The following is a 115,343-nucleotide window of genomic DNA, read 5'->3' as shown; positions in this document are numbered from 1 at the left end:
CCCACCACAATCACATAATCGGCCTGCTGCCCTTTGCTGGCGTGAATGGTCATAAATTCAAGCTGCAGTTTCGGCCAGCGGGTGGCGGCCTTTTCCAGCGCCGCAGGTTTAAGGTGATGGTAGCGCGCCAGCACCAGAATACGTTCATCGGGCTTTGCATAGCCGCTGAGCTTGTCCAGCAGCGGCTCCAGCTGGTCATCCGCCAGCAGGGTGACCGCTTTTTTATCCCCTGGGCGCAGGCTATTAAGCGGCTTTGCCAGCTGATGCGGATTCTGCTGGATAAAGCGGTTGGCGATCTCGCCAATTCGTGAATTGAAGCGGTAGGTGGTGTCCAGATCGCTGCGATCGCCTTCGCCAAAATAGTGGTGGAACGCGGTCGTCAGGGAGAGCTGCGCCCCACTGAAGCGATAGATGGCCTGCCAGTCGTCCCCTACCGCAAACAGCGACGTATGTTTATTTTGCGCCCGTAGCGCCGAGAGCAGTGCAGCACGCTGCGGCGAGATATCCTGGAACTCATCCACCAGAATATGTTTCCACGGGCTGACAAAACGTCCCTTCTCAAGAATGATGATGGCCTGATGGATCAAACCGGAGAAATCAACGGCGTTTTCCTCTTTCAGCGCGGTTTTCCAGGTTTTCAGCAGTGGAGCCATCAGCTTGACCCGCTTCGAAAACAGATCGCGGATCGCCTCCGGCGCGCTTTCAATCATCTCTGCCTGCGATCCACCGTGCATTCGCATCAGGCTGACCCAGCGGTCAAGTCGCGAACCCAGCCGACGCGCCAGCTTATCGTCCTGCCAGAAGCTGCCCTCTGGCACCTCCCAGTTGAGCTCCTCCTCCAGCCACTGACGCCATCCTTTCGCCTGCGCTTTTTTCTCACTGCACTGCTGGCGCCACGTTTTGATGAACAGCGCCTGACGCGCCTGCGCGTCGTTTTCCAGCTTACTGATGGCAGGCACTTTTTTACTGCCCTGCTGAATAATATGCAGCGCAAGGGCATGGAAGGTTCTGGCCGTGATGTCCCGGGTGTGCAGGCGTTCCTGGATACGTGCGTCCATCTCCTGGGCAGCCTTGCGGCCAAAGGCCAGAAGCAGAATTTGATCGGCGACCGCTTCCCCGGTCGTTAGCAGCCAGCCGGCACGCGCCACCAGCACCGACGTTTTACCGCTACCGGCCCCCGCCAGCACCAGCAGCGACTGCTCGCCGTTGACCACCGCGCGCGCCTGGGCCGGATTGAGCGGTGAAGATTCCACCGTACTGAAAAAGTCGGCGTATTGGGTGAGCATGGCGTCCGTCCAGGCCTGGTTATGGGCGAGACGGCTTTTATCCTTATCATTCAGCCAGGCCTGACACTGGCGCCAGGCGTCGCGACAGTTGTCAAACTCGTCGAGACGCGTCACGGAGAGCGGCAGCGCCGAAAGTGCCTGTCGGATCTTTTGCTGCAGCCCGGCGGTCTGCTGACGGGTCAGCCACGCGTGTTGCGCGTCGCTTTGCGCGATATCGTCCAGCACCTGCTGGAGCACCTGGGCAGCAATCACGCTCATATCCTGGCTCCACTGCTGCCAGAGTGCGTTCAGGTGATGATGGAAACGCTGAGTTTCCGCCCACTCGGTGCCGTGAAGACGCACGACTTTATCGTCAGGCAGAACGAACTCCAGCTCACCCCACACCAGCCCGCGTTTGCAATGGATAGCCAGAAGCTGATTAAACGGAATAAGGTATTCGTGGCGTTCCCCGGAGACCTTCACCCCGGCATTAAGGAGAACAACCCTATCGTAAGGGTGTTGCGCCAGGCGTTTGCCTAACGACGTTGCTTTCAGTTCCATGTTCCGCCAAATCCACGAAGAGATAATTTACCTGACAGTTTAACTGCCAGTTTTAAGGTGCTCCAGCCTAAAAAAACGTTACAATCATTGGGCGTTAATTTTATCGAAAGGAAGTGAAGGTTTATGCGTACCGTTCTGAATGTGTTGAATTTTGTGCTGGGCGGTTTTGCCACCACCCTTTCCTGGCTTTTTGCCACGCTGGTGAGCATCGTCCTGATTTTCACGCTTCCCCTGACCCGTTCCTGCTGGGAAATCACAAAACTCTCCTTAATCCCCTACGGGAATGAAGCCATCCACGTTGACGAGCTGAATCCGGAGAGCAAAAACGCCCTGATGAATACGGGCGGAACCCTGCTGAACATACTGTGGCTGATTTTCTTCGGCTGGTGGCTGTGCATCATGCATATTTTTGCCGGTATTGCACAGTGCATCACGATTATTGGTATTCCGGTGGGGATCGCGAACTTTAAGATCGCCGCCATCGCCCTTTGGCCCGTCGGCCGCAGGGTTGTTCCGGTAGAAGTGGCCCAGGCGGCGCGTGAAGCAAACGCTCGTCGTCGTTTTCAGTAAATAAGGACCGGCCGCGTTTATGCTAAGCCCACTGCTTCGCCGTTATACCTGGAACAGCACCTGGCTATACAACGTCAGGATATTTATCGCGCTTTGCGGCACGGTTGCCCTGCCCTGGTGGCTGAATGATGTCAAACTCACCATTCCGCTCACGCTGGGGGTGGTGGCCGGGGCGCTGGCGGACCTGGACGATCGTCTGGCCGGGCGTTTACGTAACCTGGTCATAACGCTTGTCTGCTTTTTCATTGCGTCAGCGTCCGTTGAGCTGCTTTTCCCGTGGCCCTGGCTGTTTGCCCTGGGCCTTACGCTCTCAACCAGCGGGTTTATTTTGCTGGGCGGCCTTGGGCAGCGCTATGCCACCATCGCTTTTGGTGCATTGCTGATCGCCATCTACACCATGCTGGGTGTTTCCCTGTACGACCAGTGGTACCAGCAGCCGATTCTGCTGTTGCTGGGCGCCATCTGGTATAACCTGCTGACGCTAACCGGTCATCTGATCTTCCCGGTTCGCCCTCTGCAGGATAACCTTGCCCGCAGCTTTGAGCAGTTAGCCCACTATCTGGAACTGAAATCCCGCCTGTTCGACCCGGATATCGAGGAAGAAAGCCAGGCTCCGCTCTACGATCTGGCGCTGGCAAATGGCCAGTTGGTCGCCACCCTTAACCAGACAAAAGCCTCTCTGCTTACCCGTCTGCGCGGCGATCGCGGCCAGCGCGGAACCCGCAGGACCTTACACTACTATTTTGCCGCCCAGGACATTCATGAACGCGCCAGCTCCTCACACGTTCAGTATGCTGCCCTGCGCGAGAAGTTCCGCTACAGCGATGTCATGTTCCGCTTCCAGCGCCTGCTGTCCATGCAGTCCCAGGCCTGCCAGCAGCTCTCGCGCTCTATTCTGCTGCGCACGCCCTATCAGCATGACCCCCGCTTTGAACGCGTATTCAGCCATCTTGATGCGGCGCTCGACCGCGTTCAGGCCAGCGGAACGTCACCGGAGCACATCAAAGCGCTGGGCTTTCTGCTGAACAACCTGCGGGCGATCGATGCTCAGCTGGCGACAATTGAGTCCGAACAGGCGATGGCGCTGCCGGGCAGTGAGGTGGAAAACCAGCTTGCTGATGACAGCGTGCACAGCGTTAGCGATATGTGGCTACGGCTGAGCCGCAACTTTACGCCGGAGTCGGCTCTTTTTCGCCACGCGGTGAGAATGTCACTGGTGCTGTGCGTGGGTTATGCCTTTATTCAGATAACCGGGCTGCACCACGGCTACTGGATCCTGCTGACCAGCCTGTTCGTCTGCCAGCCGAACTATAACGCGACACGACACCGTCTTGCGCTGCGTATCATCGGCACGCTGGTTGGCGTCGCGATCGGCCTTCCGGTGCTCTATTTTGTGCCCTCCGTTGAAGGTCAATTGATCCTGATCGTGATCACCGGCGTACTGTTCTTCGCGTTTCGCAACGTGCAGTATGCCCACGCCACCATGTTCATCACGCTGCTGGTACTGCTCTGCTTTAACCTGCTGGGTGAAGGGTTTGAAGTCGCCCTGCCCCGCGTGATCGATACCCTGATTGGCTGCGCGATTGCCTGGGCCGCGGTCAGCTTTATCTGGCCGGACTGGCGTTTCCGCAATTTGCCCCGCGTGGTAGACAGGGCAATGAACGCCAACTGTCGATACCTTGACGCTATCCTGGAGCAGTACCACCAGGGGCGCGATAACCGCCTGGCTTACCGTATAGCACGTCGCGACGCGCACAACAGTGATGCAGAGCTGGCCTCCGTTGTATCTAACATGTCAACGGAGCCTCGCGCCACGGCGGAGATCCGTGAGACCGCGTTCCGCCTGCTCTGCCTGAACCATACGTTCACCAGCTATATTTCGACGCTGGGAGCCCACCGTGAGAAACTCGCCAACCCGGGTATTCTCAACCTGCTCGATGACGCCGTCTGCTATGTCGATGACGCGCTTCATCACCGGCCGGCCGATGAGCCCCGCGTTCAACAGGCCCTGGATGAACTGTCTCAACGCATTGTGCATCTTGACCCGGGAAACGACAGCAAAGCGCCGCTGGTTCTTCAGCAGATAGGTCTGCTTATCGCTCTGCTGCCTGAAATTTGCCGGCTGCAACAGCAAATCGCTACCTGGAGGAGTGATTCTCCTGTGGCTCAGGCAGTGCATTAAACCACTCCGTCAGCTCCCGGCGAATGCCTGCCGGGAGTGCCGCCTCATGCAGCCCTTCGATAGCCCCTTCCAGTGCGAAGAGAACTTTAATACTGAGTGCTTTGTTTTTTGCCCGCATCTTTAGCCAGCTCGCTCTGGCACCCAGCGCCCGCAGCGTTTCCTCATTGGTAATGCCTGCTTCAAAGAGTAAGACCTCAAGCTGAAAGGTCAGGTTTGGCAGGTCCTTCAGGCGGTTTCGCTGATGGCGCTGATAGCGCTCTTTTCTTGCCGCACTGAGCGCAAACGAGGAGAGTTGAAGCAATCGCTCCCTGTCCTGCCATAATCCGTCATCCACACGATAATAGTTGAGCAGAACCGGGCGGCCTCGCTTCATCAACGTCAAGAATGAAGAGGCATTCTTTACACAGTATTTCGCACTCTCCTCACAGGCCCGAAGATAAAGCTCGCCATCAGATACCATGGCAAAAACCGCATCATCCACCGCCAGGGTGTATCCTCCAAACAGCGCGCGATGATGTATCTCGCCAAGCGGTGAAAGGTATTCCTGGGATTTATAAATCCGTTCATAAGATATCTTTTTCATGATATTTCCCTTCAAAATCATAAAGTAACACCGAAAGTTCTTACTAGCGGATCCGTTAGCAGGAAAATAGGCAACTTATCGCCGATGAGCAAGATGATTTTTCGAGGGGCATCAAGATTGAATGAATTTTGCGAGTCGCTTTCCGAAAATGAGGTTGATCTTTATGCATACAGGGGTTACTGTATATCCATACAGTAACTACAGGGCTGGAATGAATATGCACACTTCAGGCTATGCAAATCGCTCAACCTCTCTCTCTTCTACCGCAGGCAATGTCGCGCAGAATTCCGTCGAGCGTGTTTCCACGGGGCTAATCAGTGAAGTGGTTTATCGTGAAGACCAGCCTCTGTTGACGCAACTTCTGCTGTTGCCTTTATTGCAACAGCTTGGTCAGCAATCACGCTGGCAGCTTTGGCTCACGCCTCAGCAAAAACTGAGCCGTGAGTGGGTTCAGTCCGCAGGCCTTCCGCTCACCAAGGTCATGCAAATTAATCAGCTCTCGCCGTGCGATACCGTGGAGTCGATGATTCGTGCGTTACGCACCGGAAATTACAGCGTGGTGATTGGATGGTTACCGGAAGAACTGACGGAAGAGGAACATTTCCGTCTGACTGAAGCAGCTGAAGAAGGGAATGCGATCGGGTTCATTATGCGTCCGGTTCGATCGGATTCTTACCGCAGAGGACAACTTTCTGGGCTAAAAATTCACTCGAATTTGTATCATTGAGTGAAATTAAGATTTTTCCTGGAATTTTTTTTGACCACAAGATGCCATTAAAGTTCCCGGCCTGAAAATTGCGGCAAGGCTTGTCTGGTGCGGTTCTCCTTAATTTTATTGCACAAAATTCGTTCGAAAAATGTTAAATAATCGGTATACGGAACTTTTTTTTTCATATGCCTGACGGACTTCACACTTGTAAGTTTTCAGCTACGTTGTAGACTTTACATCGCCAGGGGTGCTCGGCCTAAGCCGAAGATATCGGTAGATTTATATTTGACCACGCCCCCCGGTGAAGGATTTAACCGTGATTCTCTCCTGAGACTTTCATGGCGAATTTTGGATGATAACGAGGCGCAAAAAATGAAAAAGACAGCTATCGCGATTGCAGTGGCACTGGCTGGCTTCGCTACCGTAGCGCAGGCCGCTCCGAAAGATAATACCTGGTATGCAGGTGGTAAACTGGGCTGGTCTCAGTTCCACGACACCGGCTGGTACAACAGCAGCCTGAACAATGATGGCCCAACTCACGAGAGCCAGCTTGGTGCAGGTGCGTTCGGTGGCTATCAGGTTAACCCGTATGTTGGTTTTGAAATGGGTTACGACTGGTTAGGTCGTATGCCATACAAAGGCGACACCATCAACGGCGCTTTCAAAGCACAGGGCGTTCAGCTGACCGCTAAACTGGGCTACCCAATCACTGACGATCTGGACGTGTACACCCGTCTGGGCGGCATGGTATGGCGCGCAGACTCCAGCAACAACATCGCTGGTGACAACCATGATACCGGTGTTTCCCCAGTATTCGCTGGTGGCGTTGAGTGGGCTATGACCCGTGACATCGCTACCCGTCTGGAATACCAGTGGGTTAACAACATCGGCGACGGCAACACCGTTGGTGTTCGTCCAGACAACGGCATGCTGAGCGTAGGTGTTTCCTACCGTTTCGGCCAGCAGGAAGAAGCAGCACCAGTTGTTGCTCCAGCGCCGGCTCCAGCTCCAGAAGTACAGACCAAGCACTTCACTCTGAAGTCTGACGTTCTGTTCAACTTCAACAAAGCGACTCTGAAACCAGAAGGCCAGCAGGCACTGGATCAGCTGTATTCTCAGCTGAGCAACCTGGATCCTAAAGACGGTTCCGTAGTGGTTCTGGGCTTCACCGACCGTATCGGTTCTGACGCTTACAACCAGAAACTGTCTGAGAAACGTGCTCAGTCTGTTGTTGATTACCTGATCTCTAAAGGTATCCCAGCTAACAAGATCTCCCCACGTGGTATGGGCGAATCTAACCCAGTTACTGGCAACACCTGTGACAACGTGAAAGCTCGCGCTGCACTGATCGACTGCCTGGCTCCAGATCGTCGCGTAGAGATCGAAGTTAAAGGCATCAAAGACGTTGTAACTCAGCCAGCGGCATAAGTTATCGTCTTATAAAAAAACCCCGCCATGCGGGGTTTTTTATTGTCTGCAGAAAAGAAAAATCTACTTTTTACCCAACAGAGCCTGAAGGTCGTTCTTCAGCGTCGACATCTGGTTGGCGTACTTCTCTTTATGTTCGGCATCCTCAATCAACTGCACAATGGTTTCCGAAAGCGTTTTGCCCCGCCGTTGTGCCAGCCCAGCCAGGCGTTGCCAGACAATGAACTCCAGGTCGATTGATTTTTTGCGAGTGTGCTGATGCTCAGCATTAAAATGCCGTTTGCGTCGCGCGCGGATAGTTTGCTTCATCCGGTTTAACAACGCGGGATTGATGTGTTTCTCAATCCAGCTGTTAACCTGTACCGGTTCATTTTCGAGGGTCAGCAAAATATCCACGGCTTCTTGCGCAGCGCTGGCTTCGATGTAGCAGGTGATCAGCTCCCCTTCACGGTGCTTTTTGACCAGGTACTTCCATTTCCAGCCGCTTTCGAGATTTTCCAGTTGTTGATATTTCATTGCGATCTCAGTGTTACCACGTAACTCTGTTCAGAATATCAGTTTTTTAGCAATCTGCTGAAAAGAAATCATATCCTGTGAGTGAATGCAGCCAATCGCCCTGTCGAAATACCCAATCCTGCTTGGGTACAGCCCCCCGCTTACGGTATACTCCACGCTTTTACATCTGACTAAAAAACATCAACTTTGACCATTACGAAACTTGCATGGCGTGACCTTGTTCCGGATACCGAAAGTTATCAGGAACTGTTTGCACAGCCCGAACTCGCAAAAGAACACGAATTCATCCTTAGCGATACGCAGCCTCGTTTGCATTATGCGCTGGAGCAGGTGTTAAGCCCATGGGCAACAGCGCCCTTCATGCTGCTCAAGGCCCCGGAAGAAGCGGAATATCTGACGCTGCTCGGAGATGCCGTGCGCCAGCTGAAGCCGGACGCGAACGCAGTTTTTGGCGGTCAGTACCGTATTGCGGGACATGATGTCACTTTCGAACCGGGGGCGCAGGCCGATGGCATTTTTGCCGCGAAGGGCGAGGTGATTACCGCTAACTGGGTCGAGGCAGAACAACTCTTTGGTTGTCTGCGCCAGTTTAACGGAGAACTTTCGCTGCAGCCGGGGCTGGTACATCGCGCAAATGGTGGTGTTCTCATCATCTCACTGCGTACCCTGCTCTCGCAGCCGCTGTTGTGGATGCGTCTGAAAACCATCGTGCACCAGCAGCGTTTCGACTGGGTCGGCTACGATGAGTCTCGTCCCCTGCCTGTCTCCGTTCCGTCTATGCCGCTGTCGCTGACCGTCGTACTGACGGGCGACCGTGAATCGCTGGCGGACTTCCAGGAAATGGAGCCGGAACTCGCTGAGCAGGCGGTGTATAGCGAATACGAAGACAACATCCAGATTGCTGATGCCGACGATATGGCGCAGTGGTGCCAGTGGGTGATGGCTGTTGCTGAACGTTTTGCGCTGCCAACCCCTGCGGCTGACGCGTGGCCGGGCTTAATCCGCGAAGCGGTACGCTACACCGGTGACCAGGAAACGCTGCCGCTTTGCCCACTCTGGATCGGCAAACAGCTGCGTGAAGTGGGTGTGATCAGCGGTGACGGGACGTTCACCGGCGAACAGCTCACTCAGATGCTGGCTCAGCGTGAGTGGCGAGAAGGCTACCTTGCCGACCGTATGCAGGATGAAATTCTGCTGGAACAAATTCTGGTGGAGACCGAAGGCGAACGCGTCGGGCAGATCAACGCCCTGTCGGTGATTGAGTTTCCTGGCCATCCGCGCGCATTCGGGGAACCGTCCCGTATCAGCTGCGTTGTGCACATTGGCGATGGCGAGTTCACCGATATCGAACGCAAAGCCGAGCTGGGCGGCAACATTCACGCGAAAGGCATGATGATCATGCAGGCGTTTTTGATGTCCGAGTTGCAGCTTGAGCAACAGATCCCCTTCTCCGCCTCGCTGACGTTTGAGCAGTCATACAGCGAAGTGGATGGCGATAGCGCCTCTATGGCTGAGCTGTGCGCCTTAATCAGCGCCCTGGCGGAAGTGCCCATCAGTCAAAACATCGCAATCACCGGTTCGGTGGACCAGTTCGGTCGTGCCCAGCCAGTGGGAGGCCTCAACGAAAAAATTGAAGGCTTCTTCTCTATCTGTCAGCAGCGCGGTTTAAACGGCAAACAGGGTGTGATTATTCCTGCTCCCAACGCACGCCATTTGAGCCTCAGTCAGGACATTCTGGAGGCGGTTGAGCAAGAGCAATTCGCTATCTGGGCCATCGAAGGGATTGAGGATGCGCTACCCTTACTGACAAATCTGGTTTGGGATGGCGAAGGGCAAACCACCCTGATGCAGACCATCCAGGAGCGCATTGCTCAGGCGACACAGCAGGATGCTCGTCATCGTTATCCATGGCCGTTACGCTGGTTGGGCTGGTTTAGTTCGAACTGATCGGACTTGTTCAGCGTACACGTGTTAGCTATCCTGCGTCCTTCACTAAAATAAGGCTTACTGAGAACATGGTAGATAAACGCGAATCCTATACAAAAGAAGATCTTCTTGCCTCTGGTCGCGGCGAACTGTTTGGCGCAAAAGGCCCACAGTTACCGGCCCCGAACATGCTGATGATGGACCGTGTCGTGAAAATGACCGAAACCGGCGGCAACTTCGATAAGGGTTACGTAGAAGCAGAACTCGATATCAACCCGGACCTGTGGTTCTTCGGTTGCCACTTTATTGGCGATCCAGTAATGCCTGGCTGTCTGGGTCTGGATGCCATGTGGCAGCTGGTCGGCTTCTATCTGGGCTGGCTGGGCGGCGAAGGTAAAGGCCGCGCACTGGGCGTGGGCGAAGTAAAATTCACTGGCCAGGTTCTGCCTACTGCGAAGAAAGTGACCTATCGTATTCACTTCAAGCGCATCGTTAACCGCCGCCTGATTATGGGCCTGGCAGATGGCGAAGTGCTGGTAGACGGCCGTCTGATCTATAGCGCAAGCGACCTGAAAGTTGGCCTGTTCCAGGACACTTCCGCGTTCTGATTGTGCTTTTCGCACCTCCAGAAAGGCGAAACCTCCGCATTGCGGAGGTTTCTTTTTTGAAAGAGACGTTATCAGGCTATGAGTGCCCTGTCGCCGATGGCTTCTCGCCAGCCTCCAAGCCATTGTGACCTTTGATTTATCGTCTGATAAGGACACATTTCTTTAGAACGTCCAGCGATGCCGGCCTGATAACCACGTTGATGAGCCCGTTCCAGGCGATCTCGTTTCTGTCTCTTCATGCCTCGTTTCCCTCATTCTTTTGTCTGGTGGAAAGAAAACAGTGTCTGCACTAAATGCACAGGCACAGATAACGAATACCCCGAATTAGTCGCAGCGTCAATGTTCAAAATTCATACGGGTGTCATATTTGTGAGCTACCTGGAAGTTCATTTGTACAAAAATTGTGACGTGGCACAAGTAACAATCTGAAGTGAAAACGAAAAAAAAACCGCAATCAGCGACAGGCCAACTGCGGTTTTTGATGATGAATTTTACTTATGGCAGCCGGGAAATTTCTCTCGCGATGCTGGCCGACTCCTGTGCCCAACCCTGAGCCAGGACTTTCACCATTTCATCATAGCCATCTTTCTGCTGCTTCAGCTCCAGATGAAAAGGACGCTTGATGAGTTGCCCCTGATGATTCAGCAACCACTCTCCGCTGATCACCACCGCACCGTCATAACGGCCGTGGAAGCCTGTTACCGTGACGTTCAGCGTATCCTGATCGTTACCCAGCGGCTGCGACGCGACAACCCAACCCGGAAGCTGGCTGCCCAGATTGGCCACCAGCGTATTGCGCAGCTGCTGATCCAGCGGGCTGGCCCACAGGTTGTTCGTCGCAATCACGTATTTAACGTCGCTCGTCTGATAGACCACGCCGTTTCCTGCCAGATAATCCGGCACCGCAACCTGTTCAACCCACAGCTGACGGTTTCCCTGGCTAGCCGTGCTTTGCCCACCGCTGTGGGTAGCCACAGGCAGCTGATAGTAACTTTTATTATCTACCCCTGAACTGCACGCCGTTAACAGCAGAGCACCAACCATCAATAGCCACTTTTTCATTCTTTTGCCCTCTTCGGCTCAGGATCCTTTTTATCTTTCGCTTCGAACACCAGCGCATTGCTCTTCTCGTTGAGCGTTTTCAGCACCGGCTGTAGTTCACGTAAGACCTGATCAAGACGCTGCATATCTGCCACCATCTTGTTGTAGGCCGCTGAACCCGGCTGGAAGCCCTGCATACTGCGGTTCAGCTCACGCAGCGTTTTCTGCATGTCCTGCGGCAACTGCTGCATGCTCTGGCTCGCCGTGATCTTGTTAATGTTATCCAGCGTGGTTTGCAGGCGACGCATCGTTGCCTGGCTTTCGCTCAGAGAGTTCGTCGCCGCTTCAATCATCGGATTCAGTGGCAGATTGTTGATCTTATCCAGCGTCTCCATCAGACGCTGCTGGATCTGCGCCAGGCCGCTGCTCACCGTTGGGATGATCTTGTAGCCACCGAATTCACGAATACCGGTAATCGGCGGTGCTTTCGGGTAGAAGTCCATATCCACATACAGCGCACCGGTCACCAGGTTACCCGTCTTCAATGACCCGCGCAGACCGCGTTCCATCAGTTGACTGATATGGGCGGCAATATCCTGATTCTCGCCAATCTGATTGATCAGGCGTTCTGGTTCAATACGAATCAGCACCGGAATGCGGTAATCATCATCCAACACCTGCTGCAGGCCAGGCACAAAGAACGGAACTTGCCCAACCGTACCGAGACGAATGCCGCGGAACTCAACAGGCGCCCCCGGTTGCAGACCACGAACGGAGTCTTTAAAGAACATCAGGAAGTCAACGTGATCGGTGTAGAGAGCATCCTGAATGCTTTTTTGATCGTCGAACAGGCGGAAAGCGGTGTTCTCCGCCACTGGCTGCCCAAGGTCCAGCCCTTCCGGTACGTCAAAACTCACGCCGCCGCCAAAGAGGGTTGTCAGCGAGCCCATTTCAACACGCATCCCCGCCGAGGTCAGATCCACCGCGATGCCACTGTCTTTCCAGAAACGGACGTTACTGGTGACCAGACGATCGTTAGGCGCATTGATGAAGAGCTGATAGCTGATGGCTCTTTTCTGAGGATCGAACGTACTTTTCTCTACCGACCCTACGCGATAGCCGCGGAACAGCACCGGGTCGCCCGCCGTGAGCTGGCCCGCTTTTTTGCTGTCGAGGATCACGCGGATACCTTTTGCATCAGGCGGTGCAAGCGGCGGTGAATCCAGAAGCTGGTACTGCGCCGGCTGGTTGCCTTTTGCGCCCGGCTGCAGTTCGATGTAAGCCCCTGAGAGCAGGGTCCCTAAGCCGCTGATCCCTTCGCGCCCCACCTGCGGTTTAACCACCCAGAAAACGGAATCGCCATGCAGCAGTTTTTCCATGCCGGCATTAAGGCGCGCCTTAATCTCCACATGGGTTAAATCGTCGGTCAGGGTTGCGCTTTCGACCACGCCTACGTCCACGCTACGGCTTTTGATGGTCGTTTTACCGCCCTCAATCCCCTCGGCATTGGTGGTTATCAGCGTGACTTCCGGTCCCTGATGGCTGTAATGATAAAACAGGATCCATGCACCGATCAGCGCGGTCACGATGGGAAAAATCCACACCGGCGACCAGTTTTTGACCTTCTGCACTTTCGCCTCTCCACTCTTATTTTCCATGCTCTTACTCTTCCTCATGGCTTGATTCAGGCTCACGATCCCACGATAAACGAGGGTCGAAGGTCATGGCCGCAAACATGGTCATAATCACAACCAGTGCAAACATTAAAGCCCCCATCGCGGGATAAATACTCATCAAACCGCCCATCCGCACCAGTGCAGAGAGAACGGCGATGACAAACACGTCGATCATTGACCAGCGTCCGACAAACTCGACCACTTCATAAATCAGGTGCATGCGTTCGCTGTCGCGTTTCCCATGTCCTTTCGCATCCCAGCAGAGCCAGGCGATGGCGATCATTTTTAAAGTTGGCACCATAATACTGGCGATAAAAATGACCCCGGCGACCGGATAAGAACCTTCGCCCCACAGCAGTACCACCCCGGCCAGGATCGTCGAAGGCATTTTGTCACCGAGCAAATCGGTGATCATAATCGGCAGAATATTGGCCGGCAGATACAGCATGATGGACGTGACCAGCAGCGCCATCGTCCACTGCAGACTATTTTTACGGCGTACGTGACCTTTTGTTTCGCAGCGCGGACAAACGTCGAGATCGGCGGGCAGTACGGCGGTGCAGCATGGGCAAGAACGCAGCCCCTGGCGAATACCGGGCACGCCGACCTTCACCGTCTGCGCAAGCGTCGGTGCCGGGGCGATGTCATCCCACGCCCAGCGCCTGTCCACGCACTGGAATGCGCGCAGCTGCAGGACGCAGTACAGGCACCACGGAATGAAGCTGCTGCCGATCCCCACATCACCATAGGCCATCAGCTTCACGAAACTGACCAGAATGCCCGCCAGAAAGATCTCGGCCATGCCCCAACTTTTGAGCTGAAAAAGGATACGCGCAAGCCGGATTTTCAGCGATACCGGCATTCTGACGCGGTTCACCAGCAAAAGGATGACGACCAGACACAACGCCGGGACTATCTGGACAAACAGGAGAAAAAAGGTGCCGAGGCTGGCGTAATCTTCCGAGAACATCACGCCCGGGATTTCAAGCAAATCCACCTGGCTGGTTATCCCTCCCACCTTCATATAGATGAAGGGGAAGAGATTGGAGAGCAGCAGCATGAACAGTGCTGCCAGAGCGTAAGCAGTGGGACGCTGCCGCGGCGCGTCCCACTCGGTTGTCAACGTCGCACCGCAACGTGGACACAGGGCTTTATGTCCGTGACCAAGCTCTGGCAACGCCACGAGCATATCGCATTGCGAGCATAAAATATGCCTGTCGGCATGGTGCTGGTCACACATATGTTATCCCTGTTTATGCGCCGTTCTTCAGAGACTCAAGGTACTCCCAGCGCTCAAATGCTTCTTCCAGGGCTTTTTCAGCCGCGGACAGTTCAGCCAGTACTTTCTGAGTATAGTCATGCGATTGGCTAAAGAATGACGCATCAGCAACCTGTTTTTGCAGATCCTCAAGCGCAGCCTCCAGTTCTTCCAGACGCTGGGGTAGCCCCTCCAGTTCGCGCTGCAGGTTATAACTTAGTTTAGCCGAGGTTTTCTTGACAGTTTCTGCTTTTGTTACAGCAGGTTCAGAACTTGTTTTGGACTTTGACTGTTTCTGCGCCAAAGACTGCGATTGCTGCCCTTTTGCATCATGATAACCGCCTACGTATTGTCCAATTCGCCCTTCACCTTCGAAGATCCAGCACTCGGTCACGGTGTTATCAACGAACTGACGATCGTGGCTGACCAGCATCACGGTGCCCTGATAACCATCAATCAGTTCTTCGAGCAATTCCAGCGTTTCGACATCCAGGTCGTTCGTTGGTTCATCGAGAATCAACAGGTTACTTGGTTTCAGGAACAAACGCGCCAGCAGCAGACGATTACGCTCCCCGCCAGATAACGCACGCACCGGGGTCATTGCACGTTTCGGATGGAACAGGAAGTCCTGCAGATAGCCCAGTACGTGACGTGGTTTACCATTAACCATCACCTCTTGCTTACCTTCAGCAAGGTTATCCATCACCGTTCTGTCTGGGTCCAGCTCTGCACGGTGCTGGTCGAAATAGGCGACTTCCAGCTTAGTCCCGCAGTGAACACGGCCGCTGTCAGCCTGCAACTGACCGAGCATCAGCTTGAGTAACGTGGTTTTGCCGCAGCCGTTCGGGCCAATGAGAGCAATTTTATCGCCACGCTGCACCTGAGCGGAGAAGTCTTTCACCAGAACTTTTCCATCAACCTGGTAATCGACATTTTCCATTTCAAAGACAATCTTACCGGAGCGGGATGCCTCTTCGACCTGCATCTTCGCACTCCCCATAACTTCTCGGCGAGCGCTGCGCTCGTTACGCATCGCCTTCAGGGCACGCACGCGGCCTTCGTTACGGGTACGGCGGGCTTTGATACCCTGACGGATCCAGACCTCTTCCTGTGCCAGCTTGCGGTCAAACTCCGCATTTTGCAGCTCTTCCACGCGCAGGTTTTCTTCTTTTTCCAGCAGATAGGTATCGTAATCGCCAGGATAGGTCACCAGCTTGCCGCGATCGAGATCGACAATACGCGTTGCCATATTGCGGATAAACGAACGGTCGTGTGAAATGAAAATAATGGTGCCGTTAAAGGTCTTCAGGAATCCTTCAAGCCAGTCAATCGCTTCGATATCCAGGTGGTTGGTCGGTTCATCCAGCAACAGCACTTTCGGGCCGCTGACCAGCGCACGCCCAAGCGCCGCTTTACGCAGCCAGCCGCCGGAAAGCGCCGACAGCTCCATATCCGCATCCAGACCTAACTGATCCAGCACTTCCGTAATACGGCTTTCAAGCTGCCACAGACCGTGATGATCCAGAAGCTCCTGCAGGCGTGCCATCTCATTGAGATTTTTTTCACTGGGGTCGGTCATCACAAGATGTGAAATTTCGTGATAGCCCTTCAGGTATTCAGCCTGCTCAGAAATCCCTTCTGCAACGAAATCATAAACGGTACCCGCCACGTTACGAGGTGGGTCCTGCTGCAGTCGGGAAACAATCAGATCCTGTTCGTAAACGATACGGCCATCATCCAGGCCCTGTTCACGATTGAGGATTTTCATCAGCGTGGATTTACCCGCGCCGTTACGGCCTACAAGACAGACGCGTTCGTTGTCTTCAATATGCAGTTCAGTATCATCGAGAAGTGGCGCATCGCTAAAAGAGAGCCACGCGCCGTGCATGCTAATTAATGACATTTATTTTTCCTTTCAGACCGCGGTAATCAACCAGCAGTTATGAATTTGACGGTTACGGGCAAAGTCCTGAGACAGCGTTTTTTGGCTGATTTCTTGTGCTTTCAGTCCCAGGGCTGCTAAACCGTCATGATCCATACGGAAGCCGCGTTTGTTGTTCGAGAACATAATGGTGCCGCCCTTGCGCAGCAGGCGCTTCAGGTCGGTCATCAGGCGCAGGTGATCGCGCTGTACGTCAAAACTATCTTCCATACGCTTGGAGTTGGAGAAGGTCGGCGGATCGATAAAGATCAGATCGAACTGCTCGTCAGTATCACGTAGCCAGCCCAGCACGTCGGCCTGCATCAATCGGTGCTGACGTCCGGTTAAACCGTTAAGACGCAGGTTGCGCTCCGCCCATTCCAGATAGGTACGGGACATATCCACCGTGGTGGTGCTCCGCGCGCCGCCCAGACCCGCATGCACGCTCGCGCTGCCGGTATAGGAGAACAGGTTGAGGAAATCTTTGCCCTTGCTCATCTGGCCCAGCATGCGACGGGCGATACGGTGGTCAAGGAACAGGCCGGTATCCAGATAGTCGGTCAGGTTTACCCACAGGCGGGCGTTGTATTCGCCCACTTCGATGAAGTCGCCCTTCTCATTCATCTTCTGGTACTGGTTTTTCCCTTTCTGGCGCTCGCGGGTTTTCAGCACCAGTTTGTTCGGCGTGATGCCGAGCACGGCGATGGTGGCCGCAATGACGTCCAGCATGCGCTGACGCGCTTTTTGCGCATCGATGGTTTTCGGTGGAGCATATTCCTGAATCACCACCCAGTCCGCGTAGCGGTCAACCGCCACGTTGTACTCCGGCAGGTCGGCGTCGTACAGGCGGTAGCATTCAATCCCTTCCTGCTTCGCCCACTTCTCATATTTCTTCAGGTTCTTGCGCAAGCGGTTGGCGTAATCTTCCGCCACGCCGGATGGCTTGCTGTCCGCCGCTTTCTCCGCCAGATGGTAGTTCTTCTGCACGCAGTCCAGCGGGCCGTTTTTCGCCTTAAACTGGCGATCGGCACGCAGCTGCAGGCAGCTCAGCAGCTCCGGTGAGGCGCTAAACAGAGACAGGTTCCAGCCGCCGAAGTGGTCCTTCATATTGCGGCCCAGCAGGCTGTGCAGGGCAATCAGCGCCGGTTCGCTGTCCAGACGCTCACCGTATGGCGGGTTGCTGATCACGGTACCGTACGGGCCTTTTGGCAGCGGGTTGGTCAGATTCGCCACGTCTTTCACTTCGAAGGTGACCAGCTCGCCGATACCGGCGCGACGGGCGTTGCTGCGCGCGCGTTCAATGACGCGCGGGTCGCTGTCCGAACCGTAGAAGTGGGAGGTGTACTCCGCCAGACCTTTGCGCGCGCGGGTCTGCGCGTCGTCTTTGACCTCTTTCCAGATCGCTTCGTCGTGCTGTGCCCAGCCTTTAAAGCCCCAGTGACCGCGATGCAGACCCGGCGCGCGGTCGGTTGCCAGCATGGCCGCTTCAATCAGCAACGTACCGGAACCACACATCGGATCGAGCAGCGGCGTGCCCGGCTGCCAGCCGGAGCGCATTACGATGGCGGCAGCCAGCGTTTCTTTAATTGGCGCCATACCGGTACGATCGCGGTAGCCGCGCAGGTGCAGACCTGCGCCACTCAGATCGAGAGAAATACTCGCCGTGTCACCGTTCAGCCAGACGTTAATACGCAGATCCGGATTTTCGCGATCGACGTTTGGACGTTCCTTATTTTTACGCGTGAAGCAGTCCACTATGGCGTCTTTTACGCGCAGGGCACCGTACTGGCTGTTGCGGATCTCGTCGTTCACGCCGTTGAAATGCACCGCAAAGGTGGCGTTTGGCGTGAAGATCTCTGTCCAGTCGATCATCTGTACGCCGGTATAGAGGTCCAGGTCGCTATAGACCTTGCACTCCTTCATCGGCAGCATGATGCGCGACGCCAGACGGCTCCACATCAGGCTCTGGTAAATAAGCCGCGTGTCGCCCTCAAAATGGACACCACCCTGAACCACCTGGCACTCTTGTGCGCCCAGGCTTTCCAGTTCAGTTTTTAACAGCTCTTCCAGCCCACGGGCCGTACTGGCAAACAGAGAATTCATATCGTCACTTTTACTCTTAGAAAATTGTCGCGCATTATAGCTAATATGGCGTGTATGTCATAAAGTTGAAGGCTTATTTTCATTTGTGGGAGTGTGCAGTGGCGACGTTATCCAGGCTTTTTATTCATCCGGTGAAATCCATGCGCGGTATCGGCGTCTCTCACGCGCTGGCCGACATGAGCGGATTCGCCTTCGATCGTATTTTTATGGTCACCGAGCCCGACGGCACGTTCATTACCGCACGCCAGTTCCCGCAGATGGTTCGCTTTACCCCTTCCCCGCTTCATGACGGTTTGCACCTGACCGCGCCGGACGGCTCCAGTGCGGTCATTCGCTTTGCTGATTTTGCGCCTGTCGATGCGCCAACGGAAGTGTGGGGCAATCATTTTACCGCGCGCATCGCCCCGGATGAAATTAACCGCTGGCTGAGCGGTTTCTTCTCCCGCGACGTTCAGTTGCGCTGGGTTGGGCCTGAACCGACGCGTCGCGTAAAGCGCCATGACACCGTCCCCCTCTCCTTCGCCGATGGTTTCCCGTTCCTGTTGACTAACGAAGCCTCGCTGCGTGATTTACAAGGCCGCTGCAAGGCCAGCGTTCAGATGGAGCAGTTCCGTCCGAACCTGGTGGTGACGGGTGCCGACGCCTGGGACGAAGACACCTGGAAGGTGATCCGCATCGGCAGCGTCATCTTTGACGTGGTTAAGCCATGCAGTCGCTGCATTTTCACCACGGTGAGTCCTGAGAAAGGCCAGAAGCACCCTTCCGGTGAACCGCTGAAGACGCTGCAGTCGTTCCGCACCGCGCAGGACAACGGCGATGTGGATTTTGGCCAGAACCTAATCCCGCGCTCCAGCGGCGCAATCCGCGTCGGTGATGAGGTAGAGATCCTTGCCCGAGGGCCTGCAAGAGTGTACGGCTCAGGTCAGGAAGAAGAAATGGTCGACGTTGTGACAAATGTCACTTCTGCGGTAGATATTCACTGGCAGGGCAACGTCATCCGTGGCAACAACCAGCAGGTATTACTGGAGCAACTGGAGCAGGCAGGTATTCGCGTACCCTATTCCTGTCGCGCAGGCATTTGCGGATGCTGCCGCATCAAGCTGGTGGATGGAGAGGTCAGTGCGCTGAAAAAATCGGCAATTGGAAATGACGGCACAATTCTGTGCTGTAGCTGCATACCGAAAACGTCCGTACAGCTGGAAGCTTAAACCGCCTGTTCGAGGCTGAAGGAATCTACGCGCAGCTGAGGCTTCAGCCTGTCGTTCATCACTTTAATGGCATCGCCAAGCTGCATCGTCCGCCCGGCAATAGTTACGCCGGGCTGCGCCAGCAGGCAGAGCGCAGCATTTTCGCCAGGCTCAACCACCAGCAGGCTTACCTCTTCTGCTGTATCGCTCAGATTTACGCTGGCCGCGTCACCCGTTGCCGGGGCCCAGCTCATACCATGCGCAAGAAAATGCCAGCTTTTTGGCATTTGCGGTTTCAGGAAGCGGATAGCCACCAGCGCATTTAATACCAGCTCGGCACGCTGCTCTTTCGAGAGCACCAGATCGCGGCATTTTTCTTCAAAAGAGAAATAGAGCGCCGCATCGTCAACGCAAAAGCCCGACGGGGAAAACGCGTCCGGGGTTAACATTCGGCGGGCAAAACGAGAACGAAACAACATGCCATTAGCTAAATCGAGCATCATTCGATCATGCTCGTCGCAAAAATACCAGCGCCAGTTATCGTCAGGTTTAATTCGCATGTGTCTCTCCCGTCCCCAAACGTCCTGTACTAAAAATGTCCTGATCGCCGCTTCGTTTATAACACCATTAATAAAAGACTATAATGTATAAATAAGCAACAGTGACGGAATATAAAACAACCAGGGCTGGAAATAAAGCCCTGGTTGTCTGATTATGAGAAAAGATTAGATATGAGTAACGATTTCTTTAATCAGCGGTGGTCCTTTAAAAATAAAGCCGGAATAGATTTGCACCAGTGACGCACCCGCCGCCATCTTCTCGCGCGCAGCAATCACTGAGTCAATGCCACCGACGCCAATAATCGGCAGACGTCCTTTTAATTCCGCAGACAGGGCGCGAATAATTTCGGTGCTTTTTAATTGTACCGGACGTCCACTTAACCCACCCGCTTCGTCACAGTTTTTCATTCCCTGCACGAGAGAGCGATCGAGTGTGGTATTGGTTGCAATCACACCATCAATATTATGACGAACTAAACTGTCGGCAACCTGGATCAATTCTTCGGCAGAAAGATCCGGGGCGATCTTAACCGCGACCGGAACATATTTATGGTGGATCGTCTGGAGTTCATTTTGCTTATTTTTAATGGCACTCAGAAGATCGTCCAGCGCTTCGCCATATTGTAAGGAGCGTAGCCCCGGGGTATTGGGTGAAGAAATATTCACCGCAATATAACCGGCATAGGCGTAGACTTTTTCCATACAAATCAGATAGTCATCTTTACCCTGCTCTACCGGCGTGTCTTTATTTTTGCCGATATTAATACCTAATATCCCGTCAAAATGGGCTTTTTTTACGTTCTCAACAAGGTGATCAACACCGAGGTTATTAAAGCCCATGCGGTTGATCAGCCCTTCGGCTTCAACCAGGCGGAACAGGCGCGGCTTGTCATTTCCCGGCTGCGGGCGCGGCGTGACGGTACCGATTTCAATGGAGCCAAAGCCCATCGCGCCCAGGGCATCAATGCACTCGCCATTTTTGTCCAGACCCGCCGCCAGACCCAGCGGATTTTTAAAGGTCAGACCCATGCACTGCACAGGTTTTTCCGGCACATTCTGACGCACCAGAGCGGCCAGCGGCGTTCCGGTAATACGACGTAATTGCTGCATTGTAAATTCATGAGCGCGCTCAGGGTCGAGCTGGAAAAGGGCTTTACGAACGAAGGGGTAGTACATGAACTCTCCTGGATTCCCGGTGTGCAAACCGGGAGGGGATTATGGGCGATCCACACGCGAAAGGGAATTGACCTGCGGCAAAAAATCAGCGTAAAACGCAATCGTTTACCTCCCTGTCTATTTCTTATGCACTTTTTCGCATTTTAATTGCAGATAAATCATTTAGTGGAATAACCGCGCGGTGTCACACTCCTGAAAATTGTTATGAATGTTAGATAAAAGCAAACAATTGGTTATAAGGAGGAAGTATGCGCGTCATTACCCTGGCCGGAAGTCCACGATTCCCTTCGCGCTCCAGCGCCCTGCTGGAATATGCCCGCGAAAAACTCAATGCCCTGGATGTGGAAGTGTGCCACTGGAACCTGCATAACTTCGAACCTGAAGATCTGCTCTATGCACGTTTTGACAGCCCTGCGCTTAAAACGCTCATTGAGCAGCTTAAAGGGGCCGACGGCTTAATTGTGGCAACGCCCATTTATAAAGCCTCTTTTTCCGGGGCGCTGAAAACCCTGCTCGATCTGCTTCCGGAACGCGCTCTCGACGGCAAAGTCGTGCTGCCGCTGGCAACGGGCGGTACGGTTGCCCATTTACTGGCCGTGGATTATGCCCTGAAGCCGGTGCTGAACGCGTTGAAAGCGCAGGAGATCCTCCACGGCGTTTTCGCAGATGACTCCCAGGTTATCGATTACCAACATAAACCTCATTTTACGCCGAACCTGCAAACCCGCCTCGATACTGCCCTCGAAACCTTCTGGCATGCTCTGCACCGCAGGGATATCCAGGCGCCGGCGTTTGGTCAGCCTCAAGGAGTCGCACATGTTTAAAACATTAACCCGCATCGGCCTGGCTGGTTTGATGGCGCTTACCTCGCTGGCCCATGCCGCAGAAAAGGCTCCGGAAAGTTTACGCATTGGCTATCAGAAAGGCAGCGTCAGTATGGTGCTGGCGAAAAGCCACCAGCTTCTGGAAAAACGCTTCCCGGACACCAAATTCTCCTGGGTGGAGTTCCCGGCTGGCCCGCAGATGCTGGAAGCGCTGAACGTTGGCAGTATCGATCTCGGCAGCACGGGTGACATTCCGCCGATATTCGCCCAGGCGGCGGGAGCGGACCTCGTCTATGTTGGCGTTGAGCCGCCCAAACCGAAGGCCGAAGTGATTCTGGTGCCTGAAAACAGCGACATTAAAAGCGTCGCCGATCTTAAAGGGCATAAAGTTGCTTTCCAGAAAGGTTCCAGCTCACACAACCTGCTGCTGCGTGCCCTGCAAGAAGCCGGGCTCAAATTCACTGACATTCAACCTGTTTACCTGACGCCTGCCGACGCGCGCGCCGCGTTCCAGCAGAAGAACGTTGATGCCTGGGCCATCTGGGATCCGTACTACTCCGCCGCATTACTGCAGGGCGGCGTTCGCGTACTGAAAGACGGCACCACGCTGAAACAGACCGGCTCGTTCTATCTGGCCGCGCGTCCTTATGCGGAAAAGAACGGCGCATTTATTCAGGGCGTACTGGATACCTTTACCCAAGCCGATGCGCTAACCCAGACCCAGCGCCAGGAGAGCATTGCCCTGCTGGCGAAAACCATGGGCTTACCTGAGCCGGTGATTGCGAGCTATCTCAACCACCGTCCGCCGACCACCATTACGCCTGTGGACGCGCACGTCGCCGCACTGCAGCAACAAACGGCTGACCTCTTCTATCAAAACCACCTGGTACCAAAACAGGTCACTATTCGCGAACGCATCTGGCAGCCCGCAGGCAAAGAAGGAGCTAAATCATGAGTCTGAATCTTTTCTGGTTTTTACCCACCCACGGTGATGGACACTATCTTGGTACAGAAGAGGGCTCGCGCCCAGTTGACCACGGATACCTGCAACAGATTGCGCAGGCGGCGGACCGAATCGGTTTCACCGGGGTACTGATCCCAACCGGACGTTCATGTGAAGATGCCTGGCTGGTCGCCGCGTCAATGATCCCGGTCACCCAGCGTCTGAAGTTCCTGGTTGCGTTACGTCCGAGCGTTGTCTCCCCCACCGTGGCGGCGCGTCAGGCGGCAACGCTGGACAGACTGTCCAACGGCCGCGCCCTGTTTAACCTGGTGACGGGCAGCGATCCGCAGGAGCTAGCGGGCGATGGGGTGTTCCTCGACCATACCGAGCGCTATGAAGCCTCCGCAGAGTTCACCCGCGTCTGGCGACGCCTGCTGGAAGGTGAAACCGTCACCTTTGAAGGCAAGCATATTCACGTTCGTGACGCGAAACTCTACTTCCCGCCGGTGCAGCAGCCGTGCCCACCGCTCTATTTTGGCGGATCGTCGGATGTGGCCCAGGATCTGGCGGCTGAACAGGTCGATCTCTATCTGACCTGGGGCGAACCGCCTGAGTTAGTGAAAGAAAAAATTGCCCAGGTACGCGCTAAAGCGGCCGCCCATGGCCGTAAGGTACGCTTCGGCATTCGCCTGCATGTGATTGTGCGAGAAACCAATGAAGAAGCCTGGCAGGCCGCCGACCGCCTGATTTCCCATCTGGATGATGAAACCATCGCCAGGGCGCAAACCGCGTTTGCCAAAACCGACTCCGTCGGACAGCACCGGATGGCGTCCCTGCACAACGGCAAGCGCGAGAACCTCGAGATTAGCCCGAACCTGTGGGCAGGCGTTGGTCTGGTGCGCGGCGGTGCGGGCACGGCGCTGGTCGGCGACGGCCCGACCGTAGCCGCCCGGATTAATGAATACGCTGACCTGGGTATCGACAGCTTTATTCTCTCCGGTTATCCGCATCTGGAAGAGGCGTACAAGGTGGGCGAGCTGTTATTCCCGCATCTGGATGTCGCCATTCCGGAAATTCCGCAGCCGCAGCGGCTTCAGCTTCAGGGCGAAGCCGTGGCGAACGAGTTTATTCCACGCAAAGCCGCACAGAGCTAAGGAGTGACCATGTCTGCCACCTCACAAAAATGGCTGCTGCGCGCCGCTCCGTGGTTTTTACCCGTCGGCATTGTGGCTCTCTGGCAGCTCGCGTCGTCCACCGGCTGGCTGTCGAGCCGCATTCTGCCCTCTCCGGAGGGCGTTGTAGAAGCGTTCTGGTCGCTGAGCGTGAGCGGTGAGCTGTGGCAGCATCTGGCGATCAGCTCCTGGCGCGCCGTGATTGGGTTTTCCATCGGCGGCAGCATCGGTCTGGTTCTGGGCCTGATCAGCGGACTTTCACGCTGGGGCGAGCGGCTGCTGGATACCTCTATTCAGATGCTGCGTAACGTGCCACATCTGGCGCTGATCCCGCTGGTTATCCTGTGGTTTGGGATTGATGAGAGCGCCAAGATCTTCCTCGTGGCCCTGGGCACATTGTTCCCGATCTACATCAACACCTGGCACGGGATCCGCAATATCGACCGTGGTCTGGTGGAGATGGCGCGCAGCTACGGCTTATCGGGTTTTTCTCTCTTTATACACGTGATCCTGCCGGGCGCCCTGCCCTCCATTATGGTCGGGGTGCGTTTTGCGCTCGGCCTGATGTGGCTGACGCTGATTGTGGCGGAGACCATCTCGGCCAACTCAGGCATTGGCTACCTGGCGATGAACGCCCGCGAATTCCTGCAAACGGACGTGGTGGTGGTTGCCATCATTCTGTATGCCCTGCTCGGCAAACTCGCCGACGTCAGCGCCCAGTGGCTGGAGCGCAGCTGGCTGCGCTGGAACCCGGCCTACACCCTTCAGGAGGCGAAAGCATGAATACAGCACGACTGAATCAGGGAACACCGTTACTGCTGAACGGCGTGACCAAACGCTACGGCGAAAACACCATTCTTAACGGGCTGGATCTGCATATTCCCGCCGGACAATTTGTGGCCGTTGTTGGTCGCAGCGGCGGCGGCAAGAGTACCCTGCTACGCCTTCTGGCCGGACTGGAAGCCCCCAACGGCGGTGACATTCTGGCAGGAACGACGCCACTTTCGAATATTCAGGACGATACCCGCATGATGTTTCAGGATGCACGCCTGCTGCCGTGGAAAACGGTTATCGACAATGTCGGGCTCGGTCTGAAGGGCAACTGGCGGGATGAAGCCCGCCAGGCGCTGGCCGCCGTTGGGCTGGAAAATCGTGCGGATGAATGGCCTGCAGCCCTCTCGGGTGGGCAGAAGCAGCGCGTAGCGCTGGCGCGGGCATTGATTCACCGTCCGGGCCTGCTGTTGCTTGATGAACCGCTCGGCGCGCTCGACGCCCTGACGCGGATCGAAATGCAGGATTTGATTGGATCCCTTTGGCAGGCGCACGGCTTTACGGTACTGCTGGTGACGCATGACGTGAGCGAGGCCGTCGCGATGGCTGACCGGGTGCTGTTAATAGAGGACGGGAAAATAGGTCTGGATCTGACGGTGGATCTTCCGCGGCCTCGTCGCCTGGGCTCGGCAAGACTGGCGGAGCTGGAAGCTGAGGTGTTGGATCGGGTGATGAAGCGTGGGGGGACGGAAGTAGAACGAGTTAAGGCTAATGCCTGATGCCCTCCCACCGGCCCTCTCCCACGGCGAGAGGGAGAAAACCATATGTAGGCCCGGTAAGCGAAGCGCCACCGGGCAATTTTTTATTACGCTAAGGCTTTAGCAATCTTCTCGTACAAATCACCAGACAGGTTTTCCAACCCTTTCAGTTGCTCAAGCGCGGCACGCATCTTCGCCTGACGCTTCGCGTCGTAACGCTTCAGGCGGATCAGCGGCTCAATCAGGCGCGACGCCACTTGCGGGTTACGGCTGTTCAGCTCGGTCAGCATTTCCACCATGAACTGATAACCGCTGCCGTCTTCGGCGTGGAACGCCGCCGGGTTGCTGCTGGCAAACGCGCCAATCAGTGAACGCACGCGGTTTGGGTTGCTCAGGGTAAAGGAGCGATGCTTCAGCAGGCTGCGTACTTTGCTGAGCGCATCGGCCGCCGGGCTGGTCGCCTGCAGGATAAACCACTTGTCCATCACCAGGCCATCCTGATGCCACTTGTCGTCGTACTCCTGCATCAGCGCATCGCGGCACGGCAGTTCGGCGGCAACGCTTGCACCCAGCGCGGCCAGCGCGTCGGTCATGTTATCCGCTTCGTGATACTGCTTGCTCACCAGGGTGTTCGCCAGCCCGGTTTCACCAAACGCCAGATAGCGCAGGCAGGTATTGCGCAGAGAACGTTTACCAATGTCCGCGTGCTCAACGCGATAAGCGTCGAGCTTATTGGCGTTATAAATGGCCAGGAACTCATCGGCCAGTTCTGCAGCCAGCGTACGGGTCAGCGCTTCACGCACTGCCACGATGGCAATCGGGTCGATGATATCAAACAACTCGGCGATTTCAGTCGCTGACGGCAGGGTCAGAATTTCAGCAGCCAGCGCCGGGTCAATCTTCTCATCCAGCAGGATCGCGCGGAACGCGTCAGCCACATGGACAGGCAGCGACAGCGGCTGGCCCTGCTGATGACGGTTTACGTTGAGCTTAATGTAGGTCGCCAGCAGGCTTTGTGCCGCATCCCAGCGGGAGAAGTCGTTACGCGCGTGACGCATCAGGAACGTCAGTTGCTGATCGCTCCACTTGTATTCGAGCTTCACCGGCGCGGAGAATTCGCACAGCAGCGCAGGCACCGGCTGGAAGTAGACGTTATCGAAGATAAAGGTCTGCTCGGCCTGGGTCACGTTCAGCACGTGGTGTACCGGGTGGCCGCCCTTCTGCAGTGGGATAACTTTGCCTTCGTTATCGTATAGCTCAATGCTGAACGGAATATGCAGTGGATATTTCTCTTCCTGCTCCGCCGTCGGCGGCGTGCGCTGGCTGATGGTCAGGGTGTACTGCTCGGTTTCCGGGTTGTAATCATCTTTGACGGTGACAACTGGCGTACCAGCCTGGCTGTACCAGCGGCGGAAGTGAGAGAGATCGACGTTAGAGGCATCTTCCATCGCCTGCACAAAATCGTCGCAGGTGGCCGCACTGCCGTCATGACGCTCGAAGTACAGCTGCATCCCTTTCTGGAAGTTCTCCTCTCCCAGCAGGGTGTGGATCATGCGGATAATTTCAGCGCCCTTCTCGTACACCGTCAGAGTGTAGAAGTTGTTCATCTCGATGACTTTATCCGGGCGGATCGGGTGCGCCATTGGACTGGCATCTTCCGCAAACTGCAGACCACGCATGGTGCGCACGTTGTTGATGCGGTTCACCGCGCGTGAACCCAGATCGGAGCTGAACTCCTGATCGCGGAAGACGGTCAGGCCCTCTTTCAGGCTCAGCTGGAACCAGTCGCGGCAGGTGACGCGGTTACCGGTCCAGTTGTGGAAATATTCGTGGCCGATGACGCGTTCGATATCGAGGTAGTCTTTATCCGTTGCGGTATCGGTACGCGCCAGCACGTATTTGGAGTTAAAGACGTTAAGGCCTTTATTCTCCATTGCGCCCATGTTGAAGAAATCGACGGCGACGATCATATAGATGTCGAGGTCATATTCGAGGCCGAAGCGCTCTTCGTCCCACTTCATGGAGTTGATGAGGGAGGTCATAGCCCACGGCGCACGGTCAAGGTTGCCGCGGTCAACAAACAGCTCCAGCGCCACTTCGCGGCCTGAGCGCGTTTTGAAGGTGTCGCGCAGTACGTCGAAGTCCCCCGCCACCAGCGCAAACAGGTAGCACGGTTTCGGGAAGGGATCCTGCCACTGCACCCAGTGACGGCCATTCTCCAGCTCACCTTCGCCTACGCGGTTACCGTTGGAGAGCAGGAAGGGATACAGGGTTTTATCGGCGATGATTTTGGTGGTGAAGCGCGCCAGGACGTCCGGGCGGTCGAGATACCACGTAATGTGGCGGAACCCTTCCGCTTCACACTGGGTACACAGCGCCACGCCTGACTGGTAAAGCCCTTCCAGCGCGGTGTTGGCGGCAGGGCTGATTTCATTCACGATGCGTAGCGTAAACTGTTCCGGCAGGTTGTCGATGACCAGCTGGTTGTTTTCTTCTTTATAGTCTGACCAGGCTTCATCATTAATGTGCAGGGAGACCAGCGTCAGGTCTTCACCATCCAGACGCAGCGGCACCGCAGTTGCGCTGTGGCGCGTCACCTGGCTCACCGCCGTGACAACGGTTTTAGTGGCATCCAGGTCAAAAGTCAGATCGATTTCGCTAATCAGGTAATCCGGCGCACGGTAGTCGTGGCGGTATTTGGCTTGTGGCTGTTGTGTCATAGAAAACCTTATGCATCGTTTGTCGAGTAACGTTTCAATATATTCCTGTTGCGCAAAACGCGCTATGCAGAATGTTCATCTTTTCAGGTACAAAACCTTTTTTTGCTACATTTGTATAACACGGGGCACAAAATGCCCTCGACCATAAAACGCGCTTATGTTGTGATCGGGGTTCAATAAATCACTAAACAAGGTATACTCCGGAGTTGTTTATTGTACTAAACGCTCCTGTGAGAGGATGCTACTGCGCACCTATGACTCAATTCGCTTCTCCAGTTCTGCATACGTTGCTGGATACCGACGCGTATAAACTGCATATGCAGCAAGCCGTTTTCCACCATTACTATGACGTTCATGTCGCGGCGGAATTCCGCTGTCGTGGCGACGACTTGCTGGGTATCTACGCAGACGCCATTCGTGAACAGGTCAATGCTATGCAGCATCTGACGCTGCAGGACGAGGAATATCAGTGGCTTTCTGGCCTGCCTTTCTTCAAAGCCGACTACCTGAACTGGCTGCGCGATTTCCGCTATAAGCCGGAGCAGGTCACCGTGCTTAACGATAACGGCAAGCTGGATATTCGCCTTGAAGGTCCGTGGCGGGAAGTGATCATGTGGGAAGTGCCGCTTCTGGCAGTGATCAGTGAACTGGCTCACCGCTACCGTTCGCCGGAAACGGGCATCGAGCAGGCGGTCGCCGCGCTGGAAAATAAACTCGCAGCCTTCTCCACGCTGACCGAGGGGCTGGACATGTCCCGCTTCCGCCTGATGGATTTTGGCACCCGCCGCCGTTTCTCGCGTGAGGTTCAGGAAGCCATCGTTAAACGTCTGCAGCAGGAGTCGTGGTTCGTGGGCACCAGTAACTACGATCTGGCGCGCCGCCTCAGCCTGACGCCGATGGGCACCCAGGCACACGAGTGGTTCCAGGCGCATCAGCAGATAAGCCCCGACCTGGCTAACAGCCAGCGCGCGGCACTGGCTGCATGGCTTGAGGAGTACCCGAATCAACTCGGGATCGCCCTCACCGACTGTATTACGATGGATGCCTTCCTGCGCGACTTTGGTCCCGAGTTCGCTGAGCGTTACCAGGGGTTACGCCACGACTCCGGGGATCCGGTTGAATGGGGCGAGAAAGCCATTGCACATTACGAGAAACTTGGCATTGATCCGATGAGCAAGGTGTTGGTCTTCTCGGATAATCTCGACCTGGCGAAAGCGGTCGAACTCTATCGCCATTTCAACACCCGGGTGAACCTGAGTTTCGGGATCGGTACCCGTCTGACCTGCGATATTCCTCAGGTAAAACCTCTGAATATCGTCATCAAACTGGTGGAATGTAACGGCAAACCGGTGGCAAAACTCTCCGACAGCCCGGGTAAAACCATCTGCCATGACAAAGCGTTTGTCCGCGCATTGCGCAAAGCGTTCGATCTTCCCCAGATCAAAAAAGCCAGTTAAGCGCTTACGGGAGCCTTCATGGCTCCCCTCTTCTTATTTATTTCCTAATTCTTCTCTTTTGACTGCGAAATTTACTTGTCTGATAGCAGATGGCAGGTAACATAGATATCCCCCCATAAGGGTGGACAAGTGTTTATTTTTTCCGACTATTAACAGAGAGAATATTATGAGCGTTGTGCCTGTAGCCGACGTACTCCAGGGCCGTGTCGCCGTTGACCAACAGGTCACCGTGCGCGGATGGGTGCGTACCCGCCGAGATTCTAAAGCTGGCATCTCCTTCCTTGCCGTCTATGACGGTTCCTGCTTTGATCCTGTACAGGCCGTCATTAATAATTCTCTGCCCAATTACAATGATGACGTTCTGCGCCTGACTACGGGTTGCTCCGTCATTGTTACCGGCTTGGTTGTGGCATCACCGGGCCAGGGCCAGAGCTTCGAAATTCAGGCCTCTGCCATTGAAGTCACCGGCTGGGTTGAAGATCCGGACACCTATCCGATGGCGGCAAAACGTCACAGCATCGAATATCTGCGTGAAGTCGCCCACCTGCGTCCGCGTACCAACCTGATTGGTGCGGTGGCGCGCGTGCGTCATACGCTGGCGCAGGCGCTGCATCGTTTCTTCGACGAGCAGGGTTACTTCTGGGTGTCTACCCCGCTGATCACCGCGTCCGATACGGAAGGCGCGGGTGAGATGTTCCGCGTCTCGACGCTGGACATGGAAAACCTGCCGCGCACGCCTGAAGGTAAAGTGGACTATGACAAAGACTTCTTTGGTAAAGAAGCTTTCCTGACGGTATCCGGTCAGCTCAACGGCGAAACGTACGCCTGTGCGCTGTCTAAGATCTACACCTTTGGCCCAACCTTCCGTGCCGAAAACTCCAACACCAGCCGTCACCTGGCGGAATTCTGGATGCTGGAGCCTGAAGTGGCCTTCGCCGACCTTGACGATGTTGCGGGTCTGGCGGAAGCGATGCTGAAGTATGTGTTCAAAGCGGTGCTGGAAGAGCGTCCTGACGACATGAAATTCTTCGCAGAACGCGTAGACAGCGATGCTGTGGCGCGTCTGGAGCGTTTCGTCTCTGCCGACTTTGCGCAGGTGGACTATACAGACGCGGTGGCGATCCTCGAGAAATGCGGTGAGACGTTCGAGAACCCGGTTTACTGGGGCGTTGACCTGGCGTCTGAACACGAACGCTACCTGGCTGAGAAGCATTTCAAAGCGCCGGTTGTCGTTAAAAACTACCCGAAAGACATTAAGGCCTTCTATATGCGCCTTAACGAAGACGGTAAAACCGTGGCAGCGATGGACGTCCTGGCGCCGGGCATTGGTGAAATCATCGGCGGCTCTCAGCGTGAAGAGCGTCTTGACGTGCTGGACGCGCGTATGGAAGAGATGGGGCTCAACCCAGCTGACTACAGCTGGTACCGCGATCTGCGTCGTTACGGTACTGTACCGCACGCCGGTTTTGGTCTGGGCTTCGAGCGTCTGATTGCCTACGTTACCGGTGTTCAGAACGTACGTGACGTGATTCCTTTCCCACGCACTCCGCGTAACGCCAGCTTCTAATTGGTACAAGACTAAAATGGCCAGCCTATGCTGGCCATTATTTTATTCTGTATTGTCAGTTTTCGTCAGTGCAAAGTCAGCGTCTTTAAACCTTCACCCCGTCACAACCACTACCTGTTACGTTTTGTTTCCGCGAAATATCTAGCCACAAAAAATAAACCCCATTCTTATTGCGATTATTACATCCTCAAGCGATAGCACAAATTTCAACCACTTTTACAGCCATCCAGAAGGCTTTTTGGGGTCATAAGAAAAACAGAGTCGTTTAACGTCTGTTGATACGAATCGCCTTTATCTCAATTAATCATAAGCAATTCATATATATAGGATAGATCTTGCCGTTTAATTCACCAGGCTGGTCTGAAGTTTGAGGTGGTTCACAAAGTTCCCAAAAATACATATTTAGTTACACATATTTTCTTTTGGTTACTTAATCTTGAGAATTGTAGCACTTTCAGGCTAGCGAAACGCTTCGCCGAATGGAAAGATGCCTGTCAGATACATAAAGACACCAAACTCTCATCAATAGTTCCGGAAATATTTATTGACAGAATTTATTGACGGCAGTGGCGAGTGTCATAAAAAAACCAATGAGGGTAATAAATAATGATGAAGCGCAATATTCTGGCAGTGGTAATCCCTGCCCTGCTGGTAGCCGGTGCAGCTAACGCTGCAGAAATCTATAACAAGAACGGCAACAAACTGGACTTCTACGGTAAAGTTGTGGGCGAACACGGCTTCACCACTTCAGGCGTACACAAAAACGCTGACTCCTCTTATGGCCAGATCGGCTTTAAAGGCGAAACTCAGATCAATGATCAACTGACCGGTTACGGCCAGTGGGAATACCGTGCACGCGCCGGTGCAGCTGAAGGTGACCAGACTAACGTAACTCGTCTGGCTTTCGCTGGCCTGAAAATGTCTGACGCGGGTTCACTGGACTACGGTCGTAACTACGGCATCGTGTACGACGTAGAATCCTACACCGATATGGCACCATCCTTCTCAGGCGAAACCTGGGGTGGCGGTTATGTTGATAACTACATGACCAGCCGTTCTACTGGTCTGCTGACCTATCGTAACAACAACTTCTTTGGTTTGGTTGATGGCCTGAATTTCGGCGTTCAGTATCAGGGTAAAAACGATCGTAAAAACCTGAATGAAGCAAACGGCGACGGCGTTGGCCTGTCACTGGGTTACGAGTTCGGTGAAGGCTTTGGCCTGATCGGTGCCTACAGCACCGCTAACCGTACTCTTGAGCAGAAAAAAGATGGTAAAGGCGATAAAGCTGAATCCTGGGCTGTTGGCGCGAAATATGACGCGAATAACATCTACCTGGCGACCGTTTACGCAGAAACTCGCAACATGAGCCGCCTGGGTAACAGCGGCGAAAACTATGTTCCGAATGAAGATGGCAATGTTTACAACATTGCTAACAAGACCCAGAACTTCGAAGTTATCGCACAGTACCAATTCGACTTCGGCCTGCGTCCTTCCGTTTCTTACGTTCAGTCCAAAGGTAAAGACCTGAACGGCATCGGCGACCGTGACCTGGCGAAATACATCACCACTGGTGCGACTTACTACTTCAACAAGAACTTCAACGTGTACGGTGACTACCGCTTCAACCTGCTGGACGACAAAGATGCGTCCACCAGCTGGGTTGGCTCTGACAACCAGGCTACCGTTGGCGTAACCTACCAGTTCTAATCCGCACACCACTTTGTTATATGCTTAATGAACAGGGCTTCGGCCCTGTTTTTTTATGCGTGACAGAAAATAATGGCGACTTTTGAAAAGCCGCACGCTTTTCGTCGCAAACGGTTGGCATTTTGTAAATCTACCGTTAACCTGATAGCGGATTTCACTTCTGTAATCACAATGGAACTTCGTCATGTTTGAGAACATTACCGCCGCTCCTGCCGACCCTATTCTGGGCCTGGCCGATCTGTTTCGTGCCGACGACCGCCCTGGCAAAATCAACCTGGGTATTGGTGTATATAAAGATGAAACCGGCAAAACTCCGGTACTGACCAGCGTTAAGAAAGCTGAGCAGTATCAGCTGGAAAACGAAACCACCAAAAACTACCTCGGTATTGATGGTATCCCTGAATTTGGTCGCTGCACCCAGGAGCTGCTGTTCGGTAAAGGCAGCGCAATTGTGAGTGGCAAACGTGCCCGTACAGCACAGACCCCAGGCGGTACCGGTGCGCTGCGCGTGGCGGCGGATTTCCTGGCGAAAAATACCTCTGTTAAGCGCGTATGGGTAAGCAACCCAAGCTGGCCGAACCACAAGAGCGTGTTTAACTCTGCGGGTCTGGAAGTGCGTGAATATGCTTACTACGACGCGGCAAACCACTCTCTCGACTTTGACGGCCTGCTGGCGAGCCTCGGCGAAGCGCAGGCAGGTGACGTGGTGCTGTTCCACGGCTGCTGCCACAACCCAACCGGTATCGATCCGACGCTTGAGCAGTGGGAACACCTGGCGAAGCTGTCCGTAGAAAAAGGCTGGCTGCCGCTGTTTGACTTTGCCTACCAGGGCTTCGCCCGTGGTCTGGAAGAAGATGCCGAAGGCCTGCGCGCGTTCGCAGCCGTGCACCAGGAGCTGATTGTCGCAAGCTCTTACTCCAAGAACTTCGGTCTGTACAATGAGCGCGTAGGTGCCTGTACGCTGGTTGCGGCTAACGAAGAGACCGTCGATCGTGCGTTCAGCCAGATGAAATCGGTTATCCGCGCTAACTACTCTAACCCACCGGCACACGGTGCGTCTGTTGTTGCGACTATCCTGAGTAACGATGCGCTGCGCGCTATCTGGGAACAAGAGCTGAACGATATGCGCCAGCGCATTCAGCGCATGCGCCTGCTGTTTGTGAACACCCTGGCTGAGAAAGGCGCGGACCGCGACTTCAGCTTTATCATCAAACAGAACGGCATGTTCTCGTTCAGCGGCCTGACCAAAGAGCAGGTTCTGCGTCTGCGTGAAGAGTTTGGCGTATACGCCGTGGCCTCTGGCCGCGTGAACGTTGCAGGCATGACGCCTGACAACATGGCGCCACTGTGCGAAGCGATTGTCGCCGTACTGTAATATGCGCCCATAAAAAAGCCTGCGTTATGCAGGCTTTTTTTATTCGGTTACCAGACAGGCATTTCATCCTGAAGGAACGGATTATGGAGCCGTTCATAGCCCAGCGTCGACATCGGACCGTGTCCAGGGATAAACGTAACGTCATCACCCAGCGGCAATAACTTTTGTTTAATCGACTGAATCAGTTGCCCGTGATCGCCGCGCGGAAAATCGCTGCGTCCTACGCCACCTTTGAAGATCACATCGCCGGAAATCAGCAGACGGGACTGGTCATCAAAGAAGACGATATGGCCTGGTGTATGCCCAGGACAATGCAACACCTGTAAAGTCACATTCCCTACGTTAACGCGCTCTCCCTCGTTCAGCCAGCGATCGGGCGTCAGAGGCTGACACTCATCAAGGCCAAACATGCGGCTTTGGGCGGGTAACCCCTGCAGCCAGAACTCATCTTCTTTTTCCGGGCCGATCACCGGCACACCATAGTGTTCAGCCAGTTCAGCCGCAGCACCTACATGGTCAAGATGACCATGAGTGAGCAAAATCTGCATCAGCGTGACGCCGCTTGCTGCGACTTCCTGCTTGATTTTCTCAGCGTCACCACCGGGATCGACAAGCGCGGCCAGTTTAGTCTGTTCGCACCAGATCAATGAACAATTCTGGGAGAACGCGGTAACCGGAATAATACGATAGTTCATACTGCTCCTGTGTTTCGTTATTACCAGTGCCGAACCGGACCGGTATCAATATGCACAAAGTTGCTGCTGGGGTAATATCCTACACCACCTGCGCGCATAGATAACGCGGCTTTGCGAATATTGGCTAACGAAACGCCTTCAATATGGAAATCCATTGCCTGTCCCTTCGTGTGATAGCTTTTTTTGGCTACCCCGTGACTGTGGGCGCGCAGTTCATTATTGGTATCAATCGAGCGATAGCCAGAAATGAGCTGCACCGGCTTGCTGGTGCCCAGCAGGCCCTGAAGGCGGAAAATCTGATCAAACAGTCCTGGATCGATGGCTTTTATTTTATTCGCGCGGAAATCACGGAAAAAATGGTTAAGTCTTGCTAATTCATCCTGAATATAGCCTCTGCCATCGAAAAACTCCGCTTTTAGCGACTCACCGGTATGAAGATTGTTGAGCGTTAAAACTCGCGGACGAGGTGTCGAGAGGGTGGCAAATGCTGGCGTCGGCAGGATGGCCGCTGCGCCGAGCGCAACGCCACCTAACGCCAGCAGTTTGCGGCGATTAGCGTCAAATTTGTCCATGATAATCAGGTCTACAGGTAAAAGAAATCGTAATATGCTTAGCGCACGAAGGGCACCTTAACTGGCAAAACCAGGCACGTCAAGGCGCCCAACCCCAGTGAATCCGCGGCTTACAGCGATATAGCCCCTTATTCACCATAACTTACGACAATCATTTTTCCCGAACTGCTTCATTTACCTGATTAATTGTTCCGCTTTTGGCAAAATTTGTGCGCCAGATCGCGCGGTGAGATCATAATTGTAAATATCTGTACGATACTGGGTACGCCCGTCTTCGCCTACAAACGCCGTCAGATAATAAAGATTGACCGGAATATTGTGGCGGATATTAACGTAACGCGTATCCCCCTGTTTCAGGGCATCCGAAATACGCGTATCGTTCCAGCCCGCATCCTGCAACAGCATATTTGCCAGCTCCGAGGCTTTATTCACACGCACGCAACCAGAACTCAGCGCGCGAGTATCTTTCTGGAACAGGTTGTGGTTCGGCGTATCGTGCAGGTAGATAGCTTCTGAACTCGGCATATTGAATTTGTAGCGCCCTAAAGAATTGTGCGCCCCAGGAGCCTGCTGGAAACGGAACGGCAGATTCGACGCAGTGATCGTCGACCAGTCGACCATATAAGGATCGATAGCCTCTTTACTGTTCCATCCACGCATCACCGTATAGCCATGACGTTCCAGATAACCCGGATCGTTCCAGACCTTCGGCAGAATGTCTTTTCGCGCCAGGGTCGGCGGTACGTTCCACGGCGGGTTAACCACCACGTTATTCAGCGCGCTGCTCATCATCGGTGTTTTACGATCCGGACGCCCGACAATCACGCGCGACGCCAGTTTTTCGCTACCATCCTGATAATAGACCAGGGAATACGCCGGGATGTTTACCATAATCCCGGTAGAGAGCGTTCCCGGCAGCAAGCGCAAACGCTGGATATTGAGCGCCAGCACCCCTGCCCGCTGTGCAGGCGATACGTTCAGCCAGTCGCGCGTCGTCTGGCCAATGACGCCATCAGCCCCCAGCCCCTGAGCGGCCTGGAATTGCTTAACGGCCGCAACCAGCTCGCGATCGTAAGCCGCGGGTTTGTCGCTCAGGACAACGGCTTTCTTCTCTTTCACAGGAGCTGACGGGCTGACGGCGACGCTTTGTGGATCATCACCCGGAAGAGCAATCTTTGGCCCGCCTTCCAGAATACCGGAACGCGCCAGGATCTCGCGCAGGGCGGGAACATCGCTACTCCACTGTCCCGGACGCAGCGTCGCGGTACCGCGCATTTGCGGCCATGGACGCGTGTCCCCTACCAGCGCGAGGAGCGACTGGTGCAGAGTGGCATATTGTGGATGCGCCGGTGCCAGGCTGGCAATAAAGCGCGGCAGTTCGCCGTTATCCAGCGCTAACTGCCATTGGTTTATCACCGACAGCGCCGGCGTCGCCAGCTTGTACGGCTTATCGCTGTACAGCCAACGGTTGCCGTTGACCGGAATACCCGCCACGAACTGCAGGTAGCCCATCATGGCATCGGAAAGCACCACGTCCCGTGCCTGCCCGGTGACGGCAGGATCGGTTAACAACTCAACCCACTTTGTAAACTGCGGCTGAAACCCTGCAATCGCGACCTCCGCCAGTTGCTGCTGGAAGGCGCGCACGGCATCGCGATTTTCCCACATCGGTTTCATATCGCGGGCAGCATAGAGGAGCGTGAGCTGATTGATATAGACAGGCGTGTAGCCTGACGGCAGCTCCGACTGCAGCTGCTGACTGAGCGATTCAGCGTCGATGCCTTCCGGCAGCGGTTTAATACCGGCCATGATAGCCGTCGCCGGAGACTGGTCCAGCGGCTGGGACAACGACGTTGGCTGCGCGCCTGTCGTTGCCGAGCTGTCAGTCGGCACAATTTCAGGCTCGTCGGCCTGGGCGGTTAACAGCGGAGCAAACATCACTGCCAGGCATAAACTCAGCGCAGACAGCTGACGACCACATTCTTTCTTAAGCAACATCCCTTGCCCCCTGTTTTCACGACATGCCCATCACGTTGGGGCTTTCTTTCATTATAGGTAGACGGCTAAGCTGTTGCCTTACCTTATGTAAAGAAGTTTAAAGATAACGCGGCCCTAAGCACAAGTTAAGTTTAAAAAAAAAGCGGCGCCAGTGCGCCGCTTCGGGTCAGAAGACACTTCAGGAAGCGTCCGCCGTGGTTTCCGGCAATGACTCCGGCGGCTGCGGCGCAAAGCCACGCAGCCCCACAACGTGAACGTGTTCGCTGTTCTGGAATACTTTACGCACCAGTTTGTAGGTGGTGCCCTTCTCGGGGCTGATGTTCTCAGGTGCCGCGATAATGAGCTGCATATCGAGACGTTCGCAAAGCTCGAACAGCGTGGCAATTGAGCGGGCATCAAGACGCGCCGCCTCATCGAGGAACAGCAGTCGGCATGGCGAGATGTCTTTGCCGCGCAGGCGGCGCGCTTCATCTTCCCAGCTCTGTACGACCATCACCAGAATTGACATCCCGGTACCGATCGCTTCACCGGTAGAGAGCGCCCCGGATTCCGCACGCAACCAGCCGTCTGAGCCACGGTTTACCTCAACTTCCATTTCCAGGTAGTTACGGTAGTCCAGCAGCTCTTCACCGATGGTTTGCGGCGTACGTTGCCCCATATCAATCTGCGGGTTCAGACGCTGATACAGCTTCGCCAGCGCTTCGGAGAAGGTCAGACGGTTGCTGTTGAACAGATCCTGGTGCTGCTCGTGCTGCTCAGAAAGCACTTCCAGCAGCGTCGCGTGGGCTTCACGCACGTTGACGTTGAGGCGCACGCTGTTCACCTGGCCAAACGACACGCTCTGCAGACCCTGGTTCAGCTGGCGGATACGATTTTGCTCACGCTGAATGGTTTTACGAATAATATTCGCCACGCTGCGGGAGCTGATCGCCAGCTTCTGCTCGCGGGAGGTCAGCTCCTCCGTCAGGCGACCCAGCTCGATTTCCATCTGTTCGATGGCTTCGACCGGATCGTCGGTACGGATGATGTCCTGACGAATACGCTCGCGCAGGTGCTGGTAAACCGCCACGAAGAACTGAATTTTACGTTCCGGACGTTTTGGATCTTCCGACATACGCAGCACGTCGCGCAGGTGTTCATTATCCGCCACCGCCAGACGCAGCGCACCCAACGCTTTATCCGACATGGAACGCAGCTCATCGGCAGAGAGGTACGCCAGTTCACGACGGTGCAGACGACGCTCAACATTATTGTCTTTCACCATGCGCATCACTGCGCACCAGCCCGCCTTGGCGGTCACGACCTGCTCGCGCATCTCAAAGTAGTCGCGCTCCAGCTTGCGCAGGCGACGGGTCAGGTTATCCATTTCCGCTTCACAGAAGGTCAGCGCTTTTTCCAGCTGATTACGACGCGCACGGTTATTGCTGAGCTGAGAATGCAGCTCGTCACGACGAATACGCGCGCGCTCTTCTGCCCCGCTGTCGGCACGCACGCCGATGTCCTGAAGCTCTTTCTGCAGATCGTTTAACAGCTCTTTCTTGGTATCGAAGGAGCTTTTCAGCGAGGCCAGCACCTGGTTGTACTGGTTCAACTGAGCAGAGTGGCTGCGCATCGCTTCGCGGGCGCGAGTACGTTCCGCTTCCGCCTGTTCAAGGCGCTGACGCAGTTTTTCGTTCAGGTCGCTGTTACCGCTCAGCATTTCAGCTGAATCGGAGTAGCCAAAGTGGGCCCGACGCTGCACCACTTCCGTCAGGGCAAACGCCTGCTGACGCGCTTCGCGCTGCACCTGCTGCGACCAGGCATAATCTTCTTTTAACTGCTCGAACTGCTCCGGGTCGCTCTGCAGTACAGACACGACGGGCTCCAGTTTCGCCAGTTGATTGCCGTGCTGCTGAACGAAACGCGCGGCTTCCTGCGCTTCATCCAGACGCTCCTGGATCTCATCCACACGGTCAGCCAGCGTGTCATCCGCCAGCAGATTCAGGCGCGGCAGAATGCGGTTAAGGGCAGCGACGCCCTCTTTCGCCTGTTCAAACTGAACGCGGCTCTGCTGATTATCACTTTCATGACTGGCAATGGCACGTTCCAGTTCGCCACGGCGGGTATTGAGCTTGCGGATTTCGGCTTCTGGATCTGCGTCAAACGCCACGGCAAGATGGCTGCCGATAAAGCGGCTGAACGACTGATGCAGACGCTGGGTTTTCTGCACGTCAAACGACAGGGTCGCAAAACGTTCAGACAGCGTCTCACGCTCGGCGTGCAGGCTCTCGATGCGGCTTTCGCGCGCGGCGCGGCCAAACAGCGGAAGCTCAGGGAAGCGGGAATAACGCCACTGACGATCGGCGATTTTCACCACCACCGCTTTTTCCAGCTCATCGACGCTGAATACGCTGTCATCGAACGACTGCGGATCCCCTTCGATCAGGTAGAGATCTTCCGGGCAATCTTCCAGGCCGGCAAGCTGCTCAGAAATCAGCGACAGATCCGGGACCACAATCGCGTTGCGGGATGGACCGTACAGCGCGGAGAAGTACGGGGCATCGTCAAGGCCAACGTCGTCATAAATCTCGGACAGCAGCACGCCGCCAAAACGCTCGGCTAGCGCATTCAGGCGCGGATCTTCTGAACCGCCCGGCTGGCTTAAGCGCTCAATTTCTTCATCGACGTCGCGCTTGCGGGCGCCCACTTCGTCACGCTCAACAATGGCTTCACGCTCGCGCTCCAGTAGCTGCTGCAGGTATTCGGTCACTTCCTGGCTGGATTCGAACTGCTCGCCGCACTGCTCGCTGAGCTGATTCAGGCTGCTTTGAGCCGCCAGCCAGACCGGCGCTCGCTGCAAGAGCGTCTTCGAACGGGACTGAATCTGCTCCAGTTCCTGACGCAGCGTCATACGCTGTTCGCTGGCGTTTGATACGGTATCGGACAGGGCCGCAATACGCGCTTCCAGCTCCTGATGCAGGGCCTCAAGCTCGTCGAAATCGTAATTTTTTCCCTGACGCTTGCAGAATTCCGCCAGCAGACGCTCGGCTTCCTGCTGCTCGCGCAGGCGCTGCTCCAGCTCGTTCAGACGCATACGCAGCGGCTGAACCTGCCCGGACAGATGGCGCTGGTTCACACCGTCGCGCAGCAGTTCACGGGCAACGTCCCAGGCTTCGTTACGCGCCAGCGGGCCGTTAATTGCGACCACCAGCTGATAAGCCTGCTCAAACTGGCTGTGCGCCGTTTGCGCGACGCTCATTTTCTGTTCGAGGGACAGCAGTTTCTCGGTGGCTTCCTGCTCTTTGGCCTGGAAGGTATCCAGCCACTCGTCGGCGCTGTCCGGCGTCAGGTCAGGCAGATGGCACAGCTCTTTCGCACGCTGTAATGCCTGCAATGCCTGGGTGTACTGAATCGCTCGCGTCTGCTGCACGTCAAGTGCCTGCTGGTAATCGGCAAGCTGGCTTTTCAGCTCATCCACTTCCAGCTCGGCGGCTTCGGCGCGGGCTTCGTTCTCTTCCTGCATGTCGGCGGCTTCAGCCACCACTTCATTCTGCTCCTCGAGACGAATCTGCAGCTCATCGAGGTCCGCTTCATAGCGCTCGATTTTTTCCTGCTGACGCAGCGCGGTCTGCACCAGGTTCAGGTGGTCGCTGGCGGCCTGATAGTCGGCTTCCAGATCGCCTTCTGCACCGTTGTGCTCGCCCAGCTCGCGCGCCATTTCGACGTGCTTGTACTGCTCGGCCACCAGCTGTTTACGGGAGGTAAACAGCTCGCGACGGTATTCTAATGCCTGATCGAGATGCACCCGGCGCTCGTTGGCGTGGCGCATGTAGTCCGCCGCCACGTAGTTGGTGGCTTCGCTGATCAGGTGTTTAAACAGGTCGCGGTCAGACTGGGTCACGCGAATCGCTTCCAGTGTCATGCGGTTTTCACGCAGCGCCGCTTCCATATCCTGGAAGGCCTTACGCACGCCGCTGTTTTCCGGCAGCAGGTAGTCGCGCAGGGAGCGGGTAATCGCGCTGGAGATACCGCCGTACAGAGACGCTTCGATCAGGCGGTAGTATTTGCTACGGTCTGATGCCGTGCGCAGACGACGCGCCACCACGCCCAGATCGAACATCAGCGAGTGGTAGTCGGTAATGGAGTTGAACTGCTTGAACTGCACACCTTCGATAGCTTCGAGCTTGTCCTTCAGCTCCTGCAGCGTCAGCACGCGCGCCTGACGTTCGTTCAGGGTTTCCGTCAGCAGCGACGTCGGCTGCACGGACGTTGGCAGACCCTGGATCGCAAACGGTTTGATATCCACTTTACGGTCGCGACCGGCGACCTGCTGCAGGCGCACGCCCACCACCACACGCTGATGACGGGAGTTAATGACGTCCAGAACCGAATAACAGACGCCGGCCTTCAGCTTACCGTGCAGACCTTTATCGCGGGAGCCGCTTGTTGCCCCCGCTTCGGTGGTGTTACGGAAGTGGAGCAGCGTCAGATCGGGGATCAGCGCCGTCACAAATGCCGCCATGGTGGTGGATTTACCCGCACCGTTACCGCCGGAGAGCGTCGTCACCAGCTCATCCAGATCGAAGGTTCGGGCAAAGAAGCCGTTCCAGTTAATCAGCGTCAGTGAGCGAAATTTACCGCGTTCAATCATTACTCTTCCTCCCCGCTATCCGGCTGATTCTCTTCATGCTCATCATTGAGCTGCAAATGGTTTTCCACCGGCATCGCTTCACCGTCGCGGATCATGCGAAGCTGCGCTTCACGCGCGTCATCGCCCGCACGCACGTCGGCGCCGAAGCGGAAGACAGATTCCGTAATGCGGAATTTGCTGCTGTCGTGGCCCATAAACCAGACCATCCCCAGACGACGCAGACGGTTCAGGGAAGAGCGAACCTTTTCCTGTAATTTCTGACGGTCAAGATCCGACCCCGTGGAGCGGTTGTTCACCAGCTTAAGCAGCTTGCTCTCATCAGCCAGCGTCAACAGCTCGTCGTAAAGTTCCTGCTGGGTGAAGATCCCTTCATTCGCCAGACGTTCCGGGCTGAGGTAGAGGTAGCAAAGAATTTTGCCGACCATCATATCCAGCTCGGAGAGGACGGAACGCGGAATCAGCGTCGTGGAGCGCGGGCGCAGGTAGAAAAACCCTTCCGGCGCGCGAATAAGCTCCACGTTGTAGCGTGCGTAAAACTCTTCCAGGTACTCCTGGAAGTCCATCAAAAAGGCGTGATTATCCAGCTCGTCTAAGCCAATGTGACGACCGGCACGCAGCTGGCTGTCCAGCGCCGGAAATAACGGATTCGCCAGCGCCTGTGCCAGCTTAACCGGCATCACTTGTTCAATATTTGTCAATGACATGCGCCTGTACCTTGGCTCCGTAATCGTTAATTGGCTGCCACTTCGGCGGCAGTCCGGTGAAATCTGCTTGTGCGACGCCCAGGCGCACCGCCTGGTCTACCACAATGCGGGCAATGTCGAAGTGGCGAGCGCGTGGATATTGCGCCAGATAGTCGCGCACCACGAGCCCAAGATCCAGCGGCACTTGTCTGGTTTTGTAGACAGCGAGCTGTTCTTCGATCATCGCCGCAAGCTGCTCGCGAATTTCGTTGAATTCTTCGTATTCCAGATCCGGCGGCAATTCACCAGTCACCTCTTCATCGCGCAGCGCCATCTCTTCATCACGCATATCCAGCAGACGATCGGCACTGGCGTAGGTCAGCGCCCACGGCGCATCAAAATAGGTCTGCACCGACTGACGCAGACGCTGAGCAAAGACGCGGTTTTTATCCATATCAATCGCGGTACGGATAAATTTATGCACGTGTCGGTCGTAGCCGATCCACAGGTCGATCGACTGCTGGCCCCAGCTGATGATGCGGTCGAGTTTGCTCTGCAGATCGAACACCAGACGGTCGATAAAATGCAGATCGTCATGCGCCAGCGTCGCATCCTGGATGCGCAGCAGGTTAGCCTGCAGCTTGTCCCCTGCGGCTTCCAGCGTATCCTGGAGTTCACGCAGCGTGCCGGAGGTTTCTGACAGCAGAAGTTCACAGCTGGAGATGGCCGCTCGCCAGTCTTTATTCAGCAGCTGCGCGATATCGTCTTTAACCTGCTGCTGCTGTTCGTCCATCAGGCGCTGGGTGAGATCGATACTGTCGAAAATCTCGGCCACCGAATATTTCAGCGGCGCATAGACGTTACGGTGCCAGTGGAATTCGTCACCGTTTTCATCCGCCGCGTCGGCGGCGCGCTTAAGCTCACCCGCCACGATCGAGAGCTGCATGGAAAGACGCAGCGTGGAAAATTCACGCTGGCGGATGTAGTAATCGGTGATGCCGATGCCCAGCGGCGTCAGGCGATAGATGGCGTTTCCTTCCGCCTGCTCGCTGGTAAAGCGGTTCAGCAGACGTTGACGCACCATATCGTTGATCGCGTTGTTGGCACGCACGCTAATGGTTTCGCTGGTTTGCTCAAACGCATCACTGACATGGCGGAACGCATCCACCAGTTCACCCTCGCTCATTTCACCGTCCAGCCGTTCGCCGTTCAGCGTGGCAACCGCCAGCAGGAAAGAGAGTCTGTCTACCGGCAGCGAGATGGAGAAATCGTTTTTCCTGGCCCAGGCAACCAGTTCGGGGACTGTCTGGGAAAATTCACTCATAGGTTATCCTTGCATCTGCGGCTTGTGCGCGGTGACGTGAATATAGCGGCCAAGGCTGATAAAAGGCTCCTGACGGCAATACCGCGTTTCTAATTCTGTTAAGGTGTCAAAACAGTCACGCTGTTTGTGTTTTTCACGCAGATAATCATGAAACACCCTGACGCCCGTCTTCCCGACAATCTGCCAGCCAATCGCTTCCAGCCAGCCATAAACCTGCTGTGGATCGCGCGGATAGTCCGGGGAAAGCGTGCGCTTTTTCTTTTTGGGCATCCCGACCTGCACATAGTCGAAGTTTCCTGCAACCATGTTGTGCATCAGGAAGCCGTTAGCATTGTAGAACATCAGCGACAGCGTGCCGCCCGGGCGTAACATCGACCACAGGGTTTGTAACACGCTTTGCGGATCGGCAACCCACTCCAGCACCGCATGAAACAATATCAGATCAACCTGGGTTTCCAAATGCTGCGCGATGTCCTGAGCGGCGCATTGTATAAAATGCATGTTGTCGCTCACACCTTTCTCTTCAGCAGCACGCGTCGCACGGGCGACCATTTCAGCAGAAAGATCGCAAAGCGTGACGTGATGACCGCGCTCGGCCATTTTTATCGCCGTCTGCCCTTCACCGCCACCGGCGTCCAGCACGCGCAACGTTTGACCACCAAAGGTAGCCAGAATGGTGTCCAGATCCTGCCAGAGGATCGTCTGACGGAGCTGCCCTTTCGTGGTGCCATAAATGTTGCGCGAAAACTTTTCCGCGATGTCATCAAAATTGCGATCCCGCATTGGGAGAGTTCCACTCGCTAACTGCAAAACCGCTATTTTGTCACACCCGCGCGGAGAATGAACCTCTCTGGTGTAATATCACGGGTAATCACCTGCTATATGGTCAAAAAAGGAACCAAAAAGGATGCTTTTTACCCTTAAGAAATACATTGGAGGGATGATGCTTCCCCTTCCGCTGCTGCTCATCATCATCGCGCTGGGGCTGGCGCTGGTGTGGTTCAGTCGCTTTCAGAAGAGTGGCAAAACGCTTATTACGCTCGGCTGGTTTGTCCTGCTGCTGTTAAGCCTGCAGCCGGTCGCGGATGGTCTGTTACGCCCCATCGAAAACAAGTACCCAACATGGCAGGGAAATCAGAAAGTGGCGTACATCGTGGTGCTGGGCGGCGGATATACCTGGGATCCTGACTGGGCCCCCAGTTCAAACCTGATCAACAACAGCCTGCCACGGCTAAACGAAGGCATTCGCCTGTGGCTCGCGAATCCGGGATCAAAAATGATTTTCACCGGCGCGGCGGCCAAAACGAACCCGGTGAGTACGGCTGAGGCAGGTGCCAGAGTCGCGGAAACACTCGGCGTGCCGCGCTCCTCAATTATCACTCTCGACACTCCAAAAGATACCGAAGAAGAGGCTGCCGCAGTGAAGCAGGCGATTGGCGATGTCCCGTTCTTACTGGTGACCTCCGCCTCACACCTGCCGCGCGCGATGATTTTCTTTGAGAAGCAAGGCCTGCACCCGCTTCCCGCACCGGCAAACCAGATGGCCATCGACGCGCCGCTCAACCCGTGGGAACGGGCTATCCCATCCCCGGCGTGGCTGATGCATAGCGATCGCGTCGGTTATGAGACGCTCGGACGCCTCTGGCAGTGGCTGAAAGGATCGTCAGGCGAGCCAGGGCAGGAGTGATTTTGTAGCCAGATCGAAGTTTGCGCGATTAAAACGTCCGGTGTTGACCAACTGCGCGACTTCGTCCCAGAGCAGGTAAAGCCAGCGCCGCCAGAGAAACGCTTCTGCAACAGGCGCGCGTTGAAGGTAGTGCCACAGCAAACCTTCCGCCGCCCCGCTGTCGCTGAGCCTGAACAGCTCGTATTCGCGCGGAGCCCAGAGCATGATCCCCGGCCCCAACATCGCCAGAAGCTGATCGCTGCGGGAGTCTTTGAGCATGCTGCGCAGGGTGAAATTACCGTGGATCAGCACGCAGTTGTCATTAAAACCGTCGAACAGCGCTGGTAAGCACTCGCGGGTGCGAAACAGAATGCGCTTATCCTGCATAGTTAAACCGGTATTGTTGAACTGGTTAAGCGTCCCCCACAGGACTTCAACCCGCTGGCGATACCACAGCGGCCACAGGTTCTCCTGAGTGCTGTCGACCGGACCGACAAGCCCGCGGCTATCCTGACGGTGCCAGGCCAGCAGCGCCTCGACAATCTGGTCTTTTAACTGCTCCCAGCGTTCCGGCGTGCGCGCAGGCGCTTCAACGGGCACGCCGCGCAAGCGCTCAATCAGCAGCACGTCCGGGCCGGGGTGTTCCTCGTGCGTCATCACGCCGTACACCGTCGGCATACGGACGGTCCCCTCCCGCGCCAGCATCGACATTTTCCATGCAAGCTGCCTGGCAACGCCCGGCGAGGTGAAACTTCTGGCCATCAGCGGCATTGGGTTGCCCTGACTGTCATACAACGACCAAAGCGCGGTATCGGCCTTTTCACTCACGCATTCGACCCGGCTTAATTTCTCACCCAGCAGATGGCTAAGTTCGGCACGCAGCTGTTCCATATGAGATTACCCCCATTAAGACTACTGCTTTTATAATGAGCGTCCTGAAGGAAGATGTCACCCGGAAGAGATCAAATAGGAAAAAGAAAGGGGAATTAACGGGGAGAGGACATCCCCCCGTCAGGAGGGACGCAGGCGGTATTAGCGCAGCTCGGCGCGGACGCGCTCAAGATCTTCCGGCGTATCAACGCCCGTTCCAGGCACTTCGCTGGCAACGGCAACGTGAATTTTTTCGCCGTACCAGAGCACGCGAAGCTGCTCCAGCATTTCGATATGCTCCAGCGGACTCGGCGCCCAGGTAACATATCGACGAATAAAACCGGCCCGATAGCCGTAGATCCCAATATGACGCAGGAAGGTATCACCGATGGTCTCTTTAGAGAGCGCAAAGCGATCGCGATCCCAGGGGATCGTGGCGCGCGAGAAATAGAGCGCATAGCCTTCGGCATCCATGACCACCTTCACCGCATTCGGATTGAATGCCTCTTCAGCGTGGTGAATAGGCACCGCGAGCGTCGCCATACCAACCTGACGCTGAGCCAGGTTTTCTGCCACCTGACGGATAATCACCGCCGGGATCATTGGCTCGTCACCCTGCACGTTAACGATGACCGTATCATCACTAAAACCACATTTCTCAACCACTTCCGCCAGACGCTCGGTGCCGGACTGGTGATCGGCGCGGGTCATGCATACCTCACCGCCTGCCGCCTCAACCGCACGGGCGACGTCAGGATGATCGGTAGCAACAATCACACGATCGGCACCGGATTCACGCGCACGCTCAAGAACATGCACAATCATCGGCTTGCCGTTGATATCCACCAGCGGTTTACCCGGCAGACGCGTTGAGGCATAACGCGCAGGAATAATGACAACAAAACTCATGGTTTGCTCTCTTCTGCCACCAGGGAACGAGCTTCATTTTCCAGCAGTACCGGAATGCCGTCACGCAGCGGGAAAGCCAGGCTGTCCAGCTTGCAGATCAGCTCCTGTTTGTCCTGGCTGTAGTAGAGTTTGCCGTTGCATACCGGGCAGGCAATAATTTCAAGTAAACGGTGATCCATAGTTCCTCCGTATGGGTAATCGCTAAAGCTTAACACATTCCCTTTTCAGGGAGTGCCTGTTTCCCAGCCACTTCGACAGGTTGTAAACAGCCCGTCGGGTACCCGGCCCAGCATCACGTCGCGGGCACCCTGCCAGCGCGCGAATTCGCTAATGGCGGACGTTAACCCTTTTTCCAGGCTCGCCGTCACCCTGACGCCCTCTTCCAGATAAAGCGCAATGATTTCAAGCGTGCCGGTCTTGCGGTGCATTTTGGCGTCCATGCGCCCGACCAGTTGCCCCTTATGCAGCAGCGGGAGAACAAAGTAACCATACTGGCGCTTTGGAGCCGGGGTGTAACATTCCAGTCGGTAGCTAAAATCGAACAGCTGCTCGGCGCGTTTTCTGTCCCAGACGACCGGGTCGAAAGGCGACAGCACCGCACTGTGGGTTGCCTGAAGTTTCCCCTCCAGGGCCAGAGGCAGTAGCGGGAGGAGATCCGCATGCAGCCACATTTCGCCCAGCGTTTCCACCGTGACGGGGATGACGCGCTGTTCGCGTTGCCATATGTCCAGCAGCGGTTTCAGCGCGGGCTGGCGAAGACGATAATAATCTGCCAGCCATTGGGTGCGGAAAATCCCCAGGCTGCGGGCGCTGTTCTCCAGCATGATGGCCTCGGCCGCCTCCTGGGTAAGCAGGTCACGCTCGTCGTCCCAGTGCGGCATCACGCGATGCGTCAGGTCGTAGACGCGCTGAAAATTACGCCGCTCAATCACCATGACTTTGCCAGAGGTAAACAGCCCTTCGAGATGACGTTTATGCGGCTTCCACTCCCACCAGCCGCTGGTGCCTTTGCGCGGGTGTTCAAAATCGGCGGAGCGTACGGGACCGTTATCCTGAATATGCGCGATTAGCTGCTCAATTTCGGCCGCATGTTCCAGCATCCACGCCTGTCGGTATTTCCAGCCCATCTTTTCCGGGGCAAGCATACGGTGGCGAACCAGGGCAAAATCGCTGCGGGGCAGGAAGCAGGCTTCGTGCGCCCAGTACTCCATTAACTCCCCCTTGCTGAGCGCCTCATCCAGCCACTGCGAAGGATAATTTCCCAGGCGGCTAAACAGGACCAGGTAAGGGCTACGGGCCACAATGTTAATGGTATCAATTTGAAGCAGCGACATGCGCTGGACGGTAGAGAGAATATCGGCAGGCTGCGCGCGGCGGCGGGGCTTTTTGAGCAGCCCCTGCGCGGCAAGGTGTAAATGACGTGCGGCTGAAAGCGAGAGTTGCGGTAAAGACATGCGTTTTCCTGTCAGTCAAAGCGCCACCAGAACCGCGTAAGCCTTTACTGCACCAACGCAATCAGTTCCTGGAGCAAGTGTTCCGGCTGCTCGCCGCTGAGTTCAGCGTCAACCGGCAGATACCACCAGTTATCTTTCGCAAAGGCACGGCATTTCACCGCATCTTTTTCGGTCATGATCAGCGACTGCCCGGGTACGGTCAGGGCGTCTACCTGCCCTTCCACCAGCGCCTGGTGGTCGGCCAGCGGAACGCGTTTTTCCAGCCGGGCACCACACTGTTCCAGCGTCGCGAAGAAGCGCGGCGGATGGCCAATACCCGCCATCGCCACCAGTGAAGGCAGCTCAGCAACCGACCGGCGTTCCCCCGTCACCAGGTTAATCGCCAGACCCGGCTGCAGGTGCATCGGGATTTCATCCGCGCGTGCCTCACCACCGTTAACAATCACCGCATCAACGGATTTAAGACGCGAAGCGCGTTCGCGCATGGGGCCAGCCGGCAGCCACCAGCCGTTACCGAAACGGCGAACGCCGTCGATGACCACAATCTCTTTATCACGCGCCAGGGCGTAATGCTGCAGGCCATCGTCAGTGATAATGATTTGCACCGCGTGTTCGGCAAGCAGCACCTGGACGGCGTCGCTGCGCACTGGGGAGACCGCAACCGGTGCGCCCGTACGCTGGAAAATCAATACCGGTTCATCACCCGCTTCGGCGGTCGTGGTTTCCGCCGTCAGCAGCAGCGGATAACGCGCTGCTTTACCACCATATCCGCGCGATACCACCCCCGGGCGGATACCGCGTTTTTGCAATTGCTCCACCAGCCAGATCACCACCGGCGTTTTCCCGTTGCCGCCCGCCGTAAGATTACCGACAACCACAACCGGAACCGGCGCGCGCCAGGCACGCTTCAGCCCCAGCCGGTAAAGCAGACGGATAGTGCCGCTCACCAGGCCGTATAACCAGGAGAGCGGCAAAAGCAGCAGCCACAGCGGAGATTCACCGGACCAGATGCGTGCAATCATTGTTGACCGAACTGCATCTTATGCAACTGGGCGTAAACGCCACGGTGTTCCAGCAAATCAGCATGGCTTCCGCGTTCAACAATGATGCCATCCTCAACTACGACAATTTCATCAGCCTGCTCAATAGTCGACAGACGGTGCGCAATCACTAGTGAGGTACGGTTCTTTTGCAGTTCGTCCAGCGCAGACTGGATAGCGCGTTCAGATTCTGTATCCAGCGCGGATGTCGCTTCGTCCAGAATCAAAATTGGGCTGTCACGCAGCAGCGCACGCGCAATCGCAATACGCTGGCGCTGGCCTCCGGAGAGGAGCACACCGTTTTCACCAATGATGGTATCCAGACCGTTATCCATCTTATTGATAAAGTCCATTGCGTAGGCCATACGCGCGGCATTCTCAATCTGCTCGCGGCTGTACACATCAGTGCGTGCGTAAGCGATGTTGTTGGCGACCGTATCGTTAAACAGATGCACGTTCTGAGAGACCAGCGCAACCTGGTTACGCAGCGACTGCAGGGTATACTCCCGCAGGTCGTGACCATCTAACAGGATTTCACCTTCATCGATGTCGTAGAAACGCGTAATCAGGCTGGCAATGGTCGATTTACCCGAACCGGAACGGCCTACCAGCGCAACGGTTTTACCCGCCGGAATAGTCAGGCTGATATTACGCAGAGCAGGCACTTCGCGGCCTGGATAGGTAAAGGTCACGTTACGGAATTCAACGTCTCCATTTGCACGCTCAACCACGCGCTTACCTTCATCCTTTTCCTGCTCGGAATCCAGAATGCTGAACAGGGTCTGGCATGCAGCCATCCCGCGCTGGAACTGAGCGTTCACGTTTGTGAGCGATTTTAGCGGACGCATCAGGGCAATCATTGAGGAGAAGACCACGGTAATGGTGCCCGCCGTCAGCGTCTCCATCACACTCGGGAAGCTTGCCGCATAAAGAACAAACGCCAGCGCCAGAGAGGCAATGAGCTGAATTATCGGATCAGAGATTGAAGAGGCTGAAACCATTTTCATTCCCTGCAGACGCATTTTGTTGCTGACTTTATCGAAGCGCCTGGTTTCAACCTCCTGCCCACCGAAAATCAGAACTTCTTTATGGCCTTTCAGCATCTGTTCCGCGCTGGTCGTGACCTGCCCCATCGTATTCTGCATATTCTTACTGATATTGCGGAAACGCTTAGACACGACGCGGATAGCGATGGAGACAATCGGAGCCAATACGATCAGGATGAGCGACAGCTGCCAGCTGTAATAGAACATCATGATAAACAGGCCGATGATCGATGCGCCTTCGCGCACAACGGTAATCAGTGCGCTGGAAGAGGAAGAGGCAACCTGCTCTGAATCATAGGTAATACGCGACAACAGCGTCCCGGTAGACTGCTTGTCGAAGAACGCAACCGGCATGCCCATCATGTGGCCGAAGAGACGGCGGCGCATAGACATGACCACTTTTCCTGATACCCAGGAGATACAGTAGCTTGAGATATAGCTGGAGATACCGCGTAAGATCATCAGCCCGATAACCACCAGCGGCATCCATAGCAGCACTGAGCGATCCGTTTTACCAAAACCGTCGTCCAGTAACGGTTTGAGGAGCGATAGCATAAAAGTATCGCTGGCTGCGTTGAGGATTAACGCTACGCCCGCCACGATCAAGCCTGCTTTGAAAGGGGCAATCATCGGCCAGAGTCGGCGGAACGTTTGCCACGTGGAGAGATCTTTGTCGTTATGCATTCAAAAAACCAGCATTCGTTGAAATAGCCGCATATTCTACCCGTTATCTACGGGCGCGCCAAACCACTGATGATACCAAACGGGTAAAAATTGCTCTCGCAAGCGCCGGATTTGCCAGTGATGTTGCGAGAATGTCACCGATATTTGTCCAGAATGAGGGGTATCATGCCAGATATACCCCTCTTTTCGATATCGTCGAACAACTTTTGCCGACGGGAATCGCCATGCGTTATAGCGGGCCGCTGAATCCAGGGCGATCTGACCTTCCACCCGCTGCACCAGCGGCAATGAAGACGAAGTATTGCTGCCATGATGGGGCACCTGTATGAGCGTGGATCTCAGATAGCGCCAGTAATGGCTAAGCATAGCCTGTTCCGCTTGCGCTTCAATGTCCCCTGTTAGCAGAACACTCTGCTCACCGTCGTCCACCTTTACCACGCAGGAACGGTTGTTCCCCTGAGCCGGGTAATTTTCAGGGGGCCAGTGGACAGTGAAGGTGAGTCCCTGCCATCGCCACCTCTGTCCACGAAAACAGGGGCGATGGTCCGCCTGGCGCAATGGGCTTCTTACCCACACGTCAGGCCACTCTTTTTGCAACGATGTGAGACCTCCCGCATGGTCGAGGTGTTCATGACTGAGAATAACACCTTCCGGGCGCAGGTGATGCCAGCGAAGCCACGGGATAATTAACCGCTGCGCGCTATCCCCTTCCGGCCAGGCGAGCCCGGTATCATAGAGAATGGCTTTCCCCTGCCGTTCAATGACCATCGCCAGCCCCTGCCCTACATCCAGCATATGTAGCGTCCAGCTCTCGCTTTTTGCCGTTCGCCAGAGAGGAAATGTGAGTAAGACACTTCCTGCAAGGCACACGGCAGGAAGGGTTTTCCAGACACGAAAGCGCCAGCCGATGATGGAAAACCAGGGCAGTAACGTCATGTACTGCCAGCGTTGATCGACAGTCTGCCAACCGTCAGGCAGGCGCATGAGGAGCCAGAACAACCCCGCAAGTGACTTATCGGCTGCGAACCAGACGACGCTTTCCAGCGCCGTCAGCGGTAACAGATGAAGCAGCATACCGAGCAGGATCAGCGGCACGGAGACAAACGTCACCAGGGGAACGGCAAAAAGATTCGCGACCAGGGAGGAGATGCTGAAGCCATGGAAAATCAGGACCTGTAACGGCATGAGCAGCATCAGCATGCCAATCTGCAGAGAGATCAGGTTCAGTAGCGGCCGAATACGTCGAGCCCGCGGCCAGTCAGGAAGAGGCAGCCACTGAAACCAGAAAATCAGCGCGGCAACGGCAAATGCGGATAGAGCCAAACTCTGCGAAAGTACGGCTAAGGGATCGCTTATCAGGATCGCTGCGATACAGCATCCCCATACCTGCCAGGAAGACCATTGACGGGCAGCGATCCGCAACATTGCAAGCACAGCAAGCGCGATGACCGTTCGTAGCGCAGGAGGTTGCAGACCGGTAAGCCAGGCGTAGAAAGCGGCAAAGCATAACCCGGCAAGGAGCGGCATTTGCCAGTGGACCCGGTGGCTGGGTAATAAAAACTGGAGTCCACGTGTGAGTAACCAGACGAGGGATGCCGCCAGCGCGATATGCAGACCCGAAATCGCCATCAAATGCAGCGTCCCGGTTTCACGCATCAGGTCTTTTATTTCCCGGGGCACATCCAGACGTTCCCCCATCCCCAGCCCGAGGATAACCGCTCCCCAGCGGTAAGCAGAAAGTCGGTTTTGCAATGACATCAGGTATTGCGCTCGCAGGCTGCAGCGCCCATCGACGAGTTCAGCACGGATGAAGCGCCCGCTCAGCGTTTGGTGTCGGGCAAAAGCGCTGCGCTGAGAATCATATCCGCCGTCGTTCAATTCGCCGTGAGCAGGCCTGAGCCTGAGCGTCATGCTCCAGCGCTGACCGGCACATGCTTTCTTTGGCAAATAATTGCCATACAGCGTTACGCCGGTGGAGGCCCACCAGCGTTTGCCATCTACGCTAAGAATGCTTCCCTGATGCAGCGTTGCGCCATCTGTGGCGGTGATCGCTACCTCAGCCTGCACAGCACCCGTGGTTAAATGCTGCATCGGCCAGACGCTCTCCTGCGCGGCAAGCATACCCCATACGCAGAATAACAACGCGATCCCGACATACTTCAGTCGTACGTTGCGCGTTGCGGCCATCGCGATCCCGCCAACAATCATTAGCCAAACGGTATGACGTGATGGCAGTTCAGGTAACCAGAGTAACGGAGCTATTGCCAGAATGACGCAGACGCTAAGAGCGGGAATTCCCATTGCTACCTCCCTGTTTCAGGGGTGCAGTATGTAAGCAGGCAGAGCGAGTTGTCAGATGAGAAGCATGTGTTTTACGGCACACGCTGTGCTGTTTTTATCGGGTTGCAGAAAATGAAACGAAAAATGCAGGGCACCTTCAGAATGAAAGCGACAGAGACAAAAAAAGCACCCGCAGGTGCTTTCTTTCGAACCCAGTTTAACCGGCCGGTTAAACTCAGTTGCCGTAAATATTAGCGCGATCGCGCAGTTCTTTACCCGGCTTAAAGTGTGGAACGTACTTACCTTCCAGCTCAACTTTATCACCAGTTTTCGGGTTACGCCCGGTACGTGGAGCACGATAGTGCAGAGAAAAACTACCGAAACCGCGGATTTCAATGCGCTCGCCCTGGGCAAGAGTGGAGGCCATATGCTCCAGCATCTCTTTTACGGCATCTTCCACTGCCTTGGCAGGGATATGCGGTTGCTGACTGGCAAGTCTTTCAATCAATTCTGACTTGGTCATGATTCCTCCGGTTCCTTTCAAACCAATTAGCTGAACAGCTCATTAAACAAGGGCGGCCGTAGCCGCCCTTTGTTATTGATTACAGGACGAATCCTGCAATCTGTCAAGTTTGCTCCTCATCCTTCGCGCTGTAAATGCGTTACAGCGCAAATGATGCTGAGAACCTGATATTACTCGCCTTTAGCTGCTTTGAAAGCTTCAGCCATTGCGTTGTTAGAGAAGTTTGCATCTTCCTGTTTGTTAACAGTTGCGATTGCATCTTTCTCATCAGCTTCGTCTTTAGCACGAACAGACAGGCTGATTGCACGGTTCTTACGGTCAACACCGGTGAACTTAGCTTCAACATCGTCGCCTACGTTCAGAACCAGAGTGGCATCTTCAACGCGGTCACGTGAAGCTTCTGAAGCGCGCAGGTAACCTTCAACGCCGTCAGCCAGTTCTACGGTTGCGCCTTTAGCGTCAACTGCAGTCACTTTACCGTTTACGATTGCGCCTTTCTTGTTCAGTGCAACCCAGTTGTTGAACGGATCTTCTGCGAGCTGCTTAACGCCCAGGGAGATACGCTCACGCTCTGCGTCAACCTGCAGAACAACTGCAGCGATTTCGTCGCCTTTTTTGTATTCACGAACTGCTTCTTCGCCTGCAACGTTCCAGGAGATGTCAGACAGGTGAACCAGGCCATCGATGCCGCCGTCCAGGCCGATGAAGATACCGAAGTCAGTGATAGACTTGATTTTACCTTCAACACGGTCGCCCTTGTTGTGGGTTTCCGCGAACTGCTGCCATGGGTTGTTTTTGCACTGTTTCAGGCCCAGGGAGATACGACGACGTTCTTCGTCGATATCCAGAACCATCACTTCCACTACATCACCAACGTTAACAACTTTGGATGGGTGGATGTTTTTGTTGGTCCAGTCCATTTCGGAAACGTGCACCAGACCTTCAACGCCTTCTTCGATTTCAACGAAGCAGCCGTAGTCAGTCAGGTTGGTTACGCGACCAGTCAGTTTAGTACCTTCTGGATAACGCTTAGCGATAGCTACCCATGGATCTTCGCCCAGCTGTTTCAGGCCGAGGGATACACGAGTACGCTCGCGGTCGAACTTCAGCACTTTAACAGTGATTTCGTCGCCCACGTTCACGATTTCGCTTGGGTGCTTAACGCGTTTCCACGCCATGTCGGTGATGTGCAGCAGGCCATCAACGCCGCCCAGGTCAACGAATGCGCCGTAGTCAGTGAGGTTCTTAACGATACCTTTGACTTCCATGCCTTCCTGCAGGTTTTCCAGCAGCTGATCGCGTTCTGCGCTGTTTTCGGATTCGATAACGGCACGACGGGAAACAACAACGTTGTTACGCTTCTGGTCCAGCTTGATTACTTTGAATTCAAGCTCTTTGCCTTCCAGGTGCAGAGTGTCACGAACTGGACGAACGTCTACCAGAGAACCTGGCAGGAACGCACGAATACCATTCAGCTCAACAGTGAAGCCACCTTTAACTTTGCCGTTGATAACACCGACCACAGTTTCAGCTTCTTCGTAAGCTTTTTCCAGCGTGATCCATGCTTCGTGACGTTTAGCTTTCTCACGAGAAAGCAGGGTTTCACCGAAGCCGTCTTCTACTGCGTCCAGAGCAACGTCAACTTCGTCACCTACCTGGATTTCCAGCTCGCCCTGGGCGTTTTTGAACTGCTCTGCCGGAATGGCGGACTCAGATTTCAGACCGGCGTCAACCAGTACTACGTCTTTGTCGATAGCAACAACAACACCGCGAACGATGGAACCCGGGCGGGTTTCGATTGTTTTTAAGGATTCTTCAAACAGTTGAGCAAAAGATTCAGTCATGTTTAATCTTCAGGTTAATATTAACGTCCACCTGGCTCCGTGCCGGATGGGGTTGTTTCACATACCCGCCGTCAATCCATTGCAGCGGGGGTACTACTAAATCGGTCGCGATTACGCGAGTGCCAGTTTTTGGCGCGCATATTGTAGCGCTTTTTCAATCACTTGCTCAATAGTTAAACTGGTTGAATCCAGAACTAATGCATCTTCTGCAGGAACAAGTGGGGCGACGGCGCGGTTACGATCGCGGTCATCGCGCTCTTTTATCTCGGATAAAAGGCGATCAAAGTTAACACTAAACCCCTTTTCCTGCAACTGAAGCATGCGGCGTTGAGCACGTTCTTCCGAAGAGGCGTCGAGGAAAATTTTCACAGGCGCATCAGGGAAGACCACGGTTCCCATATCGCGTCCGTCAGCGATCAGACCCGGGGCTTCACGGAACGCGCGCTGACGACGCAGCAGCGCCTCACGAACGCGCGGGAAGGCGGCGACCTGGGAGGCCGCATTCGCCACTTCCTGAGTACGGATTTCGCCGCTCACGTCTTCCCCTTCAAGGATGACTTCCAGGTTGCCATCGGTCGACACGAAACGCACATCCAGATGCGCGGCCAGCGGAACCAGCGCCTCTTCAGACGCGACATCCACGTGATGATGCAGCGCGGCCAGCGCCAGCACGCGATAGATTGCTCCCGAATCTAAAAGATGCCATTGCAATGCTTCCGCCATCGCTTTGCACAGAGTACCTTTCCCTGCGCCACTCGGCCCATCAATGGTGATTACCGGGGCAACTGCCGTCATCTTTTTCTCCTTAAATAAGGCATACCGTTTACATGAACGCCGCGCATTATACGCGCCAACGTGCGCAACTGTTACCTTTGCGTGCAAATTACGGAATGATTGAAGCAGAGTGTAGAAGAAATGAGCGGAGGTGTTCGTAATGAAGCGTAAGGAAATGCCGCATCGGATGATGCGGCAATACGTTATCAGGCCAGCGTGCTAATGCGTGCCAGCTGTTCGAAGTAGTCCGGGAAGGTTTTCGCGGTACATTTCGGGTCAAGAATGGTGACAGGCGTGTCTGACAACGCCACCAGCGAGAAGCACATCGCCATACGGTGATCGTTGTAGGTGCCGATTTCCGCAAACTGCAGTTTTGCCGGCGGGGTCACGCGAATATAGTCTTCGCCCTCTTCCACCTCGGCACCGACTTTTCGCAGCTCTGTCGCCATTGCGAACAGGCGGTCCGTCTCTTTTACGCGCCAGTTGTAGATGTTACGCAGCGTGGTGGTGCCTTTGGCGAACAGCGCCGCCGTGGCAATGGTCATCGCCGCATCCGGGATATGGTTCATGTCCATGTCGATGGCGTTCAGCTCGCCGTGGGTACAGGAGATGAAGTCATCGCCCCAGGTGACAATGGCGCCCATTTTTTCCAGCACGTCCGCAAAACGGATGTCGCCCTGCACGCTGTTACGGCCAATACCGGTCACTTTTACCGTGCCGCCTTTAATCGCACCCGCGGCCAGGAAGTAGGACGCGGATGACGCATCCCCTTCAACCAGGTAGTTGCCCGGAGACTGGTACTGCTGCGCCCCGCGCACCACGAAGCGCTGATAAGACTGGTTTTCCACCCCAACGCCGAAGGTTTTCATCAGGTGCAGCGTGATATCAATGTACGGTTTGGAGACCAGCTCACCTTTAATGGTGATAACCGTATCCTGCGGTGCCAGCGGCGCGGTCATCAGCAGTGCCGTCAGGAACTGGCTGGAAACGCTGCCGTCAACCTCGACGTGACCGCCGGTAAAACCACCGCGCAGACGCAGTGGCGGATAGTTTTCCTGCTCCAGATACTCAATCTGCGCGCCGCCCTGACGCAGGGCATCCACCAGGTGACCAATCGGACGCTCTTTCATGCGCGGCTCGCCGGTCAGCACGATGTTGTTGTTCCCCAGGCACAGGGCCGCCGCCAGCGGGCGCATCGCGGTACCCGCATTGCCCAGAAACAGCTCAAGCTCTTCGCCCGAACGCAGCGCGCCGCCGTTGCCGGTCACTTCGCAGCGGGTACGATCGTCGGAGAGAGTGTAATGAACGCCCAACGCTTTCAGCGCATTGAGCATATGGCGCACGTCATCGCTGTCCAGCAGGTTAGTGAGGACGGTGGTGCCGTTTGCCAGAGCTGCCAGCAGCAAAGCGCGGTTCGAGACACTTTTTGAACCAGGCAGATTAATGGTGCCATCTACCCGCGCGATAGGTTGTAACGTCAGGGATTCCATGAAAACTAAACTCTCAACTCAACATAATAAAAACCCCGCAGGGACGCTGCGGGGGTGAAAAACAGCAAATTAACCGTGACGACGTTCGAAGTCGATCATGAAATCCGTCAGGGCTTTAACGCCTTCCAGCGGCATCGCGTTATAGATAGAGGCACGCATGCCACCAACGACACGGTGACCTTTGAGCGCATGCAGACCTGCCGCGAAGGACTCTTCCAGGAACACTTTGTCCAGGTTGCTGTCCGCCAGCTGGAACGGCACGTTCATGCGGGAACGGTTAGCGTTCGCCACATCGTTGCGGTAGAAATCGCTCTTGTCGATCACGCCATACAGCAGTTCAGCTTTCTGCTGATTCACCTTGTCCATCTGCGCCACGCCGCCGTTTTGCTTCAGCCATTTGAAGACCAGGCCAGAGAGATACCAGGCAAAGGTTGGTGGGGTGTTGAACATAGAGTCGTTATCGTTCAGCACGGTGTAATCGAGAATCGACGGGCAGGATTTATGCGCTTTACCCAGCAGGTCTTCACGTACGATAACAATCGTCAGGCCAGCAGGGCCGATATTTTTCTGTGCGCCAGCGTAAATCACACCATAACGGCTGACATCCAGCGGTGTGGAAAGGATGGTCGAAGAGAGATCCGCGGTAACCACCACGTTATCACCAAAGTTTGGCTCTTCGTGGATAGCGATGCCGTCGATGGTTTCGTTCGGACAGTAGTGCAGATAAGCAGCATCACGGGAAAGTTTCCACTCACTCATCGGCGTTACGGCACGCAGACCGTCAACGGTCACTTTGGCATCGATAACATTCGGCGTACAGTATTTGTGCGCTTCTTTTACCGCACTGGCCGCCCAGTAGCCCGCATCGACGTAATCAGCGGTGGTTTTGTCACCCAGCAGATTGAGTGGGATGCCCGCAAACTGACCGCGTCCACCGCCGTGACAGAACAATACTTTGTAGTTCGAGGGAATATTCAGCAGATCGCGAAAATCCTTTTCTGCCTCTTCCGCCACCTGAATAAACTCTTTACCACGGTGGCTGATTTCCATCACCGACGTACCGAGACCGTTCCAGTCACAAAGTTCCTGTTGAGCCTGTTTAAGCACGTCTGCCGGTAACATTGCCGGACCTGAACTGAAATTAAAGACTTGAGCCATTTCCCCTCACCACGCTAAAAGCCATAAGTTATAACTGTGGATATCGGTTTTATCATTCAGTGACACGCGCCGCAATGTCTAAAACTTATGACCCATGAAATGTGCCCCGCGTCACACAAAACAATCTGCCGCCTCGCTAAGACAAAACCGACAAAATGGCTGTCAGGTGATGCGTTTGGCCCGGCTAACCTTCGTCCATTCCGGATTTGCACAGCGGGGGCATAATTGACGATCCCCTGGCTGCATCGCGACAACATGGCTACATCTAACGCAAGCATACTCACCTGATTCAGGTACCGTTCTGAAACGCTCAATGAGCATATCCGGCAGGATACACAGTCCCGGCTTCACCTCGTCGTCAGAATAGTAATAAACGCTGATCTGCCCGTTGGTTTCCATGATCGCCAGACGCACCTGCCCGAGCTGTTCAACGCTGTTCAGGCGTAGCTCCATAAAGAACTCAAACTCGGTCATATTGGCGCTTTGTACATTTTCCCAGGCCAGCTGTCCGTCCTCGACGATAACGACCGGCTTCCCTTCAAGCAGGTCTTCCAGCTTTTCGCTTTTCGACATCAGCCACATGACAAGACGGTAAAGTAGCGCCAGTGAGACAAAAACGATAAATACCGGCACCATCGGCACATCGTCATAAAAGGCGACGTCTCCCGCCGCTGACCCCAGCGTCAGGATGATCAACACCTCAAAGAGCGACATCTGCCGCACGCCGCGACGGCCGGTGATTTTAAGAAACAGGAAGACGAGTACGAAGGTATACAGGCTGCGCAGCGCCACTTCGCCCAGAAATTCTGGAGGAACTTTATCAAACGCCATCCGCTGGAGATCAAATGCTTTCATTTTTCTATGCCTTAACAGTCAGTTACTGCCACTAAGCATAGCCCAGCCTTTTATTTTCGCCGAAGATAGCACCCGTCACGCAAAACCCGTATCATTGCGCGCTTTACGTACGATAAAAGTGAACGCCATGACTCAAACGTTTATCCCCGGCAAAGACGCCGCTCTGGAAGATTCCATCGCTCGCTTCCAGCAGAAACTGACCGACCTGGGTTTTAACATCGAAGAAGCCTCCTGGCTCAATCCGGTGCCTCATGTCTGGTCCGTGCATATTCGCGATAAAGACTGTGCCCTGTGCTTTACCAACGGTAAAGGCGCGACAAAAAAAGCGGCACTGGCCTCTGCGCTGGGTGAGTATTTTGAGCGTCTGTCCACCAACTATTTCTTCGCTGACTTCTGGCTGGGTGAGACCATCGCTAACGGCCCGTTCGTTCACTATCCAAATGAAAAATGGTTCCCGCTGCCTGAAGATGACGAACTGCCGGAAGGTATTCTCGACGCGCGCCTGCGTGCCTTCTACGATCCAGACAGCGAACTGACCGCCAGCATGCTGATCGATCTGCAGTCCGGTAACGAAGATCGCGGTATCTGCGCCCTGCCGTTTACCCGTCAGTCTGACGAACAGACCGTTTATATTCCGATGAACATCGTTGGCAACCTGTATGTGTCCAACGGTATGTCCGCCGGTAACACCCGCAATGAAGCGCGCGTGCAGGGTCTGTCTGAAGTCTTTGAGCGTCACATCAAAAACCGCATCATCGCCGAATCCATCAGCCTGCCTGAAATTCCGGCAGACGTGCTGGCGCGCTATCCGGGCGTGGTGGAATCCATCGCTAAGCTGGAAGCAGAAGGTTTCCCAATCTTTGCCTATGACGGCTCGCTGGGTGGCAAGTACCCGGTTATCTGCGTGGTGCTGTTTAACCCGGCCAACGGCACCTGCTTCGCCTCCTTCGGCGCGCACCCTGACTTCGGCGTGGCGCTGGAGCGTACCGTGACCGAGCTGCTGCAGGGCCGTAGCCTGAAAGATCTCGACGTCTTCACCCCGCCAACGTTTGACGATGAAGAAGTAGCCGAGCATACCAACCTTGAAACCCACTTCATCGACTCCAGCGGTTTAATTTCCTGGGATATGTTTAAGCAGGATGCCGACTATTCGTTCGTGGACTGGAGCTTTGCCGGTACCACGGAAGAAGAGTTCGCCACGCTGATGGCGATCTTCAACGCGGAAGATCAGGAAGTTTATATTGCCGACTACGAACACCTTGGCGTCTACGCGTGCCGCATTATTGTTCCGGGCATGTCCGACATCTACCCGGCTGAAGATCTGTGGCTGGCGAATAACAGCATGGGCGCGCACCTGCGCGAAACGCTGCTGGCTCTGCCGGGCAGCGAGTGGGAGAAAGAAGATTATCTGAACCTGATCGCCCAGTTGGACGAAGAAGGCCACGATGATTTCACCCGCGTACGCGAACTGCTGGGTCTGGCGACCGGTAAAGACAACGGCTGGTATACCCTGCGTATCGGTGAGCTGAAAGCGATGCTGGCCCTGGCGGGAGGCGATTTGGATCAGGCCCTGGCCTGGACCGAGTGGACCATGGAATTCAACCAGTCTGTCTTCTCTGCCGAACGCACTAATTATTACCGCTGCCTGCAAACCCTGTTGCTGCTGGCACAGGAAGACGATCGCGAGCCGCTGCAATACCTGAACGCTTTCGTGCGTATGTACGGTGCTGAAGCCGTTGAAGCAGCCAGCGCGGCCCTGAGCGGCGAAGCGCCGTTCTATGGCCTGCAGGCTGTCGATAGCGATCTGAAAGCCTTCCCGGCGCACCAGTCGCTGCTGAAAGCCTATGAAAAGCTGCAGACAGCAAAAGCCGCTTACTGGTCAAAATAAGCGCACATAACATTACCAGCAGTAGGCGTATTCAATCGTCTGGGCTATATTACGGGGCAATTTCATTGCCCCGTTTTTTATTTTCTTCGGCAATGATTATTGATTGTAATAATAAAGTTAAATATGGGTAAAAATAATAATATTTACCTGGGCTTTGCTGTTACTTTTTATGGTAAATACTCCATATTAATTAACTGTCTCAGAGGTGGCTGAACGAAAAAATTCAACTCTTTTCATAACTTTTAAAATTTATTTTTATACGGATAATCAAATACTTACTCCGCATTTGTCGTAAAACCATACACACTGCGGGCCTATAAGCCAGGCGAGATATGATCTATATCAATTTCTCTTCTATAATGCTTTGTTAGTATCTCGTCGCCGACTTAATAAAGAGAGAGTTAGTGTGAAAGCTGACAACCCTTTTGATCTTTTACTCCCTGCTGCGATGGCGAAAGTTGCCGAAGAAGCGGGTGTCTATAAAGCAACGAAACACCCGATGAAGACGTTCTATCTGGCGATCACGGCCGGTGTGTTCATCTCTATCGCTTTCGTCTTCTACATCACCGCCACCACCGGTACTGCCGGAATGCCTTTCGGCATGGCCAAACTGATTGGCGGCATTTGCTTCTCACTGGGTCTGATTCTCTGCGTCATCTGCGGTGCCGACCTCTTCACCTCAACGGTACTGATTGTTGTGGCGAAAGCCAGCGGAAGAATTACCTGGGGTCAACTGGCACGTAACTGGCTTAACGTCTACGTGGGTAACCTGGTTGGCTGTCTGCTCTTTGTTTTGTTGATGTGGCTTTCTGGCGAATACATGACCGCCAACGGTGGCTGGGGCCTTAACGTCCTGCAAACCGCCGACCACAAAATGCACCACACATTTATCGAAGCCGTTGCTCTCGGCATCCTCGCTAACCTGATGGTCTGCCTGGCTGTATGGATGAGCTACTCGGGTCGTAGCCTGATGGACAAAGCCTTAATTATGGTTCTGCCGGTTGCGATGTTTGTTGCCAGCGGCTTTGAGCACAGTATCGCGAATATGTTCATGATCCCAATGGGCATAGTCATCCGCGACTTTGCGAGCCCGGAGTTCTGGACCGCGGTTGGTTCATCCCCGGAAAGTTTTTCTCACCTGACTATTATGAATTTCATTACTGATAACCTGATCCCTGTCACTATCGGGAACATTATCGGTGGGGGTCTGTTAGTTGGGTTGACATACTGGGTCATTTACCTGCGTGGCGACGATCATCATTGATGGTTTTCTCAGGCAGTAAATAAAAAATCCACTTAAGAAGGTAGGTGTTACATGTCCGAGCTTAATGAAAAGTTAGCCACAGCCTGGGAAGGTTTTGCGAAAGGTGACTGGCAGAATGAAGTAAACGTACGTGACTTCATTCAGAAAAACTATACCCCGTATGAAGGTGACGAATCCTTCCTGGCTGGCGCAACTGACGCGACCACCAAGCTGTGGGACAGCGTAATGGAAGGCGTTAAACTGGAAAACCGCACTCACGCGCCAGTTGATTTTGACACCTCCGTTGCTTCCACCATCACTTCTCACGATGCTGGCTACATCAACAAAGCCCTTGAGAAAATCGTTGGTCTGCAGACTGAAGCACCACTGAAACGCGCAATCATCCCGTTCGGTGGTATTAAAATGGTTGAAGGTTCCTGCAAAGCGTATAACCGCGAGCTGGACCCAATGCTGAAAAAAATCTTCACCGAATACCGCAAAACCCACAACCAGGGTGTATTCGATGTTTACACCAAAGACATTCTGAACTGCCGTAAATCTGGCGTTCTGACCGGTCTGCCAGATGCGTATGGCCGTGGCCGTATCATTGGTGACTACCGTCGCGTTGCGCTGTACGGTATCGACTTCCTGCTGAAAGACAAATACGCACAGTTCGTTTCCCTGCAGTCTGACCTGGAAAACGGCGTAAACCTGGAAGCGACTATCCGTCTGCGTGAAGAAATCGCTGAACAGCACCGCGCACTGGGTCAGATCAAAGAGATGGCGGCTAAATATGGCTGCGATATCTCTGGTCCTGCGACCAACGCTCAGGAAGCTATCCAGTGGACCTACTTCGGCTACCTGGCCGCGGTTAAGTCTCAGAACGGTGCAGCAATGTCCTTCGGTCGCGTATCCACCTTCCTGGATGCGTACATTGAACGTGATATCAAAGCAGGCAAAATCACCGAGCAAGACGCTCAGGAAATGATTGACCACCTGGTCATGAAACTGCGTATGGTTCGCTTCCTGCGTACCCCTGAATACGATGAGCTGTTCTCTGGTGACCCAATCTGGGCAACAGAATCCATCGGTGGTATGGGCGTTGACGGCCGTACTCTGGTAACCAAAAACAGCTTCCGCTTCCTGAATACCCTGTACACCATGGGTCCTTCTCCGGAGCCGAACATCACCGTTCTGTGGTCTGAAAAACTGCCTCTGAACTTCAAGAAATTCGCCGCTAAAGTGTCTATCGATACCTCTTCTCTGCAGTACGAGAACGATGACCTGATGCGTCCGGACTTCAACAACGACGATTATGCTATCGCTTGCTGCGTAAGCCCAATGGTTGTTGGTAAACAAATGCAGTTCTTCGGTGCGCGTGCAAACCTGGCGAAAACCATGCTGTACGCAATCAACGGCGGCGTTGATGAAAAACTGAAAATGCAGGTTGGTCCTAAGTCTGAGCCGATCAAAGGCGACGTTCTGAACTTCGACGAAGTGATGGAGCGTATGGATCACTTCATGGACTGGCTGGCTAAACAGTACGTCACTGCACTGAACGTTATCCACTACATGCACGACAAGTACAGCTACGAAGCCTCTCTGATGGCGCTGCACGACCGTGACGTCGTTCGCACCATGGCATGTGGTATCGCTGGCCTGTCCGTTGCTGCTGACTCCCTGTCTGCAATCAAATATGCGAAAGTTAAACCAATTCGTGACGAAGACGGCCTGGCTGTAGACTTCGAAATCGAAGGTGAATATCCGCAGTTTGGTAACAACGACTCTCGCGTTGATGACATGGCGGTTGACCTGGTAGAACGTTTCATGAAGAAAATTCAGAAACTGACTACTTACCGTAATGCTATCCCGACTCAGTCTGTTCTGACCATCACCTCTAACGTTGTGTATGGTAAGAAAACCGGTAACACCCCAGACGGTCGTCGTGCTGGCGCGCCATTCGGCCCAGGTGCTAACCCAATGCACGGTCGTGACCAGAAAGGTGCTGTTGCCTCTCTGACCTCCGTTGCTAAACTGCCGTTTGCTTACGCGAAAGATGGTATCTCTTATACCTTCTCTATCGTGCCAAACGCGCTGGGTAAAGATGACGAAGTGCGTAAAACTAACCTCGCGGGTCTGATGGATGGTTACTTCCACCACGAAGCGTCCATCGAAGGTGGTCAGCACCTGAACGTGAACGTAATGAACCGTGAAATGCTGCTCGACGCGATGGAACATCCTGAGAAATATCCTCAGCTGACTATCCGCGTATCTGGCTACGCAGTACGTTTTAACTCCCTGACTAAAGAACAGCAGCAGGACGTTATCACCCGTACTTTCACTCAGTCCATCTAACTGGAATTGACTGAAATCACGCGTTAAAAAGCGTACAATAAAAGGCTCCACGTCAGTGGGGCCTTTTTAGCACCCTCTCCACCATAGTCTCTTTTGTCCGCTATCTATACTTAATGGATAACAGCCAAAACAGACTAAGAGCCTATCCCATTAGGCGTAATTGTCGTAGCCAGTTTGAACACGGACAGCGCGCAGCAACCGGAGCGTACACAAAGTACGTGAGGATTGTGAGCACTGCCCAGGTTCAAAATGGCAAGTAAAATAGCCTAATGGGATGGCTCGTAACACAGCCGGCTTTGAGCTGTGCATACACAGGCCCCGGACGGGCCGATGCTGGAGATATCACCGCAATGTCAATTATTGGTCGCATTCACTCCTTTGAATCCTGTGGCACCGTCGATGGCCCGGGCATCCGCTTTATCACCTTTTTCCAGGGTTGCCTGATGCGCTGCCTGTACTGCCATAACCGTGACACCTGGGATACGCACGGCGGTAAAGAAGTAACCGTTGAAGAATTGATGAAAGAGGTGGTGACCTACCGCCACTTTATGAACGCGTCCGGCGGCGGCGTCACCGCATCTGGTGGTGAAGCCATTCTTCAGGCTGAATTTGTCCGCGACTGGTTCCGTGCCTGCCGCCAGGAAGGCATCCATACCTGTCTCGACACCAATGGCTTTGTACGCCGCTACGATCCGGTTATTGATGAACTGCTCGAAGTGACCGATCTGGTCATGCTCGATCTCAAACAGATGAACGATGAGATCCACCAGAACCTCGTTGGCGTCTCAAACCACCGCACGCTGGAATTTGCCAAATACATTGCCGATAAAGGCATCAAAACCTGGATCCGCTACGTGGTTGTGCCTGGCTGGTCAGATGATGATGACTCCGCACATCGCCTCGGGGAATTTACCCGCGATATGGGCAACGTCGAGAAAATCGAGCTTCTGCCCTATCACGAGCTGGGTAAACATAAATGGGTGGCAATGGGCGAAGAGTACAAACTCGATGGCGTGAAGCCGCCGAAAAAAGAGACGATGGAACGCGTCAAAGGCATTCTTGAGCAGTACGGCCACAAGGTGATGTATTAAAGAAAAGCCCGGTGAAAACCGGGCTTTTTTATATTCTATTTAAAGACGCCGTTAATAACGGACGTCACAATGGCTGTACTGAGCGCAATTAAGACCAGGTCGTCACCCACTACCCGCCACTCATAGCCTGGATAGGAAGGAAGCTGACCCAGCATAGAAGCCGGCACGGTTTTCTTCGCAATGCCCGGAGGCAACGGCTTACCGCGCGCCAGGTTTTTCGCGATACCTGGAGGCAGAGAGTCATAGCCCGTTAAGCCATAATTCAGCGCCAGATGGCGGGCATGATCGAAGCTCACGCGAGCGTCGACATCGTTACCGACATCCTTACTGCTTTTAAAACTCTTATCCGATTTTCCAGGGTTATCCTGACCGTTATTTTGTTTATTGCCATGGTTACCAGAATTCCCGTTACCATGACTGCCGCCATTACCCTGTCCGCCACCGTTTCCGTGACCACCACCATTCCCGTTTCCAGGATTAGCCATGACCGGAGCCGTTGCAAACGTTAAAGACAACACTACGGCAAGTGCGGTAGTGGAAAAACGACGAATAGACATGATTGCTGCCTTATAGTGGTAGGACTCACATCAATTATCGTCTGACGCAATAAACAAACAATAAGTAAAACTCTTAGTTGTGACAGGGACAAAAAAGCCTGTCGTCGACAGGCTTTTAATTAATCAGGCATGAGCCACAGGCGTTGGGTGTTCGCCCACTTTGCGCAGCAGCATTAAGAGATAAATAAACGATACGCTGGCGATCATGATAAACAATAAATTATCAGAGTAATTCTGCATCAGCATCGCGGTAAACGTCGGCCCTAATAAACTGCCGATGGTATAGCTCAGTAACAGCGCCTGGTTCATTGCCACAAGCTGGTGATGTTCAACTTTCTCACAGGCCCAGGCCATCGCGACCGGATAGAGCGTAAAGCCGGCGGCTCCGAGAATAAATAGCGCAGGCGCCATCGCAGCGTTGCTGAGCATGGCAAGGCACCCCATGATGACCACGAAGACCTGAACGCGCAGCACCAGCAGACGGCCGAAGCGGTCAGCCAGACGGCCAATCGGCCACTGCCCGACGATCCCCGCACTCACCATGACCGCCATCCAGAAGCCGATTCCGGAATCGCTGACGCCCTGATGATTCAGATAGAGTGGCATCAGGCCATAGAGCGAGCCCAGTACAATCCCCGAGATAATGCAGCCGTTAACGCCCAGACGCGCCTGACGGAGTCTGAGCATTGGCCAGACGTGGGTCGCTTCCTGATGCTCGCTGTTCTGGTTCACAATGCGCGTGAAGAGCAGCGGCAGGATTGCGGCCAGCACCATGCCCGTTACCCACGGCAGAACGCTCATCAGGTCGGTTGGCAGCTTGCTGACCATCAGTTGACCCAGCACGGTACCCACATAGTAAACCATCATATAGGCCGCCAGCAGGCGTCCACGGTTGCGGGAGGTGCCGCTGCACATCAGCGCACTTTCAACCACCACCCAAATCATCGCGCAGCCTACACCAGCGATAAAGCGCCATGCCATCCAGCTCCAGAAGCCGACCATCAGGCCCAGCCCGGCACACCCGGCGGCGAAAATCAGCGAAGCCAGATAATAGCTGCGATTAAAGCCAAAGCGCTTAATCAGGCTCCCGGTCACCAGCGTACCCAGCAGGTTGCCGGTAAAAAAGGACGAGCTGACCATACCCACCTGCCAGGTCGGTAAGTTTTCATGGGCAAGCCACAGCGGGACGAGCGTATTTAACACTGCGATCGCCAGGGTCAACAGAAGCAGGCCACAGAGCAACAGAAGCACTGGCCGGGTATAGGTGGTCATGGATTAAAAACCGTGAGGAAGTTCAGATTTCGTGCGCATCATGCCACTGGCAAAAACAAAGTCAATCCACTGATTTAGCCGCCTCGCACAATATGTTCCCTGTCGATTTAAAAAACTTATCCTGCTAATGCCACGCCTGCTATAGATATTAATTATGTATCTGTTTTATTTATTAATGGGCGAAATTAAAACAAAACGACAGTCGAAAAATTTCATGATCGAAAAAAGAAAAAGCCGGGCACTCAGGCCCGGCTTGATATAACGAAATACAACGCTAGCTGGCGATAGCCATACCAACGGTCATATGCAACCCGTAGAACACGCCGCGGCCAATCAGTTCGCCTGCCAGTACCAGCACAAAGGCCAGTGACAGCAGCGGCAGCGCGGGCTGATAACCTTTGAGCTGAGGCGCGATCCAGAATACCAACGCCGCGACCAGCAGAACGATGCGCCAGGCCATCAGAGAACCGTAATCCGGCACCAGGGCAGAAGCCTGCTGGATAGAGCTGTGAATGGTTGCCAGTTCGGCCCCCTGCATCAGGGCGACCATCGCACTCACCACCAGCGCCAGCAGCGAAACAGCGGGCAGCAAACGCATTGCCCACCCGTCTACGCCCGCCACGCGCAGCAGCAGGTAGCCCAGCAGTGGCCCGCCGATAAACATCGTCAGGAAGAAGCTCATTGGCGTCCAGACGCTGTACCAGGTTGGAACGGTATCGATGGTGTTATAGACGCGCACCATCATCCACACGAACACCACGCCCAGAACCATCGTCACGATCAGCCACAGGCTGCGCAGACCTACAGGCAATTTCTTTATCGCGGCCAGCAGCCAGCCCAGCCCACCGACGGCAAAGAAAATTGCCCCGCTGGCAATCTCGTTACTGAGGGACGATGCGCCCACGCGGTTCAGAGAGTTAAACGCGCGCATCGGCGAACCCAGGTGCAGCGTGGAGGCGATAAAGCCAATTCCCATCAGAACCCACAGGCCAAACATGCTCAACACCAGACGCTGCTGCTGTTCGGCATTGAGGTTCCCTTTTAACAGCGCCAGCGCGAGTACAATGAAACCGCCCGCCACGCACTGACCAAAGACCGTGAAGATCATCAGCGGCCATTCATGCCATCCACTTCCCATCTCACACCTCCTTCGGATTTGCCAGGTAGCCGGTGGTGTCACCTGTAGGACGGCTGTTGGCGTTAGGTTTAATCACAATACTCGGCTTCGTGAAGTGCGCAGACGGCAGCGGCGCAACGGCAGCAAGCTGACCGTGTTTTTGACGCAGTTCTTCAATCGGGCCGAAGTCCAGCGCGCGCAGCGGACAGGACTCGACGCAAATCGGCTTTTTGCCATCCGCCACGCGGGTGTGGCAACCGTCGCATTTCGTCATATGACCTTTGGCGGCGTTGTACTGCGGCGCGCCGTACGGGCACGCCATGTGGCAGTACCGACAGCCGATGCAAACATCTTCATCCACCACCACAAAACCGTCTTCACGCTTGTGCATCGCCCCGCTCGGGCAGACCTTAGTACAGGCCGGATCTTCACAGTGGTTACAGGCAATCGACAGGTAATACGCAAAGACGTTCTGATGCCAGACGCCGTTATCTTCCTGCCAGTCGCCCCCGGCGTATTCGTAGATGCGGCGGAAGCTGACGTCAGGAGTCAGGTCTTTGTAATCTTTACAGGCCAGCTCGCAGGTTTTGCACCCGGTGCAACGGCTGGAATCAATAAAAAATCCATACTGGGTTGTCATCGGCTACTCCTTAAACCTTTTCAACCTGGACAAGGTTTGTGTGGGATGGGTTGCCCTTCGCCAGCGGCGACGGACGCTGCGTGGTCAGCACGTTAATACTGCCCGCCTGGTCGATGCGGTTGGCATCAGGGCTGTACCAGGCCCCTTCCCCCAGCGCCACCACGCCTGGCATCATGCGTGGCGTCACTTTGGCTTCAATGTGCACCTCGCCGCGACCGTTGAAGATACGCACGCGATCGCCATTGCTGATGCCGCGTGCTTTGGCATCCATCGGGTTGATCCACATCTCCTGACGGCAGGCGGCTTTCAGTACGTCGACGTTACCGTAGGTGGAGTGGACGCGCGCTTTGTAGTGGAAACCGGTCAGCTGCAGCGGGAATTTCGCCGTCAGCGGATCGTTGTAGTTTTCGAAACCTGGCGTGTAGATCGGCAGCGGATCGATAACGTCCCCTTCCGGCAGCTCCCAGGTCGACGCGATTTTTGCCAGCTCTTCGGAGTAGATTTCGATTTTGCCCGACGGGGTAGTCAGCGGGTTCAACTGCGGGTCTTCACGGAACGCTTTGTACGCCACGTGGTGCCCTTCCGGATCGCGCTGTTTGTACATACCCTGCTTGCGGAAGGTATCGAAATCCGGCAGGTCAGGGATCGCCTTACGGGAGAGTTCATGCAGATGGCGCATCCACCCTTCCTGAGTACGCCCCTCGGTAAACTGCTGCTCAACGCCAAGACGTTTCGCCAGCTCAGAGGTCATCTCATAGATGGTTTTGCACTCGAAGCGCGGTTTAATGGCCTGATCGGTAAAGATCACGTAGGACATGTTGCCGCAGGAGGCGTCCAGCGCGAAATCCATCTGCTCTGACGCGGTACAGTCTGGCAGCAAAATATCGGCATATTTCGCCGACGATGTCATGTGGCAGTCGATCACCACAATCATCTCGCACTTCTTGTCATCCTGCAGGATTTCATGGGTGCGGTTGATTTCAGAGTGCTGGTTGATGAGACAGTTACCGGCATAGTTCCAGATCATCTTGATCGGCACGTCCAGCTTGTCCTTGCCACGCACACCGTCGCGCAGAGCGGTCATTTCCGGGCCACGTTCAATCGCATCGGTCCACATAAACATGGAGATGCTGGTCTGAACCGGGTTATCCAGCGTCGGCATACGTTCAAACGGCACTTCATATGAGCCTTCACGCGCGCCGGTGTTACCGCCGTGAATACCCACGTTGCCGGTCAGAATGGAGAGCATGGAGATGGCACGGGTCGCAATTTCGCCGTTCGCATGACGCTGCGGTCCCCAGCCCTGGCTAATATAGGCCGGTTTGGCTGAGCCAATCTCACGCGCTAGCTGAACGATACGCTCCGCCGGAATACCGGTGATGGTGGACGCCCACTCGGGTGTTTTCGCCACGCCATCGCTGCCCTGACCGAGAATGTAGGCTTTGTAATGCCCGTTAGCAGGCGCGCTGGCTGGCAGGGTTTTCTCGTCATAGCCGACGCAGTATTTATCCAGGAAAGGCTGATCGACGAAGTTTTCGGTGATCATCACCCATGCCAGCGCTGAAACCAATGCTCCATCGGTACCCGGACGGATTGGGATCCACTCGTCTTCACGTCCAGCACCGGTGTCGGTGTAGCGCGGATCGATGATGATCATGCGAGCATTAGATTTGGCGCGGGCCTGTTCGAGGTAGTAGGTTACCCCGCCGCCGCTCATGCGGGTTTCGCCCGGGTTGTTACCGAACAGGACGACCAGCTTACTGTTTTCGATATCAGACGGGCTGTTGCCGTCCGCCCAGCCGCCGTAGGTATAGTTAAGGCCAGCAGCGATTTGCGCGGAAGAGTAGTCGCCGTAGTGGTTGAGGTAACCGCCGCAGCAGTTCATCAGGCGCGCCACCAGCGTTTTTCCCGGCGGCCAGGAGCGGGTCAGCGTGCCGCCGAGCGTCCCGGTGCCGTAGTTCAGATAGATGGATTCGTTGCCGTACTCTTTGATAAGGCGCTGCATATTGGTGGCGATAATATCGTAGGCTTCGTCCCAGCTAATGCGCTCGAACTTTCCTTCCCCACGCTTACCGACGCGCTTCATAGGATATTTCAGTCGATCCGGGTTATAGACGCGACGACGCATGGAGCGGCCACGAAGACAGGCACGAACCTGATGTAACCCTTCGTAGTTATCTTCCCCGGTATTGTCGGTTTCGACATATTTAATTTCACCATCCACCACATGCATACGCAGAGGACAACGGCTGCCGCAGTTTACGGTACAGGCACTCCACACCACTTTTTCCGGCGTGGTGGCCGGGGACAGTGCATCTGCCGCCGACGCCAGTCGGGTGAAAGGGAGCGTGAAGGCACTACTGGCTACGGCCAGGCCGCCAATTGCCGTGGTTTTCATCAACCCACGGCGAGTGACCTCGGCAGCCATTAATGCTTCAGGCGCGTTGATTTTCATAGAGACTCACTTTGGTTGCTCACAAAGAAAAGAGAGGCGGCGCATACCGCTATGTAATTTTGTATATAACGAATTTCTTCGTTATCAGTTTTTTATGCTGACTTTCATTCGGAGGAGTATTACTACTTTAGAGGGAGAGGTTATTGCTTCGTATCAAATCAAAGGCATAAAAAAAGCACCCTGAGGCGCTTTTTTGTTTTAAGACATATTATCAGCCAATGTACTGCAGGCCTTTCATGTATGGACGCAGCACTTCAGGGATCTCAATACGACCGTCTGCCTGCTGGTAGTTTTCCAGCACGGCAACCAGCGTACGACCCACAGCCAGACCAGAACCGTTCAGGGTATGCACCAGACGGGTTTTCTTGTCAGATTTGCTGCGGCAGCGAGCCTGCATGCGGCGCGCCTGGAAATCCCAGACGTTGGAGCAGGAGGAGATCTCACGGTAGGTGTTCTGCGCAGGCACCCACACTTCCAGATCGAAAGTCTTGCAGGCGCCAAAGCCCATATCACCGGTACACAGGGCCATACGACGGTACGGCAGACCCAGCAGCTCCAGCACTTTCTCAGCGTGGCCGGTCATCTCTTCCAGCGCGTCCATGGACTCTTCAGGACGGACGATCTGCACCATCTCAACTTTGTCGAACTGGTGCATACGGATCAGACCGCGCGTGTCGCGACCATAAGATCCTGCTTCAGAACGGAAGCACGGAGAGTGTGCAGTCAGCTTAATTGGCAGGTCGTCTTCATCGATGATCTCATCACGCACGAGGTTAGTCAGCGGCACTTCAGCGGTTGGGATCAGCGCGTAGTTGCTGCTGTCGGCTTCCTCGTCCAGCGGACGGGTATGGAACAGATCGCCGGCAAATTTCGGCAGCTGGCCCGTACCGTACAGCGTATCGTGGTTGACCAGATACGGCACGTAGGTTTCGCTGTAGCCATGCTGCTCGGTGTGCAGATCCAGCATGAACTGCGCCAGCGCGCGGTGCAGATGGGCGATCTGGCCTTTCATCACCACGAAGCGAGAGCCGGTCAGCTTAACCGCTGCCGCAAAGTCCAGGCCCGCGTGCATTTCGCCCAGCGTTACGTGATCGCGTACTTCGAAGTCAAACTCACGAGGCGTACCCCAGCGTTTCACTTCAACGTTGTCGTTTTCATCTTTGCCGACAGGTACGCTGTCGTCAGGAATATTCGGGATAGCCAGGGCAATATCACGAATCTCGGCCTGAAGAACGTCCAGCTCAGCTTTCGCCTGATCCAGTTCTTCACCCAGTTTGTTCACTTCCAGGCGTAATGGCTCAATATCTTCCCCGCGCGCTTTCACCTGGCCGATGGACTTCGATCGAGAGTTACGCTCTGCCTGCAGATTTTCAGTTTGTACCTGCAGAACTTTACGACGCTCTTCAAGAGCGCGCAGCTTATCTACATCCAGCTTAAAGCCCCGGCGTGCCAGTTTTTCAGCGACTGCGTCTGGCTCATTACGCAGCAGATTGGGATCGAGCATGCTTATCCTGTGCTTATCGAATTAAAATAGGAAAATGTGACCACAGCCTGCGGCCACAAGGATACATTGCCAACATTACCGCAACGATTGAACTAACGGTAGCGTTTTATAGGGCTATTTTGATCCTGTCCGGCGAGCCAGGTGAGCTTTTCACCAATCTTGCCTTCAAGACCTCTGTTTGTGGGGTGATAATAGCGCGTTTGTGCCATCTCCTGCGGGAAATATTCCTCCCCGGCAGCGTAGGCATTGGGTTCGTCGTGAGCGTAGCGATACTCCTGCCCGTAACCCATCTCTTTCATCAGCTTGGTCGGCGCGTTACGCAGATGAACCGGCACATCGTAGTCCGGGCGTTCGCGCGCGTCGGACATCGCCGCTTTGAAGGCGGTATAAACCGCATTGCTTTTCGGCGCGCAGGCCAGATAAACAATCGCCTGCGCAATCGCACGTTCGCCTTCCGCGGGTCCAACGCGGGTGAAGCAGTCCCAGGCCGAAAGCGCGACCTGCATGGCGCGAGGATCGGCATTGCCGACATCTTCTGACGCAATCGCCAGGCAGCGACGCGCGACATATAACGGATCGCCGCCTGCTGTGATAATGCGCGCGTACCAGTAAAGCGCCGCATCCGGCGCGCTGCCACGCACGGACTTATGCAGCGCCGAGATCAGGTCGTAAAAACGGTCGCCTTTGTTATCGAAACGCGCGCTGCGTTCACCGGCAATTTCGGTGAGCAACTCCTGCTTCAGCACCCGCTTCCCGGCATCGTCGACTTCGGCCATATCGGCCATCATTTCCAGCGTGTTCAGCGCCCGACGCGCATCGCCGTTGACCAGCTCGGCAATCGCACGACGCGTGTTGTCAGGCAGAACGATATCCTGACCGCCGTAGCCGCGCGCTTTGTCGTCCATCGCCTGGGTGAGAACCTTTTCGATATCCTCGGTGGTCAGCGATTTGAGCAGGTAAACGCGCGCGCGGGACAGCAGTGCCGAGTTCAGTTCAAACGACGGGTTTTCGGTGGTCGCGCCGATGAAGAAGATCGTGCCGTCTTCAATATGCGGCAGGAAGGCATCCTGCTGGCTCTTATTGAAGCGGTGGACTTCATCCACGAAGAGGATGGTGCGCCGCCCGGCATTGCGGTTCTGCCGGGCGCGCTCGATCGCCTCACGGATCTCTTTCACGCCGGAGGTGACCGCCGAGATGCGTTCGACGTCTGCGTTAGCATAGCGGGCGATCACTTCTGCAAGCGTGGTCTTGCCGGTGCCAGGAGGTCCCCAGAGGATCATAGAGTGAAGATGCCCGGCCTCAATGGCGCGCGGCAATGGCTTACCGGCAGCCAGCAGGTGTTGCTGGCCGATGTACTGCGCTAAATTTTCTGGCCGCATACGAGCGGCCAGAGGTTGAAACGCATTATCTGAAAAATCGAGCGACAGATTGCCCACTCATGCCTCTTACTTATTGCGTTGGTCGTCCACCGTTACGCCCTGCGGCGGGGTAAAGGTGAATTTCGATGCATCAACGGCGCCGTTCTGCTGAGACTTGAGCTGGTAGCTACTGCGCTGATCGTCCTGCTCAACCGCGCCAAACTGATTAATGGTACCGTTGGTGCTTACGTTAATGGTGAACTGCTTCAGGTTACCGTTGCTGCCTTTCGGCGTCAGGACAAACTCGTCACCCGTCTGCTTAATATTGTACTGCTGCCAGTCGCTGGACTGGTTACGGGCAATCAGCATAAACGGCGTATTGCTGGTGGCATCTTTCAGCCAGGTCGCCGTTGCCTGCTCAACGAACGGGTTGAAGAACCACAAGGTTTTGCCGTCAGACACCAGGATGCTCTCATCCGGCTGGGTCATGTGCCAGTTGAACAGATTTGGGCGTTTCACCCACAAATCTCCCTGGCCTTCCTGTACCGCGTTGCCGCTGCCGTCAGTCACTTTTTGCGTGAAGCTGGCGTGGAAGCTGCTTACTTTATCCAGTCGGCTTTTAAGGTCGCTGGCTGCATCAGCCCAGACGCTGCTGGCGACAAAACTGGTGAGTAATGCACAGGCGATGGCGATTTTTTTCATTGTTATTCCTTAAAATACGTCTTCCCGGTATGGGGTTTCCGTCTTCTATTCTGGACCTGCCCGAAGGCAGGCGACAGAAGAAAATGCTTAATTTTGGCTGATTTACCCTTCTTTGCAATCGCTGAAGGTTAATCAAACGGCGGCGGTGCCAGCACCTCACGGTTACCGTTATGCCCCTGCTCGCTCACAATGCCCTGCGCTTCCATCTGCTCGATGATACGCGCCGCGCGGTTATAGCCGATGCGGAACTGGCGCTGCACGCCAGAGATGGACGCTTTGCGTTTTTCGGTAACGAAGTTAACCGCCTGATCGAATAACGGATCCAGCTCTTCGCCGCCGTCGAAGCCACCGCCGCCGCCTTCGCTTTCCGTATCGCTGGTGATGCCGTCAACATATTGTGGACGACCGCGCGCTTTCCAGTCCTGCACGACGGCGTGAACTTCCTCATCGCGGACGAACGCACCGTGGACACGCACCGGAGAGGTGGAGTTCGGGCCGGAATAGAGCATGTCACCCATACCCAGCAGCGACTCTGCGCCGCCCTGATCAAGAATGGTACGGGAGTCAATTTTACTTGATACGGTAAAGGCGATACGCGTCGGGATGTTCGCTTTGATAAGACCAGTAATAACGTCCACGGAAGGACGCTGGGTCGCCAGCACAAGGTGAATACCGGCCGCACGCGCTTTCTGCGCCAGACGGGCAATCAGCTCTTCCACTTTCTTACCGACGGTCATCATCAGGTCAGCGAATTCATCGACCAGCACGACAATATAAGGCAGTTTTTCCAGCACCGGATGCTGGGCATCCATGCTGTCACCCGGCTTCCAGTAAGGATCCGGAATCGGACGTCCCATGCGCACCGCCTGAGCGATTTTTTCGTTATAACCGGCCAGGTTACGCACGCCCAGCGCAGACATCAGCTTATAGCGGCGTTCCATCTCATTGACGCTCCAGCGCAGGGCGTTGGCGGCGTCTTTCATGTCGGTGACCACTTCAGTCAGCAGATGCGGGATGCCTTCGTAGACCGACAGTTCGAGCATTTTCGGGTCGATCATGATGAAACGGACATCTTCCGGCTGCGCTTTATAAAGCATGCTAAGGATCATGGCGTTCACGCCGACAGACTTACCGGAGCCGGTAGTACCCGCGACCAGCAGGTGAGGCATTTTCGCGAGATCTGCCACCACCGGATCGCCCGCGATATCTTTACCCAGCACCACGGTCAGCGGGGATGGGTTATCGCGGAACTTGGTGTTATCCAGCACTTCACGCAGGTAGACGGTCTGACGTTTCTTGTTCGGCAGCTCAAGCCCAACGTACGGCTTGCCTGGGATCACTTCCACCACACGCACCGCAACGGTCGACAGAGAACGCGCCAGGTCGCGGGACAGGTTGGAAATTCGCGCGGCTTTAACGCCAGGCGCCAGATTCAGTTCAAATCGTGTGATAACAGGACCCGGCGAGTAGTTCACCACGTCCGCCTTGATGCGGAAGTCAGCCAGACGGGCTTCCACCAGACGCGCCATTTGTTCGAGCGCGAAGGTATCGACCGGTTCCACTTCTGACGGCGGCGGCGTTAACAGATCCAGAGACGGCAGCGGCGTGCTTGGTCGCTGCAGCGGACGGCTGTCACCGTTACGCATCAGCAGCGGGTGAATCAGGCTCTCCTGCGGCTGAGGCGCAGGCTGCTGGAACTGCGGCGGCTGTGGTGGCTGCTGCGGTTGCTGAACAGGTTGATGCGGCTGCGCGTAGGCCTGTGGTGCTGGCTGCTGGCGCACAGGCTCTGCTTCCGGCATCACGCTCGGGGTAAATAAAGGCTCGCTCGGGCCATCATCCACCAGATCCTTCATCGGCGAGAATTCAAAATCAGACAGCGAGAACGGATTTGCACCAGCTGGTTGTTCACCGGAATAGCGCTGCTGCTGGGTGGCGGCAAACTGGCGCGCCAGTTCTGCTTCAGCCGCGTCCTCTTCGTCTTCCAGCACCGGTTCATCGTGCTGGTATTCCTCACCGTAGCGTTGATTCTGCTGCGCAGCGAACTGGCGGGCCAGCTCGTCCTGCTGTATTTCATCAACGTCATCTTCGTACTCAGGCTCGCGCGCTTTCTCTTCAGCCATACGCTGGGAAGGCAGCTTGATACCATAAGAGGCAAGCTCACGGCGGGTTGGAACGCGAACGCGGTTAGGACGCGGCAGTTGCGGACCAATCCCCTCCTTCACCTGAGGACGTGGCGCGGCGCCCCCTGTTGCCAGGCTAAAGACAGGTGCAGCCACGGCAGCGGCCGCGGTAGCCTGCTTCACGCTTTCCGCTACGGGTGCGACTGCAGGCGTCGGGTCCATCGGTGGAACGGAAACAGAAGGCGCTTTCGTCACCGGCTCCTGCACCGGTTCAGGCACAGGCTGGTACCAGGCCGCCAGCTGCTCGCGTTCACGTGCACGACGCTCTTCAACTTCTTCAAAGTAGTACATAGGTGGACGAGAGGGTTTTACCTCTTCCACGATTTCAGGTTCAGGCTGCGGCTCAACATAAGGCTGCACAGGTTCAACCGGTTCAGGCACATACTCCTGATAAGGTTGGGCCACAGGCTGTTCATAGTGCGGGTAATCTTGCGGTTCATACGCAGGCTGCGGCGGCTGATACGGCTGCTGCCACTGCTCCTGCTGCACAGGGATGTAGCTTTCAGGTTCAGGCGCGATAACGGGCTCAGGCGTGTGAACGCCCGGCGCCGTCTGCCAGTCAACCTGAGGCTGCTGAATAACGGACTCCGGCGGCGAAACCGGCGCGGATGGCATCACGGCATCGACAGGCGCGGCAAACGCCTGCGCAGCGGTCGTCGCGGCTGCCGCCGCCGCAACCGGTTCGGTAACCGAGTGGCCATTTAACAGCGGATCGTATTCGTCGAAGTCACCCGGCGTGGCCCGGCTGCCGGAGAAGAGCACATCGTCAGGATCGACGGCAACACCCGCCGCGCGATACGCCACCTGCTCGTCTTCATCCATGCGTTTACCGGAGAAAAGCGCCGCATCGGTTTTACGGCCCAGCGGGTTGGCAAATTTCTCAGCAACACGCTGACGACGCGCCAGCGCGCCGCGCAGAATACGCGCACGACGAGACTCGCGACGCTGCACAGGTGCCTCATCTTCCTCTTCATCTTCGTACTCGTCTTCATCAACCCACGTATCGTCACGACGGGTACGGTTGCTGGCGAAGGTCAGAATGGTGAGGATAAAACTGCCGATTTTCTCGGCAATGCTCACCCAGGACCAGCCGGTAAACAACGTCAGCCCGGCCGCCCAGATGCAAAGCAGCGCCAGCGTGCCGCCGCTGCTGTGCAGCATAGGCTGCAGCGCAGAGCTCAACAAACTGCCGATCACCCCGCCCGAGGCGAAATACCAGATATCATCCGCATTTATCGCTGCCAGCCCACACGAGGTGAGGATCAGCGCCAGTGCGCCAATCAGGCGCAGCGACACGGCGAAATAGTCGATGTAATCATCGTTTTGACGATGACGCCACGCAAACCAGCATCCGCCAATGATAATGACGGGAAGGGTGTAGGCCATCACACCGAAAATGAAAAACAGCGTGTCCGCAAGCCAGGCACCGGGGACACCGCCTAAATTATGGATAGGCTCATGCCATGCCGTTTGTGACCAGCTGGGATCTGAGGGGTTGAAACTGAGTAAGGCTGCCATCAGCCAGACGGCAAAAAGGGCAATAACAATCAGCAAAGCCTCGAGGAGACGACGTCCGCTGCTTAGCTTCGATAGTGTGACTTCTTTGTCTTCAGTGTATTCCTGGCTCAAGAAAGGCTCTCCAGGTATCAGGCATATCCTGCCTGTTTGCTAAAACGGACAACAGCGCCGGGACTCCCCGGCACTGTTGCTGTATGGATTAACAGGAGTGTAATCAAACTACGCTGATTTTGCACCTGTTCCGTGTTAGCGCGTCTTAATAACCAGACGATTGCTCTGTTTGACCTCTTCCATCACCACATATGTACGGGTGTCGTTCACGCCTGGCAGACGCAGCAGGGTTTCCCCCAGCAGCTTACGGTAGGCGGACATATCAGGCACACGGGTTTTCAACAGGTAGTCGAAATCACCGGACACCAGATGACACTCTTGAATTTCTTCAAGTTTTTGTACAGCGGAGTTAAATTGCTCAAACACATCCGGCGCACCACGATTCAGAGTAATCTCAACAAATACCAGAAGTGAGGCATCCAGATAATGCGGGTTCAGCAGAGCCGTATAGCCCTGAATAAAACCCTGTCTTTCCAGTCGGCGCACACGCTCAAGGCACGGCGTCGGGGAAAGTCCCACACGTTTTGAAAGCTCGACGTTGGAAATACGCCCATCCTTTTGCAATTCATTAAGAATGTTACGATCGATACGGTCGAGATCTTTGCCAGGGCGCTTCTTGCTATCTACCATTATTATTGTCTCTCTGTATTCCTTCCCTACTCCTGCCTGGACCCTGTGCACATCACTGTTCAGAGCCTGTACCCGTTAGTCATCACATCGCCTGGTTTTGTATTAGACGCGATGCGGATTCGGGTTCTGTTGGTAAGAAGACCGTTGCCCGAAGGCAGTCACCGACATCACGTATGGCGTCTGTCCACGCCATGCGTAGATTTCACTGACCCGGTAAAAATGGCATTTACGTGCATGCCTATGCGGCATACGGTTAACGCGGTTTTTTTTCTTCCTTGAATGTTTTCGCAAAAGCGCAGGGGATTGTCAAAGCAAAACATCGTTTTTTAGTACAACATGCCGGATATTCATTACGGCAGGGTATTAATCCTCATTTTATTGCCTTACAAACGAGCAGTTTTCAGGAGAAAGCGTGATGTTATAGCGCGCCATTCATCGTCCGTGGCTATTACACAGATTGATATCAAAATTGCTGCGCTCTTTTTTTACGACAACAAATTCCCTACAATCCAGCCAAATGTCTGCCAACAACAATGGGGATCTCATGGGCACGGCCAAACACAGTAAGCTGCTAATCCTTGGTTCTGGACCTGCGGGATATACCGCAGCGGTCTATGCTGCACGCGCTAACCTGCACCCGGTACTCATTACCGGTATGGAAAAAGGCGGTCAGCTGACCACCACCACCGAAGTGGAAAACTGGCCAGGGGACCCGAACGACCTGACCGGGCCGCTGCTGATGGAACGTATGCACGAGCATGCCGCCAAATTCGAAACCGAAATTCTGTTCGACCACATCAATAAGGTCGATCTGCAGAACCGTCCGTTCCGCCTGACGGGCGACAGCGGCGAATACACCTGTGACGCACTGATCATCGCCACCGGCGCCTCTGCCCGTTACCTCGGTTTACCATCCGAAGAAGCGTTCAAAGGCCGCGGCGTCTCTGCCTGTGCAACCTGCGACGGTTTCTTCTACCGCAATCAGAAAGTCGCGGTCATCGGCGGCGGCAACACCGCAGTGGAAGAAGCGCTCTACCTGGCGAACATTGCCTCTGAAGTGCACCTGATCCACCGTCGCGAAACCTTCCGCGCGGAGAAGATCCTGATCAAACGTCTGATGGATAAAGTGGCAAGCGGCAACATCGTGCTGCACACCAACCGTACCCTGGAAGAGGTGACGGGCGACCAGATGGGCGTTGCCGGTCTGCGTATCCGTGATACCCAGAACACCGATAACGTCGAAACGCTGGAAGTGGCAGGTCTGTTTGTGGCGATCGGTCACAGCCCGAACACCGCAATCTTCGACGGTCAGCTGGAACTGGAAAACGGCTACATCAAAGTGCAGTCCGGCATTCACGGTAACGCGACCCAGACCAGCATCCCGGGCGTGTTCGCGGCTGGCGACGTGATGGATCACATTTATCGTCAGGCGATTACCTCTGCGGGCACCGGCTGTATGGCCGCGCTGGACGCTGAACGCTATCTCGATGGACTGGCCGAACAAGGTAAATAATCTTTACAAGTCAGTAACAAACGTAAATAAAGGCGGCGATAAGTCGCCTTTATTGTCTCCCCGTTGTAACATTGCGCTGCCCAATTTCTAATAACGTCACCTGCAAAGTACGCAATGGAAAAAACCCGTCAACAAGAGTTAACACGCTGGCTGAAACAGCAAAGCGTTATTTCCCGCCGCTGGCTTACGATTTCCCGTCTCCTGGGGTTCGTTAGCGGTCTGTTGATTGTTGCCCAGGCATGGCTGCTGGCCCGCATTCTTAATCACATGATCATGGAGAACATCCCGCGCGAAGCACTTCTGCTGCCCTTTATTGTCCTGATCCTGATTTTTATTCTGCGCGCCTGGGTGGTGTGGCTGCGTGAGCGCGTCGGTTTTCACGCCGGACAGCACATCCGCTACGAGATCCGCCGTCAGGTGCTCGACAGGCTTCAGGAAGCCGGGCCCGCGTGGATCCAGGGTAAACCGGCCGGTAGCTGGGCGACGCTGATCCTTGAGCAGATTGACGATATGCACGACTACTATGCGCGCTATCTGCCGCAGATGGCCCTTGCCGTCTTCGTTCCGCTGCTGATCGTGATCGCCATCTTCCCGGTGAACTGGATGGCTGCGCTGATTCTGATGGGCACCGCCCCGCTGATCCCGCTGTTTATGGCGCTGGTCGGCATGGGGGCAGCGGATGCCAACCGCCGTAACTTCCTGGCACTGGGTCGCCTGAGCGGCCATTTCCTCGATCGTCTGCGCGGCATGGAGACGTTACGCATTTTTGGCCGCGGTGAAGCGGAGACCGAAAGCATTCGCCAGGCATCGCAGGACTTCCGTCAGCGCACCATGGAAGTGTTACGCCTCGCCTTCTTGTCTTCCGGCGTACTGGAATTCTTTACCTCACTGTCGATTGCCCTCGTGGCGGTCTACTTTGGCTTCTCCTACCTCGGCGCTCTGGATTTCGGCCATTACGGCACGGCGGTGACCCTTTCCGCCGGGTTCCTGGCGCTGATCCTGGCCCCGGAGTTTTTCCAGCCGCTTCGCGATCTGGGTACCTTCTATCACGCCAAAGCGCAGGCGGTTGGCGCAGCCGATAGCCTGAAAACATTCCTGGAAACGCCGCTGGCACACCCGGAGCGCGGTGACGTGACGCTGAATGCTAAAGACCCCGTGACCATTGAAGCGCAGGACTTTTCCATTCTGTCACCCGAAGGTAAAGTGCTCGCGGGTCCGCTGAACTTTACCTTGCCTGCCGGACAACGCGTGGTGCTCGTCGGCACCAGCGGTTCCGGGAAAAGCTCTCTGCTGAATGCGCTATCCGGTTTTATGGCCTACACGGGTTCACTGCGGATCAACAATACCGAACTGCGCAACCTCGATCCTGACGCCTGGCGTAAACAGCTCAGCTGGGTGGGCCAAAACCCGCAGCTTCCAGCCTCTACGCTGCGTGAAAACGTTCTGCTGGCGCGCCCGGATGCGCGTGAAGATGAACTGCAATCGGTTCTCGACCGCGCCTGGGTCAGCGAGTTTCTGCCGCTGCTCCCGCAAGGTGTAGATACCGTGGTCGGCGACCAGTCCGCCGGGCTGTCGGTCGGACAGGCGCAGCGTGTGGCGGTTGCCCGCGCGCTGCTTAACCCATGCCAGCTGATGCTGCTGGATGAGCCCGCCGCCAGCCTGGATGCCCACAGCGAGCAGCGCGTAATGGAGGCCCTGAACGCCGCCTCCCGGCAGCAAACCACCCTGATGGTCACCCATCAGCTGGAAGGCATTGCCGACTGGGACCAGATCTGGGTCATGGAGAACGGCCGTCTTGTTGAGCAAGGCGATTACGCCTCTCTCGTTGCCGCGCAGGGACCGTTTGCCGCCCTGCTGGCGAACCGTCAGGAGGACATCTGATGCGTGCACTGCTGCCTTATCTTGCGCTCTATAAACGCCACAAATGGATGCTGACGCTGGGGATTGTGCTGGCGATTGTCACGCTGCTCGCCAGCATCGGCCTGCTCACGCTTTCCGGCTGGTTCCTGTCGGCCTCGGCCGTCGCGGGCGTAGCCGGGCTGTACAGCTTCAACTATATGCTCCCGGCTGCCGGTGTTCGCGGTACCGCCATCACCCGTACTGCCGGACGCTATTTCGAACGGCTGGTCAGCCACGACGCCACTTTCCGCGTGCTGCAGCACCTGCGCATCTACACTTTCAGCAAGCTGCTGCCCCTCTCCCCTGCCGGGCTGGCGCGTTTTCGTCAGGGTGAGCTACTCAACCGTGTCGTTGCGGATGTCGACACGCTGGATCACCTGTACCTGCGCGTGATCTCCCCAATCGTGGGCGCGTTTGTGGTGATTGTGGTGGTCACGCTGGGGCTGTCTGTTCTGGATGTTTCCGTTGCGCTGACGCTAGGCGGGATCATGCTGCTGACGCTGATCATTCTGCCGCCGCTGTTTTATCGCGCCGGGAAATCCACCGGAGAAAACCTGACGCGTCTGCGCGGGGATTATCGCCAGCAGCTAACCTCCTGGCTTCAGGGGCAGGCAGAGCTGACGATTTTTGGCGCCAGCAAGCGCTACCGTGCCCGGATGGAAAGTACGGAGCTGAACTGGCATGAAGCCCAGCGCCGCCAGTCGGAGCTGACGGCCTTCTCTCAGGCGCTGATGATGTTAATCGGCGGCGTGGCGGTGATTGCCATGCTGTGGCTGGCCTCCGGCGATGTCGGGGGAAATTCACAGCCGGGTCCTCTTATTGCCCTTTTCGTCTTCTGCGCGCTGGCGGCGTTTGAAGCGCTGGCCCCGGTGACGGGCGCCTTCCAGCATCTGGGTCAGGTCATCGCCTCTGCCCTGCGTATCACCCAGATTGCGGAGCAGGAGCCCGAAGTTACGTTCAGTGCCGGGCAAACTGCGGTACCAGAGCAGGTTGCGCTAACGCTTGAAGATGTCACCTTCGCCTACGACAAGCAGGCGCAGAACGCGCTGGACGGTATCAACCTTTCTGTTAAGGCAGGTCAGCGGATTGCGATCCTCGGCCGTACCGGCTGCGGTAAATCGACCCTGCTGCAGTTGCTGACCCGCGCCTGGGATCCGCAGCGCGGTCATATTCGTTTTAATAGTACATTGCTGACTGATTTCAGCGAACAGGCCCTGCGCAAGACCGTGAGCGTCGTTCCACAGCGCGTGCATCTGTTTAGCGCCACGCTGCGCGATAACCTGCTGCTGGCCGCGCCAGAGGCCTCTGATGATGCGCTTCGCGCCGTGCTGGAGCAGGTCGGACTGCAAAAGCTGCTTGAGGACGAGGGATTGAACAGTTGGCTGGGCGAAGGTGGTCGTCAGCTCTCCGGCGGTGAGCTGCGCCGTCTGGCCATTGCGCGCGCGCTGCTGCACGATGCGCCGCTGATGCTGCTCGACGAGCCCACCGAAGGGCTGGACGCCACGACCGAGAGCCAAATACTTGATTTAATGGCGAATGTTATGACCGGCAAAACCGTGCTGATGGTCACGCACCGCCTGCGCGGACTGGCGAGCTTTGATCGGATAATTGTGATGGACAACGGGCACATTATTGAGCAAGGTAATCACACAGAACTGTTGGCAAAACAGGGTCGCTACTACCAGTTTAAACAGCGTCTGTAGACTATATTTGTAGCGTCCTCACTCGCGTACTGGAGTTTTGCTGTCATGCGCCTGGTCCAGCTTTCTCGTCATAACATCGCGTTCCCTTCTCCGGAAGGGGCGCTGCGTGAGCCCAACGGGCTGCTGGCCCTCGGTGGTGACCTCAGTCCCGCTCGACTACTAATGGCGTACCAGCGCGGTATTTTCCCCTGGTTTTCCCCCGGCGATCCGATTTTATGGTGGTCCCCCGATCCGCGTGCCGTGCTGTGGCCAGCGCAGTTTCACGTGAGCCGCAGCATGAAGCGTTTCCATGCGAAATCACCCTACCGCGTCACCCTCAACCACGCCTTTGGTCAGGTCATTGAAGGCTGTGCTGAAGACCGCTATGAAGGGACATGGATAACCCGCGATATCATTACCGCCTACCACCAGCTCCACGAGCTTGGCTACGCCCACTCGATCGAGGTGTGGGAAGGCGGAGCACTCGTCGGCGGCATGTACGGCGTGGCGCAGGGGACGCTGTTTTGCGGCGAGTCGATGTTCTCTCGTGCGGTTAACGCCTCGAAAACCGCGCTGCTGGTCTTCTGCGAGGCGTTTGCCCAGCGCGGCGGACGCCTGCTCGATTGTCAGGTGCTCAACGAGCATACGGCCTCCCTGGGTGCTGTTGAAATCCCGCGACGCCAGTACATTGAACAGCTGGACGCCAGCCGTCAGGAGAAGCTCCCGCGCGACTTCTGGATACCGAGAACGCTCTTTATGCCCAATGCCTAAATGTTTTCCGCATATTTTTTGTGAGGGTGTTATAATTATGCCGCAGAGTAGCTTCTGCCTGTTGCCCCGCCGCCGTTTGGGACCCTCGCTTCAGATAACGTCCTGACGTTTATCCTGTCGTCTCCCCTTTACGAATGCGCTTCCTGTTCGGTTGTACCGTGACGCTTGGGCAATGCGCCGAAACTGTTTTGCTGCGTTTTAATCGCGCAATTCTTTACTTAATTGATGAATTTCGGCATTATCTTGCCGGTTCAAAACTTGGTAGTGATACCCCAGAGGATTAGATGGCCAAAGAAGACAATATTGAAATGCAGGGTACCGTACTTGATACGTTGCCTAATACCATGTTTCGCGTAGAGCTGGAAAACGGTCACGTGGTAACTGCGCACATCTCCGGTAAAATGCGCAAAAACTACATCCGCATTTTGACGGGCGACAAAGTGACTGTTGAACTGACCCCGTACGACCTGAGCAAAGGCCGCATTGTCTTCCGTAGTCGCTAATTGTTTTCGCCTGTAATGGCAGATGAATATTAAATAAGGCCGGGATTTTCCCGGCCTTATTTTTTTGTGGCGCAGTTGATTATTTGAACAATTATTTGGATTTTGTTTCTGCTTTAGAGCTGTCTGTTCGACAGTACAGAGAGTCAGAGGGGTGAGACCTTATTTTCTATTTTGCTAAGCTGCGTGTGCGGCAGTGCACCTGAACGTCGCCGTATCGGGACACATCGGACATTTCTAAACTGCCTGTACGGCAGTGCACCATCAATGCGCCGTCGAGGTGACTTCCCTGTTTTTCTAAGCTGCCTGTACGGCAGTGCACACCGTTCATCGTTACTTTTACGCCCTGGAAGATTTCTAAGCTGCCTGTACGGCAGTGCACGCTGAGATAGAAAAATTCCCCTCAGCTGTTCTTTTCTAAGCTGCCTGTACGGCAGTGCACATTCGCCCGCCGCATGGAAGTTAACCCGCAACATTTCTAAGCTGCCTGTACGGCAGTGCACGTAGACAGCGACCAGGATATCTTTTGCGGTGCTTTCTAAGCTGCCTGTACGGCAGTGCACGCCTTTTTCCCAGACTTTCAGGCCCAGCGACATTTCTAAGCTGCCTGTACGGCAGTGCACCCCAGGCGGAGGGGTGTTTCCCGCATACCACTTTTCTAAGCTGCCTGTACGGCAGTGCACCCCTAAACGGCAAGTTCCGTGCTGATTTCAACTTTCTAAGCTGCCTGTACGGCAGTGCACATTTTCGAGTTGCGCTTTGCTGAAGTAAATCCTTTCTAAGCTGCCTGTACGGCAGTGCACGATGAGCAGATCGAAGGGCTTGCATACGCTCTTTTCTAAGCTGCCTGTACGGCAGTGCACTCACGAGGACCGCAGCTGCGAATGGCTATGCATTTCTAAGCTGCCTGTACGGCAGTGCACATCAAGCGGTGCGGTTATGCCGTAATCCTTCATTTTCTAAGCTGCCTGTACGGCAGTGCACGTGCGCTGGTGCGTGGAGATATTCAGGGCGAATTTCTAAGCTGCCTGTACGGCAGTGCACTGGAATAATATCCCCATAGCATTATGATTTTCATACAAAAAAAGCTAAAAACCCTTCTCTTACCCTCTTTTTTACCCACCCAAAATATCCATTTAAAATCAATAGATTACAAGTTCACTAAAAATTAGGGTCAAATGCCCCTCTTTTCCACTTGCATACAAAACAACCATTTCACTCCCTCTGACAAATGACTATACTTAACCATGACAAATGACATTACTCAGGAGGTAACATGAGAACATGGATCCCCGCGCAGAAACCTGCTGATAACGCGCTTTGGCGGTACGCCGGTTTACCTGCAAACAGAGGTATGCGGCTGATTGAATTTCTTAATCAGGGATTACCCGTCAGCGTCCTCGACAATATTCATGAGTGGACCGCAATGTCGAAAGCGGACATTTTACGCGTCACCGGAATTAACGAACGTAACGTAGCCCGCCGTAAAAGCGCGGGACGGACGCTGACGCCGGATGAAAGCGAACGCGTGGCCCGTTTCGTTCGAGTACTGGATGCTGCCGTCGACTATTTTGGCAATAAAGAAGAGGCATGGAACTGGCTGCAGGCACCGGTGCGCGGGCTTGGAAATGTTGCCCCTGTCGACCTGATCGCTACAGAAACCGGTGCACTGGAAGTCACCGACTTGATTGGTCGACTCGAACACGGCGTATTCGCATGATTTTTTATCGACTGGTAACGGGACGCTATGCCAGCGAAGCGTGGAGTGGAAGTGGTGCAAACCAGTATGGCGGACGCTGGAACCATAAAGGCCATCCAGCTGTTTATGTATCCACCTCCATTTCACTGGCCTCACTGGAGATTTTGGTGCACGTTCGAAAAGATACCGTGTTGAATCAGTACCAGCTTTTCAGCATTGATATCCCGGATGACCAGATTGATTACCTGGATAAAGCGTGGCTCCCCGAGGACTGGCAGGAAAATCCGGCGCCGGTATCAACGATGGATCTGGGTACCGGATGGTTACAGGCTAACAGTGCCCTCGCGCTTATCTTACCTTCCTGCATCATTCCTTATGAAAACAACGCCATCCTTAACCCCTTACATCCGGCATTCCACACGGCGCTCAATTCAGTTCAGCAACTGCCCTTTATTTTTGATACCCGCCTGGCTGAAAAAACCGCACCCTGAACGCGGATGCGGCTATGCGTCTCAGAACCAGGGAACCGTCGCCGTCGCGCTGAGTCCGTAGGTCGTAAACATCCCGGAGACAGGCGCAGAGAGCAAATCACCATGGCGAATGAAGAGCTTAAAAGACTGGCCCGTAGAGAGGCTGCGCAGGTTAAGCCAGGGTAAATCCGTCCTCGCTTCCTGCATCGTCAGAAGACGTTGTTTCGCCTCCTCCTCTGTTATCCATCCTTTTTTAACCGAACGTCGCATGAGCCTCTGCGCGCTGCTTTTCACCTGGACGCGGCTCACGCAGCGCCACTGGTTGACAACAGGCACGGGCTGGATGGCTGAGGACATGCAGTAGTCGCTCAACCCTTTTCGCCATATGAGTGATTCGAGTTCGCTTAACGCCGTTTGAGTACCGTGCAGGCGTAACACCGCACCTGGCTTAATGCCATGTGCAGGGAAGCTGATACCAATATCCCCCTGCCCCCGCTGGCCCAGCGCACGATGCAGTTTAGCCACCAGCGCAGCCATCAGCATCTCCTCGCTGAACTCCGGGTCGGGCAGAACGCGGATCTCAAGATAGTGATCCATAACCACTCCTTACTCGCCCTTCTCACCGAAGACGCCGCCACGGATCAGGACGGCCATCACGTAATGCTGCTGTTCAACGTCAGGCTTTTGGCCTTTCGTCACCCAGTTATCCAGCAAGGTATAGAAGTCCATTTTCTCTTTCGGCTGACGACAAGCCACTCCGCGACTGGTGACTGAGCCGTACGGCTCAACGGCGATAGCGCCCAGCGCATCTACCTGAGGATACCAGGTATCGATAGTTCGAATGGCATTCCCGATTTTCTGCGAGTGCATGCCCGCAACGCTGTCAACCTGATACAACAGGCGGCTCTTGCTGCTGTTGCTGTCCAGAACCAACTCCTGCGAGGGGAAGATCTCCTGCCCGGCACCGAGCAGCACCTTCGCTTCGACGTTCAGGAGAACAAATCCTTCACCGCTAAGCCCTTTTTCGATTTCCTGCGCCAGTGCGTTTAGGCTCTCATCGCTGGCAGAAAAATCTCGCAGCGCATAATTGTACGCATCAAACGTCCACGACTTACTGCCCGTCACGTTCACGATAATTTTTTCTGCTCCGACGCGGTTGCGCCATAAAAAACGACCGTTCGCCAGGTTGGTTGCGTAACGGCGCGCCAGTTCGGCAAAACCGTGTTCATTGATATAGCCATCGATAACCTGCTGAAGTTGATCCTGATAGGCACGATCGTTACACACAGAAGGCGTCGACAGGTTTCCCTGCACGCGCAGGGTAAATTTCACTTTCAGGGTGTCTGCATCGGCAGGTAGCGCCGCCACATCCACACGCTGCAGGTTGGCTTTCTGGATTTCAGCATCCAGTTTCGCCGGATCGTTGGTGAGCGCATTTTTCAGACGGTTAGAAATAGTGCCACGCACCGCTTTTTCCTGTATACGGATCGGTTGCCACTGCTTGCCCTCCCAGCTTCCGGAATACATCACTGCATCCGAGGTTGCCAGCTTACGTTCAAATGCCAGTACGGAAGCCGTTTTAACGGCCGTTGGAGCCTTTGCCATAGATAAATCCTTTTTAATTATGATGTTCAGTTGTCACCGGCGCGCCCGCACCCTGACAGTAATAGCCCGTTTCCGTTGTCCGATAACGCCAGAAAATCTCTTCCAGTGACCGAATCCGGTGCAGACCGCACCACTCGCCCACGCCATACACCGCTTCGGTAAACGCAAAGGGCGTTACTGCATCGCGCGCGTTTGCCACGACGCCCGGCGCGTAAAGTTCAGAGATGCGCTGATAACCCGTCATCAACGGCACCAAATAACCGGTGTTGGGTTTGGGAACAACGTGCCAGTTTGCCGGTTCTCCTTCGCGTATGTTGCCGTCTTCCGGCGTTTCGGCCTGTATTTTTAGAGCAGCAAAATCCAGCCAGGCGTCAAGCAGCGTAGCGTTAGGATCGTTTTCAAGAAGCGTTTGATGATGTTCGCACAGCCAGCTACTGCGATCGCGCAGGGCAAAGCCCGGCATCAGTTGCCACTGTAATCGGCCCATCTCCTGAGCGCTGGCAGGCATCTCCATGACCGAAATATCCTGGATATCGACGATAATTCCCCCGGCCAGTCGGAGCGTCGGGCACACCTGAGACAAAAACTCGGCCAGGTCACGCTGCCCATACTCACCGTTGGAGATTTCCCCGTGACACTCCAACAGCAGTGAAACCGTCATGTGCATGCGCCCCTCTTCGTTAAAGGAGGCCGTTTTCGCGTCCCGAGTAAGTGGATTGCGGGTCAGGGCAAATTGATAATCGCGGCCGGACGTGTGCGCATGGTTCTGCTGCTCATGGCTGACGACAGCACAGCCATCGATGCGCAGCTCGTGCGTTTCCGTCAACCTGCGGGACAGCACATGGGAAAATCCCAGGAAATGGGTGATGGCGGGAAAACCCCAGGTCAAGCCAGCAATCGCGTTGGCGTTTTCGACTCTCATACGGCGAAGCAGGATAAGTGAGCTCATTTCAGCGCCTCCTGGATAATTATTTCCATCTCGCGGAGGTTGGCCCGTAAACGTTCGCGGGTTTCCCATTCACCTTTTTCCACAGCACCTAAATCCGGCATCGACTTGCGCAGACGGGCATTCAGCCACAGGGCAAAATCTTCGGCCACAGCGTCCTGCCAGTCGTCTTTTTCTCGTTCAAGACGGAATGGTTCGTCTGTTTTTGTGCGCAAGGGATCGAGCCAGAGCTGTTGATGAGGTTTCAGATCGGGACAGTTGAGCGTCCAGTTCTGCGCGGTTTCACGTTGAAATTCAGATGCGATATCAAACAGCAGATCGATAATCATATTGATGTAACCATCGCGGGCTTCACGAATACGAAAATTGGTGTAATCACCCGTTTTCGTCAGTAAGGAAACCAGAAGCTGAATGTGACTCTTCGCACGGCGGTCAAATTGCCCACCCGAGGCGAAAACAGAACGTAAACTCGCAGGCGGCTTTTCTGCCCTTTTCCACTGCGGTGGCTGACTGGAAAGTAACCAGCTCCGTCCGCCGCGTACGCTATTGAGATAGGAAATGTTTTGCGGTTTAGTGCCACCAAAGTGTATTTCCGCTGAATCCGGAAATAACGTCAGCGGAGTGGGATGCCAGGTTTTCTCGCGCCTGGCTTTCCAGATGGCTTTAACCTCATCGCCAAAACGGAAGGCAATCATTTTCTGATGTATGGCGTGAACAAGAGAGGTGGCAAACAGCGGGCTTAACAGATGGTAATCATCATCAACCGTAAAATAATTCTGTTTCGCCAGCTTGTGCGAAGCGGGTTCGCCGGGCGTCAACGCACGGGAAAATCCAGCAATCCATTCGCTCAGTTGACTGGCGTCATCGGTAAAAGCGGCCAGCGCAGCGCGATCGCCACGTTTCAGGCTCGCCAGTAGAGAATCACCACCGTTAACACGTGTTTGCAGCAATTTCGCGACGTCCAGCGCAGCGGCGTTTCCCACGGCATCCGGTTCCAGACCTGACAACGCAGCGGTGCTGAGATACCCTTCCTGCGCCACTGCCTCGCTGTAGATACTGCTATTTTTTGAATCCCCGTGGGTAAATTTCGCCGCATGGGTCACGAGGTTAATTTGTCCGGCTCGCTTCGCGGCATCCGTCAGCCACGCTTTCGGCTCATAGCGAAGCTCCAGTTCCCGGCGTTCTGCCGCAAGCGCTGCGCTATCTGTATCGCTGCGCTTTGCGGCCTCTTTATCAAATGCTTCCAGCTTTGTTTGCCGTCGTCCGGCAATGTACTCAGCGATGAAAGCGCTTAGGGCTTCAACTGACATACTCGCTCCTGGCTCTTTATAGATATTCCCTGAACACACCCAATATCGGGTGATACAGCCATTGCTCTGTTTCTTCCTCCCTGCTGACTCTTAACGTCATTTCGCCATACCGACGCGACACCGCGTCCAGCTCCATCTGCTTCATCTCGGCCAGCGCCTGTAATACCTCGGCATAATCAATTGCAATCCACGGCTCTACGCCGTCGGCCATGGATAACGCCTGTTCGCAAAATCCTCCCGCAGGTTTTAACACCCCGTTTTCCTGCATCAGGCAAAACTCGGGTTCATCGCCTTCCTCTTCCATACTCAAAAAGAAAGTTTCCTGCGGTGAAGCGCGGCGAAACGGCGTCCGCCGCTGCAACTCACCGTTCCACGTCAGCGGCAAACGCCACCACGACGCGGCTACAACATCTGACTTATCACCGCCATCCAGCAGCGCGGCACGCAAACGGGTATGCTCCAGCGTCGCCAGCGCGTTGCCGGGCAGGTTTTCAACGATGCGCGGGATCGCATTCAGCGTGCGATAGCACTCTTCGCTGAGCAGATCCTGGAGATAGTGGTGAGGCAAAAGGTGATGCTCAGTTTCAAAACCGGGTCGGCAGTAGGCGATCTTTTCTCCGCGAAGCGCGCGAACGTTACGTTCCAGAATCACCAGGTTTTCGCTCTCAGGAACGATCTGACGATGGCGCTGAATACGCCCCGCAAACTGAATAAGCGAACGCATTGAGCTCGGTTCGATAATCCCCCAGTCGGCATCAAAATCGCGACCGACTTCGAGAACGGATGTTCCGAACACGACAAAGAGATGATGCTGTTCCGGTGACGTCAGCGCCTGCTTAACGTCAGGCAACTGCCAGACCCACTCCGGTTTGTGCCGCGTGAACGCCGCGTCGAGCCGTTTTTCAATCGCCGCACGCACCGCCAGCGGGTGCTGGCTGTGGTACACGCAATAATGAATGCGGTAATTGTCCGGAGAAGGTAATGCCATCAGCGCCTGCGCGACGGCAACCAGCGGGTTGATGTTCGCCATCCTCACCAGACCAAATGACACGGTTTTGCCGCTTTTATGCGTGCTGTGATGATGGCCGTGCAACGCAATTGTTTGCTGGTGCAACGTCTGCGCCAGTGCAGAGACAACGTCGGCAGTACAGGAAGCGTGCGACTCCACGGTGGCCAGTTTACTCAGACGAAGCCGGGGCTGCTTTGGCAGACGTTTAATACGCTGCCTGACAAAATCGCCATGCGCCTGACGGAATTGAGCATCGTCGGCCACTTCCTGCGACTGCGCGCCATACTCATCAAACCAGGCGCAGCAGATACTCATCGGTCTGTCTGACTGACCGCACGCGGCCTGCCAGGCTCTGCGCCCTTCCCGATAGGCTTCAAACAGCGCTTCCGTTAACGCGGGAGGTAACGTTGCGGAGGACAGCAGCACGCGGGAGCCGAGCATTCCGGCCCAGTTCACCTGCCGACAAAGGGCGTGCAAATCATCAACGTCAAAGTCATCAGGCTCATCAAAGACCAGATCGCTGGTCAACAGACGCAGCATAGCGGGGATCTGCCTGCCGCCGCGCACGCCTTCTGTTGCAGGCATCAGGTGATCGATGGTTGTCACCAGCACCGGGGCACTGACCAGGCGATTAAGCGTCGGTTCTTTCGCCAGCCACTGCTGGGCGATACCGCTACTGGTCGCCCCTTCGTAATGTACGTAGTGATGGCTGGCGAAGAACGTTTCGTCGCTGGCACTGCTGGTATCTTCAGCATCATTCCCCTGATATAACTCTTTCACTGCTGCGGCACCGGTCACGACGGCCAGCGTGTCGTCATCCAGCCCCAGGCGCGACTGCAAAGCCTGACCCGTCTGCAGTGTCAACGTGCGTAACCCCAGCGCCACGCTGAAACGACACCCTGCCTGCTCATCTGCCAGAGCGTACATAATCCGGGCGTTAGCAAAGGTTTTACCGCATCCGGTCGAGGCCATATTGATGCCGAAGAAGCCCTGCTCGGCACTCTTCTCGCGCAGGGAAGACGCAACGTCCCACGCGTCGTTTTGCCAGGAAAAACGCTCTTCTTTCGCCCTTTCCCGAAACGTTTTATGCCGGGCGATGGCGGGTAATGAACGGCGCAACGCCGGAAGAGAACGCCCCATCAACAGCGCCAGATGCGCGACGCCGACATTGTGCTCATCCAGCTTTTGCCTGAGCTGCCCGGACTGGCGGTCGCTGTTGGCCCAGCACTGGACGGCATCATCCTGCCACCCGGCATACGCGGGTTGAGAGGAGTAAACGTGATCGGCCAGTATCAGCGACAGGCGAGCGAGATGGAGGGTAAAAAGATTATCCAGCGATCCAGCCTGAAGCAGTGCGGGCAGGTTCCGGATGCGTTTACCAATCTGTCGGGCCTTCTCGCGCCAGGTTTTACTTTTTAGCGGCGTACCCTGGGGGAATTTCCAGACGTTTTTAAAATCTAGCTCTTTCCACTGATGTTTTTCGGTGGATTTATGATTAAGCGAGTTCCAGTCTGCGTTCAGCTGTTTCTCAAACCAGCCTTCGCAGTAAATCAACTGAGGACGTGTCGAATGCGACTGCGGTAAACGGTGATGCGATAACATCAGCCATGCCACCACTTTAGCCAGAGGTGGGAGTTTCCCCAAAAGGCTGCAGTTCTTGTCCGTATCCATCTTCAGCGCTTTCAGCATGGCCTTTTCATCAGCGGCTTTTAGCTGAGTGAGGGATGTCAGCCACTGCTCATCGGTTCGTTCCCCTACAAACGCCTCGAACAGACGAACCGAGATCCACTCATGGCGATACGGCTGGCAAAGGCGATGACATTCCCCCTTAAGCGTCTGCTGGAAGCACATCCCCGCTTTACCAAAATCATGAAACAGCCCGGCAATTGCCGCCAGCAGGGCGATGCTTTCCGCACTTTGCCAGCGGTGTTCGCTGTCATTACGGATAATTTGCAGGGTCGTGCGATTTGTTGGCACGCGCCCCTGCGCGTTAAAGCGACGCAAATTCCCGACTATCCACAACAGTTCGGTTTGACCGTTTTTTTTCAGCCAGTGGCAGGCCACGGCCGTGTTACGACGTGCCGTTTTACGCAGCAGCTTGCGCAGCGTGATGGCACCTTCCATCGTAATTGTCGTCTGCCACGCCGCGTCACCCGTACGCTCTGCGAACTGATCGATAATCTGACAGCTTTGCTCGCGCGCACGTTTGGTACATCGGGAGATAATCAGCACATTCATTTTGCGACGCTCGCCAGCGAGTCTGATGTTTCCTGCAAGGTAGTAATCATCACGTCCAGCGCATCAGCCTGTTGAAACGCGTTGATGCAGCGCTGACGAAACTGTTGATTATCCTCACCCTCCATAGCCGCAATAAAGGCCTGCGGCATAACGAGGGCGTCTTTGATTAAATCGGCAATATCAAAAACCAGCCCGCCGCGTCGGGTTTTTCCGTGCATGACGGCCAGGCCATGAGGAATGCCCGTCACCCAGGCCGCGACAGCCGCCAGCCCGTAGGCCAGATAGTTGCCCTGATCGAGAAAACGGTTCGCCATGTCCGCACCTCCTCCCCGTTTGGCGCGGGTAAAGGTGCCGTAACCCACCGTCTGGCTGGTCAGCTTGTAGAGCGATTTTGTGAGCTGTGCTTCCTTGAGCATCAGCGAGGTGTGATCCTGCGCTTTTTCCATACCCTGCTTCGCACGCTCCAGAATAGTTTCCAGCGCGTCCCGATGGGGCTGAAAAGACGTTTCTCGCTGCATCCGCAGCCCTGCCCACTGCTTTTCGATTTGCTGCAAACGAATAAACTGAAACTGCTTTGCCGCCTGCAGACGTTTCTCTTCATCAAACCAGAATGAGACCCAGTTTTGTAAATACGCCGTCGGACGATATTCGCTTTGCGGGCAAAGCCATGAGACGTCGATATCCACCTCGTTCGCAGAATAAAGCGGCGTGCCGTCCGTTCCGCAAAAGCCGACCATCACGCCTGCCCGCGCAAATTCCCGCATCGCCATTTGCGTAACGGATGTTCCCATTCCCAGCATCACCGCTGTGGTATTGGCGATGGGAATATTCCAGTAAAACGACTCTTTGCCTTCCTGGGTGACATATTCAACGCGTCCACCATTTACCTGGATGCGGCATTTCTCCAGATAATAAATATTGGCGCGTTTTGAATGTAGGATGGTTTTTAAGTCTGTTGGAGTGATGCAGTTTACGGACATGGCAAGGGCTTTTATTTCAAGGTGTTGTATACATTGCATGTTATCGGAGGCAAGATGAACAAAAATGTGACAGGTATCAAATGAATACTAATTACAGTTGTAATTGAGATAAAAAAATAACTCTATCCCTTCACTTATTATTTACACCAATGATATATGCGTAATAATATAATTTGCCCGCGAATATTTTTGTTTGTACATTTGAAAAAAAGTGAGAATTTGAATACTTTCAATTATAAAATTGACATAGCGAATATTTACTAAAAAGAGGGGAAGTGCTGCCTGTACGGCAGTTAACGTTTTATTGCGGAAAAATTCGCAGTCGAGTTTTTCTAAACTGCCTGTACAGCAGTGAAGCAGGAAGAACGTCGCTCATCTTAATGTCAGGAAGTAAATTACGCAACTTCTCTTCCCTGCCCGATTCAGAAAGGGGTCATTGATACAGACGCTTAAAAAAGCGCCTGTAAGCATAAAAAGAGTCAGGGGGCCTCACCATAAATTTCATTGGCTTTTTCACTGGGCCACTTCTGGAGCGGGCTACACGAATATGTCTGAGGACCAAGGGCAAGGCTAAATGAAACCTCATCCTTATCATTTTTTGAGCTCCCCCAGACAATATCAATTTCATTATCTTCGCGGGCAACAAAACTCTTTGACAGGTTATCATATCTAGCGGGAATGAATTTCGCATAATTCATTCCCTCGGAAGATTGCTCGGATGTGAGAAATAGATCTAGATTATGTGTTTGTTTATTCTCCAGGCCGATCAATGTAGAGTGGTTTTCAAGCATAATAACTTCAACATCAATGTTTTTCCCACAAATCTGATGACTTTCGGCTTTAAGCCCCCCCATAATAGGTATTTCAACCGCATTGCCAACGAATGGAAAAAAAAGAATAGTTGACATGACAACCCATTGAAATTTCATATAATCCCCCTTGTTTTTGATGGGATAAGAATAGCGAAACGATTTTTTATTTCTAGGTTAAAAATGCCAAGTACCGATACGGTGTCAGCACAATGAAGAAGTGACATTCAGATCAGCATAAAAAAATGGGTATTTTCTAATACGATCGTTTAAGGGTCGATTACGATTGCCGACGGTTTTTTCTAAGCTGCCTGTACGGCAGTGAACCTGGGTTGACGTCAGTGGGGGCTTTTTCCGGGTTTCTAAGCTGCCTGTACGGCAGTGAACGGGTTTCTCTGAATTCTGTTATGCTGCCTTTCTTTCTAAGCTGCCTGTACGGCAGTGAACTGAAAGAAAAAAACGCCATCTTATTGTTAGCAAACAAAATAATCAACTTTTACGCATAAAACCCTTTTTTCTGGAACGTAAATTCGAATCATTTAAATCAATACGTTACGTAAACATCAGAAAAAAGGGTATAAACCTATGGCGTCAGAGGAACTCCCCCGACGCCTCGGATTGCACTCAGGAAATAATGTGAATTGCCGTTTCCGCACTTTGTGGCGCAACGACATCTGCGACCATCGAATGCGTAATGTCATGGAGTAGCCCCGCGAGGTGTGGCAACATATCGCGGTCAAAATGCGATACCAGCAGCACATGGTTTAACGCCCGGCAATAGTCGCATTTCGTTTCTGTATCTTCCAGCAACCACTCTTTTTGTCGCGGCTGTGCCGCTTCTTCCTCAAATTCCACTATCTGAAAATCACGCATGGATTCTGTGAGGCCGGATTTCACCTCTTCCAGGTAAGCTCCGAGACAACGGCAAACGGGCTGCGTTTGCGGGAGTGATTTGCAATCCAGCAGAATCTCGGTGAGCAGTTTGCAGCGCTCAGCCAGGATTGGGAGATCGGGGTTGAGGGAGAGTTCGCTGTAAAGTTGGGCGAAATTATTAATATCAGTCATATGTGATCCTTTATGCACGTAAGATTGTTTGTGCACACTTTCAGGACGCCAATCCCGGCACCTGATTTTGCAGGTACGCCGCCATTTTATTACTGTGGATTTATCCAGCAACTGACTTCGAAAGAAACTGGAAAGCGCCTCGCAAAATTCCTCTGCGGTCTGTTGCCCTCACCCCGGCCCTCTCCACAGGGAGAAGGAGAAAACAAAAAAAAACGGCAACCGAAGTTGCCGTTTTTTTTACTTTACAACTCAGTGAGCCGCTTCCGGCTTGTGCTTCGCCGCACTCTGGAAATCGTACGTCAGTTCGTTCTTCGCCTGGTCCAGCGCCACGGTCACCTGGCCGCCGTCCACCAGCGAGCCAAACAGCAGCTCGTTCGCCAGCGGTTTCTTCAGGTTGTCCTGAATCACGCGCGCCATCGGACGGGCCCCCATCGCACGGTCGTAGCCTTTCTCGGCCAGCCAGTTGCGGGCCTCCTGGCTCACTTCCAGCGACACGCCTTTCTGATCCAGCTGAACCTGCAGCTCGACGATGAACTTGTCCACTACCTGATGGATCACGTCGGTAGAAAGGTGATCGAACCAGATAATGTTGTCCAGACGGTTACGGAACTCCGGCGTGAAGATCTTCTTGATCTCCTCCATCGCATCGGTGCTGTTATCCTGGTGGATCAGGCCGATGGATTTACGCTCGGTTTCACGCACACCGGCGTTGGTGGTCATCACCATCACCACGTTGCGGAAGTCCGCCTTGCGCCCGTTGTTGTCGGTCAGCGTCCCGTTGTCCATCACCTGCAGCAGGATGTTGAACACGTCCGGGTGCGCTTTCTCGATTTCATCGAGCAGCAGGACCGCGTGCGGATGCTTGATCACCGCGTCGGTGAGCAGGCCGCCCTGGTCAAAGCCCACATAGCCCGGAGGCGCACCAATCAAACGGCTGACGGTGTGACGCTCCATATACTCGGACATATCAAAGCGCAGCAACTCAATGCCCAGCGCTTTGGAGAGCTGAACCGTCACCTCGGTTTTCCCTACGCCGGTCGGGCCAGCGAACAGGAAGGAACCGACAGGCTTGTGGTCATGCCCCAGCCCGGCGCGGGCCATCTTGATCGCTTCGGTTAAGGCCTCAATGGCTTTATCCTGACCAAAGACCAGCATTTTCAGGCGATTGCCGAGGGTGCGCAGCGTGTCGCGGTCGCTCTGAGAAACGCTCTTCTCAGGGATACGCGCGATGCGGGCTACCACGGACTCAATATCCGCCACGTTAACGGTTTTCTTACGCTTGCTGGCAGGCATCAGACGCGCACGCGCCCCTGCCTCATCAATCACGTCAATCGCCTTATCCGGCAGATGACGGTCGTTGATGTATTTCACCGCCAGCTCCACCGCCGCACGGACCGCTTTCGCGGTGTAACGCACGTCGTGGTGCGCTTCGTACTTCGGCTTCAGGCCGTTGATGATCTGCACCGTCTCCTCGACGGACGGCTCGGTCACGTCGATTTTCTGGAAGCGGCGCGCCAGCGCACGGTCTTTCTCAAAGATGTTGCTGAACTCCTGGTAGGTCGTGGAGCCAATCACGCGGATCTTGCCGCTGGAGAGCAGCGGTTTGATCAGGTTCGCGGCATCCACCTGGCCACCGGAGGCCGCACCTGCGCCGATGATGGTGTGGATCTCATCGATAAACAGGATGCTGTTGGTGTCCTGCTCCAGCTGTTTTAACAGCGCCTTGAAGCGTTTTTCAAAATCACCGCGGTATTTGGTGCCCGCCAGCAGCGAGCCGATATCCAGCGAGTAGATGGTGCAGTCGGCAATCACTTCCGGCACGTCGCCCTGCACAATACGCCAGGCAAGACCTTCGGCAATCGCGGTTTTACCCACGCCTGACTCACCCACCAGCAGCGGGTTATTCTTGCGGCGACGGCACAGCACCTGGATCGCGCGCTCCAGCTCTTTATCGCGACCAATCAGCGGGTCGATACCGCCAACGCGAGCAAGCTGGTTAAGGTTGGTGGTGAAGTTTTCCATACGATCCTCCCCGCCTGCTTGCTCTTCATTGTTATTGACCTGATTGCTGGAATCCGATGCCTGGTTAGGCTCGTCTTTGCGCGTTCCGTGAGAAATAAAGTTAACCACATCGAGGCGGCTGACTTCGTGTTTGCGCAGCAGGTAGGCAGCCTGTGACTCCTGCTCACTGAAGATGGCGACTAAGACGTTTGCGCCAGTCACTTCGCTACGTCCGGAAGACTGGACGTGGAAAACCGCGCGCTGCAGCACGCGCTGGAAGCTGAGCGTCGGCTGCGTGTCGCGCTCTTCTTCACTGGCAGGCAGCACCGGTGTGGTTTGTTCGATGAAGGCTTCGAGTTCCTGACGTAGCGCCACCAGATCCACGGAGCAGGCTTCCAGCGCTTCGCGGGCAGATGGGTTGCTAAGCAGTGCGAGCAGTAAATGCTCGACGGTCATAAACTCATGTCGGTGCTCACGCGCTCTGGCGAAAGCCATGTTTAAACTGAGTTCCAGTTCTTGATTGAGCATAGGCACCTCCCCCAATTTTATGCCTTATCAGGCCTTTTCCAGCGTACACAGCAACGGATGCTCGTTCTCCCTCGCATAGTCGTTCACCATCGCCACTTTGGTTTCCGCCACTTCGGCTGTGAAGATGCCGCAGATAGCTTTGCCACGATAATGAACGGTAAGCATCAGTTGCGTTGCACGTTCTACATCATAAGAAAAGAACTTTTGTAGCACGTCAATAACAAATTCCATCGGCGTGTAATCATCGTTCATTAACATAACTTTATACATAGATGGCGGTTTTAGCGCGTCGCGCACTTTATCTTCCGCCAGCTGGTCAAAATCCAGCCAATCGTTGGTCTTACCCATTATGCATAACCACTTTGAATCTACCTCAGATGTTAGATAACAATCATCTATTACTGTCATCCGCGATGTCTGTCACAAACTATTGCAATAGCGTTAACTGCTTCAAACTTTGGTTGATTATTGTCCCATCTCCAGCGCCAAACGCTTGACGACTTCTTTCGTTTCTCTAAATTGTACAAGCGTGAGATGGCGAGGTTTTGAACAGCCCCCACTCCACCACCGGTTCATTCCATCTTAACTTATAAGATTTACGAAGGATGTCGAAGCATGGAAATGGGTACTGTTAAGTGGTTCAACAACGCCAAAGGGTTTGGCTTCATCTGCCCCGAAGGCGGCGGCGAGGATATCTTCGCTCACTATTCCACCATTCAGATGGATGGTTACAGAACGCTCAAAGCCGGGCAATCCGTCCGGTTCGATGTACATCAGGGACCAAAAGGCAATCATGCAAGCCTAATCGTACCCCTTGAAGCAGAGACGGTTGCATAGCTCTCTGTTTTATTGTGTACATCCCGCAGTCAAAATGCCAGCCCGATCGGCTGGCATTTTTATTTTTGGGTTATTCCCGAGCCAGCGCGTCCACCGGATCCAGCCGCGCCGCGTTGCGGGCGGGCAACCAGCCAAACAAAATGCCGGTAAAGGTCGAACACAAAAATGCGGTAATAATGGCAACCGGCGAGAAGCCAATCTCCCAGCCGGGTAAAAAGAGCTGGAGCGCAAACGCGATCATCATCGAGAGAGCAATGCCCATCGCCCCACCGACCAGACACACCAGTACCGCTTCAATCAAAAACTGCTGCAGCACGTCGCTGGCCCTTGCCCCGACCGCCATGCGGATACCGATCTCCCGGGTGCGCTCGGTTACCGACACCAGCATAATATTCATCACCCCGATGCCGCCGACAACCAGCGAGATCACCGCCACCAGCGTGAGGAACAGCTGAAGAGTACGTGTGGTCTTTTCCGCCGTTTTCAAGAGGCCGTCCATATTCCAGGTGAAGAAATCTTTCTTACCGTGGCGCAGGGTTAACAGCCGCTCAAGCTGCTGTTCGGCGAGCGCGCTGTCGTAGCCCTCCTTCACGCGAACCGTGATGGAGTTGAGCCAGGACTGCCCCATAATCCGCCCTGAGATGGTGGTGTAGGGCAGCCAGACGCGCAGGATCTTGCTGCTGCCAAACATCGACTGCTTCTCTTCCGCCACGCCGATGACCGTCGCAGGCATGTTGCCGACCAGGATCACTTCGCCTACCACATTGGCTTTATTGGGGAAGAGCTGCCTGCGCGAGTTCGCGTCCAGCACCACCACCTGCGCCCTGCCCGCCAGCTGCTCGGCATTGAAGGTGGCGCCTTCGCTGAAGGTCATGCCGTAGACGTTGAAATAGTCTCCGCTCACGCCGTTAGCGCTGGCGGCCACGTCAACGTTGCCCACGCGCAGACGCAGGTTCTGCGAAACCGCAGGCGTGGCGGAGTTCACCCACGGCTGCTTCTGAATCGCCGCCAGGTCGTCGTATTTTAGCGCCTGCTGATACTGCGGCTCGTCGTCGCCAAAGTCTTTGCCGGGATAAACGTCAATGGTATTGGTGCCGATGGCGCGGATATCCGCCAGCACCAGCTGCTTGGCCGCGTCGCCCACCACCACGATCGACACCACCGAGGCAATACCGATAATGATGCCGAGCATCGTCAACAGGGTACGCATTTTATTGGCCGCCATTGCCAGCCAGGCCATGGTCAGCGCTTCACGAAAGCCGCTGGAGAACTGTCCCCAGCCGGTTGATGCCGGTAGCACTTCTTTCGGCGCCGCAGCCCTGGACTCACGCGGCGGCGGATTGCTAACCAGCTCGCCGTCGTGGATCTCAATGATGCGTTCCGCCTGCGCCGCCACCTGCGGATCGTGGGTAACGATAATCACCGTGTGCCCCTGATCGCGAAGCTGATGCAGGATAGCCATTACCTCTTCGCCGGAATGGCTGTCGAGCGCGCCGGTCGGTTCATCCGCAAGGATCACCTGCCCGCCGTTCATCAGGGCGCGGGCAATACTTACGCGCTGCTGCTGGCCGCCGGACAGCTGCGAGGGCTGGTACTCCACCCGCTCTGCCAGCCCCAGACGCGTCAGCAGCATCTGCGCGCGCTCAAGGCGCTTTTTACGCTCGACGCCCGCATACACCGCGGGCACTTCCACGTTCTGCGCCGCATTCAGGTGAGAAAGCAGATGGTAGCGCTGGAAGATAAAGCCGAAGTGTTCCCGGCGCAGCTTCGCCAGCGCGTCGCCGTCCAGCGTGGAGACATCCGTCCCGGCCACGCGATAGGTACCGCTGGTCGGTTTATCCAGGCAGCCGAGAATGTTCATCAGCGTCGATTTACCGGAACCCGATGCGCCGACAATGGCCACCATCTCGCCAGCTTCCACGCGCAGGGAGATGCCCTTCAGCACCTCCACCGGGCCGTCGCCGGATGGATAGCTGCGACGAATGTTATTCAGCTCAAGCAGCGCCGTCATTTGGCGGCTCCGGGCAGGCTTTCGCTGACAACAACCTCCTCGCCCTCTTCCAGCCCTTTCACCACCACCACGTCGGTGTCGTTGCGCGCGCCGATCACGACCTCGCGCTCGCGCGTTTCGCCGTTGCGCAGCACTTTCACTTTATAACGGCTATCCCCGGCGGATTCGCCGAGCGCAGAGAGCGGAATGGTCAGCACGTTCTTCACGCCGGTCAGCTGAATATGCACCTGCGCGGTCATATCGAGACGCAGCACGCCCTGCGGGTTTGGCACCTCAAAGCGCGCATAGTAGAAGATAGCGTCGTTCACTTTTTCCGGCGTCGGCAGAATGTCTTTCAGCACGCCTTCGTAGCGCGTCTGCGGGTCGCCAAGCACCGTAAACCAGGCGTTCTGCCCCGGCTTAAGATGGATCACATCCGCCTCTGAGACCTGGGCTTTGACCAGCATGGTGCTCATGTCCGCCAGCGTCAGAATATTTGGCGCCTGCTGCGCGGCAATCACCGTCTGGCCCTGCAGCGTGGTGATCTGGGTCACTTCGCCCGCCATCGGCGCGACGATTTTGGTGTAGTCGAGGTTGGTTTTCGCCGTATCCAGCGAGGCCTGATTGCGTTTGATTTGCGCGTCAATCGTGCCAATCTGCGCCTGTTTCACCGCCAGTTCAGTGGTGGCAGTATCTAGATCTTGTTTCGAAATAGCCTGGGTTTTGGCCAGCGCCTGCTGACGGGTCAGCGTAACCTGGGCCAGGTTACGTTCTGCCAGCGCCTGCGCACGCTGCGCGCGCAGCTCCATCAGCGTGGCTTCAACCTCGCGGATCTGGTTCTCAGCCTGCTCAGGATCGATAACGCCGAGCAGCTGGCCTTTTTTCACCTTGTCGCCAATCTCAACCGACAGCGTTTTCAGCTGGCCGCTGACCTGAGCGCCGACGTCAACCTTGCGCAGCGCGTCAAGCTTGCCCGTCGCGAGGACGTTTTGCTGCAGTTCGCCAGGGCGAACAATCAGCGTCTGATACTGTGGCACCGGCGCATTCAGCACCTGCCATAGCCAGTACCCACCGGCTAAAACCACGACCGCCAGCAGCAGAAACAGCGTTCTGCGTTTTCCCTTGAGGTTCATAAATATTCCAAATAAATGTTCTGGCAATGATAAGTGTTGATTCTAACTAAACGACTCTTCAACGAAAGCCCTGTTCTCCGAAATCGTCCTAATTTGTTTACGAGATATTGACATTTCCCCTGCTGAAATAGCGATATTCCAAAAGGATCAGGATCTACCATGTCTTCAATCGTCGATACATCACTTTCAAACCTGCCGCAGCCAAAATCCGGCTGGCAGCTCTTCAAAAACCTGGCTTTCGGTGAAATCGCACCCGGGCTGGCATGGGAAAAAACCGCCTACCGTCGTAAGTTCATGCTGCGTTCACTGGCGACACCGCTCAGCACCGCGCGTCTGCTGTCTGAGCTTGCAAAACATCCGCACCTGATGCAAATGCTCCAGGTTCAGCCGGGGCTGCCCTGCCGCCTTCATCGTCCATGGTTAACGGTCAATATGGATCGACAGCGTGCGCTGGAATCGCTGTCCTGGCACTATCAGATGATGTGTCGTCAGCTGCCGGCGACGCTGGCTCATGGTTACCTTTCAAAGCAGGGCGTGACTCTGCTGACCTTAACCGGAAAAGATGAACAGCAATTTACCGTCCGTCTGTGTGCCGACGCGTTTATGGATAAAGAGGGAGAAGCTACCCTCGTTTTCTGTGACAGTCAAAATACGGCGCTGGCGGAGATGACCTTTACGCTATGCCAGTTTGAGGGAAAATCGACGCTGTTCATTGGCGGTTTGCAGGGCGCAAAAGCGCATGTTCCCCATGAGCTGATCCAGGGGGCGACGAAAGCCTGCCACGGTCTGTTCCCGAAACGTCTGCTGGTTGAGGCCGCAATGACGCTCGGCGCCGCGTTACCGGTAGAGCAGATTGTCGCCGTCAGTAACGATACCCATATTTATCGCAGCTGGCGCTACCGCAAGAAAAAAGAGGGCAAACTGTTGGCCGATTACGACAGCTTCTGGCTCTCCATCGGCGGTGTAAAGCAGGATAACGGTAACTTTATGCTGCCGCTCGTCATGCCGCGTAAACCGATGGAAGAGATCGCCAGCAAAAAACGCGCCGAATATCGCCGCCGCTACGCGCTGCTGGATAGCCTGATCCAGCAGGTGACACAGGCGACTCAACGTTAATCCGCTTTCCCGCGCGCCAGCCACAGCACGCGGGAGAACATCTTCCGCAGCAGGGTCGGTACCGCCTCCACGCCCCGTCTCCCCGCTTCCGTCGCCACTTCAATCGCTAAATCCGGTTTTGAAGAACGATGAATGGCTTTGGCGATCACGCGCCGCATGTTCATCGGGACATCGACCGGCACCATGGCAATACGGTGGAAAACGTCGTCGAACCCCTGGCGATACATAAAGTGTTCCATGTCCATCGCCGGGAGCATGGTTAAATGGTCGCGCTCTTCCTCTCGCTCGTTATTCAGCAGGCCCCGCACGGTCGAAGCATATTTTTTGCCCGCCTCATCACCGTCTACCAGCACGTGCCACTCGATCCCCATCCGGCGGGCAAATTTTATCAGCGGCTTTAATCCCGACTGGGCGAATTCAATCACCTTAATGCCTTCCGCATCAAAATGATGGCCGCACTGGCGCGCCAGCTCGTTGATGACCCAGGTTTCCGTTTCCCCCTCCACCAGCAGCCAGCAGCGGGCAAAGAGCGACGACGCGCGGTTAAAGCGAATATGAAACGCGATGCGCCGCCCGTCTTCCGCGTTCAAACCGCCCGGCCCAAGCCGGAAAGCGGAGACGCGGGAGGATTCACGCACCAGGCGACAGACGTGCTCTACCGGCGTCAGCGATAATAACTCCCCGGAATTGGTGGTCGTAATGCGCTGGAGCGGCAGCAGATTCAGCAGATGCCATGCCACGGAGAGCATGATGGGATGCAGGCGCGTTTCCGGGTCTTCCACCAGCAGCAGCGGCCGGGCGTCCCGGTCAAGACGAACGGTGCCTTTAGCCTGCAAAAGCGTTGAAAACAGCCCCAGCAAAATCACCCTATGGGTACGGCCGCCGGGCCGGTCGATCATCCGGTTAATGATGTCGAGGTAACGCCAGCTTCGCTGCTCATCATGAGAGCGGCGACGCATCAGACGATGGCGGGACTCCGACGTGCCCTGCTCGGAAAAATAGTGCTCCAGGAGTTGCACCATTGCGGATAACCCCTGACGGATTTGACCATCGGTCAGATTCTGCGGACGCGACACCAGCTCTCTTGCCAGAAAATCCAGCTCGCGGGCGGTGACTTCTACTTCCGGCATATTCGGTACGGTACCGTTACGAATACGCCGCATAAAACGGGCATCGCGCAGGCGTAACACCGGCGTCAGGCGGATCAGGTGACGGGCCAGATCGTCGATATTGTCCAGCGGGATCGGGTTGGCTTTCTCATCGAGAAAATCACGCAGGGTGAGTACCCCCTCGTTCTCAGCCATCTCCCCTTCCAGCCGATAGAAAATCCGGTGGAAACCATCATCGCACGGCACCCAGCAGGGTGACAGCGGGCGGAAGCGACGCACGCGATGACGTCCGGGCTCGGATTCGCGGAACGTCAGGATGATATGCAGGTGCTTCTCGCGCCCCGTCACGTCACCGGGCGGAAACCAGAAATCGTCGCGGACGAAGTGATACAGATCGTCTTCGGGCGAAAGCAGTAGCGTCAGCGCATCCAGCAGGCTGGACTTACCCCACGCGTTCTCGCCGATCAGGACGTTGTTCTGCTCCAGTTGCAGCGACAGGCGGTTAATACCGCGAAACCCGACAATTTCCACACGTTCGAGAAGCATAAATCCCCCGACAAATGATCACTTTTTCCTTCAAGTTATCAGCAGTATAGCGGGAGGCGTTCTGTCACGACAGCACAACATTCACCCTTGCGAGAATTGGTCTATGCTCTATTTACCGCTGATTTGAACAAGGATTGACATCGTATTGCCTAAAATCAAACCAACAGAATTTATTTAAGTGGCGAAGGGGTGTTGTTATTTTTTAGAATAGAGACTCTTTGAGTCGTCATCCCTTTATGACGATATATCCCGCGCGCGGGAAAGCGTGCGGATAATTATTTGAGGTGGTTATGTTTAGAAAATTAGCGGCAGAATGCTTTGGTACATTCTGGCTGGTATTTGGTGGCTGCGGTAGCGCCGTTCTGGCAGCAGCATTCCCGGAATTAGGCATTGGTTTTGTCGGCGTCGCGCTGGCGTTTGGTTTAACCGTATTAACCATGGCGTTTGCCGTGGGTCATATTTCCGGCGGTCATTTTAACCCGGCAGTGACATTAGGTTTATGGGCGGGCGGGCGTTTCCCGGCTAAAGACGTGATTGGCTACATTGTGGCGCAGGTGGTTGGCGGTATTATTGCGGCGGGCGTTCTGTACGTCATTGCCAGCGGTAAAGCCGGGTTCGACGCGGCGGCTAGCGGCTTTGCCTCTAACGGCTTCGGCGAGCATTCTCCGGGCGGCTACTCCATGCTGTCTGCCATCGTGATTGAAATCGTACTGACCGCGGGCTTCCTGCTGGTGATCCACGGCGCAACGGACAAACACGCGCCTGCCGGTTTTGCCCCGATTGCCATTGGTCTGGCGCTGACGCTTATCCACCTGATTTCGATTCCGGTTACCAACACCTCCGTTAACCCGGCGCGCAGCACCGCCGTCGCCATCTTCCAGGGCGGCTGGGCGCTTGAGCAACTGTGGCTGTTCTGGGTGATGCCAATTATCGGCGGTATCCTGGGCGGCGTGCTGTACCGCACCCTGCTGGAAAAACGCGATTAATTAAGTGCGGCCTGTAATGTCGGGTGGCGTTAGCGCCACCCGGCTTTCTTTTGCCGCTTTACTGAACAGCCTTTATTGGGTAGTGTCTCTGGCGCTCAACAGATACTCAAAAGGACCGGCTGTTCATGTTTTCAGGACTCCTCATTATTCTGCTGCCCCTGATTGCGGGCTACCTTATCCCACTGCATCAGGAATCCGCATTACGGCTTATCAACCGTTTTCTCAGCTGGATTGTTTACGTCATTCTTTTCTTTATGGGGATAAGCCTGGCCTTCCTGGATAATCTGGCCACTAATCTGCTTTCCATCCTTCATTATTCTGCGGTCACCGTGGTGGTTATTTTGCTTTGCAATATTGCCGCGCTGCTGTGGCTGGAGCGCACTATTCCCTGGAAAAATCACCACCATCAGGAAAAACTCCCTTCACGAATTGCAATGGCGCTTGAATCATTAAAATTATGCGGCGTCGTGGTGCTCGGTTTTCTTCTTGGGCTGACAGGTTGGGCATTTTTACAGCACGCGACAGAGGCCAGTGAATATACGCTGATCTTCCTGCTGTTCCTGATTGGCATCCAGCTGCGAAATAATGGCATGACCCTGAAACAAATTGTCCTCAACCGTCGGGGGATGATAGTTGCCGTAATTGTTGTCGCCAGCTCAATGGTGGCGGGCGTCATTAATGCCTTTATTCTCGATCTGCCGCTGAAAACCGGCCTGGCGATGGCGTCAGGTTTTGGCTGGTACTCCCTCTCCGGTATTCTGCTGACCGAATCATTCGGCCCGGTGATCGGCAGCGCCGCCTTCTTTAACGATCTGGCGCGCGAGCTGATTGCCATCATGCTGATCCCAAGTCTGGTTCGCCGCAGTCGTTCTACTGCGCTGGGCCTGTGCGGCGCAACGTCGATGGACTTTACCCTGCCGGTACTCCAGCGCTCCGGAGGGCTGGAGATGGTACCCGCGGCTATCGTTCACGGCTTTATTTTAAGTCTGCTGGTTCCGGTCATGATGGCCTTCTTCTCTGCCTGATACTTCTTTGGCGGTAGGTTTCCTGCCGCCAAAATTGCGCTAAATCAATCTCCCTTTATTTTGTAGCAGAAAGCCCTTTTCACCGTTCTGGCACAGGCATAATCTTAAACATGTATATTAAATATAACTTTAACAGGTGTGATTATGTTTTGTGTGCAATGTGAACAAACCATCCGTACCCCGGCAGGCAATGGCTGCTCTTACGCACAGGGTATGTGCGGCAAAACCGCAGAAACATCTGACCTGCAGGACCTTCTGATTGCCGCCCTGCAAGGCCTTTCCGCATGGGCCTTTAAAGCCCGCGAATACGGCATTGTCGACCACTATGTAGACAACTTCGCCCCTCGCGCATTTTTCTCCACGCTGACCAACGTTAACTTCGACTCTCCGCGCATTGTCGGCTATGCCCGCGAAGCAATTGCCCTGCGTGAAGCGCTGAAAGCGCAGTGTCTGAAGGCCGATGCCAGCGCCCGCGTGGAAAACCCGATGTCCGAACTGCAGCTGGTCAGCGACGATCTCGGCGACCTGCAGCGTCAGGCGGCAGAATTCACCCCCAATAAAGACAAAGCGGCGATTGGCGAGAACATTCTCGGCCTGCGCCTGCTGTGCCTGTACGGCCTGAAGGGCGCTGCGGCCTATATGGAACACGCGCACGTTCTCGGTCAGTACGATAACGACATCTACGCCCAGTACCACAAAATCATGGCGTGGCTGGGCACCTGGCCTGCCGATATGAATGCCCTGCTTGAGTGCTCAATGGAAATCGGCCAGATGAACTTCCGCGTGATGAGCATCCTGGATGCCGGTGAAACCAGCACCTACGGCCACCCGACGCCGACGCAGGTCAACGTCAAGGCGACCGAAGGCAAGTGCATCCTGATTTCCGGTCACGACCTGAAAGATCTCTACAACCTGCTGAAGCAGACCGAAGGCACCGGCGTTAACATTTATACCCACGGCGAAATGCTGCCAGCGCACGGCTACCCGGAGCTGCGTAAATTTAAACATCTGATCGGTAACTACGGCAGCGGCTGGCAGAACCAGCAGGTGGAGTTCGCCCGCTTCCCTGGCCCTATCGTGATGACCTCTAACTGCATCATCGACCCTACCGTGGGCGCGTATGACGACCGCATCTGGACCCGTAGCATCGTCGGCTGGCCGGGCGTGAGCCATCTTGAAGGTGACGATTTCGGGCCAGTTATCGCCCAGGCGCAGCAGATGGCAGGCTTCCCGTACAGCGAGATCCCGCACCTCATTACCGTCGGCTTTGGTCGTGAAACCCTGCTCGGCGCCGCTGATTCGCTGATCGATCTCGTCAGCCGTGAAAAGCTTCGCCACATCTTTCTCGTCGGCGGCTGCGACGGCGCGCGCGGCGAACGTAACTACTTTACCGATTTCGCCACCAGCGTGCCGGAAGACTGCCTGATCCTGACCCTGGCGTGCGGCAAATACCGTTTCAACAAGCTGGACTTCGGCGACATCGAAGGTCTGCCGCGCCTGATCGATGCGGGCCAGTGTAACGATGCTTACTCGGCCATCATTCTGGCTGTCACGCTGGCAGAAAAACTGGGCTGCGGTGTGAACGACCTGCCGCTGTCGCTGGTGCTGTCATGGTTTGAGCAGAAAGCGATTGTCATCCTGCTGACCCTGCTCTCATTAGGCGTGACCAACATCGTGACCGGCCCGACCGCGCCCGGCTTCCTGACGCCGGATCTGCTGGCGGTGCTGAACGAGAAATTCGGTCTGCGTTCCGTGACCAACGTTGAAGATGATATGAAGCAGTTGCTGAGCGCGTAAGGAGTTATTCATGACCATGCCAACCTCACAATGTCCGTGGCGGATGCAGGTTCATCACATCCATCAGGAGACGCCGGATGTGTGGACGCTGTCACTGCTTTGCCATGACTACTATCCGTACCGTGCAGGTCAGTATGCGCTGGTCAGCGTCCGCCATTCGGCGGACACCCTGCGCGCCTACACGATCTCCTCCACACCGGGCGTGAGCGAGTACATTACGCTCACCGTCCGCCGCATTGACGACGGCGCAGGCTCGCAGTGGCTGACGCGGGACGTGAAGCGCGGGGATTATATCTGGCTGTCTGACGCGCAGGGTGATTTCACCTGTGACGACAAGGCAGACGATAAATTCCTGCTGCTGGCGGCGGGCTGTGGCGTAACGCCGATTATGTCGATGCGCCGCTGGCTGGCGAAGAACCGCCCGCAGGCTGACGTGCAGGTGATCTTCAGCGTCCGTTCCCCGGAAGATGTGATTTTTGCCGGGGAGTGGCGTAATTATCCGGTAACGCTGGTGGCGGAGCACAACGCGACCCACGGCTTTGTGCCCGGTCGCCTGAGCCGCGAGCTGCTGCAAAGCGTGCCGGATATGGCGAACCGCACCGTGATGACCTGCGGCCCGGCACCGTACATGGATATCGTGGAAAAAGAGGTGAAAGCGCTTGGCGTGACCCGCTTCTTCAAAGAGCAGTTCTTCACGCCGGTGGCGGAAGCGGCAAGCGGCGGCGTTAAGTTCACCAAACTGCAGCCTGCGCAGACCTTCTTTGGCCGCGTAGGGACCACGCTGCTGGAGGCGCTGGAAAGCAATAAGGTGCCGGTAGTGGCTGCCTGCCGCGCGGGCGTGTGCGGCTGCTGTAAGACGAAGGTGGTTTCCGGGGAGTATACCGTCACCAGCACCATGACGCTGTCCGACGCGGAAATTGCCGAGGGTTACGTGCTGGCGTGCTCATGCCACCCGCAGGGGGATTTGGTCCTCGCATAAACAATAAACGTTCGTAGGCCCGGTAAGCGTCAGCGCCACCGGGCTTTTTGTCGGGTGGCACTGCGTTTACCCGACCTACAACAACCCTACCGCCACGCCGGACCTTTCCCTACCGCAAACCGCCCTGCCCCTAAAAACGCGACAGCCAGCGAGCCGATAAAGAAGTACACCAGGCTTTCAATCGCCCATGCGCCTACCTTATCGAGAGCGAGCGTTTCTCCCATTCCCACCATCAGCCACGCCACAATCATCGTAAACGCCAGCACCAGCGCGGCCGGGCGCGTAAAGAGCCCGACAATAATCAGGATCGGCGCCACCACTTCGCCAACCAACACGCCGTAGGCGATAAATCCCGGCAGCCCTTTTTCCACCAGCATGCCGCTGATAAAGCCCACGCCGCCAAAAAGCTTGTGCAAACCGTGAAAGAGCATCAGCCCGCCGACGGCAAGTCGTAACAAGAGTTTGCCAAGATCGTCGCACGATAGCTTTTCATTAACAGCAATTAACAATGATTTAACCATTTGAAATGATTCCTGTTTTCACCGAGGTATTGCCAGATTATGCCGAATAATTGCGCGTGAAAAGCACCTTTTAATTAGGGGGAGATAACGGGCAATACGGAGACTTTCTTCTAAGCTTGTAAGCGATATCACAAAAAGGAGACGGACAACCATGAAACAAACCGTGGCAGCATATATTGCGAAAACGCTCGAACAGGCTGGCGTGAAACGTATCTGGGGCGTAACCGGCGATTCCCTGAACGGACTTAGCGACAGCCTCAACAAGATGAAGACCATCGAATGGATGCCCACCCGCCATGAAGAGGTTGCCGCCTTCGCCGCAGGCGCTGAAGCACAGCTCACGGGGGAGCTGGCCGTGTGTGCGGGCTCGTGCGGTCCCGGCAACCTGCATCTTATCAACGGGCTATTCGACTGCCACCGTAACCACGTGCCAGTGCTGGCGATTGCCGCCCATATCCCGTCTTCCGAAATCGGCAGCGGCTATTTCCAGGAGACGCATCCGCAGGAGCTGTTCCGTGAATGCAGCCACTATTGCGAGCTGGTTTCATCCCCGGAGCAGATCCCGCAGGTGCTGGCGATCGCCATGCGCAAGGCCG

General features: G+C 55.1%; 91 protein-coding genes and 2 CRISPR repeat arrays (2 of these 93 cut by a window edge). Of the genes, 35 read left to right on the top strand and 56 right to left on the bottom strand.

What is annotated here, in order from left to right:
• Window positions 1–1,826, bottom strand: the 5' portion of a protein-coding gene (gene helD, locus V1566_RS10685) for a DNA helicase IV (RefSeq protein WP_395305837.1). The gene continues 229 nt to the left of window position 1, outside the view; only the first 1,826 of its 2,055 coding nucleotides appear in the window; it begins with the start codon at window positions 1,824–1,826; the stop codon falls past the left edge of the window.
• Window positions 1,827–1,949: 123 nt separating this feature from the next.
• On the opposite strand from helD, the gene V1566_RS10680 reads away from it, so the two are divergent.
• Both V1566_RS10680 and yccS read left to right on the top strand, forming a co-directional pair.
• Window positions 1,950–2,396, top strand: coding sequence for a YccF domain-containing protein (locus V1566_RS10680; protein ID WP_023311032.1), 447 nt, complete (start codon window positions 1,950–1,952; stop codon window positions 2,394–2,396).
• Between the two features lie 19 nt (window positions 2,397–2,415).
• On the top strand, window positions 2,416–4,578 hold the full coding sequence (gene yccS / locus V1566_RS10675; protein ID WP_395305836.1) for a YccS family putative transporter: 2,163 nt from the start codon (window positions 2,416–2,418) through the stop codon (window positions 4,576–4,578).
• Here yccS and V1566_RS10670 read toward each other — a convergent pair.
• Complete coding sequence (locus V1566_RS10670) at window positions 4,535–5,161, bottom strand: TfoX/Sxy family DNA transformation protein (protein ID WP_023311030.1); 627 nt, start codon at window positions 5,159–5,161, stop codon at window positions 4,535–4,537. The genes yccS and V1566_RS10670 overlap by 44 nt on opposite strands.
• A 217-nt stretch (window positions 5,162–5,378) precedes the next feature.
• On the opposite strand from V1566_RS10670, the gene sulA reads away from it, so the two are divergent.
• Together sulA and ompA are read left to right on the top strand one after the other, a co-directional pair.
• Entirely contained in the window at window positions 5,379–5,888 is a 510-nt protein-coding gene (gene sulA, locus V1566_RS10665) for an SOS-induced cell division inhibitor SulA (protein ID WP_121425762.1), read from the top strand.
• A gap of 354 nt (window positions 5,889–6,242) precedes the next feature.
• Window positions 6,243–7,298, top strand: coding sequence for a porin OmpA (ompA, locus tag V1566_RS10660; protein WP_148242612.1), 1,056 nt, complete (start codon window positions 6,243–6,245; stop codon window positions 7,296–7,298).
• A 63-nt stretch (window positions 7,299–7,361) separates the two neighbouring features.
• On the opposite strand, the gene matP is transcribed toward ompA, so the two are convergent.
• On the bottom strand, window positions 7,362–7,814 hold the full coding sequence (matP, locus tag V1566_RS10655; protein ID WP_395305835.1) for a macrodomain Ter protein MatP: 453 nt from the start codon (window positions 7,812–7,814) through the stop codon (window positions 7,362–7,364).
• A 186-nt stretch (window positions 7,815–8,000) separates the two neighbouring features.
• Here matP and V1566_RS10650 point away from each other — a divergent pair, with 186 nt between their 5' ends.
• Together V1566_RS10650 and fabA are read left to right on the top strand one after the other, a co-directional pair.
• Window positions 8,001–9,761, top strand: coding sequence for an AAA family ATPase (locus V1566_RS10650; RefSeq protein WP_395305834.1), 1,761 nt, complete (start codon window positions 8,001–8,003; stop codon window positions 9,759–9,761).
• Window positions 9,762–9,829: 68 nt separating this feature from the next.
• Entirely contained in the window at window positions 9,830–10,348 is a 519-nt protein-coding gene (fabA, locus tag V1566_RS10645; protein WP_008499931.1) for a 3-hydroxyacyl-[acyl-carrier-protein] dehydratase FabA, read from the top strand.
• 71 nt (window positions 10,349–10,419) lie between these two features.
• On the opposite strand, the gene rmf is transcribed toward fabA, so the two are convergent.
• The 6 genes from rmf to rlmKL all read right to left on the bottom strand — a co-directional run bounded on the left by rmf (window position 10,420) and on the right by rlmKL (window position 18,347).
• Window positions 10,420–10,587, bottom strand: coding sequence for a ribosome modulation factor (rmf, locus tag V1566_RS10640; protein WP_013097261.1), 168 nt, complete (start codon window positions 10,585–10,587; stop codon window positions 10,420–10,422).
• Between the two features lie 256 nt (window positions 10,588–10,843).
• Complete coding sequence (gene pqiC / locus V1566_RS10635) at window positions 10,844–11,410, bottom strand: membrane integrity-associated transporter subunit PqiC (protein ID WP_024907767.1); 567 nt, start codon at window positions 11,408–11,410, stop codon at window positions 10,844–10,846.
• Window positions 11,407–13,047, bottom strand: a complete 1,641-nt coding sequence (gene pqiB / locus V1566_RS10630) for an intermembrane transport protein PqiB (protein WP_395305833.1) — start codon at window positions 13,045–13,047, stop codon at window positions 11,407–11,409. Before pqiB ends, pqiC begins: the two co-directional genes overlap by 4 nt.
• Window positions 13,048–13,051: 4 nt before the next feature.
• Window positions 13,052–14,305 carry a membrane integrity-associated transporter subunit PqiA gene (gene pqiA / locus V1566_RS10625; protein WP_395305832.1) on the bottom strand — a complete coding sequence of 418 codons (1,254 nt, stop codon included), beginning with the start codon at window positions 14,303–14,305 and terminating at the stop codon, window positions 13,052–13,054.
• A gap of 13 nt (window positions 14,306–14,318) precedes the next feature.
• On the bottom strand, window positions 14,319–16,226 hold the full coding sequence (locus V1566_RS10620) for an ABC transporter ATP-binding protein (protein WP_395305831.1): 1,908 nt from the start codon (window positions 16,224–16,226) through the stop codon (window positions 14,319–14,321).
• 12 nt (window positions 16,227–16,238) lie between these two features.
• The gene (gene rlmKL, locus V1566_RS10615; RefSeq protein ID WP_395305830.1) at window positions 16,239–18,347 is read right to left on the bottom strand and encodes a bifunctional 23S rRNA (guanine(2069)-N(7))-methyltransferase RlmK/23S rRNA (guanine(2445)-N(2))-methyltransferase RlmL; all 2,109 of its coding nucleotides are present in this window, start codon (window positions 18,345–18,347) and stop codon (window positions 16,239–16,241) included.
• 98 nt (window positions 18,348–18,445) lie between these two features.
• On the opposite strand from rlmKL, the gene V1566_RS10610 reads away from it, so the two are divergent.
• Entirely contained in the window at window positions 18,446–19,555 is a 1,110-nt protein-coding gene (locus V1566_RS10610) for a YcbX family protein (protein ID WP_395305829.1), read from the top strand.
• Here V1566_RS10610 and zapC read toward each other — a convergent pair.
• Together zapC and pyrD are read right to left on the bottom strand one after the other, a co-directional pair.
• Entirely contained in the window at window positions 19,552–20,094 is a 543-nt protein-coding gene (gene zapC, locus V1566_RS10605; protein ID WP_395305828.1) for a cell division protein ZapC, read from the bottom strand. The genes V1566_RS10610 and zapC overlap by 4 nt on opposite strands.
• A 165-nt stretch (window positions 20,095–20,259) precedes the next feature.
• Complete coding sequence (pyrD, locus tag V1566_RS10600) at window positions 20,260–21,270, bottom strand: quinone-dependent dihydroorotate dehydrogenase (RefSeq protein ID WP_395305827.1); 1,011 nt, start codon at window positions 21,268–21,270, stop codon at window positions 20,260–20,262.
• 248 nt (window positions 21,271–21,518) lie between these two features.
• On the opposite strand from pyrD, the gene ssuE reads away from it, so the two are divergent.
• From ssuE to ssuB, 5 genes are read left to right on the top strand one after another with little or no spacing between them, the layout of a single operon-like run.
• Window positions 21,519–22,094, top strand: a complete 576-nt coding sequence (gene ssuE / locus V1566_RS10595; protein WP_395305826.1) for an NADPH-dependent FMN reductase — start codon at window positions 21,519–21,521, stop codon at window positions 22,092–22,094.
• On the top strand, window positions 22,087–23,049 hold the full coding sequence (locus V1566_RS10590) for a sulfonate ABC transporter substrate-binding protein (RefSeq protein WP_395305825.1): 963 nt from the start codon (window positions 22,087–22,089) through the stop codon (window positions 23,047–23,049). Before ssuE ends, V1566_RS10590 begins: the two co-directional genes overlap by 8 nt.
• Complete coding sequence (gene ssuD, locus V1566_RS10585) at window positions 23,046–24,191, top strand: FMNH2-dependent alkanesulfonate monooxygenase (protein WP_395305824.1); 1,146 nt, start codon at window positions 23,046–23,048, stop codon at window positions 24,189–24,191. Before V1566_RS10590 ends, ssuD begins: the two co-directional genes overlap by 4 nt.
• A 9-nt stretch (window positions 24,192–24,200) precedes the next feature.
• Window positions 24,201–24,992 (top strand): aliphatic sulfonate ABC transporter permease SsuC, encoded by a 792-nt coding sequence (ssuC, locus tag V1566_RS10580; RefSeq protein WP_023311016.1) that lies wholly within the window; start codon window positions 24,201–24,203, stop codon window positions 24,990–24,992.
• Window positions 24,989–25,759, top strand: coding sequence for an aliphatic sulfonates ABC transporter ATP-binding protein (gene ssuB / locus V1566_RS10575; protein WP_395305823.1), 771 nt, complete (start codon window positions 24,989–24,991; stop codon window positions 25,757–25,759). The genes ssuC and ssuB overlap by 4 nt, the downstream gene beginning before the upstream one ends.
• Window positions 25,760–25,845: 86 nt before the next feature.
• On the opposite strand, the gene pepN is transcribed toward ssuB, so the two are convergent.
• The gene (gene pepN, locus V1566_RS10570; RefSeq protein WP_168979151.1) at window positions 25,846–28,458 is read right to left on the bottom strand and encodes an aminopeptidase N; all 2,613 of its coding nucleotides are present in this window, start codon (window positions 28,456–28,458) and stop codon (window positions 25,846–25,848) included.
• A 254-nt stretch (window positions 28,459–28,712) separates the two neighbouring features.
• Between pepN and pncB the strand changes: the two genes are divergently transcribed.
• The 4 genes from pncB (at window position 28,713) to V1566_RS10550 (ending at window position 34,567) form a co-directional block, all read left to right on the top strand.
• On the top strand, window positions 28,713–29,915 hold the full coding sequence (pncB, locus tag V1566_RS10565) for a nicotinate phosphoribosyltransferase (protein WP_395305822.1): 1,203 nt from the start codon (window positions 28,713–28,715) through the stop codon (window positions 29,913–29,915).
• A gap of 166 nt (window positions 29,916–30,081) precedes the next feature.
• A complete protein-coding gene (gene asnS, locus V1566_RS10560) occupies window positions 30,082–31,482 on the top strand; it encodes an asparagine--tRNA ligase (RefSeq protein WP_395305821.1) in 1,401 nt (466 codons plus the stop codon).
• Window positions 31,483–32,088: 606 nt separating this feature from the next.
• Window positions 32,089–33,192, top strand: a complete 1,104-nt coding sequence (locus V1566_RS10555) for a porin (RefSeq protein ID WP_332984133.1) — start codon at window positions 32,089–32,091, stop codon at window positions 33,190–33,192.
• Between the two features lie 184 nt (window positions 33,193–33,376).
• The gene (locus tag V1566_RS10550; RefSeq protein WP_395305820.1) at window positions 33,377–34,567 is read left to right on the top strand and encodes an amino acid aminotransferase; all 1,191 of its coding nucleotides are present in this window, start codon (window positions 33,377–33,379) and stop codon (window positions 34,565–34,567) included.
• A 47-nt stretch (window positions 34,568–34,614) separates the two neighbouring features.
• Here the strand turns inward: V1566_RS10550 and V1566_RS10545 are convergent, their stop codons facing one another.
• The 7 genes from V1566_RS10545 to cmoM all read right to left on the bottom strand — a co-directional run bounded on the left by V1566_RS10545 (window position 34,615) and on the right by cmoM (window position 45,252).
• Window positions 34,615–35,262, bottom strand: coding sequence for an MBL fold metallo-hydrolase (locus V1566_RS10545; protein ID WP_023311009.1), 648 nt, complete (start codon window positions 35,260–35,262; stop codon window positions 34,615–34,617).
• Window positions 35,263–35,282: 20 nt separating this feature from the next.
• Complete coding sequence (locus tag V1566_RS10540; protein ID WP_395305819.1) at window positions 35,283–35,834, bottom strand: DUF882 domain-containing protein; 552 nt, start codon at window positions 35,832–35,834, stop codon at window positions 35,283–35,285.
• 174 nt (window positions 35,835–36,008) lie between these two features.
• Window positions 36,009–37,832, bottom strand: coding sequence for a L,D-transpeptidase (gene ldtD / locus V1566_RS10535; protein WP_395305818.1), 1,824 nt, complete (start codon window positions 37,830–37,832; stop codon window positions 36,009–36,011).
• 178 nt (window positions 37,833–38,010) lie between these two features.
• Entirely contained in the window at window positions 38,011–42,462 is a 4,452-nt protein-coding gene (gene mukB, locus V1566_RS10530) for a chromosome partition protein MukB (RefSeq protein WP_395305817.1), read from the bottom strand.
• Entirely contained in the window at window positions 42,462–43,166 is a 705-nt protein-coding gene (gene mukE / locus V1566_RS10525) for a chromosome partition protein MukE (protein ID WP_134349221.1), read from the bottom strand. The genes mukB and mukE overlap by 1 nt, the downstream gene beginning before the upstream one ends.
• Window positions 43,147–44,469: a chromosome partition protein MukF gene (gene mukF / locus V1566_RS10520; RefSeq protein WP_023335133.1), complete on the bottom strand. Its 1,323-nt coding sequence runs from the start codon at window positions 44,467–44,469 to the stop codon at window positions 43,147–43,149. Before mukF ends, mukE begins: the two co-directional genes overlap by 20 nt.
• A gap of 3 nt (window positions 44,470–44,472) precedes the next feature.
• The gene (gene cmoM / locus V1566_RS10515) at window positions 44,473–45,252 is read right to left on the bottom strand and encodes a tRNA uridine 5-oxyacetic acid(34) methyltransferase CmoM (protein ID WP_023311004.1); all 780 of its coding nucleotides are present in this window, start codon (window positions 45,250–45,252) and stop codon (window positions 44,473–44,475) included.
• A gap of 124 nt (window positions 45,253–45,376) precedes the next feature.
• Between cmoM and elyC the strand changes: the two genes are divergently transcribed.
• Window positions 45,377–46,156 carry an envelope biogenesis factor ElyC gene (gene elyC, locus V1566_RS10510; protein WP_395305816.1) on the top strand — a complete coding sequence of 260 codons (780 nt, stop codon included), beginning with the start codon at window positions 45,377–45,379 and terminating at the stop codon, window positions 46,154–46,156.
• On the opposite strand, the gene V1566_RS10505 is transcribed toward elyC, so the two are convergent.
• The 13 genes from V1566_RS10505 to V1566_RS10445 form a co-directional block, all read right to left on the bottom strand.
• A complete protein-coding gene (locus V1566_RS10505) occupies window positions 46,133–47,026 on the bottom strand; it encodes a YcbJ family phosphotransferase (protein WP_023311002.1) in 894 nt (297 codons plus the stop codon). The genes elyC and V1566_RS10505 overlap by 24 nt on opposite strands.
• Before the next feature lie 141 nt (window positions 47,027–47,167).
• On the bottom strand, window positions 47,168–47,914 hold the full coding sequence (gene kdsB / locus V1566_RS10500) for a 3-deoxy-manno-octulosonate cytidylyltransferase (protein ID WP_023311001.1): 747 nt from the start codon (window positions 47,912–47,914) through the stop codon (window positions 47,168–47,170).
• Window positions 47,911–48,093, bottom strand: a complete 183-nt coding sequence (gene ycaR / locus V1566_RS10495) for a protein YcaR (RefSeq protein WP_006174474.1) — start codon at window positions 48,091–48,093, stop codon at window positions 47,911–47,913. Before ycaR ends, kdsB begins: the two co-directional genes overlap by 4 nt.
• Window positions 48,094–48,138: 45 nt before the next feature.
• Entirely contained in the window at window positions 48,139–49,368 is a 1,230-nt protein-coding gene (locus tag V1566_RS10490) for a winged helix-turn-helix domain-containing protein (RefSeq protein WP_395305815.1), read from the bottom strand.
• A 44-nt stretch (window positions 49,369–49,412) separates the two neighbouring features.
• The gene (gene lpxK / locus V1566_RS10485) at window positions 49,413–50,390 is read right to left on the bottom strand and encodes a tetraacyldisaccharide 4'-kinase (RefSeq protein ID WP_395305814.1); all 978 of its coding nucleotides are present in this window, start codon (window positions 50,388–50,390) and stop codon (window positions 49,413–49,415) included.
• Window positions 50,387–52,138 carry a lipid A ABC transporter ATP-binding protein/permease MsbA gene (gene msbA, locus V1566_RS10480; protein ID WP_395305813.1) on the bottom strand — a complete coding sequence of 584 codons (1,752 nt, stop codon included), beginning with the start codon at window positions 52,136–52,138 and terminating at the stop codon, window positions 50,387–50,389. Before msbA ends, lpxK begins: the two co-directional genes overlap by 4 nt.
• A 36-nt stretch (window positions 52,139–52,174) precedes the next feature.
• Complete coding sequence (locus V1566_RS10475; RefSeq protein WP_395305812.1) at window positions 52,175–54,439, bottom strand: ComEC family protein; 2,265 nt, start codon at window positions 54,437–54,439, stop codon at window positions 52,175–52,177.
• A gap of 214 nt (window positions 54,440–54,653) precedes the next feature.
• Window positions 54,654–54,941 (bottom strand): integration host factor subunit beta, encoded by a 288-nt coding sequence (ihfB, locus tag V1566_RS10470; protein ID WP_008499965.1) that lies wholly within the window; start codon window positions 54,939–54,941, stop codon window positions 54,654–54,656.
• A gap of 170 nt (window positions 54,942–55,111) precedes the next feature.
• Window positions 55,112–56,785, bottom strand: a complete 1,674-nt coding sequence (gene rpsA / locus V1566_RS10465) for a 30S ribosomal protein S1 (protein WP_014169387.1) — start codon at window positions 56,783–56,785, stop codon at window positions 55,112–55,114.
• Window positions 56,786–56,896: 111 nt separating this feature from the next.
• Complete coding sequence (cmk, locus tag V1566_RS10460) at window positions 56,897–57,580, bottom strand: (d)CMP kinase (protein ID WP_013097305.1); 684 nt, start codon at window positions 57,578–57,580, stop codon at window positions 56,897–56,899.
• A gap of 185 nt (window positions 57,581–57,765) precedes the next feature.
• A complete protein-coding gene (gene aroA, locus V1566_RS10455; RefSeq protein WP_395305811.1) occupies window positions 57,766–59,049 on the bottom strand; it encodes a 3-phosphoshikimate 1-carboxyvinyltransferase in 1,284 nt (427 codons plus the stop codon).
• Window positions 59,050–59,118: 69 nt separating this feature from the next.
• A complete protein-coding gene (gene serC / locus V1566_RS10450; protein ID WP_395305810.1) occupies window positions 59,119–60,207 on the bottom strand; it encodes a 3-phosphoserine/phosphohydroxythreonine transaminase in 1,089 nt (362 codons plus the stop codon).
• Window positions 60,208–60,369: 162 nt separating this feature from the next.
• Entirely contained in the window at window positions 60,370–61,062 is a 693-nt protein-coding gene (locus V1566_RS10445; protein WP_023310994.1) for a DUF421 domain-containing protein, read from the bottom strand.
• A 127-nt stretch (window positions 61,063–61,189) separates the two neighbouring features.
• On the opposite strand from V1566_RS10445, the gene ycaO reads away from it, so the two are divergent.
• The 4 genes from ycaO (at window position 61,190) to pflA (ending at window position 67,639) form a co-directional block, all read left to right on the top strand.
• Window positions 61,190–62,950 carry a 30S ribosomal protein S12 methylthiotransferase accessory factor YcaO gene (gene ycaO / locus V1566_RS10440; RefSeq protein ID WP_395305809.1) on the top strand — a complete coding sequence of 587 codons (1,761 nt, stop codon included), beginning with the start codon at window positions 61,190–61,192 and terminating at the stop codon, window positions 62,948–62,950.
• A 406-nt stretch (window positions 62,951–63,356) separates the two neighbouring features.
• Window positions 63,357–64,214, top strand: coding sequence for a formate transporter FocA (gene focA, locus V1566_RS10435; RefSeq protein ID WP_008499974.1), 858 nt, complete (start codon window positions 63,357–63,359; stop codon window positions 64,212–64,214).
• 51 nt (window positions 64,215–64,265) lie between these two features.
• Window positions 64,266–66,548, top strand: a complete 2,283-nt coding sequence (gene pflB, locus V1566_RS10430) for a formate C-acetyltransferase (protein WP_211446639.1) — start codon at window positions 64,266–64,268, stop codon at window positions 66,546–66,548.
• A 350-nt stretch (window positions 66,549–66,898) separates the two neighbouring features.
• A complete protein-coding gene (gene pflA, locus V1566_RS10425; RefSeq protein ID WP_395305808.1) occupies window positions 66,899–67,639 on the top strand; it encodes a pyruvate formate lyase 1-activating protein in 741 nt (246 codons plus the stop codon).
• 35 nt (window positions 67,640–67,674) lie between these two features.
• Here the strand turns inward: pflA and V1566_RS10420 are convergent, their stop codons facing one another.
• From V1566_RS10420 to lrp, 10 genes are all read right to left on the bottom strand, one after another.
• Window positions 67,675–68,196, bottom strand: a complete 522-nt coding sequence (locus V1566_RS10420; RefSeq protein ID WP_395305807.1) for an anti-virulence regulator CigR family protein — start codon at window positions 68,194–68,196, stop codon at window positions 67,675–67,677.
• Between the two features lie 123 nt (window positions 68,197–68,319).
• Window positions 68,320–69,468, bottom strand: coding sequence for an MFS transporter (locus tag V1566_RS10415; RefSeq protein WP_023335120.1), 1,149 nt, complete (start codon window positions 69,466–69,468; stop codon window positions 68,320–68,322).
• Window positions 69,469–69,742: 274 nt separating this feature from the next.
• A complete protein-coding gene (locus V1566_RS10410; protein WP_395305806.1) occupies window positions 69,743–70,606 on the bottom strand; it encodes a dimethyl sulfoxide reductase anchor subunit family protein in 864 nt (287 codons plus the stop codon).
• Between the two features lies 1 nt (window position 70,607).
• The gene (locus V1566_RS10405) at window positions 70,608–71,225 is read right to left on the bottom strand and encodes a DMSO/selenate family reductase complex B subunit (protein ID WP_021240882.1); all 618 of its coding nucleotides are present in this window, start codon (window positions 71,223–71,225) and stop codon (window positions 70,608–70,610) included.
• Window positions 71,226–71,235: 10 nt separating this feature from the next.
• Window positions 71,236–73,680 carry a dimethylsulfoxide reductase subunit A gene (gene dmsA, locus V1566_RS10400; protein WP_395305805.1) on the bottom strand — a complete coding sequence of 815 codons (2,445 nt, stop codon included), beginning with the start codon at window positions 73,678–73,680 and terminating at the stop codon, window positions 71,236–71,238.
• A gap of 211 nt (window positions 73,681–73,891) precedes the next feature.
• Window positions 73,892–75,184 carry a serine--tRNA ligase gene (gene serS, locus V1566_RS10395; protein ID WP_395305804.1) on the bottom strand — a complete coding sequence of 431 codons (1,293 nt, stop codon included), beginning with the start codon at window positions 75,182–75,184 and terminating at the stop codon, window positions 73,892–73,894.
• Window positions 75,185–75,276: 92 nt separating this feature from the next.
• The gene (rarA, locus tag V1566_RS10390) at window positions 75,277–76,620 is read right to left on the bottom strand and encodes a replication-associated recombination protein RarA (RefSeq protein WP_395305803.1); all 1,344 of its coding nucleotides are present in this window, start codon (window positions 76,618–76,620) and stop codon (window positions 75,277–75,279) included.
• A 9-nt stretch (window positions 76,621–76,629) separates the two neighbouring features.
• Complete coding sequence (gene lolA / locus V1566_RS10385; RefSeq protein WP_023310983.1) at window positions 76,630–77,244, bottom strand: outer membrane lipoprotein chaperone LolA; 615 nt, start codon at window positions 77,242–77,244, stop codon at window positions 76,630–76,632.
• 128 nt (window positions 77,245–77,372) lie between these two features.
• Window positions 77,373–81,053 (bottom strand): DNA translocase FtsK 4TM domain-containing protein, encoded by a 3,681-nt coding sequence (locus V1566_RS10380; RefSeq protein WP_395305802.1) that lies wholly within the window; start codon window positions 81,051–81,053, stop codon window positions 77,373–77,375.
• Window positions 81,054–81,188: 135 nt separating this feature from the next.
• Entirely contained in the window at window positions 81,189–81,683 is a 495-nt protein-coding gene (gene lrp / locus V1566_RS10375) for a leucine-responsive transcriptional regulator Lrp (RefSeq protein ID WP_002439523.1), read from the bottom strand.
• 544 nt (window positions 81,684–82,227) lie between these two features.
• On the opposite strand from lrp, the gene trxB reads away from it, so the two are divergent.
• The 7 genes from trxB (at window position 82,228) to V1566_RS10340 (ending at window position 90,238) form a co-directional block, all read left to right on the top strand.
• A complete protein-coding gene (gene trxB / locus V1566_RS10370; RefSeq protein WP_032638969.1) occupies window positions 82,228–83,196 on the top strand; it encodes a thioredoxin-disulfide reductase in 969 nt (322 codons plus the stop codon).
• A 114-nt stretch (window positions 83,197–83,310) separates the two neighbouring features.
• Window positions 83,311–85,077 (top strand): cysteine/glutathione ABC transporter permease/ATP-binding protein CydD, encoded by a 1,767-nt coding sequence (cydD, locus tag V1566_RS10365; RefSeq protein ID WP_395305801.1) that lies wholly within the window; start codon window positions 83,311–83,313, stop codon window positions 85,075–85,077.
• Window positions 85,077–86,798, top strand: a complete 1,722-nt coding sequence (gene cydC / locus V1566_RS10360; protein ID WP_395305800.1) for a cysteine/glutathione ABC transporter ATP-binding protein/permease CydC — start codon at window positions 85,077–85,079, stop codon at window positions 86,796–86,798. Before cydD ends, cydC begins: the two co-directional genes overlap by 1 nt.
• A 45-nt stretch (window positions 86,799–86,843) precedes the next feature.
• On the top strand, window positions 86,844–87,548 hold the full coding sequence (gene aat / locus V1566_RS10355) for a leucyl/phenylalanyl-tRNA--protein transferase (RefSeq protein WP_395305799.1): 705 nt from the start codon (window positions 86,844–86,846) through the stop codon (window positions 87,546–87,548).
• Window positions 87,549–87,832: 284 nt separating this feature from the next.
• Window positions 87,833–88,051, top strand: coding sequence for a translation initiation factor IF-1 (gene infA, locus V1566_RS10350; RefSeq protein WP_002211347.1), 219 nt, complete (start codon window positions 87,833–87,835; stop codon window positions 88,049–88,051).
• 171 nt (window positions 88,052–88,222) lie between these two features.
• Window positions 88,223–89,092: a CRISPR direct-repeat array (repeat unit 28 nt; unit sequence TTTCTAAGCTGCCTGTACGGCAGTGCAC).
• A 232-nt stretch (window positions 89,093–89,324) separates the two neighbouring features.
• Window positions 89,325–89,768: an antitoxin Xre/MbcA/ParS toxin-binding domain-containing protein gene (locus tag V1566_RS10345; protein WP_395305798.1), complete on the top strand. Its 444-nt coding sequence runs from the start codon at window positions 89,325–89,327 to the stop codon at window positions 89,766–89,768.
• Window positions 89,765–90,238 (top strand): RES family NAD+ phosphorylase, encoded by a 474-nt coding sequence (locus V1566_RS10340; protein ID WP_395305797.1) that lies wholly within the window; start codon window positions 89,765–89,767, stop codon window positions 90,236–90,238. The genes V1566_RS10345 and V1566_RS10340 overlap by 4 nt, the downstream gene beginning before the upstream one ends.
• Before the next feature lie 21 nt (window positions 90,239–90,259).
• Here V1566_RS10340 and cas6f read toward each other — a convergent pair whose 3' ends face one another.
• From cas6f to clpS, 10 genes are all read right to left on the bottom strand, one after another.
• The gene (gene cas6f / locus V1566_RS10335) at window positions 90,260–90,814 is read right to left on the bottom strand and encodes a type I-F CRISPR-associated endoribonuclease Cas6/Csy4 (protein ID WP_395305796.1); all 555 of its coding nucleotides are present in this window, start codon (window positions 90,812–90,814) and stop codon (window positions 90,260–90,262) included.
• Between the two features lie 9 nt (window positions 90,815–90,823).
• The gene (gene csy3 / locus V1566_RS10330) at window positions 90,824–91,822 is read right to left on the bottom strand and encodes a type I-F CRISPR-associated protein Csy3 (protein ID WP_395305795.1); all 999 of its coding nucleotides are present in this window, start codon (window positions 91,820–91,822) and stop codon (window positions 90,824–90,826) included.
• A gap of 13 nt (window positions 91,823–91,835) precedes the next feature.
• On the bottom strand, window positions 91,836–92,771 hold the full coding sequence (gene csy2 / locus V1566_RS10325; RefSeq protein WP_395305794.1) for a type I-F CRISPR-associated protein Csy2: 936 nt from the start codon (window positions 92,769–92,771) through the stop codon (window positions 91,836–91,838).
• Window positions 92,768–94,078, bottom strand: coding sequence for a type I-F CRISPR-associated protein Csy1 (gene csy1, locus V1566_RS10320; protein ID WP_395305793.1), 1,311 nt, complete (start codon window positions 94,076–94,078; stop codon window positions 92,768–92,770). The genes csy2 and csy1 overlap by 4 nt, the downstream gene beginning before the upstream one ends.
• A gap of 16 nt (window positions 94,079–94,094) precedes the next feature.
• Window positions 94,095–97,325 carry a type I-F CRISPR-associated helicase Cas3f gene (gene cas3f, locus V1566_RS10315; RefSeq protein ID WP_395305792.1) on the bottom strand — a complete coding sequence of 1,077 codons (3,231 nt, stop codon included), beginning with the start codon at window positions 97,323–97,325 and terminating at the stop codon, window positions 94,095–94,097.
• Window positions 97,322–98,305 carry a type I-F CRISPR-associated endonuclease Cas1f gene (cas1f, locus tag V1566_RS10310; RefSeq protein WP_395305791.1) on the bottom strand — a complete coding sequence of 328 codons (984 nt, stop codon included), beginning with the start codon at window positions 98,303–98,305 and terminating at the stop codon, window positions 97,322–97,324. Before cas1f ends, cas3f begins: the two co-directional genes overlap by 4 nt.
• A gap of 479 nt (window positions 98,306–98,784) precedes the next feature.
• Window positions 98,785–99,234, bottom strand: a complete 450-nt coding sequence (locus V1566_RS10305; RefSeq protein ID WP_395305790.1) for a hypothetical protein — start codon at window positions 99,232–99,234, stop codon at window positions 98,785–98,787.
• 176 nt (window positions 99,235–99,410) lie between these two features.
• A CRISPR array of direct repeats spans window positions 99,411–99,561; the repeat unit is 28 nt; unit sequence TTTCTAAGCTGCCTGTACGGCAGTGAAC.
• 177 nt (window positions 99,562–99,738) lie between these two features.
• Complete coding sequence (locus tag V1566_RS10300; protein ID WP_395305789.1) at window positions 99,739–100,179, bottom strand: hypothetical protein; 441 nt, start codon at window positions 100,177–100,179, stop codon at window positions 99,739–99,741.
• A gap of 249 nt (window positions 100,180–100,428) precedes the next feature.
• Window positions 100,429–102,708, bottom strand: coding sequence for an ATP-dependent Clp protease ATP-binding subunit ClpA (gene clpA / locus V1566_RS10295; RefSeq protein WP_395305788.1), 2,280 nt, complete (start codon window positions 102,706–102,708; stop codon window positions 100,429–100,431).
• A 27-nt stretch (window positions 102,709–102,735) separates the two neighbouring features.
• Entirely contained in the window at window positions 102,736–103,056 is a 321-nt protein-coding gene (clpS, locus tag V1566_RS10290; RefSeq protein ID WP_006174393.1) for an ATP-dependent Clp protease adapter ClpS, read from the bottom strand.
• A 267-nt stretch (window positions 103,057–103,323) separates the two neighbouring features.
• Here clpS and cspD point away from each other — a divergent pair, with 267 nt between their 5' ends.
• Window positions 103,324–103,545, top strand: coding sequence for a cold shock-like protein CspD (gene cspD, locus V1566_RS10285; RefSeq protein ID WP_063144440.1), 222 nt, complete (start codon window positions 103,324–103,326; stop codon window positions 103,543–103,545).
• A gap of 70 nt (window positions 103,546–103,615) precedes the next feature.
• Here the strand turns inward: cspD and macB are convergent, their stop codons facing one another.
• Both macB and macA read right to left on the bottom strand, forming a co-directional pair.
• Window positions 103,616–105,556, bottom strand: a complete 1,941-nt coding sequence (macB, locus tag V1566_RS10280; protein WP_029739484.1) for a macrolide ABC transporter ATP-binding protein/permease MacB — start codon at window positions 105,554–105,556, stop codon at window positions 103,616–103,618.
• A complete protein-coding gene (gene macA / locus V1566_RS10275; protein WP_059445587.1) occupies window positions 105,553–106,668 on the bottom strand; it encodes a macrolide transporter subunit MacA in 1,116 nt (371 codons plus the stop codon). Before macA ends, macB begins: the two co-directional genes overlap by 4 nt.
• A gap of 159 nt (window positions 106,669–106,827) precedes the next feature.
• Here macA and V1566_RS10270 point away from each other — a divergent pair, with 159 nt between their 5' ends.
• Window positions 106,828–107,784 carry a VirK/YbjX family protein gene (locus tag V1566_RS10270; RefSeq protein WP_395305787.1) on the top strand — a complete coding sequence of 319 codons (957 nt, stop codon included), beginning with the start codon at window positions 106,828–106,830 and terminating at the stop codon, window positions 107,782–107,784.
• Here the strand turns inward: V1566_RS10270 and V1566_RS10265 are convergent.
• Window positions 107,781–109,439: an ATP-dependent endonuclease gene (locus tag V1566_RS10265; RefSeq protein ID WP_395305786.1), complete on the bottom strand. Its 1,659-nt coding sequence runs from the start codon at window positions 109,437–109,439 to the stop codon at window positions 107,781–107,783. The two genes, V1566_RS10270 and V1566_RS10265, sit on opposite strands and share 4 nt — an antisense overlap.
• Window positions 109,440–109,729: 290 nt before the next feature.
• Here V1566_RS10265 and aqpZ point away from each other — a divergent pair, with 290 nt between their 5' ends.
• The 4 genes from aqpZ to hcr all read left to right on the top strand — a co-directional run bounded on the left by aqpZ (window position 109,730) and on the right by hcr (window position 114,226).
• Window positions 109,730–110,425, top strand: coding sequence for an aquaporin Z (gene aqpZ, locus V1566_RS10260; protein WP_014883193.1), 696 nt, complete (start codon window positions 109,730–109,732; stop codon window positions 110,423–110,425).
• Between the two features lie 125 nt (window positions 110,426–110,550).
• Window positions 110,551–111,450 (top strand): lysine exporter LysO family protein, encoded by a 900-nt coding sequence (locus tag V1566_RS10255; protein WP_395305785.1) that lies wholly within the window; start codon window positions 110,551–110,553, stop codon window positions 111,448–111,450.
• 144 nt (window positions 111,451–111,594) lie between these two features.
• Window positions 111,595–113,247: a hydroxylamine reductase gene (gene hcp, locus V1566_RS10250; protein ID WP_395305784.1), complete on the top strand. Its 1,653-nt coding sequence runs from the start codon at window positions 111,595–111,597 to the stop codon at window positions 113,245–113,247.
• A 10-nt stretch (window positions 113,248–113,257) separates the two neighbouring features.
• The gene (hcr, locus tag V1566_RS10245; protein WP_395305783.1) at window positions 113,258–114,226 is read left to right on the top strand and encodes an NADH oxidoreductase; all 969 of its coding nucleotides are present in this window, start codon (window positions 113,258–113,260) and stop codon (window positions 114,224–114,226) included.
• A gap of 86 nt (window positions 114,227–114,312) precedes the next feature.
• Here the strand turns inward: hcr and V1566_RS10240 are convergent, their stop codons facing one another.
• Window positions 114,313–114,747, bottom strand: a complete 435-nt coding sequence (locus V1566_RS10240) for a DoxX family protein (protein ID WP_090417559.1) — start codon at window positions 114,745–114,747, stop codon at window positions 114,313–114,315.
• A 151-nt stretch (window positions 114,748–114,898) separates the two neighbouring features.
• Here V1566_RS10240 and poxB point away from each other — a divergent pair, with 151 nt between their 5' ends.
• Window positions 114,899–115,343, top strand: partial view of a ubiquinone-dependent pyruvate dehydrogenase gene (gene poxB, locus V1566_RS10235; RefSeq protein WP_047346936.1) — the 5' end (the start) only. The gene runs 1,274 nt beyond the window's last position; the window shows 445 of its 1,719 coding nt (coding positions 1–445); the start codon lies at window positions 114,899–114,901; its stop codon lies beyond the right edge, outside the window.

Origin of the sequence: Enterobacter sp. ECC-019 (assembly GCF_043974075.1) — a bacterium.
In the GTDB taxonomy this organism is placed as follows: domain Bacteria; phylum Pseudomonadota; class Gammaproteobacteria; order Enterobacterales; family Enterobacteriaceae; genus Enterobacter; species Enterobacter asburiae_D.
The sequence above is the reverse complement of the archived record's forward strand: the minus strand, read 5'-3'. Positions and strand labels throughout refer to the sequence as shown.

Excerpts from the sequence above, each read along its gene's own strand:
- V1566_RS10680 (WP_023311032.1), top strand. The coding sequence starts at position 1,950 with ATGCGTACCGTTCTGAATGTGTTGAATTTTGTGCTGGGCGGTTTTGCC.
- yccS (WP_395305836.1), top strand. The coding sequence starts at position 2,416 with ATGCTAAGCCCACTGCTTCGCCGTTATACCTGGAACAGCACCTGGCTA.
- V1566_RS10670 (WP_023311030.1), bottom strand. The coding sequence starts at position 5,161 with ATGAAAAAGATATCTTATGAACGGATTTATAAATCCCAGGAATACCTT.
- sulA (WP_121425762.1), top strand. The coding sequence starts at position 5,379 with ATGCACACTTCAGGCTATGCAAATCGCTCAACCTCTCTCTCTTCTACC.
- ompA (WP_148242612.1), top strand. The coding sequence starts at position 6,243 with ATGAAAAAGACAGCTATCGCGATTGCAGTGGCACTGGCTGGCTTCGCT.
- matP (WP_395305835.1), bottom strand. The coding sequence starts at position 7,814 with ATGAAATATCAACAACTGGAAAATCTCGAAAGCGGCTGGAAATGGAAG.
- fabA (WP_008499931.1), top strand. The coding sequence starts at position 9,830 with ATGGTAGATAAACGCGAATCCTATACAAAAGAAGATCTTCTTGCCTCT.
- rmf (WP_013097261.1), bottom strand. The coding sequence starts at position 10,587 with ATGAAGAGACAGAAACGAGATCGCCTGGAACGGGCTCATCAACGTGGT.
- pqiC (WP_024907767.1), bottom strand. The coding sequence starts at position 11,410 with ATGAAAAAGTGGCTATTGATGGTTGGTGCTCTGCTGTTAACGGCGTGC.
- pqiB (WP_395305833.1), bottom strand. The coding sequence starts at position 13,047 with ATGGAAAATAAGAGTGGAGAGGCGAAAGTGCAGAAGGTCAAAAACTGG.
- pqiA (WP_395305832.1), bottom strand. The coding sequence starts at position 14,305 with ATGTGTGACCAGCACCATGCCGACAGGCATATTTTATGCTCGCAATGC.
- V1566_RS10620 (WP_395305831.1), bottom strand. The coding sequence starts at position 16,226 with ATGTCATTAATTAGCATGCACGGCGCGTGGCTCTCTTTTAGCGATGCG.
- rlmKL (WP_395305830.1), bottom strand. The coding sequence starts at position 18,347 with ATGAATTCTCTGTTTGCCAGTACGGCCCGTGGGCTGGAAGAGCTGTTA.
- zapC (WP_395305828.1), bottom strand. The coding sequence starts at position 20,094 with ATGCGAATTAAACCTGACGATAACTGGCGCTGGTATTTTTGCGACGAG.
- pyrD (WP_395305827.1), bottom strand. The coding sequence starts at position 21,270 with ATGTACTACCCCTTCGTTCGTAAAGCCCTTTTCCAGCTCGACCCTGAG.
- ssuE (WP_395305826.1), top strand. The coding sequence starts at position 21,519 with ATGCGCGTCATTACCCTGGCCGGAAGTCCACGATTCCCTTCGCGCTCC.
- V1566_RS10590 (WP_395305825.1), top strand. The coding sequence starts at position 22,087 with ATGTTTAAAACATTAACCCGCATCGGCCTGGCTGGTTTGATGGCGCTT.
- ssuD (WP_395305824.1), top strand. The coding sequence starts at position 23,046 with ATGAGTCTGAATCTTTTCTGGTTTTTACCCACCCACGGTGATGGACAC.
- ssuC (WP_023311016.1), top strand. The coding sequence starts at position 24,201 with ATGTCTGCCACCTCACAAAAATGGCTGCTGCGCGCCGCTCCGTGGTTT.
- ssuB (WP_395305823.1), top strand. The coding sequence starts at position 24,989 with ATGAATACAGCACGACTGAATCAGGGAACACCGTTACTGCTGAACGGC.
- pepN (WP_168979151.1), bottom strand. The coding sequence starts at position 28,458 with ATGACACAACAGCCACAAGCCAAATACCGCCACGACTACCGTGCGCCG.
- pncB (WP_395305822.1), top strand. The coding sequence starts at position 28,713 with ATGACTCAATTCGCTTCTCCAGTTCTGCATACGTTGCTGGATACCGAC.
- asnS (WP_395305821.1), top strand. The coding sequence starts at position 30,082 with ATGAGCGTTGTGCCTGTAGCCGACGTACTCCAGGGCCGTGTCGCCGTT.
- V1566_RS10555 (WP_332984133.1), top strand. The coding sequence starts at position 32,089 with ATGATGAAGCGCAATATTCTGGCAGTGGTAATCCCTGCCCTGCTGGTA.
- V1566_RS10550 (WP_395305820.1), top strand. The coding sequence starts at position 33,377 with ATGTTTGAGAACATTACCGCCGCTCCTGCCGACCCTATTCTGGGCCTG.
- V1566_RS10545 (WP_023311009.1), bottom strand. The coding sequence starts at position 35,262 with ATGAACTATCGTATTATTCCGGTTACCGCGTTCTCCCAGAATTGTTCA.
- V1566_RS10540 (WP_395305819.1), bottom strand. The coding sequence starts at position 35,834 with ATGGACAAATTTGACGCTAATCGCCGCAAACTGCTGGCGTTAGGTGGC.
- ldtD (WP_395305818.1), bottom strand. The coding sequence starts at position 37,832 with ATGTTGCTTAAGAAAGAATGTGGTCGTCAGCTGTCTGCGCTGAGTTTA.
- mukB (WP_395305817.1), bottom strand. The coding sequence starts at position 42,462 with ATGATTGAACGCGGTAAATTTCGCTCACTGACGCTGATTAACTGGAAC.
- mukE (WP_134349221.1), bottom strand. The coding sequence starts at position 43,166 with ATGTCATTGACAAATATTGAACAAGTGATGCCGGTTAAGCTGGCACAG.
- mukF (WP_023335133.1), bottom strand. The coding sequence starts at position 44,469 with ATGAGTGAATTTTCCCAGACAGTCCCCGAACTGGTTGCCTGGGCCAGG.
- cmoM (WP_023311004.1), bottom strand. The coding sequence starts at position 45,252 with ATGCGGGATCGCAATTTTGATGACATCGCGGAAAAGTTTTCGCGCAAC.
- elyC (WP_395305816.1), top strand. The coding sequence starts at position 45,377 with ATGCTTTTTACCCTTAAGAAATACATTGGAGGGATGATGCTTCCCCTT.
- V1566_RS10505 (WP_023311002.1), bottom strand. The coding sequence starts at position 47,026 with ATGGAACAGCTGCGTGCCGAACTTAGCCATCTGCTGGGTGAGAAATTA.
- kdsB (WP_023311001.1), bottom strand. The coding sequence starts at position 47,914 with ATGAGTTTTGTTGTCATTATTCCTGCGCGTTATGCCTCAACGCGTCTG.
- ycaR (WP_006174474.1), bottom strand. The coding sequence starts at position 48,093 with ATGGATCACCGTTTACTTGAAATTATTGCCTGCCCGGTATGCAACGGC.
- V1566_RS10490 (WP_395305815.1), bottom strand. The coding sequence starts at position 49,368 with ATGTCTTTACCGCAACTCTCGCTTTCAGCCGCACGTCATTTACACCTT.
- lpxK (WP_395305814.1), bottom strand. The coding sequence starts at position 50,390 with ATGATTGCACGCATCTGGTCCGGTGAATCTCCGCTGTGGCTGCTGCTT.
- msbA (WP_395305813.1), bottom strand. The coding sequence starts at position 52,138 with ATGCATAACGACAAAGATCTCTCCACGTGGCAAACGTTCCGCCGACTC.
- V1566_RS10475 (WP_395305812.1), bottom strand. The coding sequence starts at position 54,439 with ATGGGAATTCCCGCTCTTAGCGTCTGCGTCATTCTGGCAATAGCTCCG.
- ihfB (WP_008499965.1), bottom strand. The coding sequence starts at position 54,941 with ATGACCAAGTCAGAATTGATTGAAAGACTTGCCAGTCAGCAACCGCAT.
- rpsA (WP_014169387.1), bottom strand. The coding sequence starts at position 56,785 with ATGACTGAATCTTTTGCTCAACTGTTTGAAGAATCCTTAAAAACAATC.
- cmk (WP_013097305.1), bottom strand. The coding sequence starts at position 57,580 with ATGACGGCAGTTGCCCCGGTAATCACCATTGATGGGCCGAGTGGCGCA.
- aroA (WP_395305811.1), bottom strand. The coding sequence starts at position 59,049 with ATGGAATCCCTGACGTTACAACCTATCGCGCGGGTAGATGGCACCATT.
- serC (WP_395305810.1), bottom strand. The coding sequence starts at position 60,207 with ATGGCTCAAGTCTTTAATTTCAGTTCAGGTCCGGCAATGTTACCGGCA.
- V1566_RS10445 (WP_023310994.1), bottom strand. The coding sequence starts at position 61,062 with ATGAAAGCATTTGATCTCCAGCGGATGGCGTTTGATAAAGTTCCTCCA.
- ycaO (WP_395305809.1), top strand. The coding sequence starts at position 61,190 with ATGACTCAAACGTTTATCCCCGGCAAAGACGCCGCTCTGGAAGATTCC.
- pflB (WP_211446639.1), top strand. The coding sequence starts at position 64,266 with ATGTCCGAGCTTAATGAAAAGTTAGCCACAGCCTGGGAAGGTTTTGCG.
- pflA (WP_395305808.1), top strand. The coding sequence starts at position 66,899 with ATGTCAATTATTGGTCGCATTCACTCCTTTGAATCCTGTGGCACCGTC.
- V1566_RS10420 (WP_395305807.1), bottom strand. The coding sequence starts at position 68,196 with ATGTCTATTCGTCGTTTTTCCACTACCGCACTTGCCGTAGTGTTGTCT.
- V1566_RS10415 (WP_023335120.1), bottom strand. The coding sequence starts at position 69,468 with ATGACCACCTATACCCGGCCAGTGCTTCTGTTGCTCTGTGGCCTGCTT.
- V1566_RS10410 (WP_395305806.1), bottom strand. The coding sequence starts at position 70,606 with ATGGGAAGTGGATGGCATGAATGGCCGCTGATGATCTTCACGGTCTTT.
- V1566_RS10405 (WP_021240882.1), bottom strand. The coding sequence starts at position 71,225 with ATGACAACCCAGTATGGATTTTTTATTGATTCCAGCCGTTGCACCGGG.
- dmsA (WP_395305805.1), bottom strand. The coding sequence starts at position 73,680 with ATGAAAATCAACGCGCCTGAAGCATTAATGGCTGCCGAGGTCACTCGC.
- serS (WP_395305804.1), bottom strand. The coding sequence starts at position 75,184 with ATGCTCGATCCCAATCTGCTGCGTAATGAGCCAGACGCAGTCGCTGAA.
- lolA (WP_023310983.1), bottom strand. The coding sequence starts at position 77,244 with ATGAAAAAAATCGCCATCGCCTGTGCATTACTCACCAGTTTTGTCGCC.
- lrp (WP_002439523.1), bottom strand. The coding sequence starts at position 81,683 with ATGGTAGATAGCAAGAAGCGCCCTGGCAAAGATCTCGACCGTATCGAT.
- trxB (WP_032638969.1), top strand. The coding sequence starts at position 82,228 with ATGGGCACGGCCAAACACAGTAAGCTGCTAATCCTTGGTTCTGGACCT.
- cydD (WP_395305801.1), top strand. The coding sequence starts at position 83,311 with ATGGAAAAAACCCGTCAACAAGAGTTAACACGCTGGCTGAAACAGCAA.
- cydC (WP_395305800.1), top strand. The coding sequence starts at position 85,077 with ATGCGTGCACTGCTGCCTTATCTTGCGCTCTATAAACGCCACAAATGG.
- aat (WP_395305799.1), top strand. The coding sequence starts at position 86,844 with ATGCGCCTGGTCCAGCTTTCTCGTCATAACATCGCGTTCCCTTCTCCG.
- infA (WP_002211347.1), top strand. The coding sequence starts at position 87,833 with ATGGCCAAAGAAGACAATATTGAAATGCAGGGTACCGTACTTGATACG.
- V1566_RS10345 (WP_395305798.1), top strand. The coding sequence starts at position 89,325 with ATGAGAACATGGATCCCCGCGCAGAAACCTGCTGATAACGCGCTTTGG.
- V1566_RS10340 (WP_395305797.1), top strand. The coding sequence starts at position 89,765 with ATGATTTTTTATCGACTGGTAACGGGACGCTATGCCAGCGAAGCGTGG.
- cas6f (WP_395305796.1), bottom strand. The coding sequence starts at position 90,814 with ATGGATCACTATCTTGAGATCCGCGTTCTGCCCGACCCGGAGTTCAGC.
- csy3 (WP_395305795.1), bottom strand. The coding sequence starts at position 91,822 with ATGGCAAAGGCTCCAACGGCCGTTAAAACGGCTTCCGTACTGGCATTT.
- csy2 (WP_395305794.1), bottom strand. The coding sequence starts at position 92,771 with ATGAGCTCACTTATCCTGCTTCGCCGTATGAGAGTCGAAAACGCCAAC.
- csy1 (WP_395305793.1), bottom strand. The coding sequence starts at position 94,078 with ATGTCAGTTGAAGCCCTAAGCGCTTTCATCGCTGAGTACATTGCCGGA.
- cas3f (WP_395305792.1), bottom strand. The coding sequence starts at position 97,325 with ATGAATGTGCTGATTATCTCCCGATGTACCAAACGTGCGCGCGAGCAA.
- cas1f (WP_395305791.1), bottom strand. The coding sequence starts at position 98,305 with ATGTCCGTAAACTGCATCACTCCAACAGACTTAAAAACCATCCTACAT.
- V1566_RS10305 (WP_395305790.1), bottom strand. The coding sequence starts at position 99,234 with ATGAAATTTCAATGGGTTGTCATGTCAACTATTCTTTTTTTTCCATTC.
- V1566_RS10300 (WP_395305789.1), bottom strand. The coding sequence starts at position 100,179 with ATGACTGATATTAATAATTTCGCCCAACTTTACAGCGAACTCTCCCTC.
- clpA (WP_395305788.1), bottom strand. The coding sequence starts at position 102,708 with ATGCTCAATCAAGAACTGGAACTCAGTTTAAACATGGCTTTCGCCAGA.
- clpS (WP_006174393.1), bottom strand. The coding sequence starts at position 103,056 with ATGGGTAAGACCAACGATTGGCTGGATTTTGACCAGCTGGCGGAAGAT.
- cspD (WP_063144440.1), top strand. The coding sequence starts at position 103,324 with ATGGAAATGGGTACTGTTAAGTGGTTCAACAACGCCAAAGGGTTTGGC.
- macB (WP_029739484.1), bottom strand. The coding sequence starts at position 105,556 with ATGACGGCGCTGCTTGAGCTGAATAACATTCGTCGCAGCTATCCATCC.
- macA (WP_059445587.1), bottom strand. The coding sequence starts at position 106,668 with ATGAACCTCAAGGGAAAACGCAGAACGCTGTTTCTGCTGCTGGCGGTC.
- V1566_RS10270 (WP_395305787.1), top strand. The coding sequence starts at position 106,828 with ATGTCTTCAATCGTCGATACATCACTTTCAAACCTGCCGCAGCCAAAA.
- V1566_RS10265 (WP_395305786.1), bottom strand. The coding sequence starts at position 109,439 with ATGCTTCTCGAACGTGTGGAAATTGTCGGGTTTCGCGGTATTAACCGC.
- aqpZ (WP_014883193.1), top strand. The coding sequence starts at position 109,730 with ATGTTTAGAAAATTAGCGGCAGAATGCTTTGGTACATTCTGGCTGGTA.
- V1566_RS10255 (WP_395305785.1), top strand. The coding sequence starts at position 110,551 with ATGTTTTCAGGACTCCTCATTATTCTGCTGCCCCTGATTGCGGGCTAC.
- hcp (WP_395305784.1), top strand. The coding sequence starts at position 111,595 with ATGTTTTGTGTGCAATGTGAACAAACCATCCGTACCCCGGCAGGCAAT.
- hcr (WP_395305783.1), top strand. The coding sequence starts at position 113,258 with ATGACCATGCCAACCTCACAATGTCCGTGGCGGATGCAGGTTCATCAC.
- V1566_RS10240 (WP_090417559.1), bottom strand. The coding sequence starts at position 114,747 with ATGGTTAAATCATTGTTAATTGCTGTTAATGAAAAGCTATCGTGCGAC.